Raw genomic sequence first — 115,343 nt, 5'->3', positions numbered from 1 at the left:
TACGGGACATGGTGCGGATCTCCGACGCCCGGATGAGCGGCACCAGTTACGGGGCGTGCGTCCTGCACATCGCGCCCGAGTCGTTCGTCGGCGGGCCCCTCGCCCTGGTCCGCACCGGGGACCTCATCACCCTGGACGTCGAGGCCCGGCTGCTCCATCTCGACGTGAACGACGACGAGTTGGAACGCCGCCGTGCCGCCTGGAGCCCGCCGCCCGACCGTTACGGACGCGGTTACGGGGCGCTGTACCAGGACCAGATCACCCAGGCCGACACCGGATGCGACTTCGCGTTCCTGGCCCGGCAAGGAGAAGTGCCCGACCCGTACGTGGGGTGAACCGGGCGACGAAGGCTCCGCGCGGCGGGGCGCCCGGGCCGCCCAGCGGCCATGAGAAAGCGCTTGCTGTCTCGTGTCCTGTGCCGTGTGTGGCGACAGCCACTCCGCACATGCATCGCGACAGCAGGTCCGCACATCCAGCGCATCGAGCGCGTACCGAAGATCGGAGACGTGTCATGGCCCAACCCGCCGCCGTGGCCACCCCGCCGCCCAAGGCGCCCCGGCGCCGCACGGCGACACCCCGCCGCCTGCCGTATCTGCTGATCGCGCCCGCGGGCCTGCTGATGCTGGGCTTCATCGCCTACCCGGTGCTCAGCGTCTTCTACTACAGCCTGCAGGACTACAACGTCACCAAACCGTGGCGGAACGGCTTCGCCGGACTCGACAACTTCCGGCGGATCTTCACCGAGGACGACCAGTTCTGGTCGACGCTCGGCTTCAGCGCACAGTGGGTCTTCACCCAGGTCTCCCTGCAGCTCGTGCTCGGCCTCGCGCTGGCCCTGATCGTCAACCAGACCTTCATCGGCCGGGGCATCTCCCGGGCCATGGTCTTCTCGCCCTGGGCCGTCTCCGGCGTGCTGACCAGCACCATCTGGATCCTGCTCTACAACTCCTCGACGGGCTTCAGCCGTTACCTCGCGGACGCCGGGATCGGGGAGTACGGCACCTCGGTGCTCTCGGACACCGGAACCGTCTTCTGGGCGGCCACGGTCACCGAACTCTGGCGCGGCGTGCCCTTCTTCGCCATCCTCATCCTCGCCGACCTCCAGTCCGTCTCCAAGGAGCTGTACGAGGCGGCGTCGGTCGACGGAGCGGGCCGGCTCCGGCAGTTCTTCCACATCACCCTGCCGCACCTGCGCGACGCGATCATCCTCGCCACCCTGCTGCGCGGGGTCTGGGAGTTCAACAACGTCGACCTCCTCTACACCCTCACCGGCGGCGGACCGGCCGGCGAGACCACCACGCTGCCGCTCTACGTCGCCAACACCGGCATCGAGGGCCACGACTTCGGCTACGCCTCCGCGCTCACCACCGTCGCCTTCGTGATCCTCCTCTTCTGCTCGATCGTCTATCTGCGCCTGAGCAAGTTCGGAGGCGACAACAAGTGACCGCCGTACTCACCGAGAAGAACGGCGCCGCCCGGCCGCCCGTCCGCCCCGGCGGCCCGCCGCCCCCCTCGCGCCGCCGCACCGGACGCGAGCGCGCCTTCGACGACGTACCGCGCTGGCAGATCTACCTGCCGCTCGGCCTCTACCTGCTGTTCACGCTCATCCCGTTCTACTGGATGCTGCTGTTCGCCCTCCGGCCCGCCGGCTCCACCGCGCTGGTGCCCTGGCCGATGACGGGCGAGCACTTCTCCAAGGTCTGGAACGAGCGCAGCTTCGCCGTCTTCTTCCAGAACAGCATGATCGTCGGCGTCGCCACCCTGATCGCCACCACTCTGGTCGCCCTGGCCGGCGGGTACGCCCTGGCCCGGTTCGACTTCAAGATCAAGGGCGCGTTCATGCTGGCGCTGCTCTGCTCGCAGTTCATCCCCGGCGCCCTGATGCTCGTACCGCTCTTCGAGATCTTCCGGAACCTCCAGATGATCAACTCCCTGTGGAGCGTCGTCATCGCGGAGACCGTCTTCCAGCTCCCGCTGTCGATCATCCTGATCAGCGGGTTCATCAAGAACGTCCCGGTCTCCCTGGAGGAGGCCGCCTGGGTCGACGGGTGTTCGCGCTTCACCGCCTTCCGCGCGGTCGTCCTGCCGCTGCTGCGCCCCGGACTGATCGCCGTCGGCTCCTTCGCCTTCGTCCACAGCTGGAACCACTTCCTGTTCGCGCTGATGTTCCTCAGCGAACAGGACAAGCAGACGATCCCGGTCGGCCTCAACACCCTGATCGGGGCGGACAGCGTCGACCTCGGCGCGCTCGCGGCGGGCGGCGTCATCGCCGCCGTACCCGTCGTGATCGTCTTCGCGTTCATCCAGAAGTGGCTCGTCACGGGCTTCAGCGCGGGCGCGGTGAAGGGATGACCGACCTCACCCGCCGCACCGCCCCCGCCCTCGCACCCGCCCCCGACGCCGCGCCGCTCCCCGTCGTGCTGGCCGGTGCCCGGGGCCACGGCCGCTGGCACCTGGCCAACCTCCGCCGGCTCCAGCACCAGGGCCGCGTACGGCTGGCCGGGATCTGCGAGCTGGAGCCGCTGACCACCGACGAACTGGCGGCCTTCGGCCTCCACGGGGACGACCGGCCCGAGCAGTCCGCCGACTTCGGGGCGCTCCTCGACTCCACCGGAGCCCGTGCCGCCGTCGTCTGCACGCCCATCCCGACCCACACCGACCTGGCCCTGGCCGCCGCGTCCCGGGGCGTCCACCTCCTGCTGGAGAAGCCGCCCGCCGCGAGCTGGGCCGCGTACGCCCGGATGGCCGACGGGGTACGGCGGGCGGGCACCGCCTGTCAGGTGGGCTTCCAGTCGTTCGGTTCGCACGCCGTGCCCGCGATCCAGGAGCTGGTCCGCAGCGGGGCGATCGGAACGCTCACCGGGATCGGCGCCGCCGGGGCCTGGGTCCGCGACGACGCCTACTTCCGCCGGGCGCCCTGGTCCGGGCGGCGCAGGATCGGCTCCACCGACGTGGTCGACGGCGTGCTCACCAATCCGCTGGCGCACGCCGTGGCCACCGCGCTCGAACTCGCGGACCGGGGCACGGCCGAGGACGTCCTGTCCGTCGAGACCGAGCTGTTCCGGGCCCATGACATCGAGGCGGACGACACCAGCTGTGTCCGGATCACCACCACCGGCGGCCTGCCCGTCACCGTCGCCGCCACCCTCTGCGCGGAACGGGCCGGGGAGCCCTATGTGATCGTCCACGGCGACCGGGGCCGGATCACCTTCTGGTACAAGCAGGACCGGGTCCTGGTCCAGCGTGCCGGCCACGGCCCCGAGGAGAGCGTCCACGGCCGGACCGACCTCCTGGAGAACCTGGTCGACCATCTGGAGCGGGGCACGCCGCTCCTGGTGCCGCCGGAGCGCACCGGAGCGTTCATGCGGGTCGTCGAGGCCGTGCGCACGGCCCCCGAGCCCGTCGCCCTGCCCGCCGACGCCTGGGAGGTCCGGTACGACGCCCCCGGCGGAGGCGCGCGGCGTACGGTCCACGGCATCGACGGCCTGGTCGCCGCCGGGGCCGAATCCCTCGCCCTCTTCTCGGAGCTGGGCGTCGCCTGGGCCCGCAGCAGCGAGGTGGCGGCCTCATGAACCGACCCGCCACGGCCTCGTCCGCGACGGCCTCGTCCGCGGGGCCCGTACTCCTCGACTGCGCCGGACGTACGGTCGCCCACTACGGTTACGGGGCCGCGGCGGACAACCGCCCGCGCCTGCACCCCGTCAGCACGCTCGCCGGCCGCACCGTCACCCAGGAGCGCCCCGCCGACCACCTGCACCACCTGGGCGTCTCCATCGCCGTGCCCGACGTGTCCGGCCGCAACTTCTGGGGCGGGCGCACCTACGTCCGGGGGCAGGGGCCCACCGCGCTCGACAACCACGGCGTCCAGCGCTGCCTCGGCCTGGAGCGGCACGGGCCCGGCGGCTTCACGCAGTCGCTCGCCTGGGAGGCGGACGGCGTCGAACTGCTGCGGGAGCGCCGCACGGTGAACGCGCTCGAACTCTCCGCCACCACCTGGGCGTTGGACCTCTCCTTCGCGCTCACCAACCGCTCGGCCGACGACCTCTCCGTCGGCAGCCCCGCGACCAACGGCCGCCCCGGGGCCGGTTACGGCGGGTTCTTCTGGCGTGCCCCCAAGGAGGCCGCGCCGCCGGACGTGTTCACCGCCGACCGTGCGGGCGAGGAGGCGGTGCACGGCCGGGCCGCCGACTGGCTCGCCCTCGCCGGGGACGGCTGGACCCTCGTCTTCGCCGGGGCGGGCGAGGAGACCCGGCGCGATCCGTGGTTCGTGCGGACGGCGGAGTACCCGGGCGTCGGCTCCTCCCTCGCGGCGGACGAACGGCTGCCCGTGCCCGCCGGGGCCACCGTCGTACGCCGGATCGTCACCGTCGTCGCGGACGGCAGGCTGGACCGTGAGGCCGCCGCCGGGTACGTCCGACAGGCGGTGACCCCGTGAACCGGCCCTGGACCGCCGACCTCGGGAACGGCACGTACCGCAACCCCGTGCTGAACGCCGACTGGTCCGACCCGGACGTCGTGCGCGTCGGTGCGGACCACTACCTCACCGCGTCCAGCTTCGGCCGGGCCCCGGGGCTGCCGCTCCTGCACTCCCGCGACCTGGTCAACTGGACACTCGTCGGGCACGCCCTGGACCGCGTCGAGCCCGCCGCCGACTTCGCCCGGCCGCGCCACGACGCCGGGGTGTGGGCGCCCTCCCTGCGCCACCACGCCGGCCGGTTCTGGATCTTCTGGGGCGACCCCGACCACGGCGTCCAGCAGATCAACGCCGAGCACATCGAAGGACCGTGGAGCGCCCCGCACCTGCTCAAGCCCGGCCGCGGGTACATCGACGCCTGCCCCCTGTGGGACGAGGAGACCGGCGAGGCCTATCTCGTCCACGCCTGGGCCAAGTCCCGCTCCGGGATCAAGAACCGGCTCACCGGACACCGTATGAGCGCGGACGGACGCGCACTCCTCGACGAGGGCCGGACCCTGATCGACGCCGACCGGATACCCGGCTGGTTCACCCTGGAGGGCCCCAAACTCCACCGCCACGACGGGTACTTCTGGATCTTCGCCCCGGCGGGCGGGGTGGCGACGGGCTGGCAGGGCGCGTTCCGGTCGCGGGACTTCTCCGGCCCGTACGAGGAACGCGTCGTGCTGTCCCAGGGGCGCACCGACGTCAACGGCCCGCACCAGGGCGGCTGGGTGCGGACCGCCGCCGGCGAGGACTGGTTCCTGCACTTCCAGGCACGCGGCGCGTACGGGCGGGTCGTCCACCTCCAGCCCATGCACTGGGACGCGGAGGGCTGGCCCGTCATCGGCGACGCGGGCGAACCCGTCGCCACGCACCGCAAACCGGCCGCCCCCGAACAGCCCGTGGCAGCGCCCGCCGTGGACGACGACTTCCCCGGCGGCGCCCACGGCAAGCAGTGGCAGTGGACGGCCAACCCCTGCCCCGACGCGTGGACCGACCAGTACGAGCACGCTGCCGACGGGCTGCGGCTCAGCTGCCTCCGCACGCCGGACGCGCACGACCTGCGGCTGCTGCCCAACGTCCTGGTCCAGCGCATGCCCGCCGAGGAGTTCACCGTCGAGGTGGACCTCGAACTGCACAGCGACGAGCCGGGCGCCAAGGCGGGCCTGGCCGTGCTCGGGGACGCCTTCTGCTGGATCGGTCTGGAGGCCGGGGCGGACGGGACGCCCCGGCTCGTGCACCGGTACGCCGAGGGCGCCGCGGAGAGCGAACGCGACGCGGCCGGGGCCCGCGCCTCGCCCGGCGGCCGGGCCCGGTTGCGTATCGAGGTCACGGCCGGGGCCCGCTGCCGCTTCTCCGCCGACACGGGAGACGGCTTCCGGCCCTCGGGGCAGGTCTTCGCGGCCACCCCGTGGCGCTGGGTCGCCGCTCTCCTCGGCCTCTTCGCCACCGCGCCGGCCGGGACGGGCCCCGCCGGCACGGCGCTGTTCACCACCTTCCGCGCCACCCACTGACCCCCCGCAGAAGCGCATGTGTGCAGAAGCGCAGACGTGCAGACGTGCAGACGTGCAGACGTGCAGAACCACCCCGACCCATCCGACAGGGAAGAGCCGACCATGACCATCTCGAAGACCCGGCGGGGGCGTACCGCGTCCGCCGTCTCCCTCGTAGCAGCGCTCGCGCTGACGGCCGCCGCGTGCGGTGACGACGGCAGCGGAGCCGGCACGGAGGGGAGCGGCAAGGGCGAGATCACCTTCTGGGACAACAACGGCGGGCCGCGCACCGCCATCTGGACCGAGATCATCAAGGACTTCGAGAAGCAGCACCCGGACATCAAGGTGAAGTACGTCCCGATCCCCATCGCCGACGTCCAGTCCAAGTACGACACCGCTATCGCCGGAGGCGGCCTGCCCGACGTGGGCGGGGTCGGCACCGCCTACCTGGCCAACATGGTCTCGCAGGAAGCCCTGGAGCCGGTCAACAAGCGGCTGAAGGGGTCCGCCCTGGAGGGCAAGCTCGTCGACTCCATGGTCGAGAGCGTCAGAGCGGCCGCAGGCCGGGGCGACGACATCTACTCCGTACCGACCTCCGCCAACAACGGCGTGCTCTGGTACCGCACCGACCTGTTCGAGCAGGCCGGGCTGAAGGCCCCCGACACCTGGGCCAACTTCTACACCGCGGCCGAGAAGCTCACCGACGCCGGGAACAACAAGTTCGGCTACACCATCCGCGGCGGCGCCGGCTCCATCGCCCAGGCACTGGACGCCGTCTACGGCCAGTCCGGCATCACGGAGTTCTGGGACGGCGACAAGACGACGCTCAACGACCCCAAGAACGTCGCCGCGCTGGAGAAGTACGCGGGCCTCTTCAAGCGGACCACGCCCGCCGCCGACGTCAACAACGACTTCACCAAGATGGTCGCCCAGTGGGACACCGGCACCATCGGCATGCTGAGCCACAACCTCGGCTCCTACCAGGACCACGCGAAGGCCCTGGGCGACGACAAGTTCGCCGGCATCCCGGCTCCCATCGGGGACAGCGGCACCCGCGTGCAGGTCTCCAACCCCGTCGACGGACTCGGCCTCTTCCGGTCGAGCGACAACAAGACCGCGGCCTGGAAGTTCATCGAGTTCGCCGCCTCCCACGCCTCCAACAGCAAGTGGAACGAGTCGGCGGGCGCCATCCCGGCCAACGCCGAGGCGGCGAAGGACCCGTGGATCAACAAGACCGAGTCGACCGCGCTGGCCGCGAAGGCGCTGACGGACGGCTCCACCAAGGTCGTCGACCTGCCGTACTACCTGCCCGACTGGAACAACATCAGCAAGGCGGACAACGAGCCGGAGTTCCAGAAGGTGCTCCTCGGCAAGACGACGGCGAAGCAGTTCCTGGACAAGATGGCCGAGGAGCTGAACGCCGCCAACAAGGAGTGGAAGGAGCTGGGCAACGGCTGAGGCCCCGCCCCCTCCGGCTCCGATGACGGACCGGCGGCGGCCGGGCCGCGCGCCCCGGCCGCCGCTCTCCCCCTCCCCCCCCCCCAGGTACGCGAGCACGCCCTTCGAGAGAGGCAGCACCTCGTGTCACTCACCCGCAGACAGACGGCCACCACCCTGCTCACCCTTCCCCTCGCCCTCACCGCCACCCCGGCCTTCGCCCACGGCGGCGGAGCGGGCGGCCCCCGCCCCCGTACGCTCCACATCGCCGGCGACTCCACGGCCGCCACGAAATCCGCCGACGCCGCGCCCGAGACGGGCTGGGGCATGGCCCTCCCCTTCTTTCTCGCCCGCCACCTCCGGGTCGCCAACCACGCGGTGAACGGCCGCAGTTCGAAGAGCTTCATCGACGAGGGCCGCCTCGCCGCCCTGCTGGGCGGAGTCCGCCCCGGCGATCTGCTCCTCATCCAGTTCGGACACAACGACGAGAAGACCGAGGACCCGGCCCGCGGCACCGACCCCGCCACCACCTACCGCGCGTACCTGCGCGAGTACGTCCGGGGAGCCCGCGCGCGACGGGCCCGGCCCGTGCTCCTCACCTCCGTCGAGCGGCGCCGGTTCGGCCCGGACGGCACCGCCCGGCCCACCCACGGCGAGTACCCCGCCGCGATGCGAGCCCTGGCGGCGGAGGAGGGCGTCCCGCTGCTCGACATCCAGGCGCTGTCCCTCGCCCGCTGGCAGCAGCTGGGGCCGGACGGCACCCTGCCGCTCTTCCTGTGGCTGAAGCCGGGCGAGTCGCCCAACCACCCGGACGGCGCGCAGGACAACACCCACTTCAGGCCGCCGGGCGCGGTCGAAACGGCCCGGATGACGGCACGCGCCCTGCTGGACGGAGGCGTACTCGCGGCCCGCGACCTCCGTCGCCTCGGCGCCCGCGTCCCGGACGAGTGGATCACCTGGGACGGACCGGGCGGATCTGCCGGACCGGCCGGATCCGCTGGATCTGCCGAACCTGCCGGATCTGCCTGACCCGCTGGATCTGCGTGACCCGCTGAACCTGCCTGAGCGGCACCTCACGACACCGCGCCGCCTCGCCTTCCTCTCTCCCCCTGTCTCCTTTCTCCGCTTCCTCCGACTACAGAGAAGGTTTCGCCATGCCCGCACGCACGCGTCACACCCGGGCCGTCGCCGTCACCCTGGGCTGCGCCTCGCTGGCCCTCGCGCTGAGCGTCCCCGCCCAGGCCGCCCCCCGGCCCGGCCCGCACGGCACAGGGATCGAGCGCGCCGTACTGCCCGCCGGGGACGGCTGGGCCGCCGCGGAAGGCTCCACCACGGGGGGCGCGGACGCCACACCCGAGCACGTCTACACCGTGACCGACCGGGCCGAGCTCGTCGCCGCCTTCGAGGAGGCGGGCGACGCGCCCAAGATCGTCAGAGTCGCCGGCACCATCCACGGCAACTCCGACGCCGACGGCACCCCGATCGGCTGCGACCAGTACGAGACCGACGGCTACACCCTGGAGAAGTACCTCGCCGCCTACGACCCGGAGGCGTGGGGCCGCGACCGGGTTCCCGAGGGCCCGCTGGAGGACGCCCGCGTGGCCTCGGCGAAGCTCCAGCAGGCCGCCGTGAACGTCCGTGTCCCGTCCAACACCACCCTGATCGGGGTCGGTGCGAACCCCGAGATCATCGGCGCCAGTCTGCAGGTCCGGGACGTCTCCAACGTCATCGTCCGCAACATCTCGTTCGAGGACACCTACGACTGCTTCCCTCAGTGGGACCCCACGGACGGCAGCGAGGGCGCCTGGAACTCGGAGTACGACAACCTCGTCGTGTACGGCTCCCGGAACGTCTGGGTCGACCACAACACCTTCAGTGACGGCGACCGCCCGGACTCCGAACAGCCGCGCTACTTCGGCCAGTTGTATCAGCAGCACGACGGGCTCTTCGACATCGTGCGCGGTGCCGACCTGGTCACCGTGTCGTGGAACGTCCTCAAGGACCACGACAAGACGATGCTCATCGGCAACAGCGACAGCGCCGGTGCGACCGACCGGGGCAAGCTCCGCGTGACGCTCCACCACAACCTGTTCAAGGACGTCAAGGAACGTGCTCCGCGCGTCCGCTTCGGCCAGGTCGACTCGTACAACAACCACTTCGTCGCCACGCGCGGCAGTTCCTACGGCTACTCGTACGGCATCGGCGCCGAGTCCCGTCTGGTCGCCGAGCACAACGCGTTCACGCTCGCCGGCGACGTGGACCGGGCCACCGTCCTGAAGAAGTGGTCGGAGGCCCCGCTCACCGCGGAGAACAACTACGTCAACGGACGCAGGACCGACCTGATCGCCGTGCACAACGCCGGAGTTCCGGGCGAGCAGCTCGCCGAGGGCGCGGGCTGGGCCCCCGAACTGCGCACGACGGTCCACCACCCCTGGGCCGTCCCCGTGCTGGTCGGCCTCAAGGCCGGGGCGGGCAGGGTGTCCGGCCTCCGGTGACCGGCGCGTACCCCCGATGAACCGGCCGGAGCGGCACCGCATGCTTTCCAACACCCCGGAGAGCGCCGCTCCGGCCCTTCGCGGTCCACCCGCGCCCGTTCACCCGCTTACCCGTTTACCCGCCCCCCCCCGTAGCCGTTCGTCCGGAGGAGTACCGCCATGCCCACTCGACGCACCGCCCTGTCCCTGATCGCCGGCACGGGCGCCACGCTCGCCCTCGGCGCACCGGCCGCCCTCGCCCGGTCCGCCGCCGGCCCCCGCCCCTTCGGCCGTTACGGCTCACCGGCCCGTCGCCTCGACCCCCGCACGCTGTACGTCGACGCGCACGGCCGGGGCGACCACACCGACGTCCAGTCCGCCGTGGACGCGGCCACCGGAACCGGCCGCACCATCGTGATCGCCGCCGGCGTCCACCGGGCCACGGTCGTCATCGGAGCCGCCCACCGCGACCTCACGCTGATCGGCGCGAGCCCCGACGCCCGCGACACGGTCCTGGTGTACGGCAACGCGGCGGGCACGCCCCGGCCGGACGGCACCGGAACCCTGGGCACCAGCGGATCGGCCTCCGTCACGATCGGGGCGGAGGGCTTCACCGCCCGCGATCTGACCTTCGCCAACGACTGGCTGCGCTCCGACAACCCCGAGTACACCGGGACCCAGGCGGTGGCGGTCAAGGTCCAAGGCGACCGATCGGCCTTCCACGGCTGCCGGTTCCTGGGCCACCAGGACACGCTGTACGCCGACTCGCCCTCCCTCGGCGTGTTCGCCCGGCAGTACTACCGCGACTGCTACGTGGAGGGCGACGTGGACTTCGTCTTCGGCCGGGCCTCCGCCGTCTACGACCGCTGCCACTTCCGCGGCCTCGTCCGCCCCGACCTGGCGGCCGCGCCCCACGGCTTCGTCTTCGCGCCCAGCACCGCCGGGGCCGGCCCGCACGGTTTCCTGGTCCTGCGCTCCCGGGTGAGCAGCACGGCCCCCGACGGCCACTACAAGCTGGCGCGCCCCTGGGTGCCGTCCTCCGACCCGACCGCACGCCCGATGCTCACCGTCCGCGAGAGCCGTCTCGGCGCGGGTGTCGACGCGTCCGCGCCGTACGCCACCATGTCCGCCGGCCACCCGTGGCAGGAACAGCGCTTCGCCGAACACCGCAACACCGGTCCCGGCGCCCGGATCACCGTCCCGGCGAACCGGCCCCAGCTCAGTGCGTCCGAGGCCCGCGCCCACACCCCGGCGCGCTGGCTGGGCGACTGGCGGCCGCTCGGATGATCCGCCGCGCCGCCGCCGTGCGCCCGGCACCGAGCAGGGCCCGCACCCCCCGTCGAGCGGGGGGCGCGGGCCTTTGCCGGTGCGCGGGGAACAGAGCGCCGGAGTCGGTCGTCGCACGGCCGGTCGCCGGGCGACGGCACCCGTCAGCCGGCGTAGGTCTCGTACTCGGCGATCCTCGGGGAGCCGGTCGAGCTGACGATCTCGAAGGTGATCTTGCGCAGGGTGGTGCGCGGGAAGGAGATGGTTCCCGCTCCGTCGCCGGAGGCCAGGACGGTTCCGGCGTCGGCGTCGAGCAGCCGCCAGGCCCCGATGGAGCCCGCGGATCCCGCCGCCTCCCGGATCACGACCGAGGACACGGCGGTGGCGGAGTCCCACTTGATCGAGGCGTGACCGGTCGAACCGGAGGGCGACCAGTAGGTGTTCAGGTCACCGTCCCGCAGGTGGCCGAAGCTGGTCCCGGAGGCCTTGCTCGATCCGTCGGACCCGGCGCCGATGCTGAGGTTGGCCCCGCCGGGCGGCGTGGGGTCGGTGGGCCCCGGAGTCGGGTCGGTGGGTCCGGGGGTCGGGTCGGTGGGGTCGGGTGTGGGCTCGGTCGGGGGCTGGGCCGTGCAGTTGCCGTCCGAGACCTTCAGGCCCTTGCCGGCGCCCGCCGTACGGCTCACGACGTCCGGCACACAGCCGGCCGCGTCGGGGGAGTAGGCGTAGGGGATGCTGACGGTGGTGGTGGACTTCATGTCGGGCCCGGCCGGGTTGTTGTCCTTGCCGGGGCTCGACCAGGTCACGTTGTCCAGCGTGTTGCCGTCGGCCTGCCAGTAGCCGGCGGCGTCGGTGTAGAAGGTGCCCAGGACGTCCTTGGAGTCCTCGAAGTAGTTGTTCTCCACCTTGGCGCGGGCGCCGGCGCGGGAGTTGATGCCGGACGAGTTGAGCCGCACGTAGTGGTTGTTGAACATGTGGCCGACGCCGCCCCGCAGCAGGGGCGCGCGGGAGTCGATGTTCTCGTACAGGTTGTGGTGGTACGTGACGAACCCGTTGGAGACGTCGCTCTCGCTGGAGCCCACCAGCCCGCCGCGGCCCGAGTTGCGCAGGATGCTGTAGGAGAGGGTCACGTACCGGGTGTCGGCCTTCATGTCGAAGAGACCGTCGTATCCCTCGGACTCGCCGCCCGACGCCTCCAGGGTCGTGTGATCGACCCAGACGTTGCGGACACCGGACTCCATGCCGATGGCGTCACCGCCGTTGGAGGTGGGGGAACCCGACTTCTTGACGTTCTTGACGGTCACGTTCTGGACGATGATGTTGCTGGACTCGCGTATGTGGATGCCGATCTGGTCGAAGACGGCGCCGCCGCCGACGCCCACGATCGTGACGTTGCTGATCTGCTTCAGCTCGATCACGCCGTCGGCCGTGTTGCAGCTGCCGCCGGACACCTTGCTGGTGTTGCCGTGGTTGATGGTGCCTTCGACCTCGATGACGATCGGCGTGGCGGCGCTGGCGCGGCCGCACAGGGCCGTGTGGATCGCGGTGCCGGTGGTGGCCCGTACCGTCTGTCCGCCCGCGCCGCCGGTGGTTCCGCCGTTCTGGGTGGCGTAGCCCGTGGCGCTGCCGGCCGCGGCCGACGCCTCGGGCGCGGTCAGGACGATGCCGCCGGCCGCGGCGGCGAGCGCCAGGGTGGCCAGTGCCGCCTGCAGCCGTCGTGTGACGGGTTGCCTCATGTTCGTCTCCCTGTGTCTTGATGGTGAGTGCCTTGTTGCGACCTCGATGACGATGCGTGCGCGACCTGCTGACGGATGCGGCGCTGACAGGCGGCGTGTGGCATCGCGAGTGGCCGGTGGTGGCCCGTCCGTCGGCTGTCCGGTGCGTCCGGCGCCGCCACCGTGGTTGCGCCGCCGCCGTTCTGTGGTCCGCGCGTAGCGCCGTGGCTGCCGGCCGCGCGCCCTGACGCCTCGGGCGCGGTCGAGGACGCGGATCGACCGCCGGCCGCGGCGGCCGAGCGCCAGCGGCTGCGGCGTGCCGCGCTGGGTAGCCGGCCACGTGCCGCCTGCAGCCGTCGTGTGACGGGTTGCCTCATGTTCGTCTCCCTGTGTCTTCGGATGGTGGAGTGCCGTCTGAATGTCAGGTGCATGTCATGTCTGGAGCGCTCCCGCACGCGTCTGCGCACCCCGTCGTCCAGAGGGTTCTTCGCTGCGTTTAGAAAGCGCTTTCCGTATTGCTGTCCAGTGAACATAGAGGGGGGTAGACGGCTCTGGCAAGGTGCGTGCGGCTGCCGGATTCTCGCGCCGTGCGCCACCTTGGCGATCACAAAAACAGCTGGTGGGAGGGCATGTTGTTGCCATCGCCCGCCAAGGTGGAGAGTGGCCGAGGTGTGCGGTTTGCCCGGGGTGCCGCACGCCGCCGGGGTGGCGTCCGTGCTTTCGGGGCGCTGGTCGCGGTGCGTATGGAAGCGCTCCCATTCCACCCTTCCGGTCGCCTCCGTGGGCGCATGGTCCGTCGCTCGTCCGCCCGGGCGACCCCGGTGGGGCGATGCCGGGCCGGCGGGCCGGAGAGCGCACCCGCGCCCCTTGCCTGATGGTCCGTCAGGTATGACGATGGCGGCCGTCGCCCGGGGCGGGACCGTTCCGGGCCGGAGGGGAAGGAGGCCGCCGTGCCGATATCGCCGATACTGCCCAACGGGCCGCTGTCGTACGGGATGCAGCTGCCGGTCCAGTCGCAGAGCGTCATCTACGCGGAACCCTGGGAGGCGGCGGCGACCCCCGCCGATCTCGTCCGCATAGCCCGCGCCGCCGATCGGGGCGGTTTCGCCTACATCGCCGGCTGCGACCATGTCGCCATCCCGCGACGGCTCGCGGAAGGCATGAGCACCGTCTGGTACGACCCCGTCGCCACGCTCTCCTTCCTCGCCGGGGTCACCGAGCGCGTGCTGCTGATGAGCCATGTCGCCGTCGTCGGTCTGCGCCATCCGCTGATCACCGCCAAGCAGTACGCCACCCTCGACCACCTCAGCGGCGGCCGGCTGATCCTCGGGGTCGGGGCCGGGCACGTACGGGAGGAGTTCGAGGCGGTCGGGGCGGACTTCGACGGGCGAGGGAGGGTGCTGGACGAGTCGATCGACGCGCTGCGGGCCGCGCTCGGGCCCGAGGAGTACCCGGAGTTCACGGGGGAGCGGTTCTCGTTCGGCGGGCTCGGGCAGCTGCCCCGGCCCGCCCAGGAACGGGTGCCCCTCTGGGTGGGCGGCTCCTCGCCCGCCGCCGTGCGCCGGGCGGCCGTACGCGGCGACGGGTGGCTGCCGCAGGGCGACCCCCGGGACCGGCTGCCCGCGCAGATCGCCCGGCTGCACGCCCTGCGGGAGGAGGCGGGGGTCGGTGCGCCGATCGTCGTCGGTGCGATCACCGAACCGCTGTACGTGGGTGAGCCGGCGTGGTCCGTGGGGCGGTGGACGCTCAAAGGGAAGCCGGAGGAGCTGGCCGAGTCGTTGCGGGAGTACGCGGCGATCGGCGTGCACCAGATCCAGGTCCGCTTCCGGAGCCGGAGCGTGGACGAACTGACCGATCAGATGGCGGCGTTCGGGGCGGACGTGGCCCCTCATCTCGACAGGTAGGGGAGAGCGTCATGGGCAAGCTGGACGGACGGGTCGTCCTGGTCACCGGGGCGGCGCGCGGGCAGGGCGAGCAGGAGGCGCGGCTCTTCGCGGCCGAGGGCGCGCGGGTCGTCGTCGCGGATGTTCTGGTCGAGCAGGGCGAGGCGCTGGTGAAGGGGCTGAGGGAGGAACAGGGCGCGGACGTCGCCCGGTTCGTGCGGCTGGACGTCGGGAGCGAGGAGGGCTGGGCCGCCGCCGTCGCCGAGGCCAAGGACGCCTTCGGGAGGATCGACGGGCTGGTCAACAACGCGGGCATCCTGCGCTTCAACGAGCTGGTCAACACCCCGCTGGCGGAGTTCGAGCAGGTGGTGCGGGTCAACATGACGGGCGCGTTCCTCGGGATCCGGGCCGTCGCGCCGGAGATCGAGGCCGCGGGCGGCGGGACGATCGTCAACACGTCCTCGTACACCGGGCTGACCGGCATGCCGCTGGTCGGCGCGTACGCCGCGACCAAGCACGCGGTGCTGGGGCTCACCAAGGTCGCCGCCATGGAGCTGGCGGCGAAGGGGATCCGGGTCAACGCCGTCTGTCCGGGGGCCGTCGACACCGCGATGAGCAATCCGGCCCTGCTGGACCCGGACGCCGACCTGACGACGTCGAGCGCCGCGCTGGACGCGTACTACCGCAAGCTCGTGCCGATGGGGCGGATCGGCCGGCCCGAGGAGGTCGCCGCGCTGGTGCTGTTCCTGACCTCGCAGGACTCCTCGTACATCACCGGGCAGCCGTTCGTCGTGGACGGGGGATGGATGGCGGGGGTGAGCCCCTTCTGAGGCAGCGTGCCTGACTGGGCGTCAGGTATTGACGGGGTCCGGCCGCGGTGGAACAGTCGGTCGCATCGCTATCTGACGGGCCGTCAGATAAGTCGTCGGGAAAACTTGAGGACGGTGAACCTCCGTGGAATTCGGGCTCTTTGTTCAGGGGTACGTGCCCGCCGCGCGTGCCAAGGTGGACCCCGAGGCAGAGCACAAGGCGCTGATCGAGGAGACCGAGTACGTCATCCAGGCGGACAAGTCCGGCTTCAAGTACGCCTGGGCCTCCGAGCACCACTTCCTGGAGGAGTACTCGCACCTCTCCGCCAACGACGTGTACCTCGGCTACCTCGCGCACGCCACCGAGCGCATCCACCTCGGCTCCGGCATCTTCAATCCGCTCGCGCCGGTCAACCACCCGGTGAAGGTCGCCGAGAAGGTCGCGATGCTCGACCACCTCTCCGAAGGGCGCTTCGAGTTCGGCACCGGGCGGGGTGCGGGCAGCCACGAGATCCTCGGGTTCATGCCGGGCATCACCGACATGAACCACACGAAGGAGCTGTGGGAGGAGACGATCGCCGAGTTCCCCAAGATGTGGCTCCAGGACGAGTACGCGGGCTTCCAGGGCAAGCACTGGTCGCTGCCGCCGCGCAAGATCCTGCCGAAGCCGTACGGGGGTGCGCACCCGGCCATGTGGTACGCGGCCGGGTCGCCGTCCTCGTACGCCATGGCGGGCAGGAAGGGGCTCGGCGTGCTGGGCTTCAGCGTGCAGAAGGTCTCCGACATGGAGTGGGTCGTCGAGTCCTACAAGAACGCGGTCAAGGACGCCGAGCCGGTGGGGGCGTTCGTCAACGACAACGTGATGGTGACGTCCACGGCGATCTGCGCCGAGACGCACGCCAAGGCGGTGGAGATCGCGGTGGGCGGCGGGCTGAACTACCTCCAGTCGCTGCTGTTCCGCTACCACGACACGTTTCCGCGGCCGGAGGGGATTCCGGAGTGGCCGCAGCTGCTGCCGGAGTACACCGAGGAGATCGTCGAACTGCTCATCGCGGAGGAGCTGATGATCTGCGGTGATCCCGACGAGGTGCTGAAGCAGTGCCGGCGGTGGGAGGCACGCTCCCTCCGAGGAACTGCTCGCCCTCTCCCGGGCGGTCGGCGAGCACGAGGGGACACAGCTGGAGGCGATCGTCGCCGGGTGCCTGGACCAGTTCTCCGACGAGGAGATCGACCTCTTCGTCGACATGACCGCCGCCGCCGGACGCCCGCTCAACTGGAACGTCCTCACCATCGACGCCGCCGTCCCCGAACGCGTACCGCGCCAGCTGATACCGAGCGAACGCGCCCGCGCGGCCGGGGGCCGGATCGTCGCCCTCACGATGCCGATCCTCACCCCGATGAACATGTCCCTCGGCACCTTCTGCGCCCTCAACCTCATCCCCGGCTGGGGCGAGATCCTCGCCCTCCCCGTCCCCGAGCGGATCGAACGGCTCCGGGACCCCGCCACCCGCGCGGAGATGCTGCGCCGCGCCGACAGCAAGGAGGCCGGGGTCTTCCGGCGGCTCGCGAACTTCGGCCGGTACGTCATCGGGGACACCTACAGCGCCGCCAACGAAGGGCTCAGCGGGCGGGTCGTCGATGACATCGCGGCCGAACGCGGCCAGGACGCCTTCCACTGCCTGGTCGAGATCTGCGCCGCCGACGGCCTGCGTACGGTGCTGTGGCCGATGCCCACCGACAACGACCCGGACTCCTGGGCGCTGCGGCAGCGCACCTGGGAGCACGAGGACGTCATGCTCGGCGGCTCCGACGCGGGCGCGCACCTGGACCGGATGTGCGGGGCCCCGTACACCACCCGCTTCCTCGGCGACTGTCTGCGCGGGCGGAAGCTCGTGCCGCTCACCACCGCCGTCCGCATGCTCACCGACGACCCCGCCCGGCTCTTCGGGCTGCGCGAACGCGGCCGGATCGAGGAGGGCTTCCACGCCGACCTCGTCCTCTTCGACCCCGAGCGCATCGACGCCGGCCCCGCCACCCTCGTCCACGACCTGCCCGGGGACAGCCCGCGCCTGGACTCCAAGGCCATCGGGATCGTCTCCGTACGCGTCAACGGCGTCGAGACCCTGCGCGACGACAAGGTGACGGGAGCGGTGCCGGGGACGGTGCTGCGCTCGGGCCGTGACACCCGGACGGTGAGTACGGCGTGAGCCCCGCACCCGAGCGGCTGTTCATCGGCGGCGAGTGGACCGAGCCCGCCGACGGGCACTACGAGGTGATCGACCCCGCCACCGAGGAGGTCGTCGGCCTCGCTCCCGAGGCGAGCCGGGCCCAGGTGTACGAGGCCGCGGCGGCGGCGAAAGCGGCCTTCCCGGCCTGGTCGCGGACCCGGCCCGAGGAGCGCGCCGCGATCCTGGACCGTACGGCGGACATCATTCAGCGGGACTTCCTCGCCCACGCCGAGATCGCCCGGCGGGAGAGCGGAGCCACCGCCTCCACCGCCCGGGGAATGCAGGTGGGGGTGGGCATCGCCCGCTTCCGGCGGTACGCGAAAGGCGCGCTGGAGCCGGTCGAGGAGGCCGTCGCGCCGCAGATCAACGAGGCCGGGCCGATGGGAAAGGCCGGGGTCTTCGGGGCGCTGGCCGTCCGTCGGCCGGTCGGCGTGGTCACCTGCATCACCTCGTACAACAACCCCTGGGCCAACCCGGCGGGCAAGGTCGCGCCCGCGCTCGCGATGGGCAACACGGTCGTGGTGAAGCCCGCCCCGCAGGACCCGCTCTCCGTCTTCCGGATGGCCGCCGCCCTCGCGGAGGCGGGCGTTCCGCCGGGCGTGGTGAACGTGGTCACCGGGTCGGGCGCATCGTCCGGTGAGGCCGCCGTCGACTCGCGGGACGTCGACATGGTCAGCTTCACCGGCTCCACCGCGGTCGGGCAGCGCATCGCGGAGGTGTGCGGGCGCGGCACGAAGCGGCAGCTGATGGAGCTGGGCGGCAAGGGGGCGGCGATCGTCCTCGACGACGCGGACCTGGACTCCGCGGTCGCGGGCATCGGCACGACCTTCTCCTTCTACAGCGGACAGATCTGTACGGCTCCGACCCGCGTCCTGGTCCATCGGTCCCGCCAGGACGAGCTGATCGCGGCGCTCGCCGCGTACGCGAACCGGCTCCCCGTCGGCGACCCGGCCGACCGGTCCACCGTGGTCGGCCCGGTCATCTCCGCCGCCCACCGCGACCGCGTCGAGGCGTACGTGGAGCTGGGCCGGAAGGAGGGCGCGCGGGTCGTCACCGGCGGCGTCCGCCCCGGCCACCTCGACCGGGGCTTCTACGTGGCCCCGACCCTCCTGGCCGACTGCACGCACGACATGCGGGTCGTGCGCGAGGAGATCTTCGGCCCGGTCGTCGTGGTCGTCCCGTTCGACGACGAGGAGGAGGCCGTCGCGCTGGCCGACGACAGCGACTACGGCCTCATCGACTACGTGTGGTCCGGCGACGTGGCCCGGGCCTTCCGGATCGCCCGACGGCTGCGGGCGGGCGGGGTCGGCGTCAACACGGTCGGGCGGAACATGGAGGCCCCGTTCGGCGGGTTCAAGAAGAGCGGGGTGGGGCGGGACGTGGGCTCGTACGCGCTGCACGCGTACAGCGAGACGCAGGCGATCGTCTGGCCCGGCTGAGACGCCGCGGGGTCGTGGTCCGGGCACCGCGGGAAAATTTTGAACCTATATAAAACGGACAGCGCTGCGATTACCGTACGTGGTCACGCTCGGTCGAGCGTCATCTATTGCAAGGTTTCACGCGAGTGTGGCCTTGAATTGAGGAAGTGTTCACGGGGATTCAGCTGGTATATCCAAGGGTGAGACACGGGAGTCTCACCTTCCGGATATGGATATCGCAGCGCATAGCGTCCTTCCCATGACTCAGCTGGACGCGCGGCCACGGGCCGGAGACACGGTACGGGGAAGCGCCCCGGCCGACGGCGGTGACGGCGGTGTACGGAGCAAGGGGCTCGGCGGGAACTCCGTCGGCCTCATGGGCAGTGCCGTCATCGGCGTCTCCACCGTCGCCCCCGTCTACTGCCTGACCTCCACCCTCGGCTCCACCGCCGGCGAGGTCGGCGTACAGATGCCCGCCGTCTTCCTGGCCGGGTTCCTGCCGATGCTGCTCGTGGCCTTCGCCTACCGCGAGCTGAACAAGGCGATGCCCGACTGCGGCACCTCATTCACCTGGACGGTGAAGGCGTTCGGCCCGCGCCTCGGCTGGATGTGCGGCTGGGGCCTCGTCATCGCGACGATCATCGTGCTGTCCAACCTGGCGGGCGTCGCCACCTCGTACTTCTGGCTGCTGGCGGGTGAGATCACCGGCAGCGCTTCGGTCGCCGCCCTGGACGACAGCAAGCCCGTCCACATCATCACCTGCCTCGCCCTCATCGCCGTCGCCACCGCGATCAGCTACCGGGGCATGACCGCCACCAAGGGCATCCAGTACGCCCTGGTCGGGCTGCAACTGGTCGTCCTCGCGCTGTTCGTGACGATGGCCCTGAGCAAGGCCAGCAGCGGCGGACCGGAGTTCGCGTCCTCGCTCGACTTCTCCTGGTCCTGGCTGAACCCCTTCGCCGTCCAGTCCTTCGCCGCCTTCACCGCCGGACTCTCCCTCTCCATCTTCATGTTCTGGGGCTGGGACGCCTGTCTGACCGCCAACGAGGAGACCACCGGCAGCGAGAAGACCCCCGGCCGCGCGGCCCTCATCGCGATGGTCGTCCTGGTCGGCTCCTACCTCGCCACCGGCATCGCCGCCCAGATGGCCGTCGGCTCCGGCACCTCCGGGCTCGGCCTCGCCAACCCGGACACCTCCGACAACGTCTTCGCCGCCCTCGCCGGACCGGTGATGGGCCCCGGCCTCGGCGTCCTGCTCTTCCTCGCGGTCCTCGCCTCGGCCGCCGCCAGCCTCCAGACCACGTTCATCCCGGTCGCCCGCACGGTGCTCGCGATGTCCGCGTACGAGGCGATGCCGGCCTCGTACGCCAAGGTCCACCCCCGCTTCAAGACGCCCGGCCGGGCCACGGTCACGGCCGGCATCGGCACCGGCGTCTTCTACACCGTGATGACCCTGGTCAGTGAGCACGTCCTGGTCGACACCATCTACGCGCTCGGCCTCATGATCTGCTTCTACTACGCGCTGACCGCCTTCGCCTGCGCCTGGTACTTCAGGGCCGAACTGACCCGCTCCGCCCGCGACCTGGTCTTCAAGGGCCTCTTCCCGGTGGCCGGCGGCATCCTGCTCGCCGCCGTCTTCGCCAAGACCCTCTACGACATGTGGGACCCGGCGTACGGCTCCGGCTCCTCGGTGTTCGGCGTCGGCTCGGTGTTCGTCATCGGGGTGGGTCTGCTGCTCCTCGGCCTGGTCCTGATGATCGCGATGGAGCGCCGCAGCCCGGCGTTCTTCCGGGGCGAGGTCCTGACGAAGGAGACCCCGGCGCTGGTGGTCCGGGACTGAGGGGCGCCGGTACGGCGCCGGGCTCGGCGGGGTGCTGCTGTGCGGGGCGCTTCGGCCCACGGACGCGTAAGGGCCCCGGCGGGTGCCGGAGCCCTTCGTGGGTGATGCCGTCGGCTACGGCCGCCAGTAGCCCAGCGCGTTCACGCGGTCCTTGGGCAGGCCCAACTCCTTGCGGAGGTACGCCGACAGGGTCCGGGTGGTCGACGTGTCGCAGGCGACCCAGACGTACGCGTCGGAGTGGTCGTCGCCCAGCAGGGCCGGCAGGGCCGCCTTCACCTCGGTGACGAGCTGCCCGCCCGCCTCGCGGCGCTCCACGTGGTGCAGGGTGTGGTGGGCCTCGTCGAGGCGGAACGGCAGTTTCCGGTCCTCCTCGTGCGCGGTCTCGAACCAGACCGTCGCCGGGGTCGACGGGACCGCGTCCAGCAGGGAGTTGATCGCGGGCAGCGCCGCCGCGTCACCGATCACGAAGAGCCGCGAGGGCGCCGGGTCGGGCAGGGTGAAGCCGGTGCCCTGGAGTGTCGCGTCGATCGTGTCGCCGGCCTTCGCCTCCCGCGCCCAGGCGCACGCGGCCCCTTCGTGCAGGGCGAACTCCAGGCTGAAGGTGCCGGCCTCCGGGTCCGGGTCGACCAGGGTGTAGGCGCGCTGATGCGGTTTGCCGTCCTTCTCGAACCAGAGCCGCACCCACATCGTCGGATGGGCCCCGCCGGTCGCGGCGAGCAGCCCGCCGTCGGTCACGTGCACCCGGCGGAAGCGGTCCGTCACCTGCTCCACGCCGGTCACCGTGAACGTGAAATCGCGCCCCCGGAACAGTTTGAGAACGACGCCTTCCCAGCCATGCCCCACGGTGTCTCCTGCCTCGCCCCGGCGCCCCGGCCCACTGCCCAAAGGGTCACTTTGGTTAGGCTAACCTAAATTTTGGGGGCTGGGGAGTGGCTGAAAAGCACCGGAAATGGGGATGGGCGGGCGATGACCTCCGACGTCGACAGCGAGAGACCGGGCGAGAGATCCAGCGGGATACCCGGTGAGAGATCCAGCGGGGGACCCGGTGAGGGGCCGGGTGCGTGGGACGGTGAGAGGCCTGGCCCAGGGGCGGGTGACGCCTTCGAGGTGTTCCGCGACGACTGGGGGATCCCGCATCTGCGGGCCGCCGACGCGCTCGCGCTGGCCCGCGCCCAGGGCCGTGTCACCGCCCTAGACCGGGCCTGGCAACTGGAGACCGAGCGGCACCGGGTGCTCGGCACCTCCGCGTCCCACCTCGGCGCCGAAGCCGTCGACTGGGACCGGTTCGTCCGGCGGGCCCGGATCGCCGACACCGCCCGCCGCTGCTACGACCGGCTCGCGCCGGAGACCGCCGCCTGGGTCCGGGCGTACGTCGACGGCGTCAACGAAGGCCTCGCCGAAGGGGCCGCCCACGCACCCGAGTTCGCCGCGGTGGGCCTGGCCCCCGGCCGCTGGGAGCCCTGGACCCCGCTCGGCGTCTGGCTCTCCACGCACATCCTGTTCGCGGGGTTCCCGACCAAGCTCTGGCGCGAGGAGGTCGCCCGCCGGCTCGGCGCGGACCGGACGACCCTCTTCGCCACCGACGGCCCCGGCACGGCGGGCAGCAACGGCTGGCTGCTCACCGGCGCCCGCACCGCCACCGGAGCCCCGATCGTCGCGGGCGACCCGCACCGTTTCATCGAGGACCCCGGCGTCTACCAGCAGATCCGCCTCGCCTGCCCCGAGTTCGACGTCGTCGGCCTCGCGGTCCCGGGCATCCCCGGCATCGCCCACTTCGGGCACACCGGCCATGTCGCCTGGGCGATCACCAACGCCATGGCCGACTACCAGGACCTCTACCGGGAGCAGCTGCGCCGCACCCCGGACGGCGGGGTCGAGGCGCTCGGCCCGGACGGCTGGTACCGCGCCCACACCCACACCGAGACGATCGAGGTGGCGGGCGCGGCCCCGGAGCCGGTCGAGGTGATCGAGACGGACCGGGGGCCGGTGATCATCGGAAGCGGTCCCGGGGGCGGGGGGCCTGCCGAAGGCACCCGTGCCGGGAGCGGGGAACCCGCCGACGGCGCCCGCCCCGAGCCCGGTGAGCCCGCCCGTGACACCTTCATCAGCCTCCGCTACCCGCCCCGCGTCACCGGCGAGCTCGGCTTCGACGTGCTGCCCGCGCTGCTCCGGGCCCGTACGGTCGCCGACCTCGACACCGCCCTCGACCGCTGGGCCGAACCCGTCAACGTGGTGCTGGCCGCCGACACCGCCGGGTCCACCCTGCACCGGGTCGCCGGACACGTCCCGGTGCGCCCGTACGTCAACCGGCTGCGGATCGTCCCGGCCGAGGACCCCGCGTACGCCTGGCGCGAGGGCGAGGCCGTCCCCCTGCCCCGTACCGCCGTGGACGGCTCCGACGGGATCGCCGTCATGGCCAACGAGCGCGGCCTCGCCGCCCCGCTCGGCGTCGAGTTCGCGCCCCCGCACCGGGCCCGCCGGATACGGGAGCTGCTCGGCGAGGACACCGGCTGGACCCCGGACGCCCAGGCCGACGTCCACACCGACACCCGCCTCGCCTCCTCCCGCCCGCTGCTCTCCCTGCTGGCCTGGGCCCCCGGCCTCGGGCCCGCCGCCGACCGCCTCCGGGACCGGCTGCTGCGCTGGGACCGCCACATGGACGCGGACAGCACCGACGCGACCCTCTACGCCCGCCTGCGCACCGACGTCGTCCACCGGCTGGCCGGCCACCCGGCGTTGAAGGGCGTCACCGGCGCGGACGACCCCTGGCGCTCGGCCGCCTACCCCGCCCTCTTCCGCCCCTGGCTCGCCGCCGTGCCCCGGATCGGTTACGCCCTGGAGAGCCTGCTCTCGGCCGGACTCCTGCCGTACGAGGACCGGTTGGCGCTGGTCGCGGCCTCGGCCGAGGCGGTCGCGGCGGCGGCCGATGAGACCCCGCCCGGCCCGTGGGGCGAGCTGCACCGGCTGTCGCCCTGGCAGGCGCTGCCGGACCGCACGCCCGACGGACCCGACGCGGACGGGGTCCGGCCGGGGCTCGCGGGCGACCACGACTGTGTGCTGTCCACCTCCAGCGTCCCGGGCGTCACCGACCTGTTCGCCCGGGGCCCGGCCGCCCGCTACGTCTGGGACCTGGCCCGCCGCGAGGACAGCCGCTGGGTGGTCCCGTTCGGCGCGTCCGGAGTCCCCGGATCCGCCCACCACCGCGACCAGACGCCCCTGTGGGCCCGGGGCGCGCTCGCCCCGGTGGTCACCGACTGGAACCTGCTGCACCGCACGACGCACCGTCCCGAGGAGAACCCCGCCGTGACCACCGACGAACCCGTCGCCCCCGCCCTCCGCCCCGCCGTGCACGAACAGAAGGTCGAGGGCTTCGGCACGGTCCGGCTGGTCCCGGTCGTCCCGGCGGCCGACGCCGGTCTGCTGCACGGCTGGGTCACCGAGGAGCGGGCCCGCTTCTGGGGCATGGGCGACCACACCCGCGAACAGGTCCGGGAGATCTACGCGTTCGTCGACGCGCTCCCCACCCACCACGCCTACCTCGCCCTGCGCGACGGGGTTCCGGCCGCGCTCTTCCAGACGTACGAGCCGGATGCCGACCCGGTCGGCGAGTGCTACGACGTGCGGCCCGGTGACATCGGCATCCACCTGCTGATCGCGCCCGCCGAGGGCGAGGGCGCGGTGAAGGGGTACACGGACGCCCTCCTCACCGCGTTCATCGGCTTCGTCTTCGGCGAACCGGCCCGTCTGCGGGTCGTCGTCGAGCCCGACGCCCGCAACGAGAGGGCCCTCGCCCGGATGGTCCGGATGGGCTTCGAGCTGGGCCCGGAGATCGTGAAGCCGGAGAAGACGGCCCGGCTCGCCTTCCTGACGAGGGCGGCGCTGGGACTGGCGTGACGGAACCGCTCGCACGGGGTGGACCGTACGGCGTTACGGCGCCGGGTCCGCCCCGTCCGGGTGCAGGGCGCCGCCCGGCCGGAACAGCCGCTTGGCCACGGCGTGCCCGCCCTCCGCGGCCCTCCGGAACCACGGCTCCGCCGCCGCCAGGCCCTCGCGCTGCTCGACCAGGCGGCCCAGCTCCCACATCGACTCCACGTCGCCGGCCCTCACCGCCTGCCGCAGCAGCCGCTCGGCCGTGTCGGGCCGCCCCTCCGCCCGCGCGGTCAGGGCGAGCGTGCGCAGCCCCCGGACCGCCCGGGCGTCCCCGGCCGCGGCCGCCGCCGCGAGTTCGCGCGGATCGGCCGGACGGCGGGAGCGGTTCCGCAGGATCAGCAGGATCCCGAGCACCCACATGATCCAGCTCAGGCTGATCAGCGTGCCGTTGCCGGTGAAGACTCCGGTCAGGCTCAGCGCGCCGCCCGCAGGCAGCAGGAAGTACCCCAACCCGAGGGTCGGGCCCTGCCCCGGTCCCGGTCCCATGGCCGCTCCTCTCCGTCCCGCTCCCGCCGTGCGTGCTCCGTCCCTTCCCGGTTCTCAGCCTTCCGTACCGGCCTCCGTGTCGAGGAAGACCGGGTTGGTGAGGGCCGCGAACGCGCCCGGCAGACCCGGCACGGCCGGAGCGTGCCGGACCTCGGCGCGCACGTACGCGGCGTGGGCGGGAGTCGTACGCCACTCCACCACGCCCGCACCGGACGCGGGCAGCGGGGTGGTCAGCAGCGGCCCCTGATCGGTGACCAGGCGCACCGCGCAGTCGGCGGCCGCGCCCGTCACCTCCAGCCGTACGGTCACCGGGGCGTCCGCCGCCGCCCGCAGCCGGCCGCCGATGCCCGCGTGCCGGCCGCGCCCGTCCGTCGCGCCGAAGGAGAGCGACAGGGCGGCGGACTCGGCGAGGTAGGAGCGCCCGGCCCGGATGCCGGCGAGGACGTCCTGCCGCGACAGCGCGTCGGCCAGGACGACGGTCTGCGGATGGCCCACGCGGTCGGGCTCGCGGTGCGCGTCGCTGTTGCCCACGGCGGGCAGCCAGCGCCCCGGCCCGTCGCCGCCGCCACCCGGGTTCCGTACGGCGGCCACCAGCGCGTTGTCCCACTCCGCGAGGGCGATCTCGTCGTCCGGGGTCCAGGGCCCGTTCCACACCTCGACCGCGTCCGCGTCCGCGAGGCCGAACTTCCAGTTGCAGCCGATGCAGGTGGCGTGCGGATGGGCGGGCACGACGAGCCCGCCGGCCCGGCGCACCTGCCGCGCGTACCGGCCGAAGCGGTGGTCGCGGGCCCGGTAGCGCCAGTCGACGAAGACGCCCGGATCGGTGCCGACGGCCAGCACGTGCCCGTTGCGGGTGGTGATCTCCTCGCCGGTCAGGATCAGCAGGTCGTCGCCCCACAGCCCTTCCCACGCGGCGTGCGCGGAGGTGGTGTTGTGCTCGCTGCTGTTGATGAAGTCGAGCCCGGCGGCCCGCGCGGCGGCGGCGATCTCGGCCGGGGTGCGCCGCCCGTCGGAGTGCGTGGAGTGGAGATGGCAGTCGCCCCGGTACCAGGCGCGGCCGCGCCCCTTCGCCCGCTCGGGCGGATGGACGGGGGCGGGGGCGGGGGCCGTCGGGCCGAAGCGGAGGGTGACGGTCACCTCGTACGGGAGGCCTTCGGGGGCGACGGTGTAGGGGGCCAGGGCGATGTGCCAGACGCCGGGGCGTACGGGGCCGGGGAGGTAGCCGGGGGTCGCGGAGTCGGACCGGACGGAGAACGAGGTGCGGGCCCCGCCCGACCAGCCGCGGAAGCCGCGCCCGCCGAGCTCCGTACCGCGTTCGTCGAAGAGGCCGATGTCGAGGGCGTTGCCCTGGACGCCGGGCGGCACGGGCGGCTTGTCGTAGGTGTACGAGACGGCGAACTCGGCCACCCCGTCCGGTACTTCGACGGGCAGGTATACGTAATCGGGAGCCCCGGCCGGCAGCGTCCCGCGCACGGTCCGGGTGCGGTGCGGGCCGTCGGGGCCGGACCCGGGGCGGTCCTCGGCTCGGGCGAAGCTCACGGTGGCCAACGTCAAGCCGGTGGCGGCGGTCGCGGCGAGGAGGCCGCGCCGCTTCATGCCGGTGTTCATGGCGGTGTTCATGGCCGTCACGGTCTCGGATTCTGCCGACATACGGCTTACGTTGGCGCTTCGCACGGACGACGTACAGAAGGACGACGTAACAAGACGGCGTACCGGCGTACGGAACGACGACGACCACGGAGGTGGCTTCGATGCGGATTTCCACCACGATCTTCCTCACCGACGAGACGGTGACCCCGGTCAGGCTCGCCCGCGAGCTGGAGCAGCGGGGGTTCGGCGGGCTGTATCTGCCCGAGCACACGCACATCCCGGTGAGCCGCCGCACGCCGTACCCGATGGGAGGTGAGCTGCCCCGCGAGTACGGCCGCACGCTGGACCCGTTCGTCGCCCTCGGCCAGGCCGCCGCCGTCACCGAGCGCCTGACGCTGGGTACCGGCATCACGCTGGTCGCCCAGCACGACCCGATCGACCTGGCCAAGCAGGCGGCCACCCTGGACCACCTCTCGGGCGGCCGGTTCACGCTCGGCATCGGCTACGGCTGGAACGTCGAGGAGGCCGCCGACCACGGGGTGGAGTGGGCGACCCGCCGGGACCTGGGGCGGGACCGGATGGCGCTGATGCGGGCCCTGTGGGCGGACGAGCCGACCGGTTACGCGGGCGCGTTCGGGTCGGTGCAGCCGAGCGAGGCGCACCCCAAGCCGGCCCAGCGGCCCCGGGGCCCGGTCAACGGCCCGCGCACCCTGATCGGCGGCGGGGCGGGCCCGAAGCTGTTCGCGCACATCGCGGAGTACGCGGACGGCTGGCTGCCCATCGGCGGCGGGGGCCTCACGGAGTCGCTGCCGAAGCTGCGGGCGGCCTGGGAGGAGGCCGGGCGCGACCCGAAGGATCTCCAGGTGGTGCCGTACGCGGTTCTGCCCAGCCCGGGGAAGCTCGGCCACTACGCGGAACTGGGCATCGAGGAGGTCGTGCTCCAGCTGCCCCCGGCGGCCGAACCGGAGGTCCTGCGGACGCTGGACGCGTACGCCGCGTACCTCTGACCGGTCCGTGAGCAGGGCGGCCCGGGGTCGCCGGTGCAACCGTGCCCGCGTACAAGGCATCCTTACTCATCGGGGATCGCATACGCGGGCCGGAGGCCCGCCCGGGTGGGGAGTGGAATGAACAGGCCGTTGCGGCACATAGCCATCTTCTGCGGGCTGCTGGTGCTGGCCCTGCTGCTGCGGGCGAACTGGCTCCAGCACGTCGACCGCCAGGAACTGGCCCAGCACGAGAAGAACGCCCGCGTGCGGTTCGAGCGTTTCGCCACCCCGCGCGGCGACATCATCGTCGGCGGCAAGGCGATCACCGGGTCGAAGGAGACCGACAGCAAGGACTACGCGTTCCGCCGGACCTCCAAGGACGGCCCGATGTACGCACCCGTCACCGGTTACGCCTCCCAGGCCCGCGGCACCTCGCTGCTGGAGCGGACCTACGACAGCATCCTCAGCGGCCAGGACGACCGCTTCGCCTTCCGGCACGCCAAGGACGTTCTGATGGGGCAGCCCCGGCGCGGCGGCGACGTGATCACCACGATCGACGCCAAGGCGCAGAAGGCCGGCTACAAGGGGCTGACCGACCTGGGCGCCCGGGGCGCGGTCGTCGCCCTGGACCCGGGCACCGGCAAGGTGCTGGCCCTGGTCTCGACGCCCTCGTACAACCCGGAGGTCTTCGCCGGGATCTCGTTCAAGGAGAGCGACCGCTTCACGGCGCTGGAGAAGGAGAAGGGCAAGCCGCTGGCCAACCGCCCGCTGCGCGAGACCTACCCGCCCGGCTCCACCTTCAAGATCCTCACGGCCGCGGCGGCGCTGGAGCACGGCGTGGTCACCGATGTGGACGCCCGGACGGACGCGGTCTCGCCCTACCCGCTGCCGCTCTCCTCGAACAAGATCGGCAGCGAGGCGGGTGACGCGGTCTGCAACAAGGCGTCGATGAAGACCGCCATGCAGTACTCGTGCAACAACGTCTTCCTCGACGCGGCCGCCGAACTGGGCGAGGACCGGATGCGGGAGACGGCGGAGAAGTTCGGCTTCAACGAGGACGTGTACGCGGAGGAGTTCGGCGACCTGCTCGCCACGAAGAGCCTGTACCCGCCGAAGCTCGACAAGCCCGGCACGGCCCTCACCGGCATGGGCCAGGGCAGCCTCACCAGCACCCCGATGCAGATGGCGATGGTCACGGCGGCCCTGGCCAACGACGGCAAGCTGATGCAGCCCTACATCGTCGACGAGCTGCGCGGCCCGGACCTCTCCACGCTGGAGAAGAACGAGCCGATGGAGATGAGCCAGGCCGTCTCGCCGGAGACGGCGAAGAAGGTCCAGGAGATGATGGAGCACACCGCGAAGGAGGGCAGCGCCCAGCGCGCCCTGATCGACGGTGTCACGGTCGGCGGCAAGACGGGCACCGCCCAGCGCGGTGTGGACGTCCGCGACGAGGTGCCGTACGGCTGGTTCGTCAGCTACGGCAAGAAGGACGACGGCCGCTCGGTCGCGGTCGCGGTGTTCATCGACCCGACGGACATGGACATCTCCCGCTCCGACATCTCGGGCGGTCGGCTGGGCGCCCCGATCGCGAAGAGCGTGATGCAGGCGGTGCTGGGCGACTAGGGGCCACCCCAGCCCGTCCGGAGTTTGAGGACGGAACCCTTGCCCCCACCCAGCCCGTCCGGCGTTTGAGGACGGAACCGTGCAGGTGGGCCCGGGTGCCTCCAACAGGACGCTGTGCCCCAGGACCCTCGCTGTCGCGCCGCCCTCCCTGGCAAGGGGTCCGTCCTCAAACGCCGGACGGGCTGAAGGGCCGCGCGTTCTCGAGCCCTCAGGGGGCGAGCAGAGCGGTGAGCATCCGCCTGACGACCAGGGCCAGTTCGGCCGGGTCCGGTGCCGGCCGGCTCGCGGCCGGGGCGCCGGCGATGCGGTCGTACAGCAGGCCGTCGGTCCAGGCGACGAGCAGGTCCGCCGCCTGTTCCGGATCGGGGGCGCCGAGCGACGCCAGCAGGGCGGCGGCCCTGGCGCGTGCGGCGCGGCCGGCGGTCTCCAGGCCGGCGCGGAGTTCCGGACGGCGGGTCGCCTCCAGGCTCAGCTCGAAACGGGCCAGTTGGCGGTCCCGTCCCTCGGTCAGCCAGTGGTGCAGCAGCGCGGCCAGGGCCTCGGCTGCGGAGTCCGGGTCCGGAACCCCGTGCCGCTCCTCCCAGCGGTCCACGTCGGTGACCGTCAGCGTGGCCAGGCGGAGGTAGCAGGCGCTGATCAGGGCGGATCGCGTGCGGAAGTAGTACGACGTACTGCCGGCGGGCAGCCCCGCCGCCGTGTCGACCGCGCGGTGGGTCAGGCCGCGCAGACCTGCGGCGGCCACGGTGGCGATGGCGGTGTCGGCGATCAGGTCCCGGCGGTCGGGGAGGGGAGCAGCCATGGTCCGAACTCTATAGGTGTAGAGTGCGGACCGTGATCCTCTACAGCTGTAGAGGGCCTGCGTGGGGAGGCGGTCCTTGTGGGTGTTCGTCATGCTGTCGTGGCCGGAGGCGGGATCGGCGGCCTGACCGCCGCGGTGGCGCTGAGCCGTCGCGGATGGCGGGTGACCGTGTGTGAACGGGCCTCCGCCCTCACGGGGACCGGGGCGGGCATCGTGCTCGCCCCCAACGCCCTGCGCGCCCTGGAGTCGATCGGCCTGGGCCCCGCGGTGTCGGCGGGCGAGCCCCTGGCCGGTGTGCTCGGACTCCGTACCCCCGACGGGTCGTGGCTGAGCCGGACCGGCGCCACGGCCTCCCGCTACGGGCTTCCCGCCCGTGCCGTCCACCGCGGCTTCCTGATCGACACCCTCGCCGCCGCCCTGCCGCCCGGCGCGCTGCGCCTCGGCGTCTCGGTGGGCGGGGTGGACGAGGCCGCCGAGGGTGCGGTGGTGGTGCGGACGTCGGCGGGGGAGCTGCGGGCCGATGCCGTCGTGGCGGCCGACGGACTGCGCAGCGCGCTCCGGGGACAGCTCTTCCCCCGGCACCCCGGTCCGCGCTACGCCGGTGAGACCGGCTGGCGGGCGGTGCTGTCCGGCGCCGGCCTGCCCGCGCTCCCGGCCGCCGAGACCTGGGGGAGGGGGGAGCGGTTCGGGATCGTCCCCCTCGCCGACGGCCGGGTCTATGTGTACGCGACCGCTGTCACCGGCCCCGGTACGCGGCCGGCCGACCACCGCGCGGAGCTGATCCGGCGCTTCGGCGCCTGGCACGATCTGATCCCGGCACTGCTGGAGCGGCTGGACCGGCGCGAGCCCGACCCCGTGACCGTCCTCCACCACGACTTCCACGAACTCGCCGTGCCCCTGCCCCGGTTCCACTCCGGCCGGGTGGCCCTGCTCGGTGACGCCGCCCATGCGATGACACCCAACCTGGGCCAGGGCGGCTGCCAGGCCGTCGAGGACGCGGTCGTCCTGGCGCACCTCCTCGCGGGCGACACCGGCGTACCGGCCGCGCTCGCCGCCTACACGGCGGCCCGGCACGGGCGCACGACGCGGATCAGCCGCCTTTCCCGGCGGATGGGGGGCCTCGCCCGGCTCTCCCACCCCCTGGCGGTTTCCGTCCGCGACGTCGCCGTACGGGTCACACCGTCGGTGGTCACGACACGAGGGCTGGACACGCTCCTCGGCTGGCAGCCCCCGCCGGGCCCGGCCCCGGCCGGCCCAGCACCGGCACCCGGTCCGGCCCGGGCCCCACGCCGGTCCGCCGACATCGAGGAGGAGCAGCAGCGATGAACACCGCGATCGCCGCCCGGACTTCCACCGGAGCGGATCCCGTACGGCCCTTCAGGATCGGCGCGTACGGATTCGTCGTCCTCGGGGCCGGTCACCTCGTCTTCACCGCCGCAAGGGCCTCGGCCACCCCGACCCCCGAGCAACGCACGGCCGACGCGGCGATGCGGGAGTCCACCTTCACCCTGCTCGGCCTGGAACGCACCACCCTCGACGTCACCCACGGCATGAGCATCGCCATGGCTCTCTTCGCCATCGCCTGCGGTCTGCTGATGCTCGCCGCCGTCCGCCACGCCCCTGACCTCGTCCGGCGGCGGACCGCCTTCGGCCGGGTGTCCCTGGTGGCCTCCCTGGCCGCCTTCGGGCTCGCGCTGCTCCTGTTGCCCGCCCCGCCGATCGTCATCCTGCCCGTCACCAGCTGCGCGTTCGCCCTGTCGCTACGGAGAGGGGCCGCGGACTGACGTACGGGCGCGGCGCCTGCCTCATGGCGCCGCGGCCCTCGGGGCTTTCTTCGCGCCTTCTCCGTCAGACGGTGTCGAACGTTCCGCCTCGCACGCCCGCGACGAATGCCGAGAACGCGGTGGCGGGGACGGCGACCACGGGGCTGTCCATGACCTTGGAGTCACGGACGGGGGCGATGCCGCGCGTGGCGGCGAGGTTGGCTCCACCCTCACCTGTTCCGGTAGGCGGGCCCGCGGACCGAGGGGCGGATCGGGTGGTCTCCAGGACGCTTGAGAACGCCGGACATGCCCTAGTGCGGGTCCCAGTTGCCGTCCGTGGTCGGATCCCCTGCCCCGGAGGAGACCTGGTACCCGCTCGACGCAACCTGGGGGCAGCCCCCGGCGCACTGCGGGGCAGGCCCGTCCGCCTGCGCGCCGGCCACCGGCCCGACGAGCAGCGCGGCAGCGACGCCGCCCACGGTCAGCAGCCCCGCCGCCCGGCGAGATGTCCGCTTCATCATGCTCATGTCGATCCTCTTTTCCGGTGGTTCATGTGCTTACGGTGCCTTCGGCGGCATCCTCCCCGCCACAGGCGTTCCCGTACCGCCCCACCCGACGATGCATACAACATGGTCACCGGTGGCCCATGTTCCGGCTGCCGCCGCCCGGCCCCGACCGCAGCCGCTCCAGCAGGTCCCCCTCCGCCCGCTCCGCCACCGGGTCCTCCCAGAACCGCACCGGCACGCCCCGCAGATGGCGCCCCTTCGGATCCAGGATCTGGCCCGCCAGCTTCAGCGGCCACAGGGTCACCGCCCGGTCGGCGATGGCGAGTTCGGGGAACCGGGCGCCGAGCCGGGCCTCGAACGTGGCGATGTCCTCCGCCGAGCGCAGCCAGACCGTCAGCAGCAGGTTGTACGGGCCGGACAGCGAGGCGCACAGCCGCATCTCGCGCAGGCCGATCAGCTGCGAGGCGATCCTGGCGGTCTCCCCGGGTGGGGCGATCCCCCACATCGTGACGGAGACCGGCCAGCCGGAGAGGTAGCGGGCGACCTCGCAGCGGTAGACGAGGGCGTCCTCGCGGTGCATGCGCTCCAGCCGCCGCCGGACCGTGCTCGCGCTCACCCCCGTACGTTCCGCGAGGCGCGCGGCCGGCTGGCGGCAGTCCTCGGCGAGCAGCATGCACAGCCGGGTGTCCAGCTCGTCCGGGGACGGCAGACCGCGCCGGGGCGCCGGGTGCGGGCGGCCCCGGGTCAGCTCGGACCGGCCGTCCGAGTCCAGCCGGTCGAGCCGCCACCGGCTGCCCTCCGCGTGGACGGCGGTCGCGATCTGGGACCGGGTGGCGGCGACCCCGGGCAGCGTGTCGAGCCGGAAGCCGACGTACCGGGCGAGAGCGGCCTGGTCGGGGAAGGCCGCCGTGAGGATCAGGTCCCGCGAGCCGGTGACGTGGTCGACGGTGATCAGGTGCGGGTCGTCCGCGATCTCGACCGCCACGTCGTGCAGGGCGCCCGCCGCGCAGTCCACCTCGATGAACGCGACGATCGGCACGGCGGGCCCCACCGCCACCGTGTAGCAGCTCAGCCACGCGTGCCCGGCCTCGGTGAGCCGGTTCCAGCGGCGGGCGGCGGTCGAGGCGTCGACCCCGAGGACCTTCCCGATCTGCTGCCACTCGGCGCGGGGCGAGGTCTGGAGCGCGGTGATGAGGAGGTAGTCCAGCTCGTCGAGGACGGGCTCCGGGCCGCCGGACGCGGCGGCGTCGGGCGCGTCGGTGGCGGATTCCTGCGCCGAGCGTGCCATCCGTGCACCTTCCCTGCGGACGATCATGAGGTGAGGGGGGTGCTCCGCACCATACGCCCATGTCCTTGCTGCACGACGCCCACGCCCTCGCCCCCGCCCTCACCGCCCTGCGCCACGCCCTGCACCGCGAGCCGGAACTCGGCCTCGACCTCCCCCGTACGCAGGCCAAGGTCCTCGCCGCCCTGGAGGGCCTCGGCCTGGAGATCACCCCCGGTACGGCTCTCAGCTCCGTCACCGCCGTGCTGCGCGGCGGCCGCCCCGGCCCCGCCGTCCTGCTGCGCGGCGACATGGACGCGCTGCCGGTCCAGGAGGAGACCGGACTGCCGTACGCCTCCGTCCTCGACGGCCGCATGCACGCCTGCGGCCACGACCTCCACACCACCGGCCTCGTCGGCGCCGCCCGGCTGCTGGCCGCCCGGCGCGAGGAGCTGGCCGGGGACGTGGTGTTCATGTTCCAGCCCGGCGAGGAGGGCCAGGGCGGCGCGAAGATCATGATCGACGAGGGGGTCCTCGACGCGGCGGGGGAGCGGGTCGCCGCCGCGTACGCCCTGCACGTCGTCTCCACCGGGGCCCCGACCGGCTTCGCCGCCACCCGGCCGGGACCGATGCTCGCCGCCTCCGACGCGGTCCACGTCACCGTGCACGGCCGGGGCGGGCACGGTTCGTCCCCGCACTCCGCGACCGACCCGGTGCCCGCGATGTGCGCCATGGTCACCGCGCTCCAGACCCTCGTCACCCGCGAGATCGACATCTTCGACCCGGCCGTCGTCACCGTGGGCCGGCTCCACGCGGGTACGGCCGCCAACGTCATCCCCGCCACCGCGTACTTCGACGCGACGGTCCGCACTTTCTCCGACACCTCCCACGCCACTGTCCGCGCCGCCTTCGAACGGACCGTGCACGGGGTGGCCGCCGCCCACGGCGTACGCGCGGAGATCGACTACGTCGAGCAGTACCCGCCGACCGTCAACCACACCGACGAGGCCGCCTTCGCCCTCGCCACCGCCCGCGACATCCTCGGCGCCGACCACGCTTTCGAGGCCCCGAAGCCGATGGCCGGATCCGAGGACTTCTCCTTCGTGCTGCGCGAGGTGCCCGGCGCGTTCGTCGGGCTCGGCGCCTGCCCGCCCGGCACCGACCCGGCCGCCGCACCGATGAACCACTCGCCGCAGGCGGTGTACGACGACGGCGCGCTGCCCCACGCTGCGGCCCTGCTCGCGGGCCTGGCCCTGCGCCGCCTGGCCGCAGCCGCTTCGGCCGCTGCTCTCCCCTCTCCGCTGACCGACGAGGAGCCCGCCCGCCCATGACCGCCACCGCCCCCGGGCCGGCCGCCGCCCCGCCGCCCGCCGCGCCCCGTTCCGTCACCGCCGTCGTCGGCCTGCTGATCTTCTTCGAGGTGATGAGCGGCTTCCTCCAGGTGGGCCTGGCCCCGCTGCTGCCGGACCTCGCCGACCATCTCGGCATCGGCTCCGCCGACCTCAACTGGGTGGTCTCCGTACAGCTGTTGGCCGCCGCCGTGTGCGTACCGCTGTTCGACCGGCTCGGCGACCTGTACGGGCACCGCCGAATGCTCAGGATCGCGCTGGCGCTGATCGCGGCCGGCACGGTGGTGGTCGCCCTCGCCCCCGGTTACGAGATCCTGCTCCTGGGCCGGCTGCTCCAGGGGCCGATCGCCGCTCTGCTGCCGCTGGAGATCGCCCTCGTGCGGGACCGGCTCCCGGTCGCCGACGCGCGCCGGGCGATCGCCCGCCTGGTCGGGGCGCTGACGCTGGGAGCGATGGCCGGGGGCGTGGTCATGGGCCTCGTCGACTCCGCGTTCGGCGATCTGCGCCTGACGCTCCTGGTCCCGGCAGTGCTCGCGGTGGTCTGCGTGCCGGTCTCCTTCGTCGCCGTACCGGAGTCGGCGGACCGCACCGGCGGCCGGGTCGACTGGGCGGGCGTGACGCTGCTCAGCGCCGCGATGCTCTCCCTGCTCGGCGGGGTCGGCGGCGCGGAGGGCGGCTCCTGGCTCACGGCGCGGGTGCTGGGCCCGGTCCTGCTCGGGGCGGTGCTGCTGGCGGTGTGGGTGGCGGTCGAACTGCGCAGCGCGGAACCGCTGGTCGACGTCCGGGCGCTGGCCGACCGCCGTACGGCCCCGTTCTACGCGGCCGCGTTCCTGTTCGGCGTCTTCTTCTTCGGCAGCCAGGCCCCCAACTCCACGTTCTACGCGGCGGATCCGGACGTGACGGGGTACGGGTTCGGGCTCGGCGCGCTCGCGATCTCCCTGGTTCTGCTGCCCGCGTCGGTCGGCAGCGTCATCGGCTCCCTGGGCACGGCCGCCGTCGCCCGCCGGATCGGCTACCGCCCCACATTGATGGGCGCGTTCGGCCTGGTGGCGCTGAGCTTCCTCCAATTCGCGGTGCTGCACGGCTCGGTGGGGCAGATGGCGGTGGGCTCGGCCTTCCTGGGCCTCGGCATCGGGCTGGCGCTGGGGGCCATGCCGACGGTGATCGTGGAGGCCACGGAGCCCGCGCGCACGGGGATCGCTGCCGCGCTCTACAACAACGTGAAGACCCTGGGCGGTGCGGTGGCGGGCGGCGTCTTCGCCTCGGTCCTGGGCGCGTTCACCGGGTCCGCCACGGGGGAGCCGAGCGAGGGCGGGTACGTGGCGGTGTGGGTGGTGGGGGCGGTGTGCGCGGGGGCGGCGGTCCTGATGACGCTACTGGCACGCCGAGAGGAGGCCCTCTTCCAGGGCGACCACTCCGGCCCGTCCGGCGTTTGAGGACGGAACCCTTGCTCCCCACTCCGGCCCGTCCGGCGTTTGAGGACGGAACCTTTGCTCCCACTCCGGCCCGTCCGGCGTTTGAGGACGGAACCCTTGCTCCCCACCCCAGCCCGTCCGGCGTTTGAGGACGGAACCCTTGCGCGGGTGGGCGGTGCGACTGCGGGGGCCCGGGGCACAAGGTCCCGTCGGTGGCAGCCGGGTCCGCCCGCACGGTTCCGTCCTCAGCGCCGGACAGGCTGGAAGTCCCGCCCCGTCAGGCGGCGGCCGCCGGGGACTTCGGGGGCTCGACCGAGGTGAGGCCACCGTCCACCGGGATGACGGCCCCGTTCACGTACGAGCCACCGGGCCCGGCGAGGAAGGCGATCACCTCGCTGACATCCTCCGGCACGGCGACACGGCGCAGCGGGATCAGCGGGACGTACATGTCGAGGTACTCGGCCGGAGCGCTCGTGCGGACCGGGCCGGGCGCGACCGCGTTGACGCGCACCCCGGACGGACCGTACTCGGCGGCCCAGGAACGGGTCAGGGCGTTCACCGCCCCCTTGGTGGCGGCGTAGACCGCGTTGTACACGTCCCCCATCACGGCCGCCCCACTGCTGACGTTGATCACGCTGCCGCCGCCCCGCTCGGCCATCTTCGGAGCCAGGGCGGCGGTCAGCGCGTAGACCGCCCGTACGTTGCCGTCGAGCATGGCGTCGTACTGCTCGGCGGTGATGTCGGCGCTGAGACCGAAACTGGCCCCGGCGGCGTTGTTCACCAGGATGTCCACGTCGCCGGCTTCCCGGACCAGCCGGGCCACGTCCTCCGGGTCGGTCAGGTCGGCCGCGATGAACCGGGCCGTGCCGCCGTCGGCCTCGAGCCCGGCGACCACCTCGGCGCCGCGCTCGGCGTTGCGGCCGGTCACCACCACGCTCGCCCCTCGCGCGGCCAGGGACCGGGCCGTCGCGCGGCCGATGCCGGTGGTGGAGCCGGTGATCAGGGCGGTCTTTCCGGTCAGCTCACTCATGTCGCGCTCTCTTTCTCACTGCGGGAAGGTGTCGCCTTAACAGGCTTCGACCAGCCGAAAATTCCGTACCAACCGATCGGTGCAGAATTACCGTAGCACTTTAGGACCGGTCGGTACCGAATCGCTATACTCGGTGGCATGGACACCCAACGGAGCGCGCCCGCGCCGGTCGGACGGCCCAGGGGCTTCGACGCCGACGAGGCTCTCGAGAACGCGATGCGGGTCTTCTGGCAGAACGGCTACGAGGGCACGAGCCTGCCCGACCTCACCGAGGCCATGGGGATCAGCCGCACCAGCATGTACGCGGCCTTCGGCAACAAGGAGGATCTGTTCCGCAAGGCTCTGGCGCGCTATGCCGATGGCCCGGCCTCGTACGGTGCCGAGTCGGTGGCCGAACCGACTGCCCACCAGGTGGCCACGGTCTTCCTCCGGGGCGCGGTCCGGAGCAGTACCCTGCCGGGCTACCCGACGGGGTGCCTCAGTTTGCGGGCCTCGTTGATCGGGGGCGAGAGCGGCCAGACGGTCCGTGCACTGCTGGCGGCGTGGCGCGACGAGACGAGCGCCCTGTTGAGCGAGCGCTTCCGGCGTGCGGTGGACGAGGGCGACCTGGCCGCGGGAACCTCCCCGGATCTGCTGACCCGGTACCTCATGACGATCGGCAACGGCGTCGCTGTCCAGGCCGCCGGCGGTGCCGAGCCCGCTGACCTCGAACGGATCGTCGGCGCGGTCCTGCAGAGCTGGCCGCCGAATCTCTCAGGGCCTGAGGAGCCGTAGCCTCCCCACCCGGCTAACCCGCCCCACTCCAGCCCGTCCGGCGTTTGAGGACGGAACCCTTGCGCGGGTGGGCGGTGCGACGGCGGGGGCCTGGGGCACAAGGCCCCGTCGGCGGCACCCAGGTCCATCTGCACGGTTCCGTCCTCAAGCGCCGGACGGGCTGGCAAGGCCGGCCCCTACCGCACCGACCGCAACGCCCCCCGCCGCACCCCCGTCGCCTCCGCCGCAGCGGGCGTCGTGGCCGGGGCCGGGGCCGTCAGCCCCACCAACTCCGTCAACGCGTCGATACGGAAGTCCGCCGTCTCCACCACGTCCGGATGCTCCGCCCACCAGTGCCCGTACGGCCCCCGCCGCAGATGCGCCGTCCGCAGCCCCGCCGCCGCGGCCGGGAACAGGTCGTCGGCCGGGTGGTCGCCCACGTACAGCGTCGCCTCCGGGGCTGCGCCCGCCACTTCGGTCACCCGTGCGAAGAACTCCGGGTCCGGCTTCCGTACGCCCCACTCGCCCGAGGTGACCACCAGGTCGGCGGGCAGGTCCAGGGCCCGCAGCAACTCCCCGGCCCGGACCGTGCCGTTGCCCGCCACCACGACCCGGATGCCCGCGGCCCGCAGTTCGGCCAGCGCGGGCCTGACGTCCTGATAGAGGTCCGACTCGTCGAGGTGCTCACCGCGCCCGGCGGCGGCCCGGGCCCGGTACGCCTCCTCGACGTCCATGTCGGGCCGCAGGATCCGCAGCGCGTCCGTGGCCTCGCGGCCCTGGGCGACGGCCGCGCCCACCAGCGCACCGAGCGTGTGCGGTGGTACGCCGAGCCAGTCGGCCCAGGACGCCCAGTGCCGGTCGTCGCGTACGAGGGTTTCGCCGATGTCGAGGACGATCGTTTCCATCACCGTTCCGACACTAGGCGCGAGGACACCGTCGACGGGGTCTCATCCGGGTGAGTCGGCCCGCACGGGTGACCACCGGGCCACCGAAGAGTGATCGGACACACCCCGCGGCCTGCGCATCCCGTACCAGGCCCTGGTCCGGCGCAGGCGTCTCGCTCGTATGCTCGGTTCATGACCGATCCTGATCCTCAGAGCGGACGTCCCACCTCCAACGCCATGCGGCGCGCGCTCAAACGCGCCCGTGACGGTGTCGCCCTCGATGTCACCGAGGCCGCCGTCCTGCTCCAGGCGCGCGGCGACGATCTGAAGGATCTGGCCGCGTCCGCCGCCCGGGTCCGGAACGCGGGCCTGGAGGCGGCCGGCCGGCCGGGCGTGATCACGTACTCGCGCAAGGTCTTCATCCCGCTCACCCGCCTCTGCCGCGACCGGTGCCACTACTGCACCTTCGTGACCGTCCCCGGCAAGCTCCGCCGGGACGGCCACGGCATGTTCCTCTCGCCCGACGAGGTGCTGAAGATCGCCCGTGAGGGTGCGGCGATGGGCTGCAAGGAAGCGCTGTTCACCCTCGGCGACCGCCCCGAGGACCGCTGGCCCGAGGCGCGGGAGTGGCTGGAGGCGGAGGGGTACGACGACACGCTCGCGTACGTACGCGCCATGGCGATCCGGGTCCTGGAGGAGACGGGCCTGCTGCCCCACCTCAACCCGGGCGTCATGACCTGGACCGACCTACAGCGGCTGAAGCCCGTCGCGCCCTCCATGGGGATGATGCTGGAGACGACGGCGACCCGTCTGTGGTCCGAGCCGGGCGGCCCGCACCACGGCTCCCCGGACAAGGAACCGGCCGTACGGCTGCGGGTCCTGGAGGACGCGGGGCGCTCCAACGTCCCCTTCACCACCGGCATCCTGATCGGCATCGGCGAATCGTACGAGGAGCGCGCCGACTCGCTCTTCGAGCTGCGCAAGACGGCCCGCGCCTACCACGGCATCCAGGAAGTCATCGTGCAGAACTTCCGGGCCAAGCCGGACACGGCGATGCGCGGGATGCCCGACGCCGAGCTGGAGGAGCTGGCCGCCGCCATCGCGGTGGCCCGGCACATCCTCGGCCCGTCCGCCCGGATCCAGGCCCCGCCGAATCTGGTGGACGCCGAGTACGCGCTCCTCATCGGCGCGGGCATCGACGACTGGGGCGGCGTCTCGCCGCTCACCCCCGACCACGTCAACCCCGAGCGCCCCTGGCCGCACATCGACGAACTGGCGGAGAAGACGGCGGAGTCGGGCTTCACGCTCCGTGAACGCCTCACCATCTACCCCGAGTTCATCCAGCGCGGCGAGCCCTGGCTCGACCCCCGTCTCCTCCCGCACGTCCGCGCGCTCGCCGACCCGGAGACCGGCCTCGCCCGCGAGGACGCGCTGCCCGTCGGCCTGCCCTGGCAGGAGCCGGACGAGGGCTTCACCTCCTCCGGCCGCACCGACCTGCACGCCACCATCGACACCGAGGGCCGCACCGGCGACCGGCGTGACGACTTCGACGTGGTGTACGGGGACTGGGAGGCGCTCCGCGAGGCGGCGGCCCCCGGCATGGTCCCGTCCCGCATCGACGCCGACGTACGCCAGGCCCTGAGCCAGGCGGCCGACGACCCGACGAAGCTCACCGACGACCAGGCCCTCGCGCTGCTGCACGCGGACGGCCCGGCGCTGGACGAGCTGTGCCGGATCGCGGACGCGCTGCGCCGGGACGTGGTCGGCGACGACGTCACGTACATCGTCACGCGGAACATCAACTTCACCAACGTCTGCTACACCGGCTGCCGTTTCTGCGCCTTCGCCCAGCGCCGCACCGACGCCGACGCGTACACCCTCTCGCTGGACCAGGTCGCGGACCGGGCGGCGCAGGCGTGGGACGTGGGCGCGGTCGAGGTCTGCATGCAGGGCGGCATCCACCCGGACCTGCCGGGCACGGCGTACTTCGACATCGCGCGGGCGGTGAAGGAGCGCGTCCCCGGCATGCACGTGCACGCCTTCTCGCCCATGGAGGTCGTCAACGGCGCGACCCGCACCGGGATGTCGATCCGCGACTGGCTGACCGCCGCCAAGGAGGCCGGGCTCGACTCGATCCCCGGTACGGCGGCGGAGATCCTGGACGACGAGGTCCGCTGGGTCCTCACCAAGGGCAAACTGCCCACCGCCACCTGGCTGGAGGTCATCAAGACGGCGCACGAGGTGGGCCTGCGCTCGTCCTCGACGATGATGTACGGGCACGTCGACCAGCCCCGCCACTGGCTCGGCCACTTCCGTACGCTGTCCCGACTCCAGCAGGAGACCGGCGGGTTGACGGAGTTCGTCACCCTCCCCTTCATCCACACCAACGCCCCGGTCTACCTCGCCGGCATTGCCCGCCCGGGCCCGACCGACCGCGACAACCGGGCGGTGACGGCGATGGCGCGGCTCCTCCTGCACCCGCACATCACCAACATCCAGACCAGCTGGGTGAAGCTGGGCACGGAGGGCGCGGCGGAGATGCTGCGCTCGGGCGCGAACGACCTGGGCGGCACGCTGATGGAGGAGACCATCTCCCGGATGGCCGGGTCGAGTTACGGCTCGTACCGCTCGATCCAGGACCTGAAGGCCATCGCCGACCTGGCGGGCCGCCCGTCCCGCCCGCGGACGACGCTGTACGGGGAGGTCCCGGCCGAACGGGTCGCGGCGGCCACGGCATCGGACGGCCATCTGCCGGAACTGCTGCCGGTGCTGCCCAGCTGAGCGCGGAGGAGAGGAGCGGGGCAGGGTTGTTCGCCCGCCCCGCCCACCTCTTCCCGCCCCGGCGTCATACCGTTGCGGCGTGATGGAAGCTCCGCACCTGGACGCGATCCGGCAGTCGTACGACGCCGTGGCCGCCGATTACGCCCGGTCCGTCAAGGACCCGGCCGAGCTGGACCCGTTGTCGCGTGCCGTGCTGGCCGCGTTCGCCGAGCTGGTCGCGTCGGCGGGCCTCGGGCCGACGGTCGACGTGGGCTGCGGACCGGGCAAGGTCACCGCGTACCTGACCCGGCTGGGCGTCGACGCCTTCGGGGTCGACCTCTCTCCGGGGATGGTCGGGCTGGCCCGCGCGGCCCATCCGGAGCTGCGGTTCGACGTCGGCTCGATGTCCGCTCTGGAGGCGGACGACGGTGAACTCGGCGGCGTCCTGGCGTTCTACTCCACGCACCATCTGCCGCCGGAGGCGCTGCCCGGAGCGTTCGCCGAGTTCCACCGGACGCTGGCGCCCGGCGGGCACCTGCTGCTCGTCACCCGGGTCGGCGACACCGGGCACCAGCGCCGGACATACGGCTACGGGGGCGGCGAGGCCGTCCCGTTCGACAGCTACCGGCTGCCCGCGGACCGGATCGCGGAGCTGCTGGAGCGGGCGGGGTTCGTCGTCACCGGGCGGACGTTGCAGGAACCCGAGGCGGGCGCGAACCGGCCGGTCGCCGGGTTCCTGGCCCGGAAGCCGGAGCAGCCGAAGGAGCTAGGCCGCCGCGCGCTCGCCCACCGGCCGTCTGCGCTGGGCGACATCGGTCAGTGAGGGCGGGGTCCACACGCCGTCCGGCGGATAGACGTCGGTGCCGGGCGCGACGATCGCGTCGATCCGGTCGAGCGTCTCGTCGTCCAGCGTGAGCGAGGCCCCCTTCAGCAGCCCCTCCAACTGCTCCATCGTGCGCGGGCCGATGATCACAGAGGTGACCGCCGGGTGGGCCGGCGGGAAGGCGACCGCCAGCTCGGGCAGGGTGGCCCCGATGCTGTCGGCCACGGCGACGAGCTGCTCGACGACCTCCAGCTTGGCGGCGGTCAGCGGCGCATCGGGGTCGAACCGGTGCGGTTGCAGCGCCGCCCGCCCGGTGGTCAGGTCGATGGTCCCGCCCTTGCGGTACCTGCCGGTCAGGAAGCCGGAGGCGAGCGGGCTCCAGGTCAGCACGCCCATGCCGTAGCGCCGGCAGACGGGCAGGACGGCCCGCTCGATGCCCCGGGCGAGGATCGAGTACGGCGGCTGCTCGGTCCGGAACCGGCTGAGGCCGCGCCGCTCGGCGACCACCTGCGACTCCACGATCTCCTCGGCCGGGAACGTCGAGCAGCCGAAGGCGCGGATCTTGCCCGCGCGCACGAGGTCGCTCAGCGCGGAGAGGGTCTCCTCGATGTCCGTGGTGTGGTCGGGGCGGTGGACCTGGTAGAGGTCGATCCGGTCGGTGCCGAGGCGGCGCAGGCTCTCCTCGACCTCCTGGACGATCCAACGCCGTGAGTTGCCACCCCGGTTGGGTCCTTCGCCCATCGGAAAGTGGACCTTGGTGGCGAGGACGACATCGTCGCGCCGCCCCTTCAGCGCCTTGCCGACGATCGTCTCGGACTCACCGGCGGAGTACATGTCCGCGGTGTCCACGAAGTTGATGCCCGCGTCGAGGGCGGCGTGAATGACGCGTACGGAGTCGTCGTGGTCGGGGTTGCCGACCGAGCCGAACATCATCGTGCCGAGACAGTACGCACTGACCTCGATGCCGGTGCCGCCGAGTGTGCGGTAGTGCATGGTCGAGCTCCCTGGTGGATGCGGGTGTGCCGGGGCCGGACCCGCCGCACTGTAGGACTTCGAGTGCGCTCCAGGGCAAGGCCTTCGGGAAGATCCCCGTTTCGTTCTGTCATGCTCCGGGCAACTCATGCGCGACGCCACCCCACCGTCCCGTGCCGACGAGCCAGGAGAGCCACCCGTGCGAAAGCAGCTGATACCCACCCCCGCCCGTACCGCCGCCGTCCTCGCCGCCGCCGGTCTTCTCGTCCTGGGCACCGGCTCCGCCGCCCATGCCGATCCGCCGGGCAACCTGCCGCAGAACGCGGGTGGTTACGAGCAGACCTTCTCGCCCGCCTACGACTACGACGGTGACGGCTGCTACGCCACCCCCGCCATCGGCCCGGACGGCACCCTCGCGCCCGGTCTGAAGACGAGCGGCGCGATCAACGGCAGCTGCCGGGACCAGTGGGACCTGGACAACTCCCAGACGTACGCACGCTCGAAGTGCAACAACGGCTGGTGCGGCATCGTCTACGCGAGCTACTTCGAGAAGGACCAGGCCGTCCACGGCAGTGGACTCGGCGGCCACCGGCACGACTTCGAGCATGTGATCTCCTGGGTCGACCAGGGCTCCAACCAGGTTGAATACGTCTCGACCACGCAGCACAGCACGGTCAAGACCTACCCGCGCTCACAGGTGCGGTTCGACGGCTCGCACCCCAAGGCCGTCTACCACAAGGACGGTCCGAGCACGCACTTCTTCCGCCTCGCCAACGGCAACGACGAGCCGCCGGAGAACCACTACGGCGACTGGCGCTACCCGCCGATCGTCGACTGGAACGGCTTCCCCAGCGCGGAGTTGCGCGACAAGCTCATGAACGCCGACTTCGGGTCCGCGACCATCAAGGTCACCGACAAGGACGACCGCTTCCGCAACCTCCTCAACAACTCCAAGCCCGCCGGAATCCCCTTCGATCCCTGGGCCTGACATTCCTGACCGCTGATCAGAAATACTCCGCCGTCAGGTAGTCCAGATGCTCTGCGTCGGCCGGCCGCACGGACGCGCGCGGCAGCCGGCGCAGAGCGGCGATGTCCTCGGCCTCGAACAGCCCGGTGACCGCGAGTTCGCCCAGCGCGTTCAGCTCGGACTCCAGGCAGTCCGCGTCCTGCTCCAGGACGGCGGCCGAGGTGAGGAGCGAGGCCGGCGTCCGGACCTCCCGCCGGTCGAAGGACCGCACCCGGTCGCTGATCGTCTCGCACGCCCGCTCCCGGACCTTCGCCGCATCCGACACGAGGCCCCGGGTGAGGGAGAGCAGCTGCTCGTCCCCGACGGAGCGGGCGGGGCGGGCAGGGTGCGCGGGGCGGGCGCGGGCGCGCAGTCCCCTGCGGCTCCGGCGAACCCCTCCGACCAGAACCCCGTCGGCTCCGGCGTCCCGTCCAGCGCCGCGTCGACCCGCCCCCGGATGTACGCACCGGTCATCGGGCACTCCAGCGCCCGGTCCGTCCGGCAGTCGAGCATGTGGGTGAGCACCCCCACGGCCCGCTCCAGCCGCCCGATCCGCTCGCGCAGCACGTCCCGCTGGCCCGCGATCAGGGCCAGCCGGTCGCCCAGCCGGTCGCTGTCCACGATGGCGCTCGTTTCCGCGAGCGTGAGCAGGCCGTCCTCGTGCCAGAGCTGCGCGTACGCCAGCCGGGCCAGGTCGGCGCGGCGGTAGTACTGGACCCGGCCCCGGCGCTCGCTGTGCCGGACGAGGCCGCGCTCCTCGTAGAAGCGCAGGGTCGCCACCGTCAGCCCGAAGGCTGTGCCGGGTCGTCGCAGCACCCACCGGAAGGCCCAGGCCCCGGGCCGGGCACGGCTGAGCGGCCCGGCCCGGCCCCGGACGGCAACCCGGCCCGACCCGACCCGACCGTACCGGGCACAGGATGTCGGGTCCGGCACAGTGGGCCTTTCCTAACGTGGTGATCGCAAGGGAAGAAGGAAGGACGGCCAGGGGTGCTGGAGCGGCTGAACGAGGCCATGGACCACATCGAGGACCACCTCGACGAGACGGTCGACGCGGCCGAGCTGGCCCGTATCGCCATGACGTCGGAGTACCACTTCCGGCGGATGTTCTCCGCGCTGGCGGGCATCCCGCTCTCCGAGTACGTCCGCCGCCGACGGATGACGCTCGCCGGGGCCGAAGTGCTCGCCGGGGAGCGGACGCTGCTCGATGTGGCGGTGCGGTACGGGTACAGCTCGGGCGAGGCGTTCGCGCGTGCCTTCCGCGCCGTGCACGGGGTGGGCCCCGGCGAGGCGCGGCGCACGGGTGCGGCTCTGCACTCCCAGCCCCGGATGTCCTTCCGCCTGATCGTCGAAGGGAGCAGCAGCATGCGGTACCGGGTGGTGGAGAAGGACAGGTTCCGGCTCGTGGGCCGGGGGACACGGATCCCGCTGGTCTACGAGGGGATGAACCCGGCCATCGTGGAGTTCGTCAAGAGCATCGGCAAGGAGACGCTGGGGCGCTGGGAGGAGCGGGCGACGGGGGAGCCGGACGGTGTCCTGGCCGTCGTCGGCAACCACTCCGCAGAGGACGCGGAAGGCACCGAACTCGACTACTTCCACGGGGTGGTGAGCGAGACGGAGGTGCCCGGCGCGTCGGAGGCCCTGGACATCGAGCCGGGCCTGTGGGCGGTGTTCGAGTCCTCGGGAGAGTTCCCGCTGGCGGTCCAGTACCTCTGGCGGGACGTGTACACGCAGTGGTTCCCGTCGAACCCGTACCGGAGCCGCCCGGGCCCGTCGCTCTCGCGCACCCGGGTGTCCGAGGACGGCACGCACGCGGACGCGGAGGTGTGGATCCCGGTGGAGCGGGCCGGCGACTGACCCCGACGACGATCGCGGCGACCCGTCACCCCAGGGTGAGCTGGAAGCGGGCCGTCTCCCGGTGGCCGGAGTGCGGAGGGGTGACCTCCACCGTGACCGGGACACCCTTCCGGTCCGGCTTCAACCGGACCGGGACGGTGCGCTCCTCGTCCTCGGGGAGGGGCGGCGCGAGGGCGGAGGCGGACTCGTCCCAGTTCAGCCAGTCCACGTAGCTGCCGGCGGCGTAGTCCTGGCCGGACTCGTCGGGCTCGACTTCGAGCGTGTCGGAGAGCGACTTCTCGCCGAGGAGCAGTTCCTCGTCGGTGCCGTTCTTGAAGGTCACGGTGAGGCTGTAGGTGCCGTCGTCCTGCCGCTCGGGGAAGCTGACGGTGACCCACAGCCCGTCCTCATACCGTGCCGTCGTACCGGGACCGAACGGTTGGTACGCGCTGCCCGAGCGGCCGGTCCGTTCCAGCTGCCCGTCGCCGTCGAGGCCCTTCTCGAACTCCGTGAAGGCATGCGCTCCCAGCGCGATCAGCGTGAAGAAGGCGATCAGGGCGATAGCGCAGCCGTAGAACCCCCGCGAGCTCGCGGGGGTTGACGTTTCTGCTGCGGTGGTCGCTTCTTCCGTGTCCATGCAGGCCACGCTAGGCAGCGGCCCGCGCGTGATCATGAGCGCCGGTACTCAGGGGCGGTTGAGTAGGCACGAGGCCGCCGCCCCGGTCCGGCCGGGGCGGCGGCTGCCGGATCCCGGGGACCGCTGACAGACTGGCCCCATGCCTCCGTCCAGCCCCCGCCGCCTCTCCCTCCAGCAGATCGTCGAAGGGCAGCGCCGTGCCGCCTTCGTCGGGCGGGAGGCCGAACTCGGCCTGTTCCGCGCCAACTTCGCGCTGCCGCCCGAAGACCCCCGGCACCGGTTCGTCTTCCATGTGCGGGGCAACGCCGGGGTCGGCAAGACCTCGCTCGTACGGGAATGGCGTGAGCTGGCGGGGGAGTTCGGGGCGTTGACCGCTTCGGTCGACGAGAGCGCCGACTCCGTGCCCGACGTACTCGCCGCCATCGCCGCGCAGTTCGCCGAGCAGGGGTATCCGCTCAAGGCGCTGGACCGGCTGCTCGACACGTACCGGCGGGCTCTCCACGACATGGCCGGGCGGCTCGCGGCGGACAACGAGGGCTCGGGCGGCGACCCTTCGCCCGGGGCGCTCGCCGCCGCGCAGGCCGGGCTGATCGCGGCCGGGGCGATCCCGGTCGTCGGGGCGCTGGCCGGGGGCATCGACCCGGCGGTCCTGGCCCGGGGCGCGGGCGGGCTGCGGGCGGTGTTCGGCGGGCGGGCCCGGCAGCAGGAGGAGGCCCGGCTGCTGGCCGAACCGGTACGGGTCCTCACACCGGTGTTCGTCGCCGAGATCGACCGGGTCGCGGACGCGGTGCCCTGGGTCGTCCTGTTCCTGGACACCTACGAGCGCACCGCGCCCCAGCTGGACCGGTGGCTGGCGGACCTGCTGACCCCCGGGCGGTACGGCGAACTGCCCGCCAACCTCGTCCTGACCCTGGCCGGTCAGCGCCGCCTCGACCCGGTGCACTGGGGCGACCGGGGCCGGCTGGTCGCCGACGTGCCGCTCGGGCCGTTCACGGAGGAGGAGTCGCGCCAACTCCTGTACGGGCGCGGTGTGGTGGCGGAGCCCGTGGTGCGGGAGGTGCTGCGGCTCTCCGGCGGGCTGCCGGTCCTGGTGTCGACGCTCGCGGCCAACCCCGGGGCGGCCGGAGAGGCGAACGCCACCGCCGTCGAACGCTTCCTGGCCGGGGAGAGCGACCCGGTCCGCCGGGCGGCCGCGCTGGCCTGCGCGCTGCCCCGCCGGTTCGACGAGGACCTGGTGGCCGTGGCCGTACCGCACGGGTCGCACGTCGTCCCCGGGCTCTACGACTGGCTGCTCGAACTGCCCTTCGTCGCCGAGCCGTACAGCGGGCGCTCCCGTTACCACGCCGTCGTCCGGGCCCCGATGCTCCGCCTCCAGCGCACCGGATCGCCTCGGCGGTGGAAGGCGGCGCACGACCGGCTGGCCGAGGCCTTCGCCGCCCGGCGGGACGCGGCGGCCGAGGGCCTGGACCCGGAACGCCTCTGGGCCTCGCAGCCGTGGCGCCGGGCCGCCCTGGACGTGCTCTACCACCGGCTCTGCGCCCGCCCGCGCACCGCGCTGCCCGAGGCCCTGCGCGCCGGTATAGCGCTGTGCGACCAGCGGCCGTCCCGGGCCCGGTACTGGGCCCGGACCCTCATGGAGGCGGGCGAGGACGCCGACGACGCCGTACTGCGGGAGTGGGGGCGGGATCTGCTCGCCGCCGTGACGGACCACGGGCCCCGCCCCACCGCCGCGCTCGGCCTCCTGCTGACCCGGGCCGAGCTGACCGACCGGGACCGGGCGGCCGCCCTGGTGGCGCGGGCCTGGGACCGCTTCCGGGCCGGGGAGCTGGACGCCGCGCTCTCCGACCACGGGCGGGCCGTCGCCGTGGACCCGCGCAGCGAACGCGCCCACCAGGGGCGGGCGGTGATCCTGCGGTCGCTCGGCCGGTACGAGGAGGCCCTCGCCGACCTGGACCGGGCCGAGGAGATCGCGCCCGCCTGGGCCTGGGCGGTCCGCGAGCGGGGCGAGACGTACCGGCGGATGGGGCGGCTGGAGGAGGCCCTGACCGTGCTGGACCGGGCCCACGCGATGGACCCGGCCGACGCGGTGCCGCTCGGCAGCCGGGGCCTGGTCCGCCATGTGCTGGGCCGGCACGAGGAGGCGCTCGACGACTTCGACCGGGCGATAGCGCTGTGGCCCGAGTACACCTGGGCGCTGGTCCGGCGGGCCCGGGTCCGCACCGCGCTCGGCGACCCGGTGGGCGCCCTCGCCGACCTGGACCGGGCCGAGGAGCTGACCCCCGGGCTCGCCGGGACGGAGGGGGAGCGGGGCGAGGTGTACCGGGCGACGGGCCGCCACGAGGAGGCCGTCGCCTGCTACGGGCGGGCGCTGGCCCTGGACCCCGACTACGCCTGGGCGCACGGCAGCAGGGCCCTCGCGCAGGAGGCCCTGGGCCGGATCCCGGAGGCGCGCGCGGACCTGGACCGGGCGCTGGAGCTGGACCCGGGGTACGCGTGGGCCCGGGCGCAGCGGGAGCGGCTGGGGGCCTGCACGGGGCAGTAGGTTCGCGGGTATGCGTGATGTGCGGGTGGTGCTGATCGGCGGGACCTCGAACACCGGGAAGTCGACCGTCGCCGAGGCGGTGGCGGAGTGGCTCGGGTTCGAGCACCGCTCCACGGACGGTCTGGCCCGGCACCCGGGACGGCCCTGGCGGACCCCGGAGCAGGAGGTACCGCCGCATGTCGCCGAGCACTACGGGACGTTGACCACCGACGAGCTCATCGCCTCCGTTCTCGCCCACTACGAACGGCTCTGGCCGCGTATCGAGGAGCTGATCACCGACCGCGCGGAGGACGGGGCGCCGGGCCTGGTCCTGGAGGGCTCGGCGCTGTGGCCCGAGCGGGTCGCCCGGCTGACGGCGCCCCGTACGGCCGCTGTGTGGCTGACCGCCGACGACACGGTCGTACGCGACCGGGTGCGGGCGGCGGGGCGGTACGCGGAGGCCTCGGAGGGGGAGCGGCTGCTGATGGACCGGTTCCTGGCCCGTACAGGTCGCTACCAGTCGTTGATGGTGGACGCCGTCGACGCGCTCGGCCTGGACCGGGTCGACACCGGCGGACGTACGGTGTCGGAGCTGGCCGACGCCGTGCTGGCGGCCGTCGAGGTCCAGTCACGCCCGGCACGTGGAGGTTCCGGGGACAGAGCCTTCGTCACGGATGAGGAGACACACGATCTGGGCGGCCCCATCACGCGTGCGGACGTGCGAAGGATCATGGCCGAGAGATCCCGGGGCAGGGAGCAGCCCTAGGGGCCGTCCGCCCACCGCCCAAAAACGACCTGCGGGACGTCCGTCGACATACCCGTACGTACCCCGGTCGCGCCCTCTACCGCCCGTTCCCGTTCGATTACAGTGCTTGCGCGGTCGCCCGCAGAGGCCCGCGGAGGCGAGCACGTGGTGCCGGGAGCGGTGACGGGAGGGGGCGGGGTGAGCACAGGGACCACGGCGGTCTGGGGCCGGGCCGAGCAGCAGGACTTCCGCAGCCGGGTCCGCGGGGCCCTGCTCGGCGGAGCCGTCGGGGACGCGCTCGGGGCCGGGGTCAGCGCGCTCGTGCTGGAGGAGATCCGCGCCGCCCACGGGGTCGAAGGCGTCACCGACTACGTTCCCGCGCACGGCAGACGCGGCGCCGTCACCGCCCTCACCCAGCTCACCCTGTTCACCGTCGACGGACTCATCCGCGCCCAGGTCCGCCGCGACACCGGAGCCTGGCACCCGCCCACCGACGTGCACCGGGCCCATCTGCGCTGGGCCGCCACCCAGCACCACTGGGGGCCCGACGAACGGCGCGAGGACAACGGCTGGCTGGCCGCCGAGGAGTGGCTCTACGCCCGCCGCGACCCCGCCCGGGAATGCCTCGGCGGCTTCGGCGACACCGTCATGGGCACCCTGGACCGGCCGAAGAACCCCACCGCCCGGGACGCGGGCGCGCTCACCCGGTCCGCGCCGTTCGGGCTCCTGGTGGGCTGGGAGCCGGGGCTCGTGCTCCAGCTCGCCGTCGAGTGCGCGGCCCAGTCCCACGGCCACCCCGCGGCCCAGCTGTCCGCCGGAGCCTTCGCCGTACTGGTCCACGGGCTCGCGCGCGGCGAGAGCCTGGACGGCGCCGTGCAGCACACGCTGGCCCTGCTCACGGAACGCCCCGGCCACGAGCCGGTGACCGAGGCGCTGCGGCAGGCGCTGGGCTCGGTGCGGCAGGGGATCCCGGGTCCGGCGCTGATCGAGGCGCTGGGCGCGAGCGACGCCGCCGAGGAGGTTCTGGCCGTCGCCGTGTACTGCGCGCTGGTCAGTGAGGACATCCGGCACGGGCTGCGGCTCGCGGTGAACCACAGCGGCCCCTCCCGCGCCACCGGGTCGGTCTGCGGTGCGCTGCTCGGGGCGCTGCACGGCGAGACCGCGCTGCCGCCGGCCTGGCTCGCGGAGCTGGAGGGGAGGTCCACGCTCCTCGAACTGGCCGACGACTTCGCGATGGAGATGACCCAGGGCCCCGCCCTGCACAGCCCGTCGGCCGTCGCCCCGGGCTGGCTGGCCCGCTACCCGCGCGGCTGAGGTGCGGTCCGCCGACTACCCGCGCGGCTGAGGTGCGGGGGTCGGGCCTCCGTCCTGGGCGGGGATCGCGGCGGCCGTCGCCGTACCGTCACCGCCGTCGTCACCGTCGCCTTCGTTGATCTTCGTCAGGATCGCGTCGCGCTCCGGGGTGTCCTCCGGCTTCACGAAGCCGATCAGGATGTAGAGCAGGAGCGAGACGGCCAGCGGTACGGACACCTGGTACTGGAGCGGCACGCCGCCCTCGACGGCCCAGTTGATCGGGTAGTTGACCAGCCAGAAGGCGATCAGGCCCGCAGCCCAGCTGATCAGCGCCGCCGTCGGCCCGGACTTCCGGAACGGGCGCAGCAGACCCAGCATGAACGGGATCGCGATCGGACCCATCAGCCCGGCGACCCACTTGATCACGACGGTGATGATGTCCTTGAACGTGGGCGAGTTGATCTGCGTGGCGATGGCCATCGACAGGGCCAGGAAGGCCACCGTGGTCCAGCGGGCCGCGATCAGCCCGGCCCGCTCGCTCCAGCCGCGCGCCGCCTTGGAGAGGGTCGGCGCGATGTCCCGGGTGAAGACGGCCGCGATGGCGTTGGCGTCCGAGGAGCACATGGCCATCGTGTGCGAGAAGAAGCCGACGATGACCAGCCCCAACAGCCCGTGCGGGAGCAGCTGTTCGGTCATCAGGGCGTAGCTGTCGGAGGCGTCCGGCTTCTGCGCGTCGACCAGCAGCGGGGCGCACCACATCGGGAAGAACAGCACCACCGGCCAGACGAGCCAGAGCAGTGCCGAGAGCCGCGCGGAGCGCGTCGCGGAGGCGGCCGAGTCGGTCGCCATGTACCGCTGGGCCTGGTTCCACATGCCGCCGTTGTACTCGAAGGTCTTGATGAACAGGAACGCCATCAGGAACGTCACCGTGTACGGGCCCGCGGTCGGGTCCGCGTGCCCTTCCGGGAGCTTGTCCCACACCGTCCACAGGGTGGAGAAGCCGTCGAGCTTGCTCATCACGGCGAACAGCATCGCCAGGCCGGCGAACAACTGGATGATGAACTGGCCCAGTTCGGTGAGGGCGTCCGCCCACAGCCCGCCGACCGTGCAGTAGATCCCGGTGACGACGCCGGTGATCAGGATGCCCTGGGTGATGGAGAGGCCGGTGAACACCGACAACAGGGTGGCGATGGCCGCCCACTTCGCGCCGACGTCCACGATCTTCAGCAGCAGCCCGGACCAGGCGAGCGCCTGCTGGGTCTGGATGTTGTAGCGGTTCTTGAGGTACTCCAGCGGCGAGGCGACATGGAGCCGCGAGCGCAGCCGGTTCAGCCGGGGCGCGAAGAGCTTCGCGCCGATGAAGATGCCGATGGCGATCGGCAGCGACCAGGTCACGAAGGACGTGACCCCGTACTGGTACGCGATGCCGGCGTAACCGGTGAACATCACCGCGCTGTAGCCGGACATGTGGTGCGAGATGCCCGACAGCCACCACGGCATCTTGCCGCCGGCCGTGAAGAAGTCGCTGACGTTGTCCACGCGCTTGTGCGACCAGAGTCCGATCGCGACCATCACGCCGAAGTAGCCGATGAGCACAGTCCAGTCGAGACTGTTCATGTCCCCCTCCAGGGGTCCGCCTTGTGAACGGGAACGCACTTCGTCGGTACGGCCGTTCAGCGGCGTCCCCTTGCGGGAGCGGGGACTTCGGGGATTGAACCCCCTGTGAGGGGCCACGGTCAAGACTGTCTACGGTCATGGATATGAACGGCAATCAGCAAGACGAACGATTTTACTTGTTCTTGACCTTGTGGGGCGTTGTCGCGAACGTGACGGCGGCCACACGATGGGCGGGCACTTCGTCAGGCTGTGCAGAAGAGAAGCGAAGAGAAGCAGAGCGAAGAGAAGTTCGAAGAGGTTCGGAGACGTCAGGGCGCGTGCGGCAACGCGCGAAGGCCGCACGGGATGCGGGTCCCGTGCGGCCGAGAAGTCCGAGAGGTTCGATGAGTTCGAGGGGTCCGAGGGGGCCGAGAGGAGGGGTGGTTCGTGTGTGAACGCGTCAACGCATCAGCTCACCCGCGTTGACCAGCAGTGACTGGCCGGTGATCGCCCGGGCCCGGTCGGAGGCCAGGAAGGCGACGGCCTCCGCCACGTCCCCGTCCGTGGCCAGCTCCGGCAGTGCCATCCGCTCGGTGAGCCGGGCCAGCACCTCGGACTCCGGTACGCCTTCGGAGTGCGCGGCGAACTGGACGTACGCCTGCACCGGCGGCCCCCACATCCAGCCCGGCAGCACCGTGTTGACCCGGATCCGGTCCGGCCCCAGCTCCCGGGCGAGCGAGTACATCGCCGAGGTGAGCGCCCCCTTGGACGCCGCGTACGCCGCCTGCCACACCTGGGACGGGGCGGCCACCGCGGACTGCGTGCCGATCACCACCACCGAGCCGCCCCGCTCCTTGAGCGCGGGCAGGCAGGCCCGGGTCATCCGCAGCGTACCGAGCAGGTTCACGTCGATGACCGACTGCCAGGTGGCGAAGTCCGCGTCCTGGAGTCCGCCGAAGTAGCTGTCCCAGGCGGCCACGTGGACCACCGCGTCGATGCCGCCGAACCGCTCCACCGCCAGTGCGGCCAGCGCCTCGCACTGCGCCTCGTCCGTGATGTCGGTCGGCAGGTGGGCCGTGTGCCGGCCCGCCGGGTCGATCTCCGCCGCCGACTTGGCCAGGTTCGCCGCCGTACGCGCACCGAGCACCGCGCGCCCGCCGTCGCGCACCACGGTCTCCGCGACCCGGTGCCCGAGCCCCGGCCCGACGCCGGACACGATGACGGTCTTCCCCGCGAGCAACATAGGCGCCTCCCGGCCCTGGAAGTTCATCTGACGGACCGTCAGAGTAGGGGGACGTGCGGGCCGATGGAAGAGGGAAGGGGATCCGGTGGGCGATGACGGGACGCGGAGCGAGGGGTACGGCGGGAGGGGCGTCGAGGGGAGCGGCGCGAGGTATGCGGAGCTGGCGGCGGCCGGGCCGTACGGGGTGCGGCCGGGGCATGCCCTGATCACCATGGTCGAACCGCATCCGGGCCATGAGTACGCCTACAACCGCTGGTACGAGGACGACCACTACTACGCGGGTGCGACGGCGATGCCGTGGATGTTCGCCGGGCGGCGCTGGGTGGCCACCAAGGACCTTCAGGAGCTGCGGTATCCGGAGAAGTCGGCGGTGGCCCGGCCGGTCTCCGCGGGCTGCTATCTGTCGACGTACTGGGTGACCGAGGGGCGCTACGACGACCACATGAAGTGGACCGTCGCCATCAACAAGCGGCTGAACCGGGACGGCCGGGTCTACCAGGACCGCACCCATGTCTTCACGGCCTTCCAGGACCACGAGGCGACCGTCTACCGCGACGGGGCCGCCGGCCCCCGGGACTTCCACGCGCTCGACCACCCGTACGCGGGCCTCGTCCTCCAGGTCGTCGACGCCGAAGGGCCCGAACAGCGGGCGGAGCTGCTGGAATGGCTGAGATCGCGCCATCTTCCGAAGCGGCTGAAGGGGTCGCCCGCGGCCATGGTCACGGTGTTCCGGCCGACGCCGCTGCCCGGCGACCGGATGACGTACGTGAGGCAGGTCGAGGGGGTCGACAGCCGGCTGACGCTGCTGTGGTTCCTCCAGGAGGACCCGCGGACCTGCTGGGAGGAGCGCTTCACCGGTCTGGACGCGGCGGTCGCGGAGACCGGGCTCGGGCGGGTCGAGCTGGTCGCCCCGTTCGTGCCGACGGTGCCGGGGACGGACCTGTACGTCGACCGGCTGCGGTGACGCCGGAGCGCGGTTCCGGATCGAGCTGAGCCCCCTCGGCCAGGACGGCGAACCGGTCGAGAGGGCTCCATCGGGTGGTGCTGTGGTGCGGTGGTGCTGCTCTGCTCTGATGCTGTGCTGCGGTGGTGCTGCTCTGCTCTGTTGTCGTGCTGCGGTGATGCGCGATCAGGCGTCGACCGCGCCGGTGGCGACATCGCGCACGAAGGCGTTCCACGCACCGGGGACGAAGGTCAGCGAGGGGCCCTCGGGGGCCTTCGAGTCACGTACGGCGATGGACAGCGCGACCGGGGACTTGACCTCGACGCACGCGCCGTTGCCCCCGGAGTACGACGACTTCGTCCACTGGTCCGTAGCACCCTGAAGAATTGCCATGTTCACTCCGGTTCAGAGAGTTGGGTGGGTCGCACCAACCTGATTCCGATTGGCGTGATCGACGCTACTCGCCAAGCCCCGTCCATGAGATGGCTGTTCACTCGACCGGATGGTCTTTCCCTGGTATGCCCGACGGAGAGAGTGGGCGGCGGTGTACCATCCCGCCGCCCAATCACTCACAACCGCTCCCGGAATGGCTCGTATACGACGGCGACGTCTCAGCTCGTGTACGACTTGGCGATCTTGCTGATGAACTCCCGGGTCTGCTCCACGTTCAGCGCCTGCGCCCGCAGATGCTCGTACATCACGCTGTAGCGCTGCACGTCGTTCGCCTTCTCCAGATAGAGATCGCTCGTGACGCCCTCGATGTAGACGACGCTGGAGTCCGCGGCGTCCGGGAACTCCAGGATCGCGTACTGGCCGTTGATGCCCGGGTGCGCACCCATCTCGAACGGCAGCACCTGCACGGTGACGTGCGGCAGATGCGACTGCTCGACGAGGTGTTCCAGCTGGTCGATCATCACCTGCTTGTCGCCGACCACCCGGCGCAGCGCCGACTCGTCGATCACCGCCCACAGCCGCAGCGGATTGTCCGGGGCGTTGACCCGGTCCTGCCGCCGCGACCGTACGTTCACGCGCTTCTCGATGTCCGACGGCGGCGCCTCGGGAAGCGCGCCGCTGATCAGGGCCTCGGCGTACGCCCGGGTCTGGAGCAGGCCCGGGATCATCTGGGGCTCGTACACCCGCAGCGACTCCGCGTCGGTCTCCAGACCGATGTAGACGCTGTACGGGATGTCGCCGAAGGCGTGCCACCAGCCCTGCTGACGGGAGTCCTTCGCCATCTGCATGAGCGAGTCGACGATGCGGTGGTCCTCGACCTCGTACACCCCGCAGAGGTCGCGCACGTCGCGCTGGCTGATGGAGCGGCGGCCGTTCTCCAGGCGGCTGATTTTCGACTGCGAGACCAGCAGCCGCTCCGCCACTTCCTCGGCCGTCATGCCTTTGAGTTCGCGCAGGCGGCGCAATTCCTGGCCCAACCTGCGTCGCCTGACAGTGGGATTGACGTTGGACGGCACGGAAACGGCACCTCCGGCTATGTAGCTGTGCGTATCTACTGCTCAGCAGATTGCCACCCCTTGCCCCGGCCGCGCTGGGAAACGGCCACACGCAGGCCACCGGGGGCGTGCGCACCGGTGCGCGCGGCGGCGCACAAGCGCACGGGGCAGCCGGTGATGGTGACTACCGGCTGCCCCGTGCGTGGTGCGGCTCCCGGACCGGGTCCTGTGATGACTGACGACGGTACGGCGGTGTGCTGTTGTGTGCTGTTCCCAGGTCCGTGCGGTCAGCTCGCGGCGGTGTGCGCCATGCTGCCTCGGCGGGCCTGTGCTTGCGGCTGCAACGGAACGCCCGCTGCCTGCTGCGTACGGCGTGGCTGGACCGCCACCCCGTTCTGGACGTCCATCACGGCGTGCGCCACGAGACCGCCCATCGGGTCGTGCCTGATCAGATCCCGGAGCCGGGAGCGCGATGAGCGCCCCTCGTTCCCGGGGTACAGGTGCTTGCCGAGTCCGACCGCGTGGGCCAGTGCGGCGAGCGCCGCGGTCCGCGGGTCCGGCGGTACGCCGGTGCGGATCGCGCTGTCCAGCCGGTTCCTGATGTCCCGGCTGATCGCCGTCTCCGTCGCTTGGTAGCGAGTCGTCGGCAGCACTCCGCACATCTGGCCCGCCACGGCATGAACCATGCCGCACCGCTCCAGATGAGCGAGATAGATCTGGCGCAGCCCCAGCCGGGGTCCGCCGATCCAGTGGACCGCCCGGACCGGACTGCCACGACGGCGCAGCAGTTCCAGTGCGGAGTCCAGAGTCGGATCTCCTGTCGGCCGTGGCATCACCACGGCGATACGATCCCCGTCAGGGGCTATCCGTCCTGCCAGAGCCAGCTCCACTAGCTGTGCCCCGGCCAGGCCGAGGTCGAGCGACTGCGGCTGCGCTGTGGTACCCGTGGTCGGGTCCAGAGCGAGCAACAGAAGCTCCTCCGGGATTGTTCTGCGGCTCCTGCCCATCCATGCCTCCCCGCGTGGATGTCTGACAGGGTGACCCCTCTCACATTCATCTGTCGAGAGCGCCTGACTGCTTTGTACGGGAACCAGTAGCTATGTCGTTCTCGTCTAGCAGCTCGGCCAGGGGTTCACACAGGACACTGGTAGATGGTTCGGACAGCGCGGGGTGGCCCCGCAGCGCATGAGGAGGCATCGGTGGCGGGCGAGTCCCCCGACAAAACGGAGCAGCGGAAGTCGTCGGGGACGGCTGCGGAGGAACGCGACCCGCGCTTCGCCGTGTTCCGTGACCCCGATGCCGACGCGAACGCGGACGCCGCGGACAAGGGTGCGGATTCGGGCGCGGACGCGGACGCGGGTACGGGTGGGGGTTCGGGTGCCGACGCGCGGCCCACGTCCGACACGGCGACCGCGGTGTTCCGTCCCCGGCTTCCGGAGGACGCCGCCCGGCGCGAGCCCGCGCCGGAGGCCGAGCCCGAGCCGGAGAGCGCGGCTGTGACGGCCTCCGAGGCCCCTGAGGAGGCTGCCACGCCTCCGGAGGGCACGGGGGCCGCTGAGGGCCGTACGGGCCCGGACGCGGACGTGGAGGCGTCCGGCCCGGAGACGCCCGGCCCGGAGACGTCTGCTGAGGCTTCGGCGGAGGGCGCGGCGGACGAGCCGGCGGCCGATGCTGATGCCGAGGTTGAGGCCGAAGCGGGCGCCGATGCCGGGGACGGTCGACTGCGGGACGCGGTGGCCGCCTGGGTCGATGCCGCGGGCGAGGACAAGCCGGCGGCGGACGCCGAGGACGCCGCGGACTCCGACGAGAAGCCCGAGGCCGAGGCCGACGGCAAGGACGCGCCCTCCGCGACGGCGGAGCCGAAGCCCGAGGCCGAGACGGAGCCCGAGCCCGAGCCCGATGTCGCGCCCAAGGCCGCGCCCAAGGCCGAGTCGAAGGCCGAGCCCGAGGCGGACGCGAAGCCGGAGCCGGAGCCGAAGCCGGAGCCGAAGCCGGAGCCGGAGCCGAAGGGTGAGCCGGACGACAAGGCGAAGCCCGGCCCTGACGCCGACGCCGAGCCGGACACCGCCTCCGAGCCGGCCGCCGACGACGCCTCCGACCTGCGAGGAATCGATCAGCCCACCGCCATCTTCAAGGCGGTCAAGCCGGCCGAGCGCGTCGACCAGGCGACGACCGCGCTGAAGCTCCCGCCCCGCGAGAGCACGCCGGAAAGCACGTCCGAGGGCAAGCCCGAGGGCACGCCGGACGACCGGTCCGGGAGCAGGCCCGAGAGCGACGCCGAGCGCACGAGCACGTTCGTGCCGCTGCGCTCCGACGACGTACGGCCCGCCACCGCACCCCGTAAGCCCGACCCCGAGGCAGCACCCGGCACCGGCACCGGCACCGGGTCCGACGCCCGGCCCGACGCGTCCGCGCGCACCCCGGAGAGCGCCGCTCCGGCCGCTCCGGCGCCCGCGGCCGCCCCCTCCTGGGCGGCGGCCGAGCGGACCCGGCAGCAGCCGCTGCCGCCGAGGCCGCCGCTCGACCTGCTCGCCGAGCTGACGAACACCCCGCCGCCCCCGGAGACCCCGGTCCGGACCGCCGTGCGACGGGTCAAGATCTGGACCCCGCTGGTGCTCCTCCTCTTGATCGTCTTTGCGATCGTGCAGGTGATGCGCCCGCTGCCGGAGCCCTCGCTGGAGCTCACGGCGAAGCCGACGTACACCTTCGAGGGCGGGGCGACGAAGCTGACCTGGCCGGGCCAGGGGCAGTCGGCCGTGATGGTGGACGGCGTCGGCTCGCTCGGCTCCGAGGGCGCGCAGAAGCCCGCCCCGATCGCGAGCGTCGCGAAGGTCATGACCGCCTACGTGATCCTCCAGGAGCACCCGCTCAAGGGTGACGAGGAGGGCGAGAAGATCACGGTCGACCAGAAGGCGGAGGACGAGTCCAAGCGTCCCGACGAGTCGACGGCCCCGCTGTCCAAGGGCCAGGAGCTCACCCAGCGGCAGATGCTCCAGCTGCTGATGATCCCCTCGGGGAACAACGCGGCGCGGCTGCTCGCCCGCTGGGACGCGGGTTCCGAGGACGCGTTCATCGAGAAGATGAACGAGGCGGCCGAGGACCTCGGCATGACCGGCTCGACGTACACCGACCCGAGCGGCCTGGAGAAGACCACCGTCTCCACGGCCACCGACCAGCTGAAGCTGGCGCAGGCGGTCATGCGCAACGAGGTCTTCCGGGAGATCGTGGACATGCCCGAGATCGAGATCGAGGGCATCGACGGCAAGATCTACAACAACAACAACCTGCTGCTGCAGCCGGGCGTGAGCGGCATCAAGACCGGCTCCTCCACCCCGGCGGGCGGCAACCTGCTCTGGTCCGCGAACACCAAGGTCGACGGCAAGATGCTGTGGATCTACGGCGCGGTCATGGGCCAGCAGGCGGGGACCGGCCGGGTCTACGACAGCCTGGAGCTGTCGCTCCAGAACAGCCTGAAGCTGATCAAGGACGCGCAGGAGGCCGTCACCTCGGCGACGGTGGTGAAGAAGGGCGATGTCGTCGGGTACGTGGACAACGGATTCGGCGGGCAGACCCCGGTGGTCGCCACCAAGAACCTCAAGGCGGTCGGCTGGTCCGGCCTGGAGGTCGAGCTCAAGGTCACGGACAACGGCAAGGGCATCGACCGCGAGGCGAAGGCCGGCAGCGAGGTCGGTTCGGTGACCGTGGGCACCGGCACCGGGAAGGTCACGGCGCCGGTGGTGCTGCAGTCCGACCTGGACCAGCCGGCCTTCGGCGACAAGCTGACCAGGATCGGCTGAGACACCAGGTCGAGACACCAGGTCGAGACACCAGCTGGGAGGGGCGGGCGGCGCCGCCCGCCCCTCCCAGCCCTGTGCCGGTTATGACAGAGAAACGTGTCGGAGGTCCGTGTTAGCGTCCCCGGACAACTCAAGGACGCCGGGACGCGTCCAAGAGGAGGTACGGGGCCGGCGGAGACGGGGAGAGCCGTAGTGACCACCGCGGAGCCGAAACCCGGCCGCGAGGCGGACGGGACCACGGGTGCCGTGGGCGACGACGCCCTGCACGTCCGCGTGCCGTCCCCCCGCCTCCCGGAGTCTCCCGCCGAGGGACCGGCCGCGGCATCCGCCGAAGCCGGCACACCGCACGTCCGGGCCCGCCGGCTGCTGCGCCACCCGGTCACCGTCGCGACGGCGGCCGCCGCCGTCCTCCATCTCCTCTGGTTCTTCTTCTTCGCCAACACCGGCGGTGACATCGCCGCGCAGGACGCCTGGGCCGAGTTCGTGGGCCGGCACCCCGGCACCGCGTACAACCTCGCCTGGTACGGGGGCATGCACCCCGTCTCGTACAGCGTGGTCTCGCCCTATCTGATGTCGCTGCTCGGCGTCCGTACGACGATGATGATCGTCGGTACGGTCTCCTCCGCGCTGACCGCGCTGATCCTGGTCCGGGTGCCGGCCGTCCGCAATCCGCTGGCCTGCTCGCTCGCCGGGGTCTTCGCGTTCCTGTGCAACGCGCTGTCGGGCCGGGTGACGTTCGGGCTCGGCATGATGTTCGCCGTCGGCGCGGTGGCCGCGGTGTTCTGCTGGCCCTACCGGTGGCGGTACAAGCGGTGGGCCAAGGCCGCCGTCGCCGCCCCGCTCGCCGCCCTCGCGACCGCGTCCAGCCCGGTCGCCGGACTCTTCCTGGGCGTCGTCGCGGCGGCGCTGTTCCTCCACAAACGCCGCCCCGGCGCGTACGCGATCGGCCTCGCCCCGGTCGCCGTGGTCGGTCTGTCGGCCTGGCTGTTCCCGTTCTCGGGTACGCAGCCGATGTCGCTCGGCACGCTGTCACTGCCGTTCGTCTTCTCGGTGCTGGTCTTCCTCCTCGTACCGCGCGACTGGAGCACGGTCCGCACCGCCGCCGCCGTCTACGGACTCGGGACGCTCCTCACGTATGTCATCGACTCGCAGATCGGGTCGAACATCACGCGCATGGCGATGCTGTTCGCCGGGGTGGCGCTGCTCGCCGCCCTGCCGTACACGGCGCCGCGCAGCCGCCGCTGGTACGCCCTGGTCCTGGCCTTCGTGGGCCTCAACTTCTGGATCGGCTTCAAGGGCGTCGACGACATCGTCCGGACCGCGCCCGCCGCGTCCTGGAACCGCGAACTGGCCCCGCTGATCAACCAGCTCCAGCAGGTGGAGGCGGAGCGCGGCCGGGTCGAGGTGGTGCCCGCGAGCAGTCACCGCGAGTCATCGGCGCTCGCCCCGTACGTCAACCTGGCGCGCGGCTGGAACCGTCAGGCGGACATGAAGCGCAACCCGCTCTTCTACGACGACACGCTCGACCCGGTGAACTACCGGGAGTGGCTGGACCGCTGGGCCGTGCACTACGTGGTGCTGCCCAAGGACCGGCCGGACAACGGGGCGGTCCAGGAGGCGGAGCTGGTCGAGCAGGGGCAGCCGTATCTGCGCCAGATCTGGGGCGACGCGAACTGGAAGCTCTTCCGCGTGCTGGACCCGGTGCCGCTGGCCGACCCGCCGGCGACGGTGGAGCGGGCGGGCGCGGACGAGCTGACGATCACGGTGAAGTCGGCGGGCCGGGTGCTGATCCGGATCCCGTACACGCGGTGGCTGGCCCTCGTCGACGAGGACGGCAAGAGCGTGGAGCGCCCGCTGGAGACCGAGGAGTCGAAGGAGCGGTCGGCGGTGGACGAGACCGCGCCGAAGACGTACACCAACACGCACGGCTGCCTGAACAAGGTCGAGGAGGGCCCGTACGGCGACGAGTGGACCGAACTGCTCGCGCCACGACCGGGTGTGTACCGGCTGGCGGCCCCGTACCAGCTCCAGCCGGGCACGCCCTGCCCTGAAGAGCTGAGCTGAGCTGACCCCTCCGCTTTCCGTAGTCCGCATCCCGCTTTTCGAAGGCGAACGGGCCGATAGGGAAAGGGCGTTGCTCACACCGGCCCGTACGTCCCGTGTACGGGCCATCGGGTACGGGCCCTCCCTCTGCGGGCGGCGCCCTGGCAAGGTGTCCTGCCATGAGGTGCCAACACTGCGGCGGCGGGCGGCGAGGCCCGCTGCCCGGAATGGTCTGCCCCGGCTGCGGGGCGGGGACGCCCCGCGCGGCCGGCACGGACGGATCCTGGGTCGTGCGCGAGACGCTGACGGGCCGGCTCTCCACCCTGCCGCGCCGGCGCAAGGCCCTGCTCGCGGCGGGCGTCGTGGTGGCCGCCGGAGGCCTGGTCACCGTCGCCTCGCTGCTGGTCGGCGGGGGGCTTGGGCGGTGGCGGCAGCCGGACGGACGCGGCGGGCCGGGCGGGCGCGCTGCCCGACCGGGTCGGCGGCGGGGCCCCCACGAGGATCGCCCCGGGACCGGGACCGGGACCGGCGGCCTCGGGCGCGGGTGCGGACGGACCGGTCCCCTCGGGAACCTCGTCGGAGCCCCCGACGGACGGGGACCGCTTCACACAGTGGGCCGGCCCCGGCTGCTCGGCGGGTACGTACACGGAGCGCGGCCGTTTCGAGAGCGGGGACGCGGGCTGGTACACGGTCGAGAACGGCGGCTTCGACGGCGGCGGGTGCGACGGCCGGTTCAGCGCGGTCCCGATGTCGGGCAGCCCGACGGAGGACCGGGGCTCCACGGCGGTCTGGGCCTGGCGGCTGGGCCGGGGGTTCAGCGAGTGCGCGCTGACCGTCTTCGTCCCCGACAGCGGCCGCCCGCGCGACGCCGCCGGAGACCCGACGGTCTACCGGGTGCTCTCGGACCCGGAGGACGCGGACTCCGCGTACACCGGGTTCGCCGTACGCCAGACGGAACACCGGGGGAGCGCGGTCCCGGTGCGCAGCTACCCGGTCAAGGGCGAGGTCTTCGCGGTGCAGCTCATCGACCGGGGCCGGGACTGGGGCGACGCGGGGCGGGTCGGCGCACACCACGCGGCGGCGCAGATGCGGGCGACCTGCCACTGAGCGCCGCCGGGGCTTTTACCGCGCGAGGGCGAAGGGCCGTACGCCGCCGGGGCTTTCACCGCGCGAGGGCGAAGTCTCGTACGGAGACGGGCCCGTGGCACCCTCACCGTACGAAGGCGCGGTCGCGCGGCGACAGGTCGGCGGCGGGCCCGGCGGCGCGGAGGACGGTGTCCAGGGCGCGTTCGTAATCGGCCAGGTAACACCCGCTGGCCCAGGCAGCGTTGGCCTCGATCACCGCCCAGCGGCCCTCGTCGTCCCGGCCGACGTCGACGACGATCGCGGAGGGCAGGCTCGCCCCGGCGGCCGCGAGGACGTCCCGCCCGAAGGCGAGCGCGTCACCGTCCGGCGGCCCGAGCCGGAGCCGGCCGGCCTCGGCGTACTGCCCGGCCGTGCGGACGGCCCCGTCGAGAACATGCAGCCGGTACTCGACGGCGAACGTCATCACGTCGCTCACCAGCACCACGGTCGCCGGATCCACGGCATCGGGTCCGGGCAGCCGGGACCCGTCCGCGTACACGAGCGCCGAAATGCTCTTGTCATTGGGCGACTTGACGAAGGCGGGGCGACGCAGCCGGTACGCGTCGCCGATGGGCATCGCCCGGACGTCCCGCCGGGTGAGCGCCCGGGGAAGCAGGGCGAGCCAGTCGGCGGGAGCCTCCAGGAGGGCGATGCCGAGCGTCGGGGCCACGACGTCGGCGAAGGAGGGCCCGGCATGCAGATGCACGGCACCGCCTTCGAGTTCCGACGCCGATGCCGCGACGGCGGAGGCGGTCGCCTCCACGATCCGCAGCCCGCGCCGCAGCGCGGTGGCCCGTAACGTCCGTGCGGAGACGGTGAGTCGGGGCGGAAGGACGAGGGTGCGCGGGGGGCGGGTCATGGCCGCTGATCCTCCCGTACGGGGTGCGCCGCGCCCCACCGAATTACCGGCGGGGCGGTGCGTGTTGTGCGGGCCGGGCGCCGCCTGGTTCGATCGCCGCATGATCATCGAACCGTCGCTCGTACGCGGCCTGATCGCCGCCCAGTTCCCGCAGTGGGCGGACCTGCCCGTGGAGGCGGTCGAGGCGAGCGGGACCGCGAACGCGATCTACCGCCTGGGCGCCGACAAGTCCGTACGGCTGCCCCGTACCGACGGCAGCGCGGCGGATGTGGCGACGGAGCACCGCTGGCTGCCGAGGCTGGCTCCACGCCTGCCCTTCCCCGTACCGGTCCCGCTGGCGCAGGGTGTTCCGTGCGAGGCGTTCCCCCGGCCCTGGTCGGTCCACACCTGGCTGGAGGGCACGAACCCGGGCCCCGGCGACGCCTCTTCGTCCTCCGAGCTGCTCGCTGCGGACCTGGCGGAGTTCGTGCTGGCGCTGCGCCGGATCGACCCGACGGACGCCCCGCCCGCCTACCGCGCCGAGCCCCTGGCCTCCCGCGACCGGGCGACCCGCGAGGCGCTGGCGGCCCTGGACGGTGTCGTGGACCGGGAGAACACCACCGCCGCCTGGACCGATTCCCTGGCCGCCCCGCCGTTCACGGCCCGCCCCGTCTGGGCGCACGGGGACCTCCAGCCGGGCAACGTCCTGGTCGCGGACGGCCGCCTCACCGCGGTCATCGACTTCGGCTGCACCGGCCTGGCCGACCCCGCCGTCGACCTGATCGCGGCCTGGTACCTGCTGACGGCCGGGGCCAGGGAGGCATTCCGTACGGCGGTGGCGGCCGACGACGCGACCTGGACGCGGGGGCGGGGCTGGGCGCTGTCGATCGCCCTGATGGAGCTCGCGCACTACCGGGAGTCGAATCCACTGATGGCGCGGATCGCGGCGCACGTGATCGGGGAGGCCGTCTCGTAAGAGCCCGTGAGGCCGGAACCGAGTGATACGTTGGCCGCCCAAATACTTGACATGAACATACCTCGGGGGAATGCGATGCAGCGGTCGGCACGGAGCCGGATCATGGCGCGAGCGGCGGTGGGGGTGCTGGCGGCGTTCCTCGTCGCGGGTTGCTCGGTCAGCGTGGGCAGCCCCAAGGCGGTGAGCAAGGAGGAGGTCGCGAAGCAGGCGTCGGCGGCCCTGAGCAAGAAGATCGGCCGCGAGATCGACGACGTCACCTGCGAGGACGACCTCAAGGCCGAGGCGGGCGAGACGACGCGCTGCGAGCTGACCGTGGGCGGCCAGAAGCTGGGGATGACGGCCACCGCGACGTCGGTCGACGACGACAAGGTCAAGATGGACTTCAAGGTCGACGACGCCCCCGACGCGGGCGGCTCCGCGGCGCCTGACCCCTCCGAGCAGCCCTCCGGCACCCCGAGCGCGGGTAGTGGCGGCGGGGCGCAGACGGTGGACAGGGCTGAGGTCGCCCGTCAGGGCAAGGCCGCCCTGACGGCCCAGACGGGCCAGGCCCCCGACGCCTTCTCCTGCCCCCAGGACCTCCCGGCCCGGGTGAACGCCACCATCCGGTGCCAACTGGCCGCGGACGGCAAGCAGTACGGCGTGACGGTCACCGCGACCTCGGTCGTCAACGGCAACGTCAAGATGAACTTCCAGGTGGACAGCGCCCCGAACGGCTGACACACGGCTGACACACCGCTGCGGCCCGCCCCCTTCCTCGCCGAGGTGGGGGCGGGCCGCAGCGGCACTTCCTCCCGTACGGTCACGGGCGGTGCGGGGCGATTCAGGCGGCCTGGAGCACATCACACGGACAGTGACGGAATTCCAGACCGAGCTCCCGGTCCACGGCCGCGCTCGACCGCGTGGCGGCTTCGCCGACCTTCTCCCAGGAGCCGTACTTCAGATAGAGCTGATCCGCCGTCGGGCCGAGCGGGTTGCCGTACTTCTTCTGGTTGCGCGCCTCCAGCTCCGCGACCTGCTCCGGGGTCATACCGGCCCGGACGACGTCCTTGGCGTCGTTGCGCATCTGCACCAGCGTGCGGGCGATGTCCTCCTCCGAGCGCCCTTCGGCGCGCATCGCGCACTCCGTACGCTCCATGTCCTCAAGGAGATCGTGATACCGCATCCGCTGATCCCGGGCGACCTCGCGCTCCTCCGGGGTCTCGCTCCGGATCAGGCACACGACCGGCTCCGGGCTGGTGCAGTCACCCTCGTCCGGGGCCGCCTGGGAGACCGGGGCGACGATGATCGAACCACAGGTGTCGGACGACCGGCAGGGGTGTGTCCCGTGCTCGGCGGCAGAGGCGGACTGGAGGGGAAGAAGAGCGGCTTGGACGACCAGCAGTGCGGGAAGCGCGCGGCGGGTCAGCGAACGCAGACGGTGCAGTGACATGCGCTCATCGTTGGGCAGACGGCTGCGGAGCCGAAGCAGGGCGAGGCCGACATTCCCCCGCGGGCGGCCGACTCCACTCCGTCGAGTGAAGCCGGCGGCCGCAGCGCCTTCCTGGCGGAGAAGCCCCAGGTCGGCTTGGTCGTACGTTGTGCCCCCGGCAGGATTCGAACCTGCGACACCCGCTTTAGGAGAGCGGTGCTCTATCCCCTGAGCTACGAAGGCGGGGCTTGCCGAAAACCCTGCCGGAAACCCCAGTGGGGGATGCCGGGCGAAGTGAGGCAAACGCCCTGGTCAGGAGTTTCTGGAACAGTGCTGGGGAGAGGTCCTGAGGGACGTTTTCCCGGGCAGGTGCTCTGGAGGCCTACTGACCGCTGACAGCCTAGCGGATAGGGATTCCGCCGGTCGCCCCTGTTACCGCCAACGGCCGTCGTCCGGATGCTCCGGCGCCCATCTCCGCTTCGGCGGACCGCGTGAACGCCCCTCCCCGAAGGGGCGATCGCCCTGGGCCGGAGCAGGTGTCCCCGGCCCCTGAGGCTCCTGTCGCGGCCCAGCGGCGACACACCGGGCAACGCTTTGCCTTTCGTACCAACCACCCCCACGCTTGCCGTGAGCAGGACGACCATCAACGGGGGGCGATTCTCGTGCTGCGCATCCACTTCACGCCCGCGGACCTCACACGTGTCAGGCTGGCGACACGTCCCGATCCGCTCTGGGAGACCGTCTTCAGCCTGCACCGGCTCCAGACCTCGCAGGGGCGCTGGGCCTACGCCGACTGGTACCGCGCCACCCAGGACACCCTGGCGAGTACACCGCTCGGCAAGGCGGTGCGCCGACTGCTCGTCCCCGTCGTGCCCCGGGCCGCCTACTTTCCCGACTTCCTGACCCCGTACGAGGCCGCCGAGGGACTGGACGAGGGACTCGCCGCGGTGCTCGACACCCCGTCCTCCCGGGTGGCCGCCGAAGTGCGCAGACTGCAGGAGACCACAGGAGGGCCGCCCTGGGCGGGGAACCTGGTGGAGAGCCGGGCCCGTGAGGAACTCGGCAAGGCCCTGCGCGCCTACCACGACGCCGTCATCGCGCCGTTCCAGGACGACGTCTTCACCAGGATCGCCGCTGAGCGGGCCGCATGCGCCCGGATGACCGTCGACACCGGCGTCGACGGGCTGCTCCGCGGCCTCGCACCCGGCATACGCTGGCGCCCGCCGGTGCTGGAGATCGACTACGTCGTGGACCGGGACCTGCATCTCGACGGCCGCGGCCTGCGCCTCATCCCGTCCTACTTCTGCTGGCGGAAACCGGTCGTCCTGGCCGACAACACACTACGGGCCGTGCTTGTCTACCCCCTGTGCGATACCTGGGCACCTGCCCCCGAGCGCCCCTCGGAGGTCTCCCTCGGCGCCCTGCTGGGGAAGACCCGCGCGGCCGCCCTGCGGACTCTCGCCCACGGAGCGACCACCACCGAACTGGCCCAGCGCCTGGGCGTCTCGCCCGCCACCGCCACGCACCACACCACCGTGCTGCGCAACGCGGGCCTGATCACGACCCGGCGTTCGCGGAACACCGTCCTGCACACCCTCACTCCGGTCGGGGCGGCGCTGCTCCGCACCGGAACATCGAGGTCCGCCGCCTGATCCGGGTCTTTCGACCCAGGTCGAAGGTTCTGGAGAGCGCCTGCCCAGGGTTGGGAGAGTGACGGGCGAAGCACTCCGGGCGGCAACCAGTGCCCGCCCTTCGTCGACAGCACATGGGGGAATTTCATGAAGCGAACCTTCGTCGCCGGCGCCCTGGCCATCGCCTCGGCCGCCGCGACCTGTGTGGCCCTCGCGCCTACGGCGTCCGCCGCCGACGTGGGGGTGCAGGCCTGCGTGACCTCGACCCTGACGACGGGGTACCGGGGTTCCAGCACCATCCTCAGCAAGGCCAACAGCACCTGCGGCGACCTCAACCTCACCTACTCCAACGACTCCTCCTCCCGCGGCTACGACCGCTACGCCGGCCGCCTTCTCGGCTCCGGCGGCTGGTTCACCTGCGCCAAGGGCTACGTCCAGGCCTCCGACGGCAACCACAGCGTCAACGACTCCCGGTACTGGCTGTGCACCGACGTCAACAGCGGCACCAGGTTCGGGATAGCGAGCTACTACGACGGCCGTGACACGGTCCGGATCACCCACTGATCCAGCCCGCTGCCATCCGGAGGTGCCGTCGGCCTCGGCGGCACCTCCTACGCCGAAGCGAGCAGGGGAGAAGGAAGAGGATGGGTGTGAGAGACCGAGTGATCCTCCCGGCGATCCGTCGTCGGGCACAGCCACGACCTCGTCGCGCCGTCGTCGCCGCAGCGGCCCTGTGGGCCCTCACCGCCTGCTCGACGGCTGCCGGTTCGTCGGACTCGGCGACGTCATCCGCGTTGCCCACCGCGGACTCAGCGGCCCAGGTCACCCACGCGCTGCCGAAGGACCCCCTGACCATGCTCCTCCCGGCGACCGGTGCGGAAGCCCGCTGGACACAGGGGTTGGACACGTTCGGACAGCAGGTGGCGCACACCGCCATGGCCTCGTGCGCGTCAAAGGGCGGCTTCGACCTCCCCCAGGACGCCCCGCCGCCCGCGTTCATCCGCCTCTTCGAGCTGCCCGACCTGGACTTCATCGCCCGGCACGGCTTCAGCCACAGCGCCGAGGTTCCCCTGCCCGCGGCGCCCGCCGCCACGGGCCGCTCCGGCTCCCCCGACGAGGTGCGCCGCTGCCAGGATGAGGGCGCCGCCGCCGTCGGCGTACTGCGCGGGACCTACGCATCGCTCCAGGCCGCGTGGTTCAAGGAACTCGGCTCCCTGGACGACGACCCCGCGACGGTCGAGGCCTTGGCCGCCCTGCCCGACTGCCTCGCGGGCCACGACATCGAGGTCTCCGACGAAGACGGCTTCTTCCGCCACACCGACACTCGCCTGCAGTCCGTCGCCCCGGCCGACCTCCCGCGCGAGAACCGTGTCCTGGGCAGCGCCTACGCCGACTGCATGCGCCCGGTGGAGGCCGTCCGCGAACCGATCCGCGAACGGTTGCGCACCGACTTCCTCGCCGACCATGCCGCCGAGCTCGACAAGGTGCGCGAGACCCTGGTCCCGTCCCTCCGGGGCGCCGAGGAACAGCACGGTGTCCGCCTCTCCTTCCCCGCACCCTGACCGTCCCTCGGGAACCGGCCGAGCAGGGACGGGGTGCTGACGAGCGCCCCGTCGCCCCGGTGACGTTCCTGTTCGGCCGACCGCTCCTCCCGCAGAGCTGACCTCCGTGCGGTTCGGGCCCCCGGCCGCCGCCTGAGTGACCCGAAAAGGGATGCCCCGGGGGCTGCCGCCCTTGGCGCTTCGCCTCCGCTTGCATAGCGTCTCGTGTGTCAGCAAGCACCGGTATCAGCATCAGTACCGGTATCAGCACCAGCGTCAGCGCGAGAGAGGCCGTCCGTGCCGCACACCGTCCCGTCCCCGGACCCCGGAGCAGCCGACGCTGCTGAGCTCGCCGGGCGCGCCGCGCGTATCGAGGCCGCCCTCACCGCGCCCGGCGCGCCCTTCGCCGTGGTCATCGGTGAGCGGGGCACGCCGGAGTACGCCGACGGGCCCCGTACGCTGCGGGAGTTCGTCGAGACCACCTGGGCCTACGGGGACGCGCCGTTCCTGATCGCGGGGGAACGGACGTACAGCTACGGGGAGTTCTTCGCGGCCGCCTCCGCCCTCGCCGTACGCCTGCGGGAGCGGTACGGGCTGCGTTCCGGCGACCGGGCCGTGATCGCGATGCGGAACCATCCCGAGTGGCAGATCGCCTTCTGGGCCGCCCAGTTGGCCGGTCTCGTCGCCGTACCGCTGAACGCCTGGTGGACCGAGGAGGAGTTCGGTCACGCCCTCGACGACTGCGAGCCCGGGGTGCTCCTCGTGGACGGGGAGCGGCTGGGGCGGGTCGCCGGCTGGGCCCGGCGTACCGGGGCGTACGTCGTTCTCTTCCACGGTGCGGGGCGGACGGCGGAGGGCCTGCGCCTCGATCGGTACGAGGAGTTCCCCGCACCCGATCCGCTCGCCGCGCCGCCCGACGTGGAGCCCCGGCCCGAGGACGACGCCACGATCCTCTACACCTCCGGCACCACCGGCCGCCCCAAGGGCGCGGTGGCCACCCAGCTCGCCCAGGCCGGGGCCGCGCTCAACCCCCGTTACCACGCGGCGGCTTCCGCGCTGGCACGCGGCGTCATCCCGGGGCAGGGGCCCGCGCCGGTCTCGCTGATGACGTTCCCGTTCTTCCACGTCGCCGCGTTCACCGGGTTCTACGCCGCGATGGCGGCCGGCGGCGCCCTCGTCCTGATGCACAAGTGGGACGCGGACGAGGCGCTGCGGCTGATCCGTACGCACCGCGTCACCCACTTCTCCGGCGTGCCCGCCACCGGGCTCCAGCTGCTGGAGGCCGCGGAGCGGGCGGGCGACGGGGACGCTCTGGGCGGCCTCGGCCTGTTCAGCACCGGGGGAGCCGCGCCGCCGCCCGCCCTGGTCGCCCGGCTCACCGCCCGCTACGGGACCCGCGTCGAGCCCCGCAACGGCTACGGCCTCACCGAGACCAGCGGCGGGGTCCTCGCGCACTTCGGCGACGAGTACCGCGCGGAGCCCGGCGGCGCGGGGCGGCCCACCCCGGTCACGGAGACGCGCATCGCCGGGCCGTCGGGCGATGAGCTGCCCGACGGGGAGGCGGGGGAGCTGTGGCTGCGCGGCCAGTCGCTGTTCCGCGGCTACTGGCGCGACGCGGCGGCGACCGAGGAGGCCTTCGCCGACGGCGGCTGGTTCCGTACGGGAGACCTCGCCGTACGGAGCGAGGGGCGGATCTCCGTCGTCGACCGGATCAAGGACGTGGTGATCCGGGGCGGCGAGAACGTGTCCTGCGTCGAGGTCGAGGGCGTCCTGCACGACCACCCCGACGTGGCCGACGCCGCCGTCCTCGGCATCCCGCACCCGGTGCTGGGGGAGGAGGTGGCGGCCGTCGTCCGGCCGCGCGCCGGGGCCGTGGTCACCGCCGAGGACCTGCGCGAGCACGTCGGCGGGAGGCTTGCCGCCTTCAAGGCGCCCGCGCGGGTGCTGTTCACCGAGGAGCCGCTCCCGCGCAACGCCACCGGGAAGCTCCTCAAGCACCGGCTCCGGGCCCTGCTGGAGACCGCCGCGCCCCTCACGGGCGCGTGACCCGTACCCGGTAGTTCCCGTCGTCGTCCTCGTCCAGCACGGATATCCGTACGCCGTTGGCCCGGTCGGTGAACGTCTGGCCGGGGCGGAACGGGGCGTCCGACAGTTCCGCGTGCACGTTGGGGCGCCGGGTGCAGCCGCCGCTGTCCTCCGTGGCGTCGGCGACGGAGACCGGGCCCTGGCCGGTGTCCACGTCCGAGCTGACCTTGTAGATCAGCACCCCGGGCCGGCAGACCGCCTCGTCGTTGCCCCCGGCCGTACGGACCTCCACGGCGTAGCCGGACTGGGCGCTCAGCGGGACGAAGGCGAGCTTGGTGCCGCCCTCGGTGGCCAGCGGGCCGAGCGTGTGCTCGCTGACGCCGGACTGCGAGGCGCAGCTGATCTGTTCGTTGTCGAGCCAGCCGAGCTTCCACTTGTGCCAGGCCAGGAAGTCGTTGTTGGCGCCCCAGTCCTCGGACATGATGTCCCAGTGCCCGACCGAGCCGCCGCCCTCCATCGTGTAGAGGTCGGGCAGCCCGAAGACGTGGCCGTTCTCGTGCGGCAGGACGCGGTAGCCGGTCTCGGCGTACGACCCCGACCCGTCGTCCTGGCGGCTGTAGACGAACGAGGTGTTGGCGAGCGGTACGCCGTCCGCCTCCGGGGCCTCGTCGTTGCCGGAGAAGGTCACCGAGAGCACGGTGTCCAGCGCGGAGGGGCCGGCGTTCGGGCTGACCAGGATGTTGACCAGGTCGTACTCCGAGAAGTCGACCCGGGGGTCGGCGGCCGCCACGATGTCCTTCACCAGCTGGCGGTAGCCCGGCTCGAACGGTGAGCCGCGCTCTATCCCGTACTCCGTGAACGCCATCGGCATCCGCAGCCAGTCCTTGACGGGGGCCTCCGGCCGGTAGACGAGCCGGCCGTAGGAGCTGGTCCTGAACCAGTCGGAGGTCTGCGGGAAGAACTCCGCGTACCGGTCCGTCGCGGGCTCCGTGCCCTCCGCGTCCGGGAAGTCGATCATCAGGTTGAGCGCTCTGATCTCGCCGGTCGACCGGGTGTAGCCGGGCGGGGTGGGCAGGCCCTCGGACATCTGGACGCCCATGGTGGCGGAGATCCGGCACGGGGCGAGCGCGGAGTCCTGGGCGGTGGCCGCCGGGCCCGCCGAGGCGCGGCCGGTGGTCGGCAGGGTGGTGCTGGCCGAGGCCATGGCCGCTATGACCAGCGCGGTCGCTCCGGCCAGGGCGACCGGGCGGCGGTGTCTGCGTATCCGGTGGCGGGGCTGCTGCATAGAGGCGCCTTCGGGGTCCGCGGCAGTCGGCCGACCCCTGACTGCGCTCTGGCGATCAGCCTGTGCCGGGCGGTCCGGGGCCGCTCGCTGGGTGCGCCGATCGGTGGGTTTTCCCTCCGGGGTGATGTGACTCAGGTCACATTGAGGTGGGAAATAAGCGGGGATCCTCTCCCCGTTTGCATACGTGTCCCCGCTAAACGGGGAAACGGTCCCCGGTTACGCGCAGGGGCTGACCGGCTACACAGAGGGAAGGAACGGCATCGTCGTGAAGACCGTCGCCGAGAACACCGCACCGGCCGCACAGTGCCGCACGGTCCGTCCGCGGGCCGACGCGCTGCGCAACCGTGAGCGGATCGTCGCGGCCGCACGCGAGCTGTTCGTCGAGTTCGGGCCGGACGTGGCCCTGGACGACGTCGCCCGCCGGGCGGGCGTCGGCAACGCCACGCTCTACCGGAACTTCCCCGACCGGGCCGCCCTCACCCATGAGGTCGTCCTCGCGGTCACCTCCCGCACCACCCGGAAGGCCGAAGAGGCCGTCGCCGCGGAGTCCGACCCGTTCGCCGCGCTCAGCCGCTTCGTCCACGCGGCCGCCGACGAACGGATCGGCGCGCTGTGCCCGATGCTCTCCGGCGTCTTCGACAAGGACCACCCCGAACTGCTCGCCGAGCGCAGGCGCCTCGAAGAGGCTGTCGAAGGGCTCGTGGCGCGCGCCATGTCCGCGGGGCGACTGCGTACCGACATCGCCGTCGGTGACGTACTCGTCGCCCTCTCCCAGCTCACCCGGCCGCTCCCCGGCATCGCCTGCCAGGGAATCGACCGGTTCACCCACCGCCATCTGCAGTTGTTCCTGGACGGCCTGGAGACCCCGGCCCGCTCGGAGCTGCCCGGATCGGCGGCGACCTTGGAGGACCTGCGGCGCCCCTGACGCCCGCACCGACCTGAGCCTTCCGGGCGGCATGTCACCGCCCCCGTACACCTAGTCGTTCCCTTCCGTCACGCCGGCACGTCCACGTCGGCACGTCCACGCCGGCACGTCCACGTCGGCACCTCCCACTTCATCCGTCGCGCGTACACCAGCACGTACCGCCGACGCCCACTTCGCGACGCCTCGGCGCCCTCGCACGTCCTTAGGTGGCTACACCCATGCCAAAAACAGCCGGTCTGTCCCGCGCGGCAGACGCCTCCCTTCCCGATCCGAGCCGCTGGAAAGCCCTCGCCTTCATCGCGCTCGCGCAGCTGATGGTCGTCCTCGACGCGACCATCGTGAACATCGCGCTGCCCTCCGCCCAGACCGACCTCGGCATCTCCGACGGCAACAAGCAGTGGGTCATCACCGCCTACGCCCTCGCCTTCGGCGGGCTCCTCCTCTTCGGCGGCCGGATCGCCGACCTCTGGGGCCGTAAGCGCACCTTCGTCGTCGGTCTGATCGGCTTCGCCCTGGCCTCCGCGCTCGGCGGGGCGGCCCAGAACGAGGCGATGATGTTCGGCTCCCGGGCCCTCCAGGGTGTCTTCGGCGCGCTGCTCGCCCCGGCCGCCCTGTCCCTGCTCGCCGTGATGTTCACCGACGCCAAGGAGCGGGCCAAGGCCTTCGGCATCTACGGGGCCATCGCCGGTGGTGGTGGCGCGGTCGGGCTGATCCTCGGCGGCTTCCTCACCGAGTACCTGAACTGGCGCTGGACCTTCTTCGTCAACATCCCGTTCGCCATCGTCGCCGCCGCGGGTGCGTACTTCGTCATCCGTGAGCCCTCCGGCGCCCGCAACCGCGCGCCGCTGGACATCCCCGGCGTCGTGCTCTCCACGCTCGGCCTGGTCGCCCTGGTGTACGGCTTCACCCGCGCCGAGTCGGCCGGCTGGTCGGACGCGCTGACCGTCTCCATGTTCATCGCCGCCGCCGTGCTGCTGCTGGCCTTCGTGGTCACCGAGGCGCGCGTGAAGTCGCCGCTGCTGCCGCTGCGCGTCCTCACCGAGCGCAACCGCGGCGGGGTCTACCTCTCGCTGGGTCTCGCCATCATCGCGATGTTCGGGCTGTTCCTCTTCCTGACCTACTACCTCCAGGTCGTGAAGGGCTACTCCCCGGTCAAGACCGGCTTCGCGTTCATGCCGATGATCGTGGGCATGATCACCGGCTCCACCCAGATCGGCACCCGGCTGATGACCCGGGTCCCGCCGCGTCTGCTGATGGGCCCCGGATTCCTGGTCGCCGCGGTCGGCATGCTGCTGCTGACCCAGCTGGACCTGAACACCAGCTACGCGGCCGTGATCCTGCCCGGCATGCTGCTGCTCGGCCTCGGTATGGGTACGGCGTTCATGCCGGCGATGTCCCTGGCCACGCACGGCATCGAGCCGCGTGACGCGGGCGTGGCCTCCGCGATGGTCAACACCTCGCAGCAGGTCGGCGGCGCCATCGGTACCGCTCTGCTGAACACCATCGCCGCGAGCGCCACCACCGCGTACGTCGCCGATCACGCGGCCCGCGCCACGGACCCGCAGCTCCTGGAGCTCCAGGCCATGGTCAGCGGTTTCGCCGCCGCGATCTGGTGGGCGGTCGGCATCCTCGTCGCCGCGGCCGCCATCGCGATGACGCTCATCAACACCGGCCGCCCCGGAACGGGTGCGAGCGGTGGGGCGGACAGCGCGTCCGGCGCGGGCGCCGAGGAGGAGTTCAAGATTCCGGTCGTCGCCCACTGACGGCGACCGCCGCTCCCCCCGGCCCTGCCCGGGCTTCCTGCCCGGCCTTCCTGCCCTGGTTCCGCTCGGCGAACGCTCAGCGGAGCCAGGGCAGGTCCGCGTCCGCGCCCTCCGGCTCCAGGCCGGTCGCGAGCACCCGCATGATCTCCCCGAGGCTGCTCACCTGCTCGGGCGTGAGCCGGTCGAACATCGCCTGCCGTACGGCTTCGACATGGCCCGGCGCCGAGCGGCGGAGCATCTCGTAGCCGTCGTCGGTGAGCACCGCGTTCTGGCCGCGCTTGTCGGAGGGGCAGTCCTCGCGGCGCACCCAGCCGTTCTTCTCCAGCCGGGCGATGGCGTGCGAGAGCCGGGAACGGGTGATCTTCGCGTCCCGGGCCAGCTCCGTCATCCGCATCCGGCGGCGCGGGGCCTGTGAGAGCTGGACGAGCAGTCCGTAATAGATGTGCGGCATGCCGGCATCGCGCTGCAACTGGCGGTCGAGGTGATCCTCCAGCAACGTGGTGGCATGCCGATAAGCGCGCCAGGCGTGCTGCTCCTCGTCGGTGAGCCAGCGCGGCGCGCCGGTGGGTGCCGTGGTCATGTACTCCACTGTACGACCTTTTCTTGAAAGTTTAACTAGATAGGGCTAAGGTCTCCGAAGGTAGGAACTTGAAGCTTCAAGGATCCTGCCGAGGAGGTTCCCGAAAAGGGATCCTGCGTGGATCCGCAACGATTCCGCAGGACCCCTGAACAACGATCCCCCGGATGACCTCGGGAAACTCCTGCTCGGACGAGTTCGTGACCGGAACCAGTGCCCTGTGCATCCAACGCGGTGCCCGGTGCCCCGGGTTCCGCGTCCAGTGGATGGGGAGTGCCATGACAGCCACCGCGGAGCGGATGCCCGCCCTCTACCTCTCGCACGGCGCACCGCCGCTGGCCGACGATCCCGTCTGGCCCGGCGAACTCGCCGCCTGGTCCGCGGGGCTGCCCCGCCCGCGGGCGATCCTGATGGTCTCCGCCCACTGGGAGGAGGCGCCGCTCGCGCTGGGCGCCACCGAGCCGGTGCCGCTCGTGTACGACTTCTGGGGCTTCCCCGAGCACTATTACGCGGTGCGGTACGGGGCCCCCGGCGCGCCGCAGCTCGCCGACAGCGTCCGCAAGCTGCTGCGCGGCGCCGGTACGCCGGTCCAGGACATCCCGGACCGCGGCCTGGACCACGGGGCGTACGTACCGCTGGTGGAGATGTTCCCGGAGGCCGACATCCCCGTAATCCAGATCTCCATGCCGACGCTCGACCCGCAGAAGCTGATGGAGATCGGGCGCAAACTCGCCCCTCTGCGCGACGAGGGCGTGCTGATCGTCGGCAGCGGCTTCTTCACCCACAACCTGGCCGCCCTGCGGCACCAGGGCGGCGGGGTGCCCGGCTGGTCGGCGGAGTTCGACGACTGGGGCGACCGCGCGCTGCGGGCCCAGGACATCGACGCGCTGCTCGACTTCGAGCACACGTCCCCGGCCGGGAAGCTGGCCCACCCGCGCACCGAGCACTTCGCGCCGCTGTTCGTGACGCTGGGCGCGGCGGAGGACGAGCTGGACCGGGGGCGGAGCGTCATCGACGGGTTCTGGATGGGGCTGGCGAAGCGGTCGGTGCAGTTCGGCTGAGGGACCGGAGGGCGTCGGCCGGCCGGTTCAGCCGAACACCGGCGGGTTCAGCTCGATCGCGCGCCGGGCGGCGGAGAACGCGAGCGCGTCGCCCACGTCCAGTGCCGTATCGGTGAACTTGATGGTGTGGTCGTCGCCGTGCGCCGCGGCCCGGGCGAACAGCTCTCCGGCGTCCGGAGCGGCCCCGGCCGACGCCGGTACGGGGGCCGCCTCGCGGGGCGCGTAGGCGGCGGTGACCGCCGCGCTCGCCGCCCAGGCGGCCCGCAGGCTCGGCGCCCACAGCTCGCGGGGCAGGGCCGGCAGGGTGCGCAGGACCGCGTTGGGCGCGGTCGCCGCGTGGACCAGCATGATCGGCTCGCCGTGCGCGTGGGTCGCGTACCGGTGCGTCGAGGCGCGGACCAGCTCCCGCAACGCGGACCGGGCCGCTTCGGCGGAGGCGAGCTCCGGGCCGAAGCGCACCGGACCGGCGGACTCCGGGCCGACGGGCTCGCGGTGGGCGGGCTCCGGGCCGGCGGGCCGCGGACCGGCGGACTCCCGCCCCGGCTGGGCCGGCCACTCCGGAAACCCGGTCAGCTGCGCGAACCGTTCCCGGATGCCGCCGCTCTGCTCGGGCACCAGCGGCACCAGGTCCAGGGCCGCCGCCGCGCTCGGCGCCGGGCCCAGCGGTGTCAGGGCGGGCAGCGGCTGGTGCCGGGCGGCCCAGTAGCCGAGCGCGTGGGCCAGCTCCCGGACACGCGGGGCGGTCTCCTCGCCGGTCAGCAGGGTCCGTACGGAGTGGCCCACCCGGATCACCGGATGCGTGGCGCCCGCCGCGATGCCCGGCAGCAGCCGGGGCCACCACGCGGCGAGCACGTCACGCCAGGGCGCCCGGGCCGTCTCCCGCTCGAAGTACACCGTCCAGTCGGCGACGCGGCGCGGGTCGCCCAGCGCCTCGTGCCAGTTCCGGCCGGTCACCGGGGCGCCGGCGACCGGCATCTCCTCCAGCTTCGGGCCGTAACGGTCCAGCCAGCGGTGCACGGCCGACGCCTGGCCGTGCCGGACCAGGGCCTCCACGGCCATCGGCGCGTGATTGCTGAGCCAGCCGTCGCGCTCCGGCCCCGAGACGTGGATGCGCTCCAGCGCCTCGTCGAGGGTGCCCGTGGTGTCGTCCATGCCGATCACGCTCCCGTGGTGTCAGTGCGGTCCGTAGCGGCGCGGCTCGTGCGGTCGGCGCGGTCCGTGCGGCTCGTGCCGATCACGCTAGGCGTGCCCCGCCCGGGGCGGATCGGGCTGCGGTCCCGGTCGGTCCGGGACCGCGGTCCCGATCCGACCGGCCGCGGCGGTCGGCCGCGGTGCCGGCCGGATCGGTCGGAGGTCCTAGGACCGGGCCGCCCGGCACATCGCGGACACCCTGAGCAACCCGAACGGAGCCCGGCACGTCTTGCACGGCGGGAGCGCGGCCCACCTGGACCCGGGGCCGGGACCGGGTCGGCCGAGCGGGGGAGAGGCGGGCGTGAAGGTGAGCGCGGTCTCATGGGAACACTGATTTCGGGTATCCGGCCGGAGAGCCGGAAAGCGGCCGGATCGCCCCCCGGCACCGGCTCTGACCTGCGCTTCCGGCGAAAGCCGGAAGCCGCATCCGGCGGTCGGCGGCGGACAGGGTACTGCATGATCACGAAAATGAATGTGTGGCATGGGAATTCTGTCCGGATTCCAGTCGTTGTTTCCATCGGATGCAGGGCACCCGAAAGGGTGTCGCGACCTACTCAGCAAGGGAGCACGCATGGCAACCCGTGCCGTCGCCCGTCGTACGTCCACCACCACCGGTGGGACCGGCAGGGCAAGCAGTGTTCGCGCCGGGGGCGGGGAAATCGCCGACCGCGACCTGGTCGGCATGTACCTGGACGAGATCGCCCGCACACCGCTGCTCGACGCCGCCAAGGAAGTCGACCTCTCGCAGACCATCGAGGCGGGCGTCTACGCCCAGCAGATCCTCGACGGCGAGGTGGAGAGCGCCGCCGGTGACGCGAAGCGTGAGGAGCTGGAGGCGCTGGTCGCCGAGGGCGAGCGCGCCAAGGACATATTCATCCGTTCCAACCTCCGGCTCGTCGTCGCCGTGGCCCGCCGCTACCCGCGCGCGGGGCTCCCTCTGCTCGACCTGATCCAGGAGGGCAACGCGGGCCTGGTCCGCGCGGTCGAGAAGTTCGACTACGCCAAGGGCTTCAAGTTCTCCACGTACGCGACGTGGTGGATCCGGCAGGCCATCACCCGCTCCATCGCCGACCAGTCCCGTACGATCCGGCTCCCCGTCCACCTGGTGGAGGAGCTCGGCCGGATCCGCCGGGTGCAGCGCGAGTTCAACCGTGAGCACGGGCGCGACCCGGAGCACGAGGAGATCGCCGCCGAGCTCGACTCCAACGCCGAGCGCGTGGGCAATGTCCTGGACTGGGCCCGTGACCCGGTCAGTCTGAACATGTCCGTCGACGACGACGGCGACACCCAGTTCGGCGACCTGCTGGAGGACACCTCCGCCGTCTCGCCCGAGCAGTCGGTGATGACTCTGCTCCGCAGCGAGGAGCTGGACGACCTGATCGGCAAGCTCGACAACAGGACCGCCTCGATCATCAAGATGCGGTACGGCATCGAGGACGGGCGCGAGCGGACCCTGACCGAAGTGGGCAAGCAGCACGGCCTCACCCGGGAGCGGATCCGCCAGATAGAGAAGCACGCACTGCTCGAATTGAAGCGAATGGCTCACGACACGGGCTTTGACGCTGCGGCGTGAGCCAATAACCCGTAATCTCCCCATCAAGCCGGTTCGCACCGGCTGACCGACCGGGTCATTCCGGTCACCCGACCGGTTTTTCGCCGGTCCCCGAGCTGAGCCCCGGCGCCCACCCCCCCCGGCGTCGGGGCTCATCCCTGTTCCGGGCCGGAAGGATCGCGCCGGTCCCCGGGCCGGGCGGCGCGGGTCAGCCGGGCGCCGAGACTCTCCAGGTACGCCACCAGTTCCGGCGGCTCCGTCACGGAGAACTCGCAGTCCACCAACGCCAGCCGCAGCGCCACCCACTCCAGCGAATCGGTGCACGAGGTCCGCAGCCGGCAGCCGCCCTCCCCGTCCGGCTCCGGCGCCCCGAGATGCGCGGGCAGCCGCGCCGCCACGAACTCCGCCGACCCGCCGAACCACACATCGATCCACAGCTCCGGCTTCATCCGCCGCATCGACCGGGCCAGGAACCTCGCCGCGTCCCCGCTCCCCGCATCGCTCCCCGCGCCCTCCACGGGCAGTGGTCGCGGGGCGAACCGGGCCCCGGTCGCGTACGGCTCACCGACCCGGTCCACCCGGAACGTACGCCAGTCCTCCCGGTCCAGGTCGTACGCCACCAGATACCAGCGCTGCCCGGTGCTCACCAGCCGGTACGGCTCGACCTGCCGCTTCGTCCGGGTGCCGTCGCCGCTGCGGTACGCGAACCTCAGCCGCTCCCGCCCGGTGGCCGCCGAAGCCAGCGTCGTCAGGGTCCGCGGGTCGATGGTCGAGCCGTCGCCCCGGGTCAGCGGCACGGTGGCGTTCTGGAGCGCGGAGACCCGGTGCCGCAGTCGCGAGGGAAGCACCTGCTCCAGCTTCGCCAGCGCCCGTACGGAGGCCTCGTCGACGCCCTCGATCGCGTGCCCGGCCCCGGCCCGCAGCCCCACCGCGATGGCCACCGCCTCCTCGTCGTCCAGCAGCAGGGGCGGCATGGCGGCGCCCGCCACCAGGCGATAGCCGCCCACCGAGCCGCGCGAGGCCTCGACCGGGTAGCCCAGGTCGCGCAGCCGGTCGACATCGCGGCGGATCGTGCGCGGGCTGACGTCGAGCCGCTCGGCCAGCTCGCCGCCCGGCCACTCGCGCGGGGTCTGGAGGAGCGAGAGCAGTTTCAGCAGTCGTGCGGGAGTGTCGGACATGGCTTCAGGGTGCCGGACCATCAGGTCATGGTCTGACCTAATGGCCGCCTAGGTTCTTGCCATGCCTTCTTCCGCACCTCCGCCTCCCACGGCGTCGCACCTCGCACCGCCCACCGCGTCCGCCCCGCCCGTCCCGCCGGTACAAGTGAAGACACCGGTCGCACCCGGGTCCGCCCCGGCCGACCGGCGTCGCTGGTTCGCGCTGGCCATCGTGATGACCGCGGCCTTCATGGACCTGGTCGACGTCACGATCGTCAACATCGCGATCCCCAGCATCCAGCGCGAGACGGGGGCGTCGGTCTCCGCGATCCAGTGGATCACCGCCGGTTACGCCCTCGCGTTCGCGGCCGGGCTGATCACAGGCGGCCGGCTCGGCGACATCTACGGGCGCAAGCGGCTCTTCCTCATCGGCATCGGCGGATTCACGCTCGCCTCCGCCCTCTGCGGTTTCGCGGGCAGCCCCGAGATACTGGTCGCCGCCCGCATCCTCCAGGGCGCCACGGCGGCCCTGATGGTGCCGCAGGTCCTCTCGATCGTGCACGCCACCTTCCCGGCCCACGAGCGCGGCAAGGTCTTCGGACTGTTCGGCGCGATCGTCGGGCTCGGCGCGGTCTCCGGCCCGCTGCTGGGCGCGCTGCTCACCGAATGGGACCTCTTCGGGCTCGGCTGGCGGCCGATCTTCCTGATCAATCTGCCCGTCGGCATCGCCGGTCTGCTCCTCGGCGCGAAGTTCATCACCGAGTCCAAGGCCCCCAAGGCGGTCCGCCTCGACCTGCTCGGCGTCGCCCTGATCACCCTGGCGATGCTGATGCTCATCTACCCGCTCACCCGGGGGCACGAGCTGGGCTGGCCGGTCTGGGGCCATCTGTCGATGGTGGGCAGTCTGTTCGTCTTCGGGGCGCTGGCCCTGAACCAGCGGCAGAAGACGCTGGCCAACGGCTCGCCGCTGATCGAGATGTCCCTGTTCCGGGTCAAGAGCTTCGCCGCGGGCATCGCCGTGCAGCTGACCTTCGGCGTCGGCCTCGGCATCTTCTTCCTGGTGTGGACCATGTACATGCAGATGGGTCTCGGCTGGAGCGTGCTGCGCGCCGGTACGACGGGCATCCCGTTCTCCGTCGCCGTCTCGGTGGCCGCCGGGATCTCCGTACAGAAGCTGGTGCCCCGCTTCGGCCGCAAGGTCCTTCAGGCCGGCGCGCTTCTCATGATCGCCGGACTGCTGATCTACCTCTGGGAGAGCGAGCACTACGGCATGGGCATCACGTCCTGGCAGATGGCCGTCCCGCTGGTGGTCATGGGCACGGGGATGGGGCTGATCGTGGCTCCGCTGACCGACGCGGTGCTCTCCGAGGTGCCCAAGGAGCACGCCGGTTCGGCGTCCGGGCTGATCAACACCGTGCAGCAGATGGGGACGGCGCTCGGCCTCGGCCTGGTGTCCGTCGTCTTCTTCGGGGCGATCGGCGACCGGCTGGCCCCGGAGGCGGTCAGTCCGGCGTTCGTCGACGCGTTCCAGCAGTCGCTGTGGTGGGTGGCCGGGGTGCTCTCGGTGATCTTCCTGGTGATGTTCGCCCTGCCCGCCCGCCCGCGCGTGCACGTGGAGGGCGACGCGAACTGACCGCTGCGGGCGGTGGGTCTGGGCGGGAGATGCGGTTCAGCCGATCCGGGGCGAGAGCTCCGGTTCAGCAGATCCGGGTGCGGCTCTCCATCGCCGTGCGGGCGGTGTGCTCGTCCTCGTACACCTCGCACATGTGGCGGCCGTCGGGCGTCGCCGTGTGCTCGACCTCCCACAGGCTCGTCTCGCTGCCGTCCAGCAGCAGGAACGCGTGCTCGTAGAGCGTGAATCCGGCCGTCCGGCCGTCGACGTCGCACTGCCGCCCGAAGATCTGGGTGATGTGGTGGGCGAAGGCGGACCGGAGCAGCCGTGCCTTCCGCTCGCCCGGCCGGTCGGCGTTCTCCGCGCGGCGCAGCACCCGGCGGGCGTGGTCCGCGGAGTTGTCCGGAGCGTACGTCCGGGGGAGCGGGGCCGGCGGGGCGGACATCAGGACCGTCAGCATCTCCAGATCCCCTTGCGCCTCCTGCATCCCCTCGTCGCCGAAGACCGGGGAGTCGGAGAGGCTTCCGGCCAGCCGGGACGCGGCGATACGGGCGTCGCCCTCCTGGTCGTACAGCTCGTGCCGACGAGGAGCCCGCACATCCCGCCCTCCGCTGTGCACCAGCTCCCACAGCGTCAGGGCGGAGCCGTCGGCGAGGAGATACGTGTGACGGTAGGTCTCGCGGTGCAGCACGGCACTGTGGTGCGACGAGTACAGCGAACTGCTGTGGGCGAGCGCGGTGCCGAGCCGGTCGACCGTACTGTCGGGAAGGTCGAAGGAGTTGAGGGCGCGTCGCAGGAGTCGGTCGAGGTGGTGCTCGGTTGTCTCGTACGGATCGCTCAAGGTGGTGTCTCCAGGCCGTCGCCGCGTGTTACTTGATGCGTGCTTAACGTAGTCCCTGGGTCCGACATCGTGACCGGGGTTGGTAAAAACGTAGGGCGCACGCAGAAAGTTCCCCGAGTGTTCCCGGTGCATTTCGGGCGCTTGGGGTGAACTCCCGGGCGCGGAGGGAGAGTCGGCCGCCCGTGCGCCCCTCTCTCGCGCCGCGCGCCCCCCTCGGATTCTGCCCCTCGGATCAGGCCCGGCCGCCGTACAGCTCCGTGTACGAGAGGAGCCTGCCGCCCGGCCCCTCGGTGCTCCGGGCCGCGCGCACCGCCTTCACGACGGCCCGCGCCAGGACGTCGGCGCCCGCCGCCAGGATCTCGTTGACGGCGACCGGATCACCCGGCGCCACCGGCACCCGCCCGGTGGCCAGGGTGAACACGGTGTCCCCGTCGGTCAGCAGATGCACCGGGCGCACCGCGCGTGCCAGGCCGTCGTGCGCGGTGCCCGCCAGCTTCTGGGCCTGCGCCCGGGTCAGGTCCGCGTCCGTGGCGACGACCGCGATCGTCGTGTTGAACGGCGGAACCCCGCCCCCGGCCTCCTCCGCCGCCATCCGCTCCCGGGCGAGACGCCGCTCCGCCGCCGCGTGGACCTCGGCCGGAGGATGCGCCGGAGGCTCCCCGGCGCCGTACTCCCCGAACAGCACCCCGGTCCGGGGGTCGACCACCGAGCCCGCCGCGTTCACCACGACGAGGGCGGCCACCGTGACCCCGGAGGCGAGGCGGGTGCTCGCCGTACCGATGCCGCCCTTCAGCTGCCCGGCCACCGCGCCGGTACCCGCGCCCACGCCACCCTCGGCGACCGGCTCCCCGGACCCCGTGGCGGCCGCGGCCTCCACCGCCGCGCGGCCGGTCGACGCGTCGGGCCGGGCGCGCCAGTCGCCGCCCCGGCCGAGGTCGAAGAGGGCGGCGGCCGGAACGACCGGGACCACCTGGGTGGGGCCCGCGCCGACCCGGACGCCCCGGCCCCGCTCCTCCAGCCAGGCCATCACCCCGGACGCGGCGTCCAGTCCGTACGCACTGCCGCCCGTGAGGACGACGGCGTCGACCCGCTGGACCAGATTCCGCGGATCCAGTGCGTCCGTCTCCCGCGTACCCGGCCCGCCGCCCCGTACGTCCACGGCGGCCACGGCCCCGCCCTCGGGCGCCAGAACGACGGTCGTACCGCTCAACGCGCCTGCTCCGGCGACCTCGGCGTGGCCGACGCGGATCCCGGCCACATCGGTCAGCGCGTCCAGCAGGGGCGGGTGAGCGGGGGTCCTGTCCTCGCGGGTCATGTGCGGCTCCTCCGGTCGGGATCGGGGCCCGCCGGGGGCACGGGCCGATGCGCCTCGAACGTACCGGCGGGCCGGGAGCGGTGCGCAAGGCCCCGCGCGAGCAGGGCGCCCGGACCCGGACCGGGCAAGGCGACCCTTGCGGGCCCGGACCCGGACCGGCAAGGAGACCCTTGCGACTGTCCGGGCGACCCGCTCACCCTCCCATCCCCTAAAACGGGTTCAATCGGCCTAAACAGCCCTACGGTGGCCGGGTGACCGAGCCCTCAGAAGCCACCGCAGCAGCCGAGCCCCACGCCCTCGACGGCGCTGCGGCCACGCCCCCCGCCGCGACCGGCCCCCGGTCCGTCACCACCCGCGCCACGCTCGTCGGAGCGGCGGTATCCGCCCTGCTGATCCTCGCGATCGTGCTCGGCAGCCGGATGCTCCGCAACTTCGACTCGGCCCTCCTCCCCTATGCCGTGGCCACGGTCTTCCTCGCCTTCGGCGTCGCCTACCGGTACACCGTCTGGATCTCCGCCCCCGGCGCCCGACGCCTCTTCAAACAGGGCTTGCGCAGCTTCTTCTCGCTGGACAACTTCCGCCGGGCGCCCACCGCCCTGCCGAAGATGATCGCCACCTATCTCGGCTTCCAGAAGTTCCTCGGCGCCCGCTCCCACGCCCGCTGGGCCGCCCACCAGCTGATCTTCTGGGGCTGCATCCTCGCCGCCCTGATCACCTTCCCGCTCACCTGGGGCTGGTTCACCTTCACCTCCGGCAGCGGCTCGGGCCCCGGCTACGAGATGCGGATCTGGGGCTTCAAGGTCCTCGGCTTCGACTCCCTCAACCTTCTCGGCTGGCTGATGTTCCACGGCCTGGACATCGCCGCCGTCCTCGTCATCCCCGGCGCCTCGTACTTCCTGTGGCGCCGGATGAAGGACCGCGGCGCCATCACCGGCCAGCGCTTCGCCTACGACCTGGTGCCGTTGATCGCGCTCATCGTCATCTCCGTGACCGGCCTGCTGCTCACCTTCTCCTCGGTCTTCCTGCACGGCGGCGGTTATCAGTTCCTGGCGATCCTGCACATGGTGTCGGTGGTCTTCACCCTCATCTACATCCCGTTCGGAAAGTTCTTCCACATCGTCCAGCGCCCGGCCGCGGTCGGCATGCAGCTGTTCAAGTACACCGGCCGCAAGGACGACGAGGTGTTCGCCTGCCGCCGCTGCGAGGAACCCATCGACACCGGGCCCTACGTGGAGAACCTGCGCGGCACCATGCGCGACCTCCGGCTCGACTTCGACGCCTGGGCCGAGTACTGCCCGCGCTGCAAGCGAGTGCTGCGCGGCAGCGCCTACCTCTCCCATGTGAAGAAGGGCTTCAAGTGACCGCAGATCCGCGAGCTGCTGCCGACCGCCGCACCTTCATCCCCCTGGACCCCTCCCTCGCCCCACCCGGCACCCGCGCCTTCCGGGACGCCGGCGGCATCCCGGCCGACCAGTGGCACGCCGACCAGAACGGCGAGACGCTCGTACCGACCCACTGCTGCTTCTGCGGCGTCCAGTGCGGGATGTATCTGCGCGTGGACCACGGCGGCAAGGTCTTCGGCGTCGAACCCCGCAACCACGACATCAACCGGATGCGGCTCTGCCCCAAGGGCATCAACGCCTATCAGCAGGTCAACCACCCCGACCGGCTGACCGCCCCGCTGATGCGCCGCTCCCGCGACGAGGAGTTCCGCGAGGTCTCCTGGGACGAGGCGCTCGACTTCACCGTCTCCGAGATCAGGCGCATCCAGCAGACGCACGGCAACGACGCCTTCGGGCTCCTCGGCGGGGCCAGCCTGTTCTCCGAGAAGACCTATCTGGTGGGCAAGTTCGCCCGGGTCGCGCTCAAGACCCGGCACGTCGACTACAACGGCCGCCTCTGCATGGTCAGCGCCGCGGGCGCCAACAAGCTGGCCTTCGGCATCGACCGGGCCGGCAACCCCTTCTCCGACATCCTCCTCACCGACTGTCTGCTCATCGCCGGCTCCAACGTCGGCGAGTGCTTCCCCGTGATGACCCAGTACGTCTGGGGAGCCCGGGACCGCGGGGCGAGCCTCATCGTCGTCGACCCGCGCGAGACCGCCATCGCCCGGACCGCCGACATCCACGTCGCCCTCAAGCCCGGCACCGACTCCGCCTTCTTCACCTCCGTCCTGCACGTCGTCATCGAGGAAGGGCTCACCGACGAGAGCTATCTCGCCGCCCACGCCACCGGCTGGGAGGAGGTCAAGGCCAAGGCCGCCGAATACCCGCCCTCCCGCGCCGCCGCGATCTGCGGCATCCCCGCCGAGCAGATCGTCCAGGTCGCCCGGGCCTTCGCCCGCGCGCCCAAGGCCATGGCCTGGCACGCCCGGGGCATCGAACACCACTCGCAGGGCGTCGAGAACTGCCTCTCCGTGATCAACCTCTGCACCGCCACCGGCCACATCGGCAGGCCCGGCGCCGGCTACGGCACCATCACCGGCCAGGGCAACGGGCAGGGCGGCCGTGAACACGGCCAGAAGTCCGACCTCCTTCCCGGCGGACGCTCCATCATGAACGAGGAGCACCGCCGCCAGATCTGCGAGATCTGGGGCATCGAGGAGTCCGAACTCCCGCCCGCCGGGACCTCCATGATGGAAATGGTCTGGCAGATGCAGCGCCGCGAGATCCGCGGCCTGATCGGCATCTGCAACAACCCCTTCGTCTCCCTGCCCAACTACCGGGTGGTCAAGGAGGGGTACGACGCCACCGAGTTCCACGCCCAATTCGACTTCTTCCTCTCCGAGACCGCCGCCAACGCCCATGTCGTCTTCCCCGTCACCACCTGGGCCGAGGACGAAGGGGTGATGGCCAACGCGGAAGCCCGCGTGGTCAAGCACAACAAGGCCCAGGACCCGCCCCCCGGCGTCCGCACCGACACCTGGGCGATCTGCGAACTCGCCCGACGGCTCGGCGCGGGCGACAAGTTCGACTTCCCCGACTCCCGGTCGGTCTTCGACGAGCTGCGCGTCGCCTCCGCCGGGACCGTCAACGACTACTACGGCATCACCTACGAACGGCTGGAGGAGACGGGCGGCATCGCCTGGCCCTGCCCCACCGCCGACCACCCCGGCACCCCCCGGCTCTTCGAGGACGGGAAGACCTACCACCCCGACGGCAAGATCCACCTCCAGGTCGTCGAATGGCACCCGCCGATGGACCCGTACGACGACGAGCACCCCATGTCGCTCACCACCGGCCGCACCGTCGCCCACTTCCTCTCCGGCAACCAGACCCGCAGGCTCGGCGCCCTCGTCGAACAGACCCCGCGCCCCTGGGCCGAGATCCACCCCTCCCACGGCTTCCGCAACGGCGAACCCGTCCGCGTCGTCACCCGGCGCGGCAGCGAGGTCTTCCCCGCCCTGGTCACCGAGGCGATCCGGCCCGACACCGTGTTCGTCCCGTACCACTGGCCCGTCCCCACCGCGGCCAACGCCCTCACCATCGACGCCCTCGACCCCCGGTCCAAGATCCCCGAGTACAAGGTGTGCGCCTGCCGCATCGAGCACGCCGAGCGGATCGACGAGGTCCCCGCCCCGCCGGTCGCCCCCGGCCATGTCGCCTACCCGGAGACCCAGGTCTCCCGTACCGACCCGCTGCCTCCCACGGCCCCACAGGGCCGTGGGACCTCGGAGAGGAGCTGATCCCCATGATGGGCAGAACGATCTTCATCGACCCGGGGCGCTGCATCGGCTGCCAGGCCTGTGTCTCTGCCTGCCGCGAATGCGACTCGCACCGCGGTAAATCGATGATCCACCTCGACTACACCGACGAGGGCCAGTCCGTCGCCTCCCTCCCGACCGTCTGCATGCACTGCGAGGACCCGGTCGCCCCGTGCGCCGAGGTCTGCCCCGCCGACGCGATCCTGGTGACCGCCGACGGTGTGGTGCAGCAGGCCGACACCACCCGCTGCATCGGCTGCTCCAACTGCGTCAACGCCTGTCCCTTCGGCGTACCGAAGATCGACCTCCAGGCGAAGCTCCAGATGAAGTGCAACCTCTGCTACGACCGCACCGCCTACGGCCTCGCCCCCATGTGCGCCACCGTCTGCCCGACCGGAGCGCTCTTCTACGGAACCGTCGAGGAACTCCAGGCGGAGCGCCCCGGTGTCCAGGTCGCCGACACCTTCGTCTTCGGCGAGACCGAGGTCCGCACCGGTGTCGCCATGGTCGTCCCCGCCGAACGGGTCCAGTGGCCGGTTCCCGGCGGTCTTCCCGTCGTCGAGATCAATGGGAAGGACGTCCGCCGATGAGCGTCACCGACCAGCAGCCGGCCGGCGAGCACCCCGCCGGGGGAGACCCGCGCGAGGCGCTCCAGGACCGGATCGCCGCCGACTCCCTCACCACCCGGCGGGACTACCTCCGGATCGTCACGACCGTCTCCGGCGGACTCGCCGTCGGCGGTATCGGCGTGGCGGCCGGCATCCTCCACCGGCACGGCGACGGCGAGGAGGGCAAGGCCCCCGAACCGAAGCGCATCGCCGGCGGGCTCCTGCCCGGCGAGTCGATCGCCTTCCGCTACCCGGGCGAGGAGGACCGGGCCGTCGCCGTCCGCCTCGACGACGGCACCCTCGTCGGCTACTCCGCCGTCTGCACCCACCTCGCCTGCGCCGTGCTCTGGCGCAAGGACCGGGGCAGCGAGGGCGAGCTGTACTGCCCGTGCCACGAGGGAGTCTTCGATGCCCGGTCCGGCGAGGTCACCGCCGGGCCACCGCCCCGAGGGCTGCCGAAGGTCGTGGTCATCGAGCAGGACGACGGAAGTGTCTGGGCCGTGGGCACCACCCGCTCCGGCGAGAGCGTCGAGGAAGGCCTCTGCCGCCAGCTCGGCGGCGAGCGCCCCGACCTCGCCACCCGTATCGGCTGCCCCGACATCGGCGGCGGAGCCGAATCCCCGCCCCGGGCCGCCGGGCCACGCGCCCGGAACCGGAGCACCGATGAACGGCCCGCACCCCGGGCCGGCGGCGCGGGGGATGCCGGCAGCCGTGTCTCCGGCCCCGGGCGCGGAGCCGCCGCCACGTCCGCCACTGCCGAGACCCCGGGCAGGCGGGCATGAGCGACACCCCGCACCCCGAGCAGCCGCTGCCGCCCCCGGGCAGCCACTACCCCGCCTACCACCCGGGCAGCGCGGACCCCGAGCTGAACCGGCCCGTCCACGAGCGCTATCCGCAGATCCGCCCCACCAGCGGATACGGGGACCCCCGCGTCCGGCACACCGGCCCGGGCCCCGGCGCGGGAACCGACCAGGACCCCGAGCGCTCCTCGAAGCTCACCGCCCGCCTCGCCCTGGCCATGACCGTCGTCATCGGCCAGCTCTGGGGGCTGACCGTCCTGATCGACGAGTGGATGGAGGGCAACACCGGCACGGCCTGGTGGGGGGCCGGCTTCCTCGGTCTGTCGTTCCTGGTCGTGCTCGGCCTGTGGCTGCTCGATCCGAAGGACCGCTGACGCCCGCCGCCCGGCTCCACGGCGGCTCACACCTCGTGGCGAGCCGCCGTACCCTGGAGACATGAGTGCCGCCCCCGCCCCCCGACCGCGTGATGCGAAGCAGCAGCCGCAGGAGCAGCCGCAGCAGGAACCGAAGCCCAAACCGGTTCTGATCTTCGACGATCCGCTGGACCGGCAGTCCGCGGACGATACGGACCAGGGGTGGGGCGAGCGGCCTCTCACCGGAGGCAGCGCCGCGGACCTCGCGCGCTTCCTGGACGAGAAGCCGCCCCACCACATCTGAGCGGTCGCCCGGAGGGCTACCGGTCCTCGACCGGGCCCGTGGCGCCCCCGCCGGTCACGCCGGGGCCCTCGCCCGTGTCCGGCCCGAGCCGACCGGGTGCGCCACCGGTGCGCTGGGCGACGAGCGCGTCGCGGATCTCCTTCAGCACCTCCAGCTCGCTCACCTCCATCGTCTCCTGCACACCTTCCTTGGCGGCCTGCATCGCCGCCCGCCGGGCCAGATACTTGGCCATCGGCAGCACCATCAGGAAGTACACGACGGCAGCGGTGATCAGGAAGCTGAGGGCGGCGCTGAGCACCGAGCCCCACAGGATCTCGATCCCGTCCATCTCCCCGGTCTTCGGGTCCGTCGTGCACGGGCCCTGGAGGCAGGAGCTGTAGTTGTCCAGGTCCTGGGTGCCGAACGCACCGACCAGGGGGTTGATGACGCCCTTGACGACCGCGTTCACGATGTTGGTGAACGCTGCGCCGATGACGACAGCCACCGCGAGGTCGATCACATTGCCGCGCGTCAGGAAGGCTTTGAAGCCCTCCAGCAGACTGACCTTCTTCTCGCTCACAGGTGAGCCTTCTTTCGCATGTGCGGTCGGGGGAGCAAACTGCTCCGCCACCTAAGGCGGGTGAAGGCGGCACTGTCCAATCCACTAATTCCCACGGGTGACTTGAGAGGGCGTCAGTTCGCATCGGACACCGCCACGGCCAGCCGCCCCGAAGTACCCGCGCCGAGCAGCGCGGTGGCCGTCGACCGCTCCACGGACAACACCACCAGCGCCCCGCTCCCCGCTTCACCGCCACCGCTCGCCGTATGGCCGCCCGGTCCGGCGGCCGCACGCGGCACCTTCGCCACGCGCGCCCCTCGTGCCACCACGCGTGCGTCGTCGCCGCCCGTGTCGCCGACCGCGATCACATCGACCCGGTCTCCCGGCCGTAGCAGCCGCACGGTCTCCGGATCCGCGATCCGGACCGGCGCGGCGACCAGTCGCCCGGACGACCGGCCGGCCCCCGGCGGAGCGTCCGGCGCGGCGGCGGCTCCTCCGTCGGCGGTGCTCAGGCCTGTGGTGGCCAGCGCGGCACCCGCCAGCGCGAGCCCCGCGGCCGCCGCACGCCGCTGGCGGCGCAGCATCCGCCGCAGCCGGTGCGCGCCACCGCCCCGCACCCGCAGGGGCCCGAACGGCCCCACCCCGCCGGGCGCGGGCACCGGCGCGGGGAGAGCGGATGTGGGCAGGGACGAGGACGGAGACAGGGGCGAGGACGTGGACATGGCACCACCTGGGATCAGCGCGGAGGAGCGCACGGGAAAGGGGAGCCCGGACCGGTTCGACCGGCCGAACTCCCCTCACTTTCCACGGTCCGAGCAGATCCCGCTGAGGCCTGTGGACGGCCTCCGCACTGTGGATAACTCCGTCACCTGATCCGGTGAGGCCGCCCCGCCCGCCCCCCGGCCACGCCGGCTACGGCAGCGCGATCCCCGTGTCGATCCCGTCCAGCGCGTGGGCGCAGGTGCAGTTGCGGCTCTCGTTCTCCGGCAGCCCGGCCACCGCGTCGAACAGCACCGAGCGCAGCCGGTCCACATTGGCCGCGAACACCTGGAGCACCTCCTCGTGCGAGACGCCCTCGCCCGCCTCGGCCCCCGCGTCCAGGTCGGTCACCAGGGTCATCGTGGTGTAGCAGAGCCCCAGCTCCCGGGCCAGGACCGCCTCGGGGTGCCCGGTCATGCCCACGACGGACCAGCCCATCGCCGCGTGCCAGCGCGATTCCGCGCGGGTCGAGAAGCGGGGCCCCTCGACGACCACCAGGGTGCCGCCGTCCACCGGCTCCCAGTCGCGTCCGCGGGCCGCCGCCAGCGCGGCCTTCCGGCCCTCGGGGCAGTACGGGTCGGCGAAGCCCAGGTGGACGACGTTCGGTACGGTCCCGTCGGCCCGGGGCTCACCGTCGTAATAGGTCTGTACGCGGGTCTTGGTGCGGTCCACCAGCTGGTCGGGGACGAGCAGGGTGCCCGGCCCGAACTCCGGCCGCAGCCCGCCCACCGCGCACGGCCCGAGCACCTGCCGGACCCCGACGGAGCGCAGCGCCCACAGGTTGGCCCGGTAGTTGATGCGGTGCGGCGGCAGATGGTGGCCGCGTCCGTGGCGGGGCAGGAAGGCCACCCGCCGGCCGCCGAGCTCGCCGAGGAAGACCGAATCGCTCGGCTTTCCGTAAGGGGTGTCCACGGAGACCTCGGTGACGTCCTCCAGGAAGGAGTAGAAGCCCGAGCCGCCGATGACACCGATCTCCGCGGAACCCTCGGTACCCGACGTACCCGTACCGGAGCCCGTTTCCGTATGTGCGTTCGCCATGCGGTCACCGTATCCGCAGGAGCGTTTCCCGGGGCGCACGCCCGGACCCCGCCGAGTGGCCTCGGCGGGGTCCGGGGAAAGCGGATGGGGCGTACGCGGGCTCAGGCGGCCGACGTACCGCTCGACGAGGCCGGCGCGGAGGCCGACGACGAGGAGGAGCCGGACGAGGAGGACGACGCGGATGCGCTCGCCTTCGTGTCCGAACCCGACGACGAGGACGACGCGGAGTCGGACGACTTCGAGGTCGTCGACGCCGGCGTGCTGCTCGACGAGGAGCCACGGCTGTCGTTCCGGTAGAAACCGGAACCCTTGAAGACGATGCCGACCGCGGAGAACACCTTCTTGAGGCGTCCGTCGCAGCTCGGGCACACGGTCAGGGCATCATCGGTGAACTTCTGCACCGCCTCGAGGCCCTCGCCGCACTCGGTGCACTGGTACTGATAGGTCGGCACTTGCTCCTCCTGGCACTCTCACTCAGTGAGTGCTAACGACGCTCCATACTGACGTATTCCGTTGAATCAGTCCACCGTGACCGGCTCGCGGTGACCGATCCCACGTGCCACGGTGCGTCCCGAGGACCGGGGTGTCAGCCGTGAGCGCAGGGCCAGCAGGGTCACCAGAGCCAGTGCGGTCCCGGCCAGGGGCACCAGGAACCCGGTGCTCGCGCCATGGGCGTCGGCGAGTTGCCCCGCTACGGTCACGGCCGCGGCCTGTCCGAGCGCCACCGCTCCCGTCAGCCAGGTGAAGGCCTCGGTGCGGGCGGTGGCGGGCACCAGCGACTCGACCAGGGTGTAGCCGCTGATCAGTGCCGGGGCGATGCAGAGGCCGACCAGCAGGCCGAGCCCGGCCAGCAGCGGCACCGAGTGGACGGCCCACAGGCCGGACGCGGTCAGCGTCAGCGCGACGTATCCGACGATCAGCCGACGGCGCGGGCTGCTCTTCCAGGCGATGGCGCCGCAGGCGATGCCGGCCAGCATGTTTCCCGCGGCGAAGATGCCGTAGAGGACGCCGTTCACGCCGGGGTGGCCGATCTCCTCCGAGAACGCGGTCAGCGAAACCTGCATGCCGCCGAAGACCGCGCCGATGCCCAGGAAGGTGATGGCCAGGACGCGCACGCCCGGTACGGAGAGCGCCGAGGCGTGCGGTTCGGTCGCGGTGGCGGCGCCCCGGGGGACGGGCTGGGTGGCGCGCTGCGCGGCGAAGAACAGGCCGCCGACCAGAGTCAGGGCGGCTTCCGTGATCAGGCCGGCCGCCGGGTGCACGCCGGTGCACAGCGCGGTCGCGATCACCGGGCCCAGGACGAACGTGAACTCGTCCGTCACCGACTCGAACGCGGCGGCGGTGGACATCAGCGGGGAGGCGGGCCGGTCGGGGGTCGCCCCCAGCAGCGCCGCCCAGCGGGCCCGCACCATGGGGCCGATCTGCGGGATCGAGGCCCCGGTCGGCACGGCGGCGGCGAACAGCGCCCACAGGGGTGCGTCGGCCAGCGCCAGGACGGTCAGGGCGCTCACCGAGACGGCGTGGAGGAGGACCCCGGGCAGCAGGACGGAACGCTGGCCGAAGCGGTCGGCGAGCTTGCCGCTCTGCGGGGCGAACAGCGCCATGGAGACGCCGGAGACCGCCGCGACGGCGCCCGCGCTGCCGTACGAGCCGGTCGTGTGCTGCACGAGGAGGACGATGCCGATGGTCAGCATCGCGAAGGGCTGCCGTGCGGCGAAGCCCGGGAGGAGGAAGGTCCACGCACCGGGGGTGCGCAGCAGTTGCCCGTATCCGGGGCGGTCGGAGACCGTGGTTGCCACGGTCCTTGCCTTTCTGCCGCCTGGTAGCCCTGCTTCCCGGCGCCCTTGTGGGGCGGGCCGGACGGAAGCGGCCGAGAGCTGTCCTCTTCGCGCGGAACTGCGGTAGATGCCGGGCGACTCGCTGCAAGCGGCGAAGAAACGCCGGGCGAAGAGACACCACGACCGCCATACGGTCGCGCCAGCTCTGCTTCAGACAGAGTTGGTCGATCAGGTTTGCCTTCATGATACAGACAGAAAGCCCTGTGCGCCTGTGATCTGCACACAGGGCTTCCGTTTCAGCCTGTGATCTGCGACGCCTTCTCAGGGGCGGGTCTTCGCGCCGCTTCCGCTTCCGTTGGCTCCGGCATGGGCGCTCGCACCGGCCCCGCCGAGCTTCTTGGCCAGCTTCATCGCCTGCGGAATGGCGGATCCACCCTGGGGGCCCGCCGCACCGGGCGTTCCGGAGGCGGGCGATCCGCCCGTGCCCAGCCAGCCGGCCAGCTTGCCGCCCTCGGCGACCGCCCGCAGACGTTCCTCCGCCCGGTCGCGCACCGGATCGGTGGCCACCACCAGCAGCTCGTCCCCGCGCCGCAGCACCGTCGCCGGGGACGGCACGAAGCTCTTGTTCTCCCGGACCACCAGCGTGACCGCGGCACCGGCCGGGAGCCGGAGCTCGCCGACCTCCACGCCGTGCATCTTCGACTTCGCGGGGACGGCGACCGACAGCAGGTGGCCGCGCAGCCGTTCCAGCGGTGCCGACTCGATGCCCAGGTCGTCGGCCTCGGCCGGGTCCTCGGCGATGTTCAGTTTGTTCGCGACCCAGGGCAGCGTCGGGCCCTGGATCAGCGTGTAGACGATGACCAGGACGAAGACGATGTTGAAGATTCTCGTACTGCCCTCCACCCCGGACACCATCGGAATGGTCGCCAGGATGATGGGCACCGCCCCGCGCAGCCCGGCCCAGGACATGAGGACCTTCTCGCGGGCCGGCATCCGGAACGGCGCGAGGCTCAGGAAGACCGACAGCGGCCGCGCCACCATGGTCAGCACCAGACCCACGACGACGGCGGGCCAGAAGTCGTCGACCAGGTCGTGCGGGGTGACCAGCAGGCCGAGCAGCACGAACATGCCGATCTGGGCCAGCCAGCCGAGCCCGTCGGCGAAACCGCGGGTGGCGGGCCAGTGCGGCAGCTTGGAGTTGCCGAGGATCATCGCGGCCAGGTAGACGGCGAGGAACCCGCTGCCGTGGGCCATGGCGCCCGCGGCGTACGCGGAGACGGCGATGGCCATCACGGCGATCGGGTAGAGGCCGGAGGCGGGCAGCGCCACGTGCCGCAGCCCCAGGGAGCCCAGCCAGCCCACCGTGATGCCGATCGCGGCGCCGATGGCCAGCTCCAGGGCGATCTCGCCGACCAGGACGTACCAGTGCTCCACCGGGCCGACCGCGGAGAAGGCGACGACCAGGATGACGACCGGGGCGTCGTTGAAGCCGGACTCGGCCTCCAGGACACCGGTGATCCGGGGCGGCAGGGGCACTCTGCGCAGGACGGAGAAGACGGCCGCGGCATCCGTGGAGGAGACGACCGCGCCGATGATCAGGGCCTGGCGCCAGTCGAGGCCGACGAGATAGTGCGCGGCCGAGGCGGTGATGCCCACGCTGATGGCGACGCCGACGGTCGAGACCACCGCGGCGGCGGGCAGGACGGGGCGGACCTCTTTCCACTTCGCTCCGAGCCCGCCCTCGGCCAGGATGACGACCAGGGCGGCATAGCCGATCACCTGCGTCAGCTCGGCGTTGTCGAACTTGACGTCGAAGATGCCGTCCTGGCCCAGGGCGATCCCGATGCCGAGATACAGGAGCAGGCTGGGGAGCCCGCTGCGCGAGGAGATCCGTACCGCCGCCACGGCGACGAGCAGGACGAGCGAGCAGACGAGCAGGAGTTCGTTGAGCGCGTGGACAGTCAGGGTCCGTTCCTTCCCTGCGTGCGCCTGCCGGATCGTCCTCCGGCAGCCAGTTACTTCGTTACCTTACCTAATCGTTAACGATTCCTTGACGGCTTCGAGTGTTCGTACGAGGAAGACGCAAATGGATGCATCCCTATACCGCGTCCGAGTGGCTTCTCCGCTGCGCCTATGGTTGCTCCTGCACTCCCAGGACCACCCTGCCCCTCGAAGGACAGCGATGCCCGCCAACACAACCGCCTCTTCCGGCCCTTCCGACGCGAAGAAGCCCGGCAGGAAGAAGGGGCGACGCGCCCGCCTGATCGTGCTCGTCCTGGTGCTGGCGCTCGTCGCGGGTGTCGGGTACGGGGCGTACTGGTCCGTCTCCACCGTGCGGGCCTCGTACCCGCAGACCACCGGTTCGATGACGCTCGACGGCCTCAGCGGCGACGTCGAGGTCAAACGTGACTCCTACGGGATTCCGCAGATCTACGCGGACTCCGACGCCGACCTCTTCCGCGCCCAGGGCTTCGTCCAGGCCCAGGACCGCTTCTGGGAGATGGACGTCCGGCGGCACATGACGTCCGGCCGGCTCTCCGAGATGTTCGGTTCCGGCCAGGTGGAGACCGATTCCTTCCTGCGGACGCTCGGCTGGCGTCAGGTGGCGCAGAAAGAGTACGACGAGGTCCTCGACGAGAGCACCAAGAAGAACCTCCAGTCGTACGCGGAGGGCGTCAACGCGTATCTGAAGGGCAAGGAAGGCCGCGACATCTCGGTCGAGTACGCGGCGCTGGGCTTCACCAACGACTACAAGCCCGGCGAGTGGACCCCGGTCGACTCGGTGGCCTGGCTCAAGGCGATGGCCTGGGACCTGCGCGGCAACATGCAGGACGAGATCGACCGCTCGCTGCTGACCAGCCGCCTCGACAAGGACCAGATCGAGGACCTGTACCCCGGCTACCCGTACAAGAAGAACAGGCCGATCGTCGAGCAGGGCGCGATCTCCCCGGTCACGGGCAAGTTCGACCCCGAGGCGACCCCGTCGGACAACGTCGGCTCCGCGACCCCGGAGGGCGCCACCGAGGGCCTGAACACCCAGCTCTCCGCCCTCTCGGACACCCTCGACGAGATCCCGGCGCTGCTCGGCCCCAACGGCAACGGCATCGGCTCGAACTCCTGGGTCGTCGACGGCAAGCACACGACGTCCGGCAAGGCGCTGCTCGCGAACGACCCGCACCTCGCGCCGATGCTGCCCTCCCTCTGGTACCAGATGGGGCTGCACTGCCGGGAGCTCTCCAAGACCTGCCAGTACGACACGGCCGGCTACACGTTCTCCGGCATGCCCGGTGTGATCATCGGCCACAACCAGGACATCGCCTGGGGCCTCACCAACCTGGGCGCCGACGTCACCGACCTCTTCCTGGAGAAGGTCTCCGGCGACGGCTATCTGTACGACGGCGAAACCAAGCCGTTCAAGACCCGCGAGGAGACCATCAAGGTCGCCGGCGGGAGGGACCGGACGATCACCGTCCGCGAGACGAACAACGGCCCCCTGGTCTCCGACCGCAGCAAGGAGCTGGACAAGGTCGGCCAGAAGGCGCCCGTCAGCAACGCCGCACCCGACCGGGCCGACGGCTACGCGGTGGCGCTGAAGTGGACCGCGCTGGAGCCCGGTAAGTCCATGGACGCGGTCTTCGCGCTCAACCGGGCCAAGGACTTCGCCACCTTCCGGAAGGCCGCCGAGTACTTCGAGGTCCCCTCGCAGAACCTCATCTACGCCGACACCGAGGGCAACATCGGCTACCAGGCCCCCGGCAGGATCCCGGTCCGCTCCGAGGGCTACGACGGCACGCTCCCGGCCCCGGGCTGGGACCCGAAGTACGCGTGGAAGGGCTACATCCCCTTCGACGAGCTGCCCTACGAGTACAACCCGGACCGCGGCTACATCGTCACCGCCAACCAGGCCGTCATCGACGAGAAGAAGTACCCCCACCTCCTGACCAAGGACTGGGGCTACGGCGCCCGCAGCCAGCGGATCAACGACCTCCTCGCCCAGAAGATCAAGGGCGGCGAGAAGGTGTCGACCGATGACATGCAGAAGATGCAGATGGACAACTTCAGCGAGATCGCCGCACTGCTGGTGCCCGAGCTGAAGAAGATCAACATCTCCGACCCGAGCGTCCGCGAGGCCCAGAAGCTGCTGGAGGGCTGGGACTACACCCAGGAGCCCGACTCGGCCGCCGCCGCGTACTTCAACGGCGTCTGGCGCAACATCCTGAAGCTCGCCTTCGGCAACAAGCTTCCCAAGGAGATGCGGGTCAAGGGCGACTGCCTCAACGTGCCGCCGGCCAAGAACAGCGGCCCGGTGGACCAGCAGAAGAAGCTCGTCCGCGAGTGCGGCCAGCGCGACGGCGACACCGCGCAGCCGGACGGCGGCGACCGCTGGTTCCAGGTGGTCCGGGACATCATGGACGACCCGGACAACGAGTGGTGGAAGGCCCCCGCCCGGGGCCGCGAGGACGCCCTGGAGAGCCGGGACGACCTCTTCGCCCGGGCGATGGAGGACGCGCGCTGGGAGCTGACGGCGAAGCTCGGCAAGAACATCTCCACCTGGAGCTGGGGCCGGCTGCACCGCCTGACGCTGAAGAACCAGACGCTCGGCACCGAAGGCCCCGGCCTGCTCCAGCGGGCGCTCAACCGCGGCCCCTGGAACCTCGGCGGCGGCGAAGCGGCGGTCAACGCCACCGGATGGAACGCGGCGAGCGGCTACGAGGTCGTCTGGGTGCCGTCGATGCGGATGGTCGTCAACGTGGGGGACTGGGACAAGTCCCGCTGGATCAACCTCAGCGGGGCCTCCGGGCACGCGTTCAACGCGCACTACACCGACCAGACCGAGAAGTGGGTCGACGGGGAACTGCTCGACTGGTCTTTCGGGTCGGAAGCGGTCGACGCGTCCACCGTCGACACGCTGACGCTGAAGCCGTAGGCCTTACGAAGGGTTCAGGAAGCGCCGCGCTCCGGCCGGTGTGACCACGGCGTCCACGGGGTGGTCGTGCGGTTCCGAAGGGACTCGCGCGACCACCTCGTCGTCGTACAGGAGCACGACGAGCGCCGGGTGCGCCCCGGCGGCCGTCAGCCGGGCCAGCACCCGGTCGTAACTGCCGCCGCCCCGCCCCAGCCGCATCCCGGCCCCGTCCACCGCCAGGCCGGGCAGCAGCACGGTGTCGGCGTCCAGCACGGCGTCGGGGCCCAGGCGCGGGCCGTCCGGCTCCAGGAGCCCCCGCCCGGCCGGCAGCAGATGCTCCGGGCCCTCGTAGGCCGCCCAGTCCAGGTCGTTGTCGGGCAGGAGCACCGGCAGCAGCACCCGCACGCCGCGCCCGCGCAGCGCTTCCAGAAGCGCACGGGTGCCCGGCTCGCGACCCACGGAGACATACGCGGCGACCGTACGGGCGTCAGCCAGTTCGGGGAGACCCAGAGCGGCGGCGGCGAGAACCGCGGCGCTCCGGACGGCGTCCTCCTTCGTCAGGAGGGCCCGTGCGGCGAGCAGTTCGCGCCGGAGTGAGTTCTTCGCGGACGCCTTGCCGGACTTGTCGGTGTTCAAGAGAGACTCGCACGATTCTCGTATGGGCATATTTAAGGACGAAGTTAACCGGAATATCAGCTTCCGGCCGTGTGCAGCCGTTATGGTCGGCACATGACTCAGTCGCCCTCCAGGATCAGCAAGGCCGTCATTCCGGCAGCAGGTCTCGGCACCCGGTTCCTGCCCGCCACGAAGGCCACTCCGAAAGAGATGCTGCCTGTCGTCGACAAGCCGGCCATCCAGTATGTCGTCGAGGAGGCCGTGACCGCGGGACTCTCCGACGTGCTGATGATCACCGGTCGCAACAAGCGGCCCCTGGAGGACCACTTCGACCGCAACTACGAGCTGGAGTCCGCGCTCACCCGCAAGGGCGACGCCGAACGCCTCGCCAAGGTCCAGGAGTCCAGCGACCTCGCCACCATGCACTACGTCCGCCAGGGCGACCCCCGCGGCCTCGGACACGCGGTGCTGTGCGCCGCCCCGCACGTGGGCGACCAGCCCTTCGCGGTGCTGCTCGGCGACGACCTGATCGACCCGCGCGACGCACTGCTGGCCCGGATGGTCGAGGTCCAGGAGCGTGAGGGCGGCAGCGTCATCGCGCTGATGGAGGTCGACCCCTCGCAGGTCCACCTCTACGGCTGCGCCGCCGCGGACGCCACCGTCGACAGCGACGTGGTCCGCATCACCGACCTGGTCGAGAAGCCGGACCCGGCCGACGCCCCCAGCAACCTCGCCATCATCGGCCGGTACGTCCTGGACCCCGCGGTCTTCGACATACTGCGACACACCGAGCCGGGCCGCGGCGGCGAGATCCAGCTCACCGACGCGCTCCAGCTCCTCGCGGCCGACGAGAAGATCGGCGGCCCCGTGCACGGCGTCGTCTTCAAGGGCCGCCGCTATGACACCGGAGACCGCAGCGACTATCTGCGCGCCATTGTCAGACTGGCGTGCGAACGTGAAGACCTGGGGCCGGACTTCCGGACCTGGCTGCGCAAGTACGTCGCTGAGGAGATGTAACCCCGTGAGCAGCACGATCTGGTCGGTCGACGAACACCTGGACGACATCCTCGCCGCGGTGCGGCCGTTGGAGCCCATCGAGCTGCAGCTGCCGGACGCCCAGGGCTGCGTGCTCGTCAAGGACGTCGTCGTGGAGGTGGCCCTGCCGCCGTTCGACAACAGCTCCATGGACGGTTACGCGGTCCGGATCGCCGATGTCGAGGGCGCCAGCGAGGAGTTCCCCGCGGTCCTCACCGTCATCGGCGACGTCGCCGCGGGCAGTGCGGGGCTCGCCGACGACCAGGTCGTGGGCCCGGGACAGGCCGCCCGCATCATGACGGGCGCCCCGCTGCCCGCCGGTGCGGAGGCCGTCGTCCCGGTCGAATGGACGGACGGCGGCACGGGCGAGGGCCCGGCCGAGGGGATGCGCGCCCACGCCGACGCGCCGGAGGGCGCCACCGGCGAGGTCAGGGTGCACCGGCCCGTCGTCGCAGGAGCCCATGTGCGCGAGCGCGGCAGCGACGTCAGGCCGGGCGATCTGGCGCTGGCCGCCGGCTCGGTCGTCGGCCCGCCGCAGATCGGGCTGCTCGCGGCGATCGGCTGCTCCACCGTGGTCGTACGGCCCCGCCCCCGCGTCGTCGTCCTGTCCACCGGCAGCGAACTGATCCAGCCCGGCGAGACGCTGACGGGCGGCCAGATCTACGACTCCAACAGCTTCGCGCTGACGGCCGCGGCCCGGGACGCCGGAGCCATCGCCTACCGGGTCGGCGCGGTCGCCGACGACGCCGAGACGCTGCGCGCCACGATCGAGGACCAGCTGATCCGCGCGGACATCGTCGTCACCACCGGCGGCGTCAGCGTCGGCGCGTACGACGTCGTCAAGGAGGCGCTGTCCTCCGTCGGCGACGAGGACGAGCCGGGCAGCGGGATCGAGTTCCGCAAGCTCGCCATGCAGCCGGGCAAGCCGCAGGGCTTCGGCTCGATCGGCCCGGACCACACCCCGCTGCTGGCCCTGCCGGGCAACCCGGTCTCCAGCTACGTCTCCTTCGAGCTGTTCGTCCGCCCCGCCATCCGCGCGCTGATGGGCCTCCCCGATGTGCACCGCCCCACGGCCCGCGCCGAGCTGCGCGCCGACAAGGCGCTCACCTCGCCGGAAGGCCGCCGCCAGTTCCTGCGCGGCCGCTACGACGCGGAGGCGGGCACGGTCACCCCGGTCGGCGGTTCCGGATCGCATCTGATCGCGGCGCTGGCCCAGGCCGACGCGCTGATCGTGGTGCCCGAGGACGTCACGTCGGTCGAACCCGGCACGGAGACGGACGTGATCCTGCTCCGCTGACCGCCGCCCGGTGGCGGTACGGTATCTGCCGCCGTGCCTTCCGGGGGACCCCCTCCGGGTTCGAGGCCCATCGGTGCCCCTACCGCTAGGCGGAGTGAGTTGAGTACGCAGAACAGGCTGACGCACATCGACGAGGCGGGCGCGGCCCGCATGGTCGACGTGTCGGCGAAGGACGTCACCACCCGCGTCGCCCGCGCGTCCGGCCGGGTGCTCGTCGCGCCGCGCGTGATCGAGCTGCTGCGCGGCGAGGGCGTCCCCAAGGGCGACGCCCTCGCCACCGCCCGGATCGCCGGGATCATGGGGGCCAAGCGCACCCCGGAGCTGATTCCGCTCTGCCACCCGCTGGCCGTCTCCGGTGTCACGGTCGACCTGAGCGTGGCCGACGACGCGGTGGAGATCACGGCCACTGTGAAGACGACGGACCGCACGGGCGTCGAGATGGAGGCCCTGACGGCGGTGTCGGTGGCGGCACTGACCGTCGTCGACATGATCAAGGCGGTCGACAAGAGCGCGGTCATCACCGACGTACGGGTCGAAGCGAAGTCGGGCGGCAAGTCCGGCGACTACCGGCGCACCACGCCGGACGGACCGTCGGGACCGGACGCGTGACGCCGCCCGAGCCGGTCGCCTCCGGCCACGAGGGGCACGCGCGGGCATCCGGATCCGGGCCCGAGCCCGGGGCCGGGGCCTCCGGAGCCGCGCCGCACGCCCCGTACCGCGCCCTCGTCGTCACCGCCTCCAACCGGGCCTCCGCCGGGGTGTACGCGGACAAGGGCGGCCCCCTGATCGCCGAGGCGCTGACCGGCCTCGGCTTCACGGTCGAAGGACCGCAGGTCGTCCCCGACGGCGACCCGGTCGAGGCGGCCCTGCGCGCGGGCGTCGCCGCCGGGTACGACGTGATCGTCACTACCGGCGGTACGGGCATCTCGCCCACCGACGCCACCCCCGAGGCCACCCGCCGCGTCCTCGACCACGAGATCCCCGGCATCCCGGAGGCGATCCGGGCCGAGGGCCTCGGCAAGGTCCCGACCGCCGCCCTCTCCCGGGGCCTCGCGGGCGTGGCCGCCCGCACCCTGATCGTCAACCTCCCCGGCTCCACCGGCGGGGTGAAGGACGGCCTCGCCGTCCTCGGCAGGCTTCTGGTGCACGCCGTCGACCAGCTCCGCGGCGGCGATCACCCCCGACCGGGGAGCCCGAGCTGAACATCGCGACCTGGCCGGTGACGCTGACCGACGGCGAGATCGTCCTGCGCCCGATAAAGATGCGCGATCAGCGGGTCTGGCGCGAGGTCAACCGGCGTAACCGCGACTGGCTGCGCCCCTGGGAGGCCACCGTTCCGCCGCCCGCCCCCGGCGGCCCGATGGCGCAGCGCCCCACGTACCGGCAGATGGTCCGTCATCTGCGCGCCGAGGCGAACGCCGGGCGGATGCTGCCGTTCGCCATCGAGTACGAGGGCCGGCTGGTCGGCCAGCTCACGGTCGCGGGGATCACCTGGGGCTCGATGTGCTCCGGACACATCGGTTACTGGGTCGACCGGAGCGTCGCCGGGCGCGGGGTCATGCCGACGGCCGTGGCGCTGGCCATGGACCACTGCTTCCGCACCGTGGGCCTGCACCGCATCGAGGTCTGCATTCGCCCGGAGAACGGGCCCAGCCGCAGAGTGGTGGAGAAACTCGGATTCCGTTCCGAGGGCGTACGCCCGCGCTATCTCCACATCGACGGGGCCTGGCGTGACCATCTGATCTTCGCCCTCACCGCCGAGGAAGTGCCCGAGGGGATGCTCCGGCGCTGGCGCCGGTCGCGCCCGGCGACACCGAGAAGCCCCGGACCGCCTGAATAAATAAAATAGATGTTCGAATTTGATCGCGGGATGACCGTCGGGTGACCGCATTGGGTCGGGCTTTCGATGGCTGTTGATCCGAACAATCGCAAAAAAAGTCCGTGATATCAGCCGGATCGTGCGACACACCGGGCCAATTGGCGGATCCTTGCGCGCAAACCCCTCTACGGTGTGAGCGTGAGCAGCAGCGGCCTCATCTACGCAGTCATCGTCGGGGCCTGGGCCGCCTACTTGGTGCCGATGTGGCTCCGCAGGCAGGACGAGCTCAACGAAGCCCGTCCGACGGAACGCTTCAGCACCGCCATCCGGCTGCTGTCCGGACGGGCGGCGATGGAGCGCCGGTACGCCAAGGAGCTGCGGGAGCGCACCGCCGAGGAGGCGGCGCCCGACGTGGACCCGGACCGGGAAACGGACCGTATGGAATCCGTGGACGTCCGGGCCTTTGCCGCGCCTCCGGCGCACACGGAAGCCAGACTGAGCGACCCGGCGCACGCGCCCGAGCGCGCCCCGGACCACCAGGCCTCCGGCCGCCCGCACGACCGTTCGGCGCACGACCGACGGGCGGGGCGCCAGCCGTCGGACCGTCAGCCGAACGAACGCCGGTCCGGTGAGCGCCCCGCGGAACACACGCCCCCCGCCCAGCGGCGACCCCGCTCCGGCGCGGCCGACGCCGAGCGGGCCCGGCGCGCCCAGCGCTCCCAGGTCCTGGCCCGGCGCAGGCGGACCACCGTGGTCCTCTTCCTGGCCTTCACCGCGGGCGCGGTCGTCGCGGCGGTCGGCGGGCTCGGTTTCCTGTGGGCCCCGGCGGTACCGGCCGTGCTGCTGAGCACGTACATCGTGCATCTGCGCGCCCAGGAGCGCCGACGGTTCGCCTTCACGATGGACCGCCGCCGGGCCGAGGACGCGGCCCAGCGCCTGCGCGAGAACCGCCCGCGCCGGAACCAGCCCGCGATCCCCGCCCCCGCGGAGCCGGACGACGACTCCGAAGCGCACCACGCGGAGCCGGAGCCCACCCCCACGGTCTCCCCCCAGGAGGCCGGCCGGCGCGCCCTCGTCGAGCAGACGGACCACGCGGAGTGGGTGGACCAGCAGCGTGAGCGCGGCCGCGTCCAGGGCGACAGCTGGGAGCCCGTTCCCGTACCGCTGCCCACCTATGTCACCGCGCCCGTCGCCCCCCGGGCCACGGGCGGCGTGGAGGTCGGTGACCCGGAGACCTGGAGCGCGGCCCGCTCCAGCACCGCCGAGCCCACCCAGACCGGCACGTCGCACCCGACGGCCCCCGCGGTCGACCCGGCCCCGCGCCAGCGCACGAACCAGTCCCGCCGCAACCGCGACCGTGGCCGGACCCCGCTCTTCGACCAGTACGACGACGAGGACCGGCCGCGTGCGGCCAATGAGTGAGGCGGCGGGGGCGCCGGGGGCCCGGCAAACCCGACACCGCTGACCAGCGGAGGAACGGATTTCCAAGCACCCCTGTGAGGGTGCTAGAGTTTCACACGTCGCAAGGGCCTGTGGCGCAGTCTGGTAGCGCACCTCGTTCGCATCGAGGGGGTCTGGGGTTCAAATCCCCACAGGTCCACAGCGAACCGTTCACGAGTCAGCTCGGGACCGGTTCACGAAATCCCGTCCAGTTATGTCAACTGGGCGGGATTTCGTGGTTCTCAGGTCCGGTCACCCGCCCGTCACTTCGTCTCCAGATCCCGGCGGCGAAAGCCCGCCAGCCCCAACAGGACCAGTCCGGCCGCGACGGCGGTGAGGACGAGCACGGGGGTCCAGCTCAACTGGGCGGCCGGAAGGCGGGGAACGTGGCCGAAGGGCGAAAGGTCGTTCATCCAGCCGGGGAAGCGGAGTATCGCGCCGAGGTACCCGACGAGGAACGCGTACACGGGCACGACCCAGGCCGCCGATGCGGCGCGGGGGCACCAGCCGAAGAGCACGACGGCCACACCCGCGGTCACCCACAACGCGGGCGCGTACACCGCGGCGGCCCCGACGAGCTCCCCCACGAGGGCGGTGTCGCCGGTGGACGCGGCGCCCGCGAGGCCGAAGCCCAGACCGGCCGCGAGCAGCAGCACCGTACCGCCGGCCAGTGCGACGGCGGCATGGCCGCCCAGCCAGCGGCGGCGTGAGAGACCGGTGGCCAACAGCGGTTCGGCGCGGCCGGCGCTCTCCTCGGCTCGCGGTCGCAGGGAGGCCATCACCACGTACACAGCGGCGACGACCGCGATGACGACCATCACCATCGACGCGAACGACTCGGCGACGGAGCTGCCGCCGATCTCCGCCAGCGCTTCCTGGACCTGTTCGACGTCCTTCACCATGTCGGCGGCGTCGCCGAGGATGGAGCCGTACATGACGCCCATCAGGAGGAGCCCGGCGCCGAAGCCCAGCAGGGTTGCCCGGTGCAGCCGCAGGGCGAAGCCGAAGGGCCGGGTGAGGGCCGCGGACGCGGTACGGCGGCCGGGCCGGGCGGCGCGCAGGCCGGCGCCGACATCACGCCGGGTGCTCAGAACGAAGCCGGTGGCGGTGGTGAGCGCGGCTGTCGCCAGGCAGAGCAGCAGGGGCCACCAGCGGTTGTCGACGAAGACGTAGGTGCGCTGGATCCAGCCGATCGGGCTGAGCCAGGACAGGGCGGCGTCGCCGACATCGCCGGAGGCGCGCAGCACATAGGCGACACCGATCAGTGCGAGCGCCATTCCGGAGGCTCCGCGCGCGTGGGCGGTCACTTGCGCGGTGACGGCGGCGATGCCGGCGAAGACCAGGCCGATCACGGTGTGCGTGAGCCCGTACAGCAGAGCTTCGCCGGAGCCGATGCCGTCGATGCGCGTCGAGACGAGGGCCAGGGCCACGAAAACGGCGAGGGCGATGTTGGCGACGGCGGCGACCGCCAGCGCGGAGGCCAGTTGGGCATGGTGCCCGACGACGGTGGAGCGCACCAGCTCGGCCCGGCCGGTCTCCTCCTCGTTCCGGGTGTGCCGGGTGACGATCAGGACGCTCATCAGGCCGACCAGGACGGCCATGAAGCCCAGCAGTTGATGACCGAGCATCGCGCCGATGCCGTAGTCGGAGAGGTAGTGGTGCGGGCCGGTCATGGCGAGTGCGGCGGGACTGTCCATGGTGGCGGCGACCGCGGCCCGCTTCTCGGCGGTGGCGTACAGGGTCGCGTATTCGCTCGCTGTGGCGAGCGTGCCCAGGACGAGCGCGAGCAGCCAGACCGGGAGACGGACACGGTCCCTGCGCAGGGCGAACCGGATGAGGGCCGCGGTACCCGCGAAAGCGCCTGGACCCGGTCCGGGCGCGGTGCGGGCCCGGAGGGCTGCTGCGGTGGTGGTCATCGGTCGGCCTCGTCGCCGCCGCGGACCGGAGTGATCGTGCCGGAGTGTGTGTCCTCCGGGCCGGCGGATCCTTCGGTGTGCCCCTGACCTCCGTTGACGGCGAGCTCGTCGCCGTAGTGGCGCAGCATCAGCTCCTCCAGCGTCGGCGGATGGCTGATCAGACTGCGGATGCCGAACTCGCCGAGTCTGCGGATGGCGGCGTCGAGGTGTGCTCCGTCGACGGCGAAGCTCACCCGACGGCCCTTCACCTGGACCCCGTGGACGCCGGGCAGGATGTCGAGTCCGGTGGCCGGGTGCTGGGTCTGGGCCTCCACCGTCGTGCGCGTCAGGTGGCGCATCTCGCTCAGCGTGCCCGACTGCACGGTGCGGCCCCGACGGATGATGCTGACGCGGTCGCAGAGCTTTTCGACCTGGGCCAGGATGTGGCTGGAGAGCAGCACGGTCCTGCCCGCGGCCTTCGCCTGAAGGATGACGTCCTGGAAGACGACCTCCATGAGCGGGTCGAGGCCCGCCGTGGGCTCGTCCAGGAGCAGCAGTTCGGCGTCGGAGGCGAGCGCGGCGACGATGGCGACCTTCTGCCGGTTGCCCTTGGAGTAGGCGCGGCCCTTTTTGGTCGGGTCCAGGTCGAACCGTTCGACGAGCTCGTCGCGCCGCTGCCGGTCGAGGCCGCCGCGCAGCTTGGAGAGCAGGTCGATGGCCTCCCCGCCGGTGAGGCCCGGCCACAGTTCGACGTCGCCCGGTACGTAGGCGAGGCGCCGGTGCAGTTCGACGGAGTCCTTCCACGGGTCTTTGCCCAGGAGCTGCGCGGAGCCGGAGTCGCCGCGCAGCAACCCGAGCAGGACACGGATGGTGGTGGACTTGCCCGCACCGTTGGGGCCGAGGAAGCCATGGACCTCGCCGACATCGACGGAGAGGTCCAGGCCGTCGAGGGCGTGTGTCCGGCCGAACGACTTGTGGAGTCCGGCCACAGCGATTGCCGTCTTCATGATGCCGAACGTACGCTTTCTTCAGAAGTGTGTGAAGTTAATGAACCGTATAAATCACTCGGTAGACTGCCGCAGGGCGTCGGGGTGTCGGGGCGCCGCATCACAGGAACTGGGGTCAGGACATGAGTGAGGGGCGGCGGGGAGACGGCCGTGCGGACGGCGGCCGGGGGGAGGTCGTCGGCGGCGGGGCCGCCGATGCGGAGGCCGCCGCCTCGCGGTTCATCGAGCGCTTCGCCGCCCAGCTCGTCGAAGCCGGGATGGCCCGCATGCCGGCCAGGGTCTTCGCGGCGTTGCTCTCCTCCGAGCGGGGGGATCTGACCTCCGCCGAACTGGGCGAGCGGCTCAGGATCAGCCCGGCGGCCGTATCGGGAGCCGTCCGTTATCTCGCGCAGGTCGACATGGTCAGCCGTGAGAGGGAGCCGGGTTCGCGGCGGGAGCGTTACCGCGTGCAGGGTGATCAGTGGTACAGCGCTCTGACGGAGCGCGATGCCATGCTGAGGAGCTGGCAGGCGACGTTGAAGGAGGGGGTGAGCCACTTCGGGCTCGAAACCCCTCAGGGGCGCAGGATCAACGACACGTTGGAGTTCTTCCGGTTCCTGGAGAAGGAGTTGGGGTCGCTGATGGAGCGCTGGGAGACGCACCGAGCCCAGCACCGCGGCCGCTGACCGCACGGCCTCGCCCCGGAGGGGTGACCGCTGCCCGTGCCCGGTCCGGCGCTCACCGCCGGCCCGTGGCGGCGCGCTTCCAGGCGTCTTCGCGCAGCAGACGCAGGCCGTTGAGGCCGACGATGACGGTGGAGCCTTCGTGGCCGAGGACGCCGAGGGGCAGGGGCAGGTGCCCGATCAGGTCCCAGACGACCAGAACGGAGATGAACACGCCTGCGATCACCAGGTTCTGCACCACCAGGCGCCGGGCGGCCCTCGACAGGTTCACCGCTGCGGGAACGGTGGCGAGTTCGTCCCGGACGATGACGGCGTCGGCCGTTTCCAGGGCGAGGTCGGAACCCGCCCGTCCCATCGCGATGCCGGTGTGGGCGGCGGCGAGTGCCGGGGCATCGTTGACACCGTCGCCGATGACCAGCACCTTGCGGCCGGTACGCGCCTCCTCCCGGACGGCGGTGACCTTGTCCCCGGGCAGCAGCGAGGCTCGGACGTCGCTGATGCCGACCTCTTCGGCCACCCGGGCGGCGGCCCGCGGGTTGTCACCGGTCAGGAGCATCGGCGCACCGCCGGTCAGGGCGGTGAGGGCGGCGACCGTGGCGGTCGCGTCGGGGCGCAGCCGGTCGGCGATTCCCAGGACGCCGACGGGTGTGCCGTCACGCTGGACGAGGACGGCGGTGCGGCCGTCGCTCTCCAGGGTTTCCGCCAGGGCCGCGGCCTTGGCGGAGGCGGCCCCGGTCCCGCTCAGGAGGCGGGCGGGCGCGCCTACCGCGACGGTGTGCCCGTCGACGGTGGCGGTGACGCCGGTGCCGGGAGCGGAGGTGAAGTCCCGTGTATCCGGCACGGTCAGGCCGCGGGTGCGGGCGGCGTCGACCACGGCGCGGGCGAGCGGGTGTTCGCTGGGGTGCTCCGCCCCGGCCGCCATGGCCAGCAGGGCGTCCTCGTCCAGACCCGATCCGGGCAGGGGTCGGATCTCGGTGACCCGCGGGGTGCCTTCGGTGAGGGTGCCGGTCTTGTCGAGCGCGACCAGGTCCACCTGGCCCAGGCGTTCCATGACGACGGCGGACTTGACCAGGACGCCGTGGCGGCCGGCGTTGGCCATCGCCGACAGCAGGGGCGGCATGGTCGCGAGGACGACCGCGCACGGCGAGGCGACGATCATGAAGGTCATCGCGCGCAGCAGTGAGCCGGTGAGGTCGGCGCCGAAGGCCAGGGGAACCAGGAAGACGGCCAGTGTCGCGACGACCATGCCGAGGCTGTATCGCTGCTCGACCTTCTCGATGAAGAGCTGGGTCGGCGCCTTGGTCTCGGAGGCTTCCTCGACCAAGGTGACGATCCGTGCGATGACGGAGTCGGAGGCGTCGCGCTCGACCCTGACCCGCAGAGCGCCGGTGCCGTTGAGCGTGCCGGCGAACACCTCGTCCCCCGCTTCCTTCGCCACGGGCAGCGGCTCGCCGGTGATGGTGGCCTGGTCGACCTCACTCGCCCCGTCGGTCACCCGGCCATCGGCTCCGACCCGTTCGCCGGGGCGAATCAGAACGGTGTTCCCGACCACCAGATCCCTGGTGGCGACGGTCGTCTCGCTCCCGTCGTCGAGTACCAGGGTGGCTGTCGCGGGGGCCAGGTCGAGCAGGCCGCGGACCGCGTCCTGGGTCCGCGCCGTCGCCAACGCCTCCAGGGCGCCGGAGGTGGCGAAGATGACGATCAGCAGGGCGCCGTCCATCACCTGCCCGATCGAGGCCGCGCCGATCGCGGCGACGATCATCAACAGGTCCACGTCCAGGGTCTTCTCCCGCAGTGCCCGCAAGCCCTCCCGGGCCGGCTCCCAGCCGCCGGTGACATAGACGACGCCGTACAGCGGACCCCACACCCACGCGGAGGCGCCGGCCAGCTGGATCGGCAGCGCCAAGAGGAACAGTGTCAGTGCGGTCACCGCCCACCGGGCCTCCGAAAGGGCGAATACGCGTGTACGGCGACGGGGCATCTCTGCCGGAGCGGACGCGGTCACCTGCTCGGGGTGCTGAACGAGGAGGGAAGGCATGACGGAGCAACCCTTCACGGGTGGGGGACGGCGACGCGTTCCACGGTACAGGAACATCTGAAGAGGTGTTCATGTGTGGTCGTTAGGATGGGATCCATGGGGCACGGAGCCGACGGCAGGAGCGACACCACCGCGCGTGAACGACTCGACGCGGCGGGAGCCTCCGACGTCGCCGCGACCCTCCAGGCTCTGGCCACCCCGTCCCGCCTGTACATCCTGGCCCGCCTCCAGGAGGGCCCGTGCTCGGTCGGTGACCTCGCGGAGGCCGTGGACATGGAGGCGTCCGCCTGCTCGCACCAGCTGCGGCTGCTGCGCAACCTCGGACTGGTCACCGGCGAGCGTCACGGCCGCTCCATCATCTACTCGCTCTACGACAACCACGTCGCCGAGCTCCTGGAACAGGCGCTCTTCCATGTGGAGCACCTGCGGCTCGGCCTGCACGACCATTCCGGGATGTCGCAGGCTTCTGCCCGCCGTGTGCGCGGGTGACGTCGATGCCGATCCCGGCGGGAGTCCACCACCGGCGACGTAGAATCGAAGGCCGATATCGGTGGCGTCACCGCCCCTCGGGCGTGGAGGTGGACGGAGTGCGGGAGTTCCAGCGGGGTGCGATGCGGCTGCACATCCTGCACCACGCGGCCGAGGAAGAGATCCACGGCGCGTGGATGACCGGGGAACTGGCCCGCCACGGGTACCGGATCAGTCCCGGCACGCTGTACCCGACGCTGCACCGGCTGGAGGCCGACGGGCTGCTGGTCTCCGAGCAGCAGGTGGTCGACGGCCGCACGAGGCGGGTCTACCGGGCGACCGAAGCCGGGAGGGAAGCGCTCGCGGAGGACCGCAGAGCGCTCAGGGAACTGGCTCGCGAAGTCCTCGGCGACGACGCCGGGAGCTGAACGCGGCACAGCCCGCGTACGGAACGCCTATGGCTTCCGGCGGCCCGCGGCGAACCGGCGGATGCCGTAGGCCGCGGCGCCCAGGGCCAGTACGGCGGCCCCGGTGAGCACCGAGGAGACCGGCAGGGAGAAGGCCAGGGCCAGGCAGCCGGTCAGTCCGATCACCGGGACGAGGCGGTGCGGGCGCCCCTCGGCGGGCGTCAGCGTCCACGCGGAGGCGTTGGCGACGGCGTAGTAGGCGAGCACGCCGAAGGAGGAGAACCCGATCGCCCCGCGCACGTCCGCCGTCGCGGCGAGCACCGCCACCACGGCGCCGACCGCCAACTCGGCCCGGTGCGGCACCCGGTGGCGGGGATGTACGGCCGCCAGGACGTGCGGCAGGTGCCGGTCGCGGGCCATCGCCAGGGTCGTACGGGAAACGCCGAGGATCAGCGCCAGCAGCGAGCCGAGCGCCGCGACCGCCGCGCCTGTACGGACGACGGGCACCAGCCGGTCGGCGCCCGCCGCCCGCGCGGCATCCGACAACGGTGCGGTGGCGTCGGCCAGTTGCTGCGGGCCCAGCACCATGAGGACGCAGACGGCGACGAGGGCGTAGACGCCCAGGGTGATGCCCAGCGCGATCGGGATGGCGCGGGGGATGGTGCGCGCGGGGTCACGGACCTCCTCGCCCAGAGTGGCGATGCGGGCGTACCCGGCGAACGCGAAGAACAGCAGCCCCGCCGCTTGGAGCACACCGCGGAGATCGGCGTCCGGACCGACGTCGAGGAGAGCGGCATCCGCCTCGCCGGAGGTGAAGGAAGCGACCACCACGGCGGCGAGCACGGCCAGGACCACCGCGACGATGGCCCGGGTCAGCCAGGCGGACTTCTGCACTCCGGCGTAGTTGACCGCGGTCAGCGCCACCACCGCGGCGACCGCCACCGCGTGCGCCTGCCCCGGCCACACGTACGAGCCGACGGCGAGCGCCATGGCCGCGCAGGAGGCGGTCTTGCCGACCACGAATCCCCAGCCCGCCAGGTACCCCCAGAAATCACCGAGCCGCTCGCGGCCGTAGACATACGTGCCGCCCGAGGCCGGATAGCGGGCGGCGAGCCGGGCGGAGGAGGTGGCGTTGCAGTACGCCACCACCCCGGCGACCGCGAGGCCGATCAGCAGCCCGGAACCGGCGGCCTGCGCGGCCGGCGCCAGGGCGACGAAGATCCCCGCGCCGATCATCGATCCCAGGCCGATCACCACGGCGTCGGGCACGCCGAGCCGCCTGCGCAACTCGTCCGGTACGCCGTCAGGGATCGGTCGCCTGCTCATGGCTCACTCCTCGGTGGCTCGGGCACAGCCATTACGGAATACGATATCGGAAGACGATATAGGGGCGGGCGGTCGAATTCTGCTGTACGACCGGCTACGCAAGCGCTACCTCGACTGGACGCTCGCGGATCCTGCTGGTCGGGGCGTCGAGGAGGTCCGCCCGATCCGCGACGAGATCAGGAAGCTCGTCGAGAACCTGATCGAGGAGATTGCCCCGGCGCATCCGGCGCATCCGGAGCGGACCGCATGACCTGGAGGGTGTCGGCAAACTGCCGTCGTCGCCGCGAGCGTGCGTGCGTGCCAGGCGCCGTCCGGCGGGCGGCAGTTTGACGGCAGGCCCTAGTGACCGGCTGCCAGTTCGCCGCTGAGCCTGTCGTGGAGGTGGGCGCTCGGGTCGTTGAGGCCGGTGATCTCGACGGTCTTGCCGCGCTGGGCGTATTTGGCCTCGATGGCGTCGAGGGCCGCGACGGACGAGGCGTCCCAGATGTGGGCCGAGCTGAGGTCGATGACGACCCGGTCCGGGTCGTTCGCGTAGTCGAACTGCCCGACGAGGTCGTTGGAGGAGGCGAAGAAGAGTTCTCCGGTGACCCGGTAGACGACGGTGGTGCGGTCGGGGTCGGTGACGGCGGTGACCTCGGCGAGGTGGGCGACGCGCTTGGCGAAGACGACC

The 115,343-nt window shown here is 72.1% G+C and carries 96 protein-coding genes, 2 tRNA genes and 6 pseudogenes (2 of these 104 cut by a window edge); 64 read left to right on the top strand and 40 right to left on the bottom strand.

Translation table 11 applies throughout. The annotated features are described in order from the left end of the window. From araD to KV381_RS14965, 10 genes are all read left to right on the top strand, one after another. Positions 1-335 carry the 3' portion of an L-arabinonate dehydratase gene (gene araD, locus KV381_RS15010; RefSeq protein ID WP_256995069.1) on the top strand. 1,465 nt of this gene lie to the left of the window's left edge, so 335 of the gene's 1,800 nt are visible here — the last part of the coding sequence; its start codon lies beyond the left edge, outside the window; it ends in the stop codon at positions 333-335. 176 nt (positions 336-511) lie between these two features. Next, a complete protein-coding gene (locus tag KV381_RS15005) occupies positions 512-1,444 on the top strand; it encodes a carbohydrate ABC transporter permease (protein WP_006125373.1) in 933 nt (310 codons plus the stop codon). Further along, positions 1,441-2,352, top strand: a complete 912-nt coding sequence (locus KV381_RS15000; RefSeq protein ID WP_098025401.1) for a carbohydrate ABC transporter permease — start codon at positions 1,441-1,443, stop codon at positions 2,350-2,352. Before KV381_RS15005 ends, KV381_RS15000 begins: the two co-directional genes overlap by 4 nt. Next, positions 2,349-3,572, top strand: a complete 1,224-nt coding sequence (locus KV381_RS14995; RefSeq protein ID WP_103538816.1) for a Gfo/Idh/MocA family protein — start codon at positions 2,349-2,351, stop codon at positions 3,570-3,572. Before KV381_RS15000 ends, KV381_RS14995 begins: the two co-directional genes overlap by 4 nt. Continuing rightward, positions 3,569-4,435 carry a PmoA family protein gene (locus tag KV381_RS14990; RefSeq protein ID WP_218785381.1) on the top strand — a complete coding sequence of 289 codons (867 nt, stop codon included), beginning with the start codon at positions 3,569-3,571 and terminating at the stop codon, positions 4,433-4,435. The genes KV381_RS14995 and KV381_RS14990 overlap by 4 nt, the downstream gene beginning before the upstream one ends. Then, on the top strand, positions 4,432-5,970 hold the full coding sequence (locus KV381_RS14985; protein ID WP_030624655.1) for a glycoside hydrolase 43 family protein: 1,539 nt from the start codon (positions 4,432-4,434) through the stop codon (positions 5,968-5,970). The genes KV381_RS14990 and KV381_RS14985 overlap by 4 nt, the downstream gene beginning before the upstream one ends. A 102-nt stretch (positions 5,971-6,072) precedes the next feature. Continuing rightward, positions 6,073-7,407 (top strand): sugar ABC transporter substrate-binding protein, encoded by a 1,335-nt coding sequence (locus tag KV381_RS14980; protein WP_098025414.1) that lies wholly within the window; start codon positions 6,073-6,075, stop codon positions 7,405-7,407. A gap of 123 nt (positions 7,408-7,530) precedes the next feature. Next, a complete protein-coding gene (locus KV381_RS14975; protein WP_218785380.1) occupies positions 7,531-8,415 on the top strand; it encodes a rhamnogalacturonan acetylesterase in 885 nt (294 codons plus the stop codon). Between the two features lie 125 nt (positions 8,416-8,540). Then, the gene (locus tag KV381_RS14970; protein ID WP_218785379.1) at positions 8,541-9,881 is read left to right on the top strand and encodes a polysaccharide lyase family 1 protein; all 1,341 of its coding nucleotides are present in this window, start codon (positions 8,541-8,543) and stop codon (positions 9,879-9,881) included. 159 nt (positions 9,882-10,040) lie between these two features. Beyond that, the gene (locus KV381_RS14965; protein WP_218785378.1) at positions 10,041-11,147 is read left to right on the top strand and encodes a pectinesterase family protein; all 1,107 of its coding nucleotides are present in this window, start codon (positions 10,041-10,043) and stop codon (positions 11,145-11,147) included. 143 nt (positions 11,148-11,290) lie between these two features. On the opposite strand, the gene KV381_RS14960 is transcribed toward KV381_RS14965, so the two are convergent. Next, complete coding sequence (locus KV381_RS14960) at positions 11,291-12,859, bottom strand: polysaccharide lyase family 1 protein (RefSeq protein ID WP_030624670.1); 1,569 nt, start codon at positions 12,857-12,859, stop codon at positions 11,291-11,293. A 974-nt stretch (positions 12,860-13,833) separates the two neighbouring features. Between KV381_RS14960 and KV381_RS14955 the strand changes: the two genes are divergently transcribed. The 6 genes and pseudogenes from KV381_RS14955 (at position 13,834) to KV381_RS14930 (ending at position 21,016) form a co-directional block, all read left to right on the top strand. Further along, the gene (locus KV381_RS14955; protein ID WP_103537361.1) at positions 13,834-14,742 is read left to right on the top strand and encodes an LLM class F420-dependent oxidoreductase; all 909 of its coding nucleotides are present in this window, start codon (positions 13,834-13,836) and stop codon (positions 14,740-14,742) included. An 11-nt stretch (positions 14,743-14,753) separates the two neighbouring features. After that, entirely contained in the window at positions 14,754-15,551 is a 798-nt protein-coding gene (locus KV381_RS14950; RefSeq protein ID WP_218785377.1) for an SDR family NAD(P)-dependent oxidoreductase, read from the top strand. Between the two features lie 124 nt (positions 15,552-15,675). Then, positions 15,676-16,686, top strand: a pseudogene (locus tag KV381_RS14945) (LLM class flavin-dependent oxidoreductase); the annotation flags it as partial. Continuing rightward, positions 16,643-17,737, top strand: a pseudogene (locus tag KV381_RS14940) (amidohydrolase family protein); the annotation flags it as partial. The pseudogenes KV381_RS14945 and KV381_RS14940, both read left to right, overlap by 44 nt. After that, entirely contained in the window at positions 17,734-19,197 is a 1,464-nt protein-coding gene (locus KV381_RS14935; RefSeq protein WP_218785376.1) for an aldehyde dehydrogenase family protein, read from the top strand. The pseudogene KV381_RS14940 and the gene KV381_RS14935, both read left to right, overlap by 4 nt. Positions 19,198-19,435: 238 nt before the next feature. Further along, complete coding sequence (locus tag KV381_RS14930) at positions 19,436-21,016, top strand: APC family permease (protein WP_218785375.1); 1,581 nt, start codon at positions 19,436-19,438, stop codon at positions 21,014-21,016. Positions 21,017-21,130: 114 nt separating this feature from the next. On the opposite strand, the gene KV381_RS14925 is transcribed toward KV381_RS14930, so the two are convergent. Next, positions 21,131-21,859: a siderophore-interacting protein gene (locus tag KV381_RS14925; RefSeq protein WP_218785374.1), complete on the bottom strand. Its 729-nt coding sequence runs from the start codon at positions 21,857-21,859 to the stop codon at positions 21,131-21,133. A 123-nt stretch (positions 21,860-21,982) separates the two neighbouring features. Here KV381_RS14925 and KV381_RS14920 point away from each other — a divergent pair, with 123 nt between their 5' ends. Next, complete coding sequence (locus tag KV381_RS14920; protein ID WP_218785373.1) at positions 21,983-24,910, top strand: GNAT family N-acetyltransferase; 2,928 nt, start codon at positions 21,983-21,985, stop codon at positions 24,908-24,910. Positions 24,911-24,943: 33 nt separating this feature from the next. On the opposite strand, the gene KV381_RS14915 is transcribed toward KV381_RS14920, so the two are convergent. Together KV381_RS14915 and KV381_RS14910 are read right to left on the bottom strand one after the other, a co-directional pair. Then, a complete protein-coding gene (locus KV381_RS14915; RefSeq protein WP_218785372.1) occupies positions 24,944-25,432 on the bottom strand; it encodes a sel1 repeat family protein in 489 nt (162 codons plus the stop codon). 54 nt (positions 25,433-25,486) lie between these two features. Then, positions 25,487-27,082, bottom strand: a complete 1,596-nt coding sequence (locus tag KV381_RS14910; RefSeq protein ID WP_373461036.1) for a CehA/McbA family metallohydrolase — start codon at positions 27,080-27,082, stop codon at positions 25,487-25,489. A 101-nt stretch (positions 27,083-27,183) separates the two neighbouring features. On the opposite strand from KV381_RS14910, the gene KV381_RS14905 reads away from it, so the two are divergent. Together KV381_RS14905 and KV381_RS14900 are read left to right on the top strand one after the other, a co-directional pair. Continuing rightward, the gene (locus tag KV381_RS14905) at positions 27,184-28,029 is read left to right on the top strand and encodes an LLM class F420-dependent oxidoreductase (RefSeq protein ID WP_030078653.1); all 846 of its coding nucleotides are present in this window, start codon (positions 27,184-27,186) and stop codon (positions 28,027-28,029) included. A gap of 117 nt (positions 28,030-28,146) precedes the next feature. Then, entirely contained in the window at positions 28,147-29,631 is a 1,485-nt protein-coding gene (locus KV381_RS14900; protein ID WP_030078651.1) for a penicillin-binding protein 2, read from the top strand. A 208-nt stretch (positions 29,632-29,839) separates the two neighbouring features. Here the strand turns inward: KV381_RS14900 and KV381_RS14895 are convergent, their stop codons facing one another. Continuing rightward, on the bottom strand, positions 29,840-30,430 hold the full coding sequence (locus KV381_RS14895; RefSeq protein WP_218785371.1) for a TetR/AcrR family transcriptional regulator: 591 nt from the start codon (positions 30,428-30,430) through the stop codon (positions 29,840-29,842). 78 nt (positions 30,431-30,508) lie between these two features. Here KV381_RS14895 and KV381_RS14890 point away from each other — a divergent pair, with 78 nt between their 5' ends. Both KV381_RS14890 and KV381_RS14885 read left to right on the top strand, forming a co-directional pair. Next, complete coding sequence (locus KV381_RS14890) at positions 30,509-31,756, top strand: FAD-dependent monooxygenase (RefSeq protein ID WP_218785370.1); 1,248 nt, start codon at positions 30,509-30,511, stop codon at positions 31,754-31,756. Continuing rightward, complete coding sequence (locus KV381_RS14885) at positions 31,753-32,214, top strand: hypothetical protein (RefSeq protein ID WP_218785369.1); 462 nt, start codon at positions 31,753-31,755, stop codon at positions 32,212-32,214. Before KV381_RS14890 ends, KV381_RS14885 begins: the two co-directional genes overlap by 4 nt. Positions 32,215-32,278: 64 nt before the next feature. Here the strand turns inward: KV381_RS14885 and KV381_RS14880 are convergent. The 3 genes and pseudogenes from KV381_RS14880 to KV381_RS14870 form a co-directional block, all read right to left on the bottom strand. Next, a pseudogene (locus KV381_RS14880) lies at positions 32,279-32,425 on the bottom strand (DUF397 domain-containing protein); the annotation flags it as partial. Positions 32,426-32,504: 79 nt separating this feature from the next. Next, positions 32,505-32,720, bottom strand: a complete 216-nt coding sequence (locus KV381_RS14875; protein ID WP_218787362.1) for a hypothetical protein — start codon at positions 32,718-32,720, stop codon at positions 32,505-32,507. 106 nt (positions 32,721-32,826) lie between these two features. Continuing rightward, on the bottom strand, positions 32,827-33,987 hold the full coding sequence (locus KV381_RS14870; protein WP_218785368.1) for an Lrp/AsnC family transcriptional regulator: 1,161 nt from the start codon (positions 33,985-33,987) through the stop codon (positions 32,827-32,829). 59 nt (positions 33,988-34,046) lie between these two features. Here KV381_RS14870 and KV381_RS14865 point away from each other — a divergent pair, with 59 nt between their 5' ends. Together KV381_RS14865 and KV381_RS14860 are read left to right on the top strand one after the other, a co-directional pair. Next, entirely contained in the window at positions 34,047-35,294 is a 1,248-nt protein-coding gene (locus tag KV381_RS14865; RefSeq protein ID WP_218785367.1) for a M20 family metallopeptidase, read from the top strand. Then, the gene (locus tag KV381_RS14860; RefSeq protein ID WP_218785366.1) at positions 35,291-36,748 is read left to right on the top strand and encodes an MFS transporter; all 1,458 of its coding nucleotides are present in this window, start codon (positions 35,291-35,293) and stop codon (positions 36,746-36,748) included. Before KV381_RS14865 ends, KV381_RS14860 begins: the two co-directional genes overlap by 4 nt. A 256-nt stretch (positions 36,749-37,004) precedes the next feature. Here the strand turns inward: KV381_RS14860 and KV381_RS14855 are convergent, their stop codons facing one another. After that, positions 37,005-37,757 carry an SDR family NAD(P)-dependent oxidoreductase gene (locus tag KV381_RS14855; protein WP_218785365.1) on the bottom strand — a complete coding sequence of 251 codons (753 nt, stop codon included), beginning with the start codon at positions 37,755-37,757 and terminating at the stop codon, positions 37,005-37,007. A gap of 138 nt (positions 37,758-37,895) precedes the next feature. Between KV381_RS14855 and KV381_RS14850 the strand changes: the two genes are divergently transcribed. Continuing rightward, on the top strand, positions 37,896-38,531 hold the full coding sequence (locus KV381_RS14850) for a TetR/AcrR family transcriptional regulator (RefSeq protein ID WP_218785364.1): 636 nt from the start codon (positions 37,896-37,898) through the stop codon (positions 38,529-38,531). A 176-nt stretch (positions 38,532-38,707) separates the two neighbouring features. Here KV381_RS14850 and KV381_RS14845 read toward each other — a convergent pair whose 3' ends face one another. Continuing rightward, positions 38,708-39,415: an HAD family hydrolase gene (locus KV381_RS14845; protein WP_218787230.1), complete on the bottom strand. Its 708-nt coding sequence runs from the start codon at positions 39,413-39,415 to the stop codon at positions 38,708-38,710. Between the two features lie 171 nt (positions 39,416-39,586). Here KV381_RS14845 and KV381_RS14840 point away from each other — a divergent pair, with 171 nt between their 5' ends. Both KV381_RS14840 and KV381_RS14835 read left to right on the top strand, forming a co-directional pair. Continuing rightward, positions 39,587-42,175, top strand: a complete 2,589-nt coding sequence (locus KV381_RS14840; protein WP_030078639.1) for a bifunctional FO biosynthesis protein CofGH — start codon at positions 39,587-39,589, stop codon at positions 42,173-42,175. 82 nt (positions 42,176-42,257) lie between these two features. Further along, on the top strand, positions 42,258-42,977 hold the full coding sequence (locus tag KV381_RS14835; RefSeq protein WP_218787229.1) for a class I SAM-dependent methyltransferase: 720 nt from the start codon (positions 42,258-42,260) through the stop codon (positions 42,975-42,977). Here KV381_RS14835 and KV381_RS14830 read toward each other — a convergent pair. Continuing rightward, complete coding sequence (locus KV381_RS14830; RefSeq protein ID WP_218785363.1) at positions 42,921-43,970, bottom strand: aldo/keto reductase; 1,050 nt, start codon at positions 43,968-43,970, stop codon at positions 42,921-42,923. The genes KV381_RS14835 and KV381_RS14830 overlap by 57 nt on opposite strands. A 127-nt stretch (positions 43,971-44,097) precedes the next feature. On the opposite strand from KV381_RS14830, the gene KV381_RS14825 reads away from it, so the two are divergent. Then, positions 44,098-44,937: an NPP1 family protein gene (locus KV381_RS14825; protein WP_078845904.1), complete on the top strand. Its 840-nt coding sequence runs from the start codon at positions 44,098-44,100 to the stop codon at positions 44,935-44,937. 16 nt (positions 44,938-44,953) lie between these two features. On the opposite strand, the gene KV381_RS14820 is transcribed toward KV381_RS14825, so the two are convergent. Further along, a complete protein-coding gene (locus KV381_RS14820; RefSeq protein ID WP_256995266.1) occupies positions 44,954-45,241 on the bottom strand; it encodes a hypothetical protein in 288 nt (95 codons plus the stop codon). A gap of 374 nt (positions 45,242-45,615) precedes the next feature. Beyond that, positions 45,616-45,735, bottom strand: a pseudogene (locus KV381_RS36465) (MerR family transcriptional regulator); the annotation flags it as partial. A gap of 207 nt (positions 45,736-45,942) precedes the next feature. On the opposite strand from KV381_RS36465, the gene KV381_RS14810 reads away from it, so the two are divergent. Beyond that, positions 45,943-46,809 (top strand): AraC family transcriptional regulator, encoded by an 867-nt coding sequence (locus tag KV381_RS14810; protein WP_030624715.1) that lies wholly within the window; start codon positions 45,943-45,945, stop codon positions 46,807-46,809. Between the two features lie 25 nt (positions 46,810-46,834). Here KV381_RS14810 and KV381_RS14805 read toward each other — a convergent pair whose 3' ends face one another. Next, entirely contained in the window at positions 46,835-47,425 is a 591-nt protein-coding gene (locus tag KV381_RS14805) for a hypothetical protein (protein WP_247594967.1), read from the bottom strand. A gap of 139 nt (positions 47,426-47,564) precedes the next feature. Between KV381_RS14805 and KV381_RS14800 the strand changes: the two genes are divergently transcribed. From KV381_RS14800 to KV381_RS14790, 3 genes are all read left to right on the top strand, one after another. Next, on the top strand, positions 47,565-49,967 hold the full coding sequence (locus KV381_RS14800; protein WP_103537393.1) for a tetratricopeptide repeat protein: 2,403 nt from the start codon (positions 47,565-47,567) through the stop codon (positions 49,965-49,967). Between the two features lie 10 nt (positions 49,968-49,977). Continuing rightward, positions 49,978-50,712: a hypothetical protein gene (locus KV381_RS14795; RefSeq protein ID WP_218785362.1), complete on the top strand. Its 735-nt coding sequence runs from the start codon at positions 49,978-49,980 to the stop codon at positions 50,710-50,712. A 177-nt stretch (positions 50,713-50,889) separates the two neighbouring features. After that, entirely contained in the window at positions 50,890-52,005 is a 1,116-nt protein-coding gene (locus tag KV381_RS14790) for an ADP-ribosylglycohydrolase family protein (RefSeq protein WP_030078621.1), read from the top strand. Between the two features lie 15 nt (positions 52,006-52,020). Here the strand turns inward: KV381_RS14790 and KV381_RS14785 are convergent, their stop codons facing one another. After that, entirely contained in the window at positions 52,021-53,601 is a 1,581-nt protein-coding gene (locus KV381_RS14785; protein WP_030624724.1) for a sodium:solute symporter family protein, read from the bottom strand. A gap of 439 nt (positions 53,602-54,040) precedes the next feature. Next, on the bottom strand, positions 54,041-54,823 hold the full coding sequence (locus tag KV381_RS14780; protein ID WP_030078617.1) for an SDR family oxidoreductase: 783 nt from the start codon (positions 54,821-54,823) through the stop codon (positions 54,041-54,043). Positions 54,824-54,908: 85 nt separating this feature from the next. Between KV381_RS14780 and KV381_RS14775 the strand changes: the two genes are divergently transcribed. Beyond that, the gene (locus KV381_RS14775; RefSeq protein ID WP_373461035.1) at positions 54,909-55,787 is read left to right on the top strand and encodes a hypothetical protein; all 879 of its coding nucleotides are present in this window, start codon (positions 54,909-54,911) and stop codon (positions 55,785-55,787) included. 165 nt (positions 55,788-55,952) lie between these two features. Here KV381_RS14775 and KV381_RS14770 read toward each other — a convergent pair whose 3' ends face one another. From KV381_RS14770 to KV381_RS14760, 3 genes are all read right to left on the bottom strand, one after another. Next, positions 55,953-56,159 (bottom strand): DUF397 domain-containing protein, encoded by a 207-nt coding sequence (locus KV381_RS14770; RefSeq protein ID WP_030078613.1) that lies wholly within the window; start codon positions 56,157-56,159, stop codon positions 55,953-55,955. Between the two features lie 218 nt (positions 56,160-56,377). After that, on the bottom strand, positions 56,378-57,235 hold the full coding sequence (locus KV381_RS14765; RefSeq protein ID WP_030078611.1) for a helix-turn-helix transcriptional regulator: 858 nt from the start codon (positions 57,233-57,235) through the stop codon (positions 56,378-56,380). 266 nt (positions 57,236-57,501) lie between these two features. Beyond that, the gene (locus KV381_RS14760) at positions 57,502-58,221 is read right to left on the bottom strand and encodes a GPP34 family phosphoprotein (protein ID WP_003968450.1); all 720 of its coding nucleotides are present in this window, start codon (positions 58,219-58,221) and stop codon (positions 57,502-57,504) included. Positions 58,222-58,413: 192 nt separating this feature from the next. On the opposite strand from KV381_RS14760, the gene KV381_RS14755 reads away from it, so the two are divergent. The 3 genes and pseudogenes from KV381_RS14755 to KV381_RS14745 all read left to right on the top strand — a co-directional run bounded on the left by KV381_RS14755 (position 58,414) and on the right by KV381_RS14745 (position 64,161). After that, positions 58,414-61,011: a D-alanyl-D-alanine carboxypeptidase family protein gene (locus KV381_RS14755; protein WP_218785361.1), complete on the top strand. Its 2,598-nt coding sequence runs from the start codon at positions 58,414-58,416 to the stop codon at positions 61,009-61,011. A 192-nt stretch (positions 61,012-61,203) separates the two neighbouring features. Then, a complete protein-coding gene (locus tag KV381_RS14750; protein WP_030624731.1) occupies positions 61,204-63,075 on the top strand; it encodes a membrane protein in 1,872 nt (623 codons plus the stop codon). A gap of 206 nt (positions 63,076-63,281) precedes the next feature. Then, a pseudogene (locus tag KV381_RS14745) lies at positions 63,282-64,161 on the top strand (adhesin). Between the two features lie 103 nt (positions 64,162-64,264). On the opposite strand, the gene KV381_RS14740 reads toward KV381_RS14745, so the two are convergent. Continuing rightward, on the bottom strand, positions 64,265-65,038 hold the full coding sequence (locus KV381_RS14740) for an ATP-grasp domain-containing protein (protein WP_218785360.1): 774 nt from the start codon (positions 65,036-65,038) through the stop codon (positions 64,265-64,267). A 100-nt stretch (positions 65,039-65,138) separates the two neighbouring features. Here KV381_RS14740 and KV381_RS14735 point away from each other — a divergent pair, with 100 nt between their 5' ends. Further along, the gene (locus KV381_RS14735) at positions 65,139-65,993 is read left to right on the top strand and encodes an aminoglycoside phosphotransferase family protein (RefSeq protein WP_218785359.1); all 855 of its coding nucleotides are present in this window, start codon (positions 65,139-65,141) and stop codon (positions 65,991-65,993) included. A gap of 102 nt (positions 65,994-66,095) precedes the next feature. Continuing rightward, the gene (locus tag KV381_RS14730) at positions 66,096-66,710 is read left to right on the top strand and encodes a DUF4333 domain-containing protein (RefSeq protein WP_030078598.1); all 615 of its coding nucleotides are present in this window, start codon (positions 66,096-66,098) and stop codon (positions 66,708-66,710) included. Between the two features lie 103 nt (positions 66,711-66,813). Here the strand turns inward: KV381_RS14730 and KV381_RS14725 are convergent, their stop codons facing one another. Together KV381_RS14725 and KV381_RS14720 are read right to left on the bottom strand one after the other, a co-directional pair. Then, a complete protein-coding gene (locus KV381_RS14725; protein WP_218785358.1) occupies positions 66,814-67,422 on the bottom strand; it encodes a hypothetical protein in 609 nt (202 codons plus the stop codon). 149 nt (positions 67,423-67,571) lie between these two features. Then, positions 67,572-67,644 (bottom strand) — tRNA-Arg (locus KV381_RS14720). A gap of 419 nt (positions 67,645-68,063) precedes the next feature. Between KV381_RS14720 and KV381_RS14715 the strand changes: the two genes are divergently transcribed. The 4 genes from KV381_RS14715 (at position 68,064) to KV381_RS14700 (ending at position 72,619) form a co-directional block, all read left to right on the top strand. Then, on the top strand, positions 68,064-69,053 hold the full coding sequence (locus KV381_RS14715; protein WP_218785357.1) for a helix-turn-helix transcriptional regulator: 990 nt from the start codon (positions 68,064-68,066) through the stop codon (positions 69,051-69,053). Between the two features lie 126 nt (positions 69,054-69,179). Further along, a complete protein-coding gene (locus KV381_RS14710) occupies positions 69,180-69,596 on the top strand; it encodes a hypothetical protein (RefSeq protein ID WP_218785356.1) in 417 nt (138 codons plus the stop codon). Between the two features lie 86 nt (positions 69,597-69,682). Further along, the gene (locus KV381_RS14705) at positions 69,683-70,594 is read left to right on the top strand and encodes a hypothetical protein (protein WP_234024551.1); all 912 of its coding nucleotides are present in this window, start codon (positions 69,683-69,685) and stop codon (positions 70,592-70,594) included. A 276-nt stretch (positions 70,595-70,870) separates the two neighbouring features. Then, complete coding sequence (locus KV381_RS14700; protein ID WP_050504794.1) at positions 70,871-72,619, top strand: class I adenylate-forming enzyme family protein; 1,749 nt, start codon at positions 70,871-70,873, stop codon at positions 72,617-72,619. Here KV381_RS14700 and KV381_RS14695 read toward each other — a convergent pair. Then, a complete protein-coding gene (locus KV381_RS14695; protein WP_030078585.1) occupies positions 72,606-73,883 on the bottom strand; it encodes a M6 family metalloprotease domain-containing protein in 1,278 nt (425 codons plus the stop codon). The two genes, KV381_RS14700 and KV381_RS14695, sit on opposite strands and share 14 nt — an antisense overlap. Positions 73,884-74,148: 265 nt before the next feature. Between KV381_RS14695 and KV381_RS14690 the strand changes: the two genes are divergently transcribed. Together KV381_RS14690 and KV381_RS14685 are read left to right on the top strand one after the other, a co-directional pair. Beyond that, positions 74,149-74,808 (top strand): TetR/AcrR family transcriptional regulator, encoded by a 660-nt coding sequence (locus KV381_RS14690; RefSeq protein ID WP_030078583.1) that lies wholly within the window; start codon positions 74,149-74,151, stop codon positions 74,806-74,808. A gap of 218 nt (positions 74,809-75,026) precedes the next feature. Then, complete coding sequence (locus KV381_RS14685) at positions 75,027-76,571, top strand: MFS transporter (protein WP_030078581.1); 1,545 nt, start codon at positions 75,027-75,029, stop codon at positions 76,569-76,571. 76 nt (positions 76,572-76,647) lie between these two features. On the opposite strand, the gene KV381_RS14680 is transcribed toward KV381_RS14685, so the two are convergent. Then, positions 76,648-77,160, bottom strand: a complete 513-nt coding sequence (locus tag KV381_RS14680; RefSeq protein ID WP_030078579.1) for a MarR family winged helix-turn-helix transcriptional regulator — start codon at positions 77,158-77,160, stop codon at positions 76,648-76,650. 266 nt (positions 77,161-77,426) lie between these two features. On the opposite strand from KV381_RS14680, the gene KV381_RS14675 reads away from it, so the two are divergent. Next, complete coding sequence (locus KV381_RS14675; RefSeq protein WP_218785355.1) at positions 77,427-78,209, top strand: dioxygenase; 783 nt, start codon at positions 77,427-77,429, stop codon at positions 78,207-78,209. Positions 78,210-78,236: 27 nt separating this feature from the next. On the opposite strand, the gene KV381_RS14670 is transcribed toward KV381_RS14675, so the two are convergent. After that, positions 78,237-79,361 carry a questin oxidase family protein gene (locus KV381_RS14670; RefSeq protein ID WP_030624756.1) on the bottom strand — a complete coding sequence of 375 codons (1,125 nt, stop codon included), beginning with the start codon at positions 79,359-79,361 and terminating at the stop codon, positions 78,237-78,239. 610 nt (positions 79,362-79,971) lie between these two features. On the opposite strand from KV381_RS14670, the gene KV381_RS14665 reads away from it, so the two are divergent. Then, entirely contained in the window at positions 79,972-80,973 is a 1,002-nt protein-coding gene (locus KV381_RS14665) for an RNA polymerase sigma factor RpoD/SigA (protein ID WP_030078573.1), read from the top strand. Positions 80,974-81,104: 131 nt separating this feature from the next. Here the strand turns inward: KV381_RS14665 and KV381_RS14660 are convergent, their stop codons facing one another. Then, positions 81,105-82,130, bottom strand: a complete 1,026-nt coding sequence (locus tag KV381_RS14660) for a YafY family protein (RefSeq protein WP_050504795.1) — start codon at positions 82,128-82,130, stop codon at positions 81,105-81,107. 61 nt (positions 82,131-82,191) lie between these two features. Between KV381_RS14660 and KV381_RS14655 the strand changes: the two genes are divergently transcribed. After that, positions 82,192-83,742 carry an MFS transporter gene (locus tag KV381_RS14655; protein ID WP_030624761.1) on the top strand — a complete coding sequence of 517 codons (1,551 nt, stop codon included), beginning with the start codon at positions 82,192-82,194 and terminating at the stop codon, positions 83,740-83,742. 64 nt (positions 83,743-83,806) lie between these two features. On the opposite strand, the gene KV381_RS14650 is transcribed toward KV381_RS14655, so the two are convergent. Continuing rightward, positions 83,807-84,562, bottom strand: a complete 756-nt coding sequence (locus KV381_RS14650; RefSeq protein WP_030624763.1) for a DUF6227 family protein — start codon at positions 84,560-84,562, stop codon at positions 83,807-83,809. 232 nt (positions 84,563-84,794) lie between these two features. Continuing rightward, on the bottom strand, positions 84,795-85,877 hold the full coding sequence (locus tag KV381_RS14645; protein WP_218785354.1) for a P1 family peptidase: 1,083 nt from the start codon (positions 85,875-85,877) through the stop codon (positions 84,795-84,797). A 251-nt stretch (positions 85,878-86,128) separates the two neighbouring features. On the opposite strand from KV381_RS14645, the gene KV381_RS14640 reads away from it, so the two are divergent. The 6 genes from KV381_RS14640 (at position 86,129) to KV381_RS14615 (ending at position 91,645) form a co-directional block, all read left to right on the top strand. Continuing rightward, a complete protein-coding gene (locus KV381_RS14640) occupies positions 86,129-87,238 on the top strand; it encodes an MFS transporter (RefSeq protein WP_218785353.1) in 1,110 nt (369 codons plus the stop codon). Next, complete coding sequence (locus KV381_RS14635) at positions 87,235-89,562, top strand: molybdopterin oxidoreductase family protein (protein WP_218785352.1); 2,328 nt, start codon at positions 87,235-87,237, stop codon at positions 89,560-89,562. Before KV381_RS14640 ends, KV381_RS14635 begins: the two co-directional genes overlap by 4 nt. 5 nt (positions 89,563-89,567) lie before the next feature. Then, on the top strand, positions 89,568-90,170 hold the full coding sequence (locus KV381_RS14630; RefSeq protein ID WP_010059620.1) for a 4Fe-4S dicluster domain-containing protein: 603 nt from the start codon (positions 89,568-89,570) through the stop codon (positions 90,168-90,170). Beyond that, positions 90,167-90,970 (top strand): Rieske (2Fe-2S) protein, encoded by an 804-nt coding sequence (locus KV381_RS14625; RefSeq protein WP_086777204.1) that lies wholly within the window; start codon positions 90,167-90,169, stop codon positions 90,968-90,970. Before KV381_RS14630 ends, KV381_RS14625 begins: the two co-directional genes overlap by 4 nt. Then, on the top strand, positions 90,967-91,362 hold the full coding sequence (locus KV381_RS14620) for a hypothetical protein (RefSeq protein ID WP_030078555.1): 396 nt from the start codon (positions 90,967-90,969) through the stop codon (positions 91,360-91,362). The genes KV381_RS14625 and KV381_RS14620 overlap by 4 nt, the downstream gene beginning before the upstream one ends. Positions 91,363-91,423: 61 nt before the next feature. Beyond that, entirely contained in the window at positions 91,424-91,645 is a 222-nt protein-coding gene (locus KV381_RS14615; RefSeq protein WP_086777205.1) for a hypothetical protein, read from the top strand. A gap of 16 nt (positions 91,646-91,661) precedes the next feature. Here KV381_RS14615 and KV381_RS14610 read toward each other — a convergent pair whose 3' ends face one another. The 6 genes from KV381_RS14610 to KV381_RS14585 all read right to left on the bottom strand — a co-directional run bounded on the left by KV381_RS14610 (position 91,662) and on the right by KV381_RS14585 (position 97,663). Beyond that, positions 91,662-92,204, bottom strand: coding sequence for an MscL family protein (locus tag KV381_RS14610; RefSeq protein WP_030078551.1), 543 nt, complete (start codon positions 92,202-92,204; stop codon positions 91,662-91,664). 113 nt (positions 92,205-92,317) lie between these two features. Continuing rightward, a complete protein-coding gene (locus KV381_RS14605; RefSeq protein ID WP_086777206.1) occupies positions 92,318-92,905 on the bottom strand; it encodes an RcpC/CpaB family pilus assembly protein in 588 nt (195 codons plus the stop codon). 190 nt (positions 92,906-93,095) lie between these two features. Next, positions 93,096-93,980 carry an S-methyl-5'-thioadenosine phosphorylase gene (locus tag KV381_RS14600; RefSeq protein ID WP_030078546.1) on the bottom strand — a complete coding sequence of 295 codons (885 nt, stop codon included), beginning with the start codon at positions 93,978-93,980 and terminating at the stop codon, positions 93,096-93,098. 101 nt (positions 93,981-94,081) lie between these two features. Continuing rightward, positions 94,082-94,432: an FmdB family zinc ribbon protein gene (locus tag KV381_RS14595; protein ID WP_030078544.1), complete on the bottom strand. Its 351-nt coding sequence runs from the start codon at positions 94,430-94,432 to the stop codon at positions 94,082-94,084. Between the two features lie 66 nt (positions 94,433-94,498). Beyond that, positions 94,499-95,779, bottom strand: a complete 1,281-nt coding sequence (locus KV381_RS14590) for an MFS transporter (RefSeq protein WP_086777207.1) — start codon at positions 95,777-95,779, stop codon at positions 94,499-94,501. 300 nt (positions 95,780-96,079) lie between these two features. Beyond that, entirely contained in the window at positions 96,080-97,663 is a 1,584-nt protein-coding gene (locus KV381_RS14585) for a potassium/proton antiporter (RefSeq protein WP_030078540.1), read from the bottom strand. 277 nt (positions 97,664-97,940) lie between these two features. Between KV381_RS14585 and KV381_RS14580 the strand changes: the two genes are divergently transcribed. After that, on the top strand, positions 97,941-100,685 hold the full coding sequence (locus KV381_RS14580; protein WP_086777208.1) for a penicillin acylase family protein: 2,745 nt from the start codon (positions 97,941-97,943) through the stop codon (positions 100,683-100,685). Positions 100,686-100,688: 3 nt separating this feature from the next. On the opposite strand, the gene KV381_RS14575 is transcribed toward KV381_RS14580, so the two are convergent. Beyond that, positions 100,689-101,300: a 5-formyltetrahydrofolate cyclo-ligase gene (locus KV381_RS14575; RefSeq protein ID WP_030624792.1), complete on the bottom strand. Its 612-nt coding sequence runs from the start codon at positions 101,298-101,300 to the stop codon at positions 100,689-100,691. 93 nt (positions 101,301-101,393) lie between these two features. Between KV381_RS14575 and galU the strand changes: the two genes are divergently transcribed. From galU to KV381_RS14540, 7 genes are all read left to right on the top strand, one after another. Further along, the gene (galU, locus tag KV381_RS14570) at positions 101,394-102,296 is read left to right on the top strand and encodes a UTP--glucose-1-phosphate uridylyltransferase GalU (RefSeq protein ID WP_030078534.1); all 903 of its coding nucleotides are present in this window, start codon (positions 101,394-101,396) and stop codon (positions 102,294-102,296) included. A 4-nt stretch (positions 102,297-102,300) separates the two neighbouring features. Beyond that, the gene (glp, locus tag KV381_RS14565; RefSeq protein ID WP_030624794.1) at positions 102,301-103,611 is read left to right on the top strand and encodes a gephyrin-like molybdotransferase Glp; all 1,311 of its coding nucleotides are present in this window, start codon (positions 102,301-102,303) and stop codon (positions 103,609-103,611) included. Between the two features lie 99 nt (positions 103,612-103,710). After that, complete coding sequence (gene moaC / locus KV381_RS14560; protein ID WP_030078530.1) at positions 103,711-104,220, top strand: cyclic pyranopterin monophosphate synthase MoaC; 510 nt, start codon at positions 103,711-103,713, stop codon at positions 104,218-104,220. Beyond that, positions 104,217-104,813, top strand: a complete 597-nt coding sequence (locus tag KV381_RS14555; protein WP_086777209.1) for a molybdenum cofactor biosynthesis protein B — start codon at positions 104,217-104,219, stop codon at positions 104,811-104,813. Before moaC ends, KV381_RS14555 begins: the two co-directional genes overlap by 4 nt. Before the next feature lie 17 nt (positions 104,814-104,830). Further along, the gene (locus KV381_RS14550; RefSeq protein ID WP_030078526.1) at positions 104,831-105,451 is read left to right on the top strand and encodes a GNAT family N-acetyltransferase; all 621 of its coding nucleotides are present in this window, start codon (positions 104,831-104,833) and stop codon (positions 105,449-105,451) included. Positions 105,452-105,628: 177 nt separating this feature from the next. Continuing rightward, positions 105,629-106,852, top strand: a complete 1,224-nt coding sequence (glpR, locus tag KV381_RS14545) for a gephyrin-like molybdotransferase receptor GlpR (RefSeq protein ID WP_218785351.1) — start codon at positions 105,629-105,631, stop codon at positions 106,850-106,852. Between the two features lie 104 nt (positions 106,853-106,956). After that, a tRNA-Ala gene (locus tag KV381_RS14540) sits at positions 106,957-107,030 on the top strand. A 103-nt stretch (positions 107,031-107,133) separates the two neighbouring features. Here KV381_RS14540 and KV381_RS14535 read toward each other — a convergent pair. Together KV381_RS14535 and KV381_RS14530 are read right to left on the bottom strand one after the other, a co-directional pair. Beyond that, on the bottom strand, positions 107,134-108,786 hold the full coding sequence (locus KV381_RS14535; protein WP_218785350.1) for an ABC transporter permease: 1,653 nt from the start codon (positions 108,784-108,786) through the stop codon (positions 107,134-107,136). Then, complete coding sequence (locus KV381_RS14530) at positions 108,783-109,772, bottom strand: ABC transporter ATP-binding protein (RefSeq protein ID WP_218785349.1); 990 nt, start codon at positions 109,770-109,772, stop codon at positions 108,783-108,785. Before KV381_RS14530 ends, KV381_RS14535 begins: the two co-directional genes overlap by 4 nt. Positions 109,773-109,894: 122 nt before the next feature. Here KV381_RS14530 and KV381_RS14525 point away from each other — a divergent pair, with 122 nt between their 5' ends. Continuing rightward, positions 109,895-110,437 carry a GbsR/MarR family transcriptional regulator gene (locus KV381_RS14525; protein WP_193463136.1) on the top strand — a complete coding sequence of 181 codons (543 nt, stop codon included), beginning with the start codon at positions 109,895-109,897 and terminating at the stop codon, positions 110,435-110,437. 52 nt (positions 110,438-110,489) lie between these two features. Here KV381_RS14525 and KV381_RS14520 read toward each other — a convergent pair whose 3' ends face one another. Continuing rightward, positions 110,490-112,472, bottom strand: a complete 1,983-nt coding sequence (locus KV381_RS14520; RefSeq protein WP_218785348.1) for a heavy metal translocating P-type ATPase — start codon at positions 112,470-112,472, stop codon at positions 110,490-110,492. A 96-nt stretch (positions 112,473-112,568) separates the two neighbouring features. On the opposite strand from KV381_RS14520, the gene KV381_RS14515 reads away from it, so the two are divergent. Together KV381_RS14515 and KV381_RS14510 are read left to right on the top strand one after the other, a co-directional pair. Then, positions 112,569-112,961 carry a metalloregulator ArsR/SmtB family transcription factor gene (locus KV381_RS14515; protein WP_086777319.1) on the top strand — a complete coding sequence of 131 codons (393 nt, stop codon included), beginning with the start codon at positions 112,569-112,571 and terminating at the stop codon, positions 112,959-112,961. A gap of 98 nt (positions 112,962-113,059) precedes the next feature. Further along, a complete protein-coding gene (locus KV381_RS14510) occupies positions 113,060-113,368 on the top strand; it encodes a PadR family transcriptional regulator (protein WP_030078512.1) in 309 nt (102 codons plus the stop codon). Positions 113,369-113,395: 27 nt separating this feature from the next. Here KV381_RS14510 and KV381_RS14505 read toward each other — a convergent pair whose 3' ends face one another. Next, on the bottom strand, positions 113,396-114,673 hold the full coding sequence (locus tag KV381_RS14505) for an APC family permease (RefSeq protein ID WP_086777310.1): 1,278 nt from the start codon (positions 114,671-114,673) through the stop codon (positions 113,396-113,398). Between the two features lie 100 nt (positions 114,674-114,773). Between KV381_RS14505 and KV381_RS14500 the strand changes: the two are divergent. Next, positions 114,774-114,923 (top strand): annotated as a pseudogene (locus tag KV381_RS14500) (phosphotyrosine protein phosphatase); the annotation flags it as partial. 89 nt (positions 114,924-115,012) lie between these two features. Here KV381_RS14500 and KV381_RS14495 read toward each other — a convergent pair. Beyond that, positions 115,013-115,343: the end of a SulP family inorganic anion transporter gene (locus KV381_RS14495; RefSeq protein WP_030078509.1), read on the bottom strand. 1,181 nt of this gene lie beyond the right edge of the window; 331 of the gene's 1,512 nt are visible here — the last part of the coding sequence; its start codon lies beyond the right edge, outside the window; its stop codon occupies positions 115,013-115,015.

The organism is Streptomyces sp. WY228 (assembly GCF_019287315.1).
GTDB lineage: Bacteria > Actinomycetota > Actinomycetes > Streptomycetales > Streptomycetaceae > Streptomyces > Streptomyces caviscabies.
Note: the sequence above shows the minus strand (reverse complement) of the source record. Positions and strands in the feature narration are given on the sequence as shown.

What these genes read in the sequence shown, in the direction of transcription:
- KV381_RS14675 (WP_218785355.1), top strand. Translation starts at nt 77,427, where the DNA reads ATGACAGCCACCGCGGAGCGGATGCCCGCCCTCTACCTCTCGCACGGC.
- KV381_RS14855 (WP_218785365.1), bottom strand. Translation starts at nt 37,757, where the DNA reads ATGAGTGAGCTGACCGGAAAGACCGCCCTGATCACCGGCTCCACCACC.
- KV381_RS14620 (WP_030078555.1), top strand. Translation starts at nt 90,967, where the DNA reads ATGAGCGACACCCCGCACCCCGAGCAGCCGCTGCCGCCCCCGGGCAGC.
- KV381_RS14615 (WP_086777205.1), top strand. Translation starts at nt 91,424, where the DNA reads ATGAGTGCCGCCCCCGCCCCCCGACCGCGTGATGCGAAGCAGCAGCCG.
- KV381_RS14760 (WP_003968450.1), bottom strand. Translation starts at nt 58,221, where the DNA reads ATGGGCAGGAGCCGCAGAACAATCCCGGAGGAGCTTCTGTTGCTCGCT.
- KV381_RS14645 (WP_218785354.1), bottom strand. Translation starts at nt 85,877, where the DNA reads ATGACCCGCGAGGACAGGACCCCCGCTCACCCGCCCCTGCTGGACGCG.
- KV381_RS14660 (WP_050504795.1), bottom strand. Translation starts at nt 82,130, where the DNA reads ATGTCCGACACTCCCGCACGACTGCTGAAACTGCTCTCGCTCCTCCAG.
- KV381_RS14825 (WP_078845904.1), top strand. Translation starts at nt 44,098, where the DNA reads ATGCGCGACGCCACCCCACCGTCCCGTGCCGACGAGCCAGGAGAGCCA.
- KV381_RS14805 (WP_247594967.1), bottom strand. Translation starts at nt 47,425, where the DNA reads ATGGACACGGAAGAAGCGACCACCGCAGCAGAAACGTCAACCCCCGCG.
- KV381_RS14535 (WP_218785350.1), bottom strand. Translation starts at nt 108,786, where the DNA reads ATGACCACCACCGCAGCAGCCCTCCGGGCCCGCACCGCGCCCGGACCG.
- KV381_RS14600 (WP_030078546.1), bottom strand. Translation starts at nt 93,980, where the DNA reads ATGGCGAACGCACATACGGAAACGGGCTCCGGTACGGGTACGTCGGGT.
- KV381_RS14770 (WP_030078613.1), bottom strand. Translation starts at nt 56,159, where the DNA reads ATGGCAATTCTTCAGGGTGCTACGGACCAGTGGACGAAGTCGTCGTAC.
- KV381_RS14845 (WP_218787230.1), bottom strand. Translation starts at nt 39,415, where the DNA reads ATGGAAACGATCGTCCTCGACATCGGCGAAACCCTCGTACGCGACGAC.
- KV381_RS14670 (WP_030624756.1), bottom strand. Translation starts at nt 79,361, where the DNA reads ATGGACGACACCACGGGCACCCTCGACGAGGCGCTGGAGCGCATCCAC.
- KV381_RS14655 (WP_030624761.1), top strand. Translation starts at nt 82,192, where the DNA reads ATGCCTTCTTCCGCACCTCCGCCTCCCACGGCGTCGCACCTCGCACCG.
- KV381_RS14995 (WP_103538816.1), top strand. Translation starts at nt 2,349, where the DNA reads ATGACCGACCTCACCCGCCGCACCGCCCCCGCCCTCGCACCCGCCCCC.
- KV381_RS14865 (WP_218785367.1), top strand. Translation starts at nt 34,047, where the DNA reads ATGTCCTTGCTGCACGACGCCCACGCCCTCGCCCCCGCCCTCACCGCC.
- KV381_RS14990 (WP_218785381.1), top strand. Translation starts at nt 3,569, where the DNA reads ATGAACCGACCCGCCACGGCCTCGTCCGCGACGGCCTCGTCCGCGGGG.
- KV381_RS14955 (WP_103537361.1), top strand. Translation starts at nt 13,834, where the DNA reads ATGCAGCTGCCGGTCCAGTCGCAGAGCGTCATCTACGCGGAACCCTGG.
- KV381_RS14980 (WP_098025414.1), top strand. Translation starts at nt 6,073, where the DNA reads ATGACCATCTCGAAGACCCGGCGGGGGCGTACCGCGTCCGCCGTCTCC.
- KV381_RS14630 (WP_010059620.1), top strand. Translation starts at nt 89,568, where the DNA reads ATGATGGGCAGAACGATCTTCATCGACCCGGGGCGCTGCATCGGCTGC.
- KV381_RS14835 (WP_218787229.1), top strand. Translation starts at nt 42,258, where the DNA reads ATGGAAGCTCCGCACCTGGACGCGATCCGGCAGTCGTACGACGCCGTG.
- KV381_RS14860 (WP_218785366.1), top strand. Translation starts at nt 35,291, where the DNA reads ATGACCGCCACCGCCCCCGGGCCGGCCGCCGCCCCGCCGCCCGCCGCG.
- KV381_RS14910 (WP_373461036.1), bottom strand. Translation starts at nt 27,082, where the DNA reads ATGTCGGCAGAATCCGAGACCGTGACGGCCATGAACACCGCCATGAAC.
- KV381_RS14930 (WP_218785375.1), top strand. Translation starts at nt 19,436, where the DNA reads ATGACTCAGCTGGACGCGCGGCCACGGGCCGGAGACACGGTACGGGGA.
- KV381_RS14830 (WP_218785363.1), bottom strand. Translation starts at nt 43,970, where the DNA reads ATGCACTACCGCACACTCGGCGGCACCGGCATCGAGGTCAGTGCGTAC.
- KV381_RS14780 (WP_030078617.1), bottom strand. Translation starts at nt 54,823, where the DNA reads ATGTTGCTCGCGGGGAAGACCGTCATCGTGTCCGGCGTCGGGCCGGGG.
- KV381_RS14850 (WP_218785364.1), top strand. Translation starts at nt 37,896, where the DNA reads ATGGACACCCAACGGAGCGCGCCCGCGCCGGTCGGACGGCCCAGGGGC.
- KV381_RS14900 (WP_030078651.1), top strand. Translation starts at nt 28,147, where the DNA reads ATGAACAGGCCGTTGCGGCACATAGCCATCTTCTGCGGGCTGCTGGTG.
- KV381_RS14580 (WP_086777208.1), top strand. Translation starts at nt 97,941, where the DNA reads ATGCCCGCCAACACAACCGCCTCTTCCGGCCCTTCCGACGCGAAGAAG.
- KV381_RS14665 (WP_030078573.1), top strand. Translation starts at nt 79,972, where the DNA reads ATGGCAACCCGTGCCGTCGCCCGTCGTACGTCCACCACCACCGGTGGG.
- KV381_RS14970 (WP_218785379.1), top strand. Translation starts at nt 8,541, where the DNA reads ATGCCCGCACGCACGCGTCACACCCGGGCCGTCGCCGTCACCCTGGGC.
- KV381_RS14905 (WP_030078653.1), top strand. Translation starts at nt 27,184, where the DNA reads ATGCGGATTTCCACCACGATCTTCCTCACCGACGAGACGGTGACCCCG.
- KV381_RS14525 (WP_193463136.1), top strand. Translation starts at nt 109,895, where the DNA reads ATGAGTGAGGGGCGGCGGGGAGACGGCCGTGCGGACGGCGGCCGGGGG.
- KV381_RS14710 (WP_218785356.1), top strand. Translation starts at nt 69,180, where the DNA reads ATGAAGCGAACCTTCGTCGCCGGCGCCCTGGCCATCGCCTCGGCCGCC.
- galU (WP_030078534.1), top strand. Translation starts at nt 101,394, where the DNA reads ATGACTCAGTCGCCCTCCAGGATCAGCAAGGCCGTCATTCCGGCAGCA.
- KV381_RS14870 (WP_218785368.1), bottom strand. Translation starts at nt 33,987, where the DNA reads ATGGCACGCTCGGCGCAGGAATCCGCCACCGACGCGCCCGACGCCGCC.
- KV381_RS14605 (WP_086777206.1), bottom strand. Translation starts at nt 92,905, where the DNA reads ATGTCCACGTCCTCGCCCCTGTCTCCGTCCTCGTCCCTGCCCACATCC.
- KV381_RS14530 (WP_218785349.1), bottom strand. Translation starts at nt 109,772, where the DNA reads ATGAAGACGGCAATCGCTGTGGCCGGACTCCACAAGTCGTTCGGCCGG.
- KV381_RS14895 (WP_218785371.1), bottom strand. Translation starts at nt 30,430, where the DNA reads ATGGCTGCTCCCCTCCCCGACCGCCGGGACCTGATCGCCGACACCGCC.
- KV381_RS14685 (WP_030078581.1), top strand. Translation starts at nt 75,027, where the DNA reads ATGCCAAAAACAGCCGGTCTGTCCCGCGCGGCAGACGCCTCCCTTCCC.
- KV381_RS14800 (WP_103537393.1), top strand. Translation starts at nt 47,565, where the DNA reads ATGCCTCCGTCCAGCCCCCGCCGCCTCTCCCTCCAGCAGATCGTCGAA.
- KV381_RS14730 (WP_030078598.1), top strand. Translation starts at nt 66,096, where the DNA reads ATGGCGCGAGCGGCGGTGGGGGTGCTGGCGGCGTTCCTCGTCGCGGGT.
- KV381_RS14960 (WP_030624670.1), bottom strand. Translation starts at nt 12,859, where the DNA reads ATGAGGCAACCCGTCACACGACGGCTGCAGGCGGCACTGGCCACCCTG.
- KV381_RS14795 (WP_218785362.1), top strand. Translation starts at nt 49,978, where the DNA reads ATGCGTGATGTGCGGGTGGTGCTGATCGGCGGGACCTCGAACACCGGG.
- KV381_RS14515 (WP_086777319.1), top strand. Translation starts at nt 112,569, where the DNA reads ATGGGGCACGGAGCCGACGGCAGGAGCGACACCACCGCGCGTGAACGA.
- KV381_RS14840 (WP_030078639.1), top strand. Translation starts at nt 39,587, where the DNA reads ATGACCGATCCTGATCCTCAGAGCGGACGTCCCACCTCCAACGCCATG.
- KV381_RS14950 (WP_218785377.1), top strand. Translation starts at nt 14,754, where the DNA reads ATGGGCAAGCTGGACGGACGGGTCGTCCTGGTCACCGGGGCGGCGCGC.
- KV381_RS14965 (WP_218785378.1), top strand. Translation starts at nt 10,041, where the DNA reads ATGCCCACTCGACGCACCGCCCTGTCCCTGATCGCCGGCACGGGCGCC.
- KV381_RS14735 (WP_218785359.1), top strand. Translation starts at nt 65,139, where the DNA reads ATGATCATCGAACCGTCGCTCGTACGCGGCCTGATCGCCGCCCAGTTC.
- KV381_RS14505 (WP_086777310.1), bottom strand. Translation starts at nt 114,673, where the DNA reads ATGAGCAGGCGACCGATCCCTGACGGCGTACCGGACGAGTTGCGCAGG.
- KV381_RS15005 (WP_006125373.1), top strand. Translation starts at nt 512, where the DNA reads ATGGCCCAACCCGCCGCCGTGGCCACCCCGCCGCCCAAGGCGCCCCGG.
- KV381_RS14915 (WP_218785372.1), bottom strand. Translation starts at nt 25,432, where the DNA reads ATGGGACCGGGACCGGGGCAGGGCCCGACCCTCGGGTTGGGGTACTTC.
- KV381_RS14885 (WP_218785369.1), top strand. Translation starts at nt 31,753, where the DNA reads ATGAACACCGCGATCGCCGCCCGGACTTCCACCGGAGCGGATCCCGTA.
- KV381_RS14920 (WP_218785373.1), top strand. Translation starts at nt 21,983, where the DNA reads ATGACCTCCGACGTCGACAGCGAGAGACCGGGCGAGAGATCCAGCGGG.
- KV381_RS14695 (WP_030078585.1), bottom strand. Translation starts at nt 73,883, where the DNA reads ATGCAGCAGCCCCGCCACCGGATACGCAGACACCGCCGCCCGGTCGCC.
- KV381_RS14625 (WP_086777204.1), top strand. Translation starts at nt 90,167, where the DNA reads ATGAGCGTCACCGACCAGCAGCCGGCCGGCGAGCACCCCGCCGGGGGA.
- KV381_RS14785 (WP_030624724.1), bottom strand. Translation starts at nt 53,601, where the DNA reads ATGAACAGTCTCGACTGGACTGTGCTCATCGGCTACTTCGGCGTGATG.
- KV381_RS14725 (WP_218785358.1), bottom strand. Translation starts at nt 67,422, where the DNA reads ATGTCACTGCACCGTCTGCGTTCGCTGACCCGCCGCGCGCTTCCCGCA.
- KV381_RS14875 (WP_218787362.1), bottom strand. Translation starts at nt 32,720, where the DNA reads ATGAGCATGATGAAGCGGACATCTCGCCGGGCGGCGGGGCTGCTGACC.
- KV381_RS14740 (WP_218785360.1), bottom strand. Translation starts at nt 65,038, where the DNA reads ATGACCCGCCCCCCGCGCACCCTCGTCCTTCCGCCCCGACTCACCGTC.
- KV381_RS14520 (WP_218785348.1), bottom strand. Translation starts at nt 112,472, where the DNA reads ATGCCTTCCCTCCTCGTTCAGCACCCCGAGCAGGTGACCGCGTCCGCT.